Source organism: Micromonospora sp. D93, from assembly GCF_018070365.1.
Taxonomy (GTDB): Bacteria; Actinomycetota; Actinomycetes; order Mycobacteriales; family Micromonosporaceae; genus Micromonospora; species Micromonospora ureilytica.
This window is the reverse complement of record NZ_JAGPXW010000013.1, coordinates 1-113,899: the sequence shown is the minus strand read 5'-3', so window position 1 is coordinate 113,899 and position 113,899 is coordinate 1. Positions and strand designations below refer to the sequence as shown.

Genomic DNA, 113,899 nt, shown 5'->3' with positions numbered 1-113,899 from the left:
GGTGTGCGTCGGGGTGAGCTGCGGGTGATCGACCCGGACGGGACCGACACCCTGCTGGCCGGCGAGGACGCCGGGGTGAGCTGGGGGTTGGCCGAGCACATCGCGGCGGAGGAGTTCGGCCGGTTCCGGGGGTACTGGTGGGCACCGGACAGCCGCATGGTGCTCGCCGCCCGGGTCGACGAGTCCCGCCTGGAGCGGTGGCATCTGCACGACCCGGCGGAGCCGGCGAGCCCGCCGACCGCCGTCGCGTACCCCCGGGCTGGTGGGCCCAACGCGGAGGTCAGCCTGCACCTGCTGGACCTGGACGACGGCTGGGTCGACGTGCACTGGGACCGGGAGACCTACCCGTACCTGACCGGGGTCAGCTGGGGTGAGGGCAGCCCGTTGATCACCGTGTTGCGCCGCTCGCAGCAGCACGGGCTGGTGCTGGCGGTGGACCCGCGGACGGGTGAGACGCAGGTGCACGCCGAGCTGGCCGACCCGCGCTGGGTCGAACCGATCGCCGGCACCCCCACACATCTGCCGGACGGCCGGGTGCTGGTCGGTGGGGAGCTGGCCCACGACGGGTACGACGCTCGGTGCCTGTTCGCGGACGGCACGCTGCTCACCCCGCCGTCGCTGTACGTGCGGCGGGTGGTGGGTCGGCTGCCGGCCGCCGCCGGCCCAGCCGACCTGCTGGTGGAGGCGAGCGACGGCGAGCCGAGCGAGCGGCACCTGTTCCGGGTCCGCACCACCATCGGCGGTGGGGTGGACGCGCGCCGGCTCACCACCGACTCCGGTTGGTACACCGCGGCGGTGGGCGGGGACGTGCTCGCCGTCGGCGTCGCGTCGCTGGATCATGCCGGGGTGCGCTGGACGGTGCGCCGCGGCGACCACGAAGTCGCCGAGCTGCGGTCCTTCGCCGCCATCCCGCCGTACTCTCCGCTGCCGCTGCTGGAACGGGTGACCGATCGGCGGCTGCCGGCGGCGGTGCTCTACCCGGACAACCACGTGACGGGCCGGCGGTTGCCGGTGCTGCTGGACATCTACGGCGGCCCGGGGCACCAGGAGGTCGTGGCGGCGCGGGCCGCGTGGTTGGAACGGCAGTGGTGGGCCGACGCCGGGTTCGCGGTGGTCACCGTCGACAACCGGGGTACGCCGGGCGTGGCCCCGTCGTTCGAGAAGGCGATCCACCGGCGGGTCGCCGACGTGATCCTGACCGACCAGATCGACGCGCTGACCGCCCTCGCCGGCAAGCACCCGGACCTGGACCTGAGCCGCGTGGGGGTGCGCGGTTGGTCGTTCGGCGGGTGGCTGGCCGGGCTGGCGGTGCTGCGCCACCCGGAGCTGTTCCGGTGCGGGATCGCGGGCGCCCCGGTGACCGACTGGGCGCTGTACGACACCGCGTACACCGAGCGTTATCTGGGGTTGCCGGAAGACGGCCTGGACATCTACGCGCACCATTCGCTCGTCGAGTTGGCCGCCGAGCCGGTCACCGGCCCGGACCAGGCCCGCCCGTTGCTGCTGGTACACGGCATGGCCGACGACAACGTGGTGGCCGCGCACACGCTGCGGCTCTCCGCTGCCCTGCTGAGCACCGGCCGGCCACACGCCGTGCTGCCGCTGACCGGGGCCACCCACCTGGCCGCGAACGGCACCGCCGAACGGCTGCTCCCCCTGGAACTGGATTTCCTCCGTACCCACCTGTTGTAAACGGCATTCGATAAGCGAGTTCGGCACACCGAGCCCCCTGTCGAATGCCATGCTGACCGAAGCGGGACCCGGCAGCGCGATTCCCCAGGGCGGCACCGCTTTCCCTTGTGCTGAAAGGACTCCAGCATGGTTGGCATTGCGCAGAAGCCCTCGGTCTCCGCCGTCCAGGAAGGCGAGTTTCCGGTCACGCACTTCCGCACGGCGACCGTGAACGGGATCGACATCTTCTACCGCGAAGCCGGCCCGGCCGATGGCCCCGCGGTCCTGCTGCTGCACGGATTTCCCACAGCGTCCTCGCAGTTCCGCCACCTGATCCCCCTGCTCGCGGACCGCTACCGGGTGATCGCCCCGGACTTCCCGGGTTTCGGCCACAGCGCCAGCCCGGACCGATCGGCATTCGACTACACGTTCGCCAACTTCGCCGACCTCATGAACGGGCTGATCGACCAGCTCGGAGTGGACCGATACGCGCTCTACTGTTTCGACTACGGGGCGCCGACCGGCTACCGGCTGGCCCTCAAGGGGCCCGAACGGGTCAGCGCGCTCATCGTGCAGAACGGCAACGCGTACGAAGAGGGCCTGAGTGATTTCTGGGATCCGATCAAGGCCTACTGGGCGGACAAGACTGACGAGCACCGCCAGGCCATCGCGTTCATTCTCAAGCCCGAAACGGTCAAGCAGCAGTACACGGCGGGGGTGCACGATCTCACCCGGCTCGACCCCGACAGGTGGCTCCACGACGACGCGCAGCTCGCCCGCCCCGGCAACGCGGACATCCAGCTGGATCTGTTCTACGACTACGGCAGCAACGTCACGTTGTACCCGGAATTCCAGGCATTCTTCCGCGACCACCAGCCACCGACGCTTGTCGTCTGGGGCCAGAACGACCCGGTCTTCCCGGCCGCTGGAGCCCACCCCTACAAGCGCGACCTGCCGTCGGCCGAGTTCCATCTGCTCGACACCGGCCACTTCCTGCTGGAAGACAAGCTCGACGTCGCCGCGCCGATGATCCGCGATTTCCTGGACCGCTCCATCGGTGGTGCCTGAACGCCGGGACGGCCAGTCCGCCGCGCGTCGCCCGCGCTACCAAGATCGCGCTCGATCCAGGATCCAGTGGCATCCCGGCGCCAGGTAGCCACTCGATCCAGGATCGAGCGTGACCTTGGACGAGGCGGGGCACCAGCCGGGCTGACGATCACCACCGCTCCACGAGGTGTTCCCGGCCCTGCGGCGGGTCGTACGGTTCGGGCCAGTAGTCGATGATCTTGCTGATCAGCCAGTGCTCGGACATCTCGAGCCAGACGCACGCGTCCTGCTGCTCCTCGCCGACGCGAACGTCGAGCAACAGGGCAGCGAGGCGCCCATCGGCGATCACCCGTCGCTCTGACGTCATCGGCGTCGCAGGTGCTCAGGGGCGTGCGTCGTATCGGGTCCGGGCTTCGAAAACGCGGTCCATGTGCGTCTCCGCCCAGCTCTTGATCGCGATCATGACCGGGAACAGTTCGTGGCCGAGCGGGGTGAGCTCGTAGTCGACACGGACCGGCACCGAGGCAGTGACCGTGCGGGTGACCAGGCCGTCGCGCTCCAGCGTCCGCAGGGTCTGGGTGAGCATCTTCTGGCTGACACCGGCGATGCGGTGGGCGAGTTCGCCGTGCCGCTGCGGACCTCCTGCGAGCGCGGGGATCACCAGGGCGACCCATTTGTCGGTGAGCCTGCTCAGCAGCTCGCGGGTCGGGCACTGCTCCAGGAACGCGTCGTAGTCGCGTTTGGCCTGCTCACGGCGTTGTGCTGCGGTCGTCGTCGCCATCTTGCCTCCCTCTGGTGCCCTAGGCACTTTACGGTACCTACTTTCTCATAGTGCCGACGATTCGTACGGTCGTGGTGATCACGAAATCCCACGGAGGAGACGACGATGCGCGCAGTCAGCTATGACAAGTTCGGAGGGCCGGAGGTCCTGCACGTGGCCGAGGTGCCGATGCCCGAGCCCGGGCCGGGGCAGGTGCGGGTGCGGGTCGCGGCGTCGGTCGTACACCCGGTTGATCTTGTGCTCCGCTCCGGTCGGTTCCCGGCTCCATTGCCGACCGGCTTGCCGTACACGCCCGGCTGGGACGTTGCCGGCAGCGTCGACGCGGTCGGCCCATCGGTCGACGGGTTCACGATCGGCGACGAGGTCATCGGCTTCTCACCGTGGCTACGGACCACGGTCGGCGCCCACGCGGAGTACGTGGTCCTCGACGCCGCCTGGCTGACCTCCGCGCCCACCGGCGTCCCCGCCACCGAGGCGGCGACCCTGCCGACCAATGGCCTCACCGCCGTTCAGGCACTCGACCTGCTCGCGCTCCCGGCGGGTTCGACAGTGCTCGTCACCGGCGCCGCCGGGCAGGTAGGTGGGTTCGTTCTGGCGCTGGCCCGGACGACCGGTCTGCGCGCCACGGGACTCGCCCGAGCCGGCGACCGCGAGTTCGTCGAGTCGCTGGGCGCGACGTTCCTGTCGAGCACCGACGATCCGACGGAGCCGTTCGACGCGGTCATCGACCTCGCGGTGATCGGCTCCTCGCTGCTGGACCTCATCCGGGACGGCGGCGGCTACGTGGCCGCGTCACCTCCGCTTCGCCCGGAGCCGGTGCGGGGAATCCGGACCTTCGCGCTGGAGGTGCTACCGGACGGAGCCCGGCTGGGCGAACTGGTCAAACTCGTCACCAGCGGAGACATCCCGCTCCGGGTCGCTGACGTGTACCCCTTCGCCGACGCGGCGGCCGCCCACGAGCGGCTGGCCCAGGGCGGCGTGCGCGGCAGCGTGGTGATCGTCCCCTGATCCGCGGCGAAAGCTCGATCAGTCGATGACGGCTCTGCCGATGACCGGACAGCCGTTCAAGGGTGTCCGGTCATCAGTCCGAGGGAAGGGTTGGTGCAATGGCCGGTCGCGTCAGCGGAAGATGTCGACGTTGCGCCCGGCCCATGCGGCGAAGGAGCGTGGCGGTCGGCCCAGGACCTCCGACACGTCCGGGCTGATCCGCTGCTCCCGTGCGATCGGCGCGCCGAGGATCGCCAGCGTTCCCTCGACCACCGGTGGTGGCATGAACCGCAGCATCTGTTCGCGGGCCTCGTCGGGCGTCTGTTCGATGAAGCTGATCGGTTCGCCGAGCGCGGTAGCGAGATCGGCAACCCGTTCACGTGGTGTGCTCAGCGCCGGACCGGTCAGCTCATACGTGTGACCGTCGTGCGCACCGTCGCGAAGGGCGACAGCCGCCACCTCGGCGATGTCGTCCGGGTCGATCACAGGCAGACCGACATCGCCGAACGGTGCGGCCACCGTCCGTCCGTTGCGAACCGGTTCGGCCCAAGCGAGGGCATTGGAGGCGAAGCCGCCAGGGCGCAGGATCGTCCAGCCGAGGCCGGACCTGCGTACAAGGTCTTCGATGGCCTGCAGCGGCGCATGCGAGGCGGTCGTCGGCCTTGTGCCAACCGCTTGCGAGGATTGCAGCACGATGCGCTTCACGCCGGCGGCCGTGGTGACCCGCAGGATCTCGGGCACGTTGAGATGCGCCCCGGCGCCCTCCACGAGCAGGTACAGCGCTTCGGCGCCAGCGAGCGCCGGTCTGAGGCTCTCCGGCCGCTCGAGGTCCGCGCGATGGTGGCGCACCCCGTCTGGTACGACGACCGGGCGTCGCGCACGAGACACCGCCGTCGCCGCAGCACCCGAGGCCGCGAGGATCGACAAGAGTCTCTGACCAACATTCCCGGTGGCGCCTGTCACGACGAACATGTCTGAACCTCCAGGTCGACCGCGTCGTTCGCGCGGTTGGAGGAGACGTTAGTAGCGTCGATATAGTAGGTACCTAGAGGATAGTATTGGGTCTGTAACGGAGGACACATGCAACGGTCAGCGAATCCCGAGCTAGCCTGCCCCGTTTCGCCGGTCGTAGATATCGTGTTCAGCCGATGGACCACGCCCATCCTGTGGGCTCTGCACGAGTACGGTCGGCAGCGATTCGTGGAGCTGGAGCGCCGGCTGACCAGCATCACACCGAAAGTCCTCACGCAACGGCTACGCCAACTCGAACGCGACGGGCTCGTGACACGCACCTACCACGCCGAGGTGCCGCCCCGGGTCGAATACGAGATCACCGAGCTGGGCGCCAGCCTCGGTCCGCTCTTCGCGCACCTGGCCACCTGGGCCGACGCCCATCTCGGCGAGGTGGAGCGGGCACAACGCGCCTACGACGCCGAACGATGAGCCTGCGCCGACCTTAAGCACGTGAATACCAACCAGCCACGGTTGCGCCCCGAGTTCGCCGAAGAGGATGTCAGCGTTGCTGAACAGATTCAGCCCGGGCGACATGATCAACTGATGTGGGGCTTGTATCTCAAGCCGCTTGAGATCGCATAGTGGTCGGCGTGGACCGAAACGAGTTGTACGCCATCGGGGACGTCGCCCGGCGGACCGGCCTGAGCGTCAGCCCCTGCTCGGCGATCTTGCACTTTCTGTCGCGACACAACAGGCATTCCACCCATATTCACGACCGAAACTGCAAGATCGGCGCCATCTTCTCGCTCGACACACGTTGATCTATCTGGGGTGGACCGTCCCGCTCACAGCACCCCGAGGCCGATGGCGAGTTGAGTGATCGTCGGTGGGACGTCCGGGTCGCGGGCGATCTTGGCGACCAGGTCCCGCGCGGCCGGCCGGTGGCGGATCTCGGCGGGCGCGATGCGCTCGGCCCGCAACAGGACCCGGGCCGCGTTGACGGGGTCGTCCGTCTGGAGGTAGACGTGCGCCGCGTCGATCAGGTGCCCGGCACGATGCTCGATCGGCAGGGGTGGAGCAGACCGACCCGGCGGGCTACTACCGGGGAGCCCGGTACCACGGCGCGATCCAGCTACTGGTGGAGCCGACCGGCCGACGGATGGCCGGAAAATGGGTCGGGTTCGGCAAGGACATGGACGTCAACACCGACCCCTGGGAACTGACCTTCCTGGATGCTTCCACGTCCAAGGCGACGCTCGACCAGTACAACACCTCGCCCGAGCGGTTGCTGGGCGCAAGGGCGCGGTGCACCCAGGTCCGTCACTCCAGAAACGCCAGACCCGCGCCGATCTTGCAGTTTCGGTCGCCGATATGCGCTGAATACCCTCTTATGTCGCGACAGTAAACGCAAGATCGCGGAAGAGGGGCACACCGCCCTCGTCGATCATGGAGTTGTGGTGCCGGGTTTGGCCCGATCCGGGCACTTTGCCACCCACCACAAGTCCATGATCGACGGGACAGCGCGGGGTTGACGAACAGCCACTCCGTCTAACGCAACGGTGTTGACGTATCGGTAGTGCAGCTCGGTCCGTTCCGGCACCAGCAAGTTGGTCGCGCCTGAACAACAGATGCCCGAACGAGCTGAGTCAGTCGCCGACTCTCGGGACCCCCCACAGGGACAGGCAGAACGGATGCCCGGCCGGGTCGGCGTACACGAAGCAGTGGTCCGCGTTGGGCTGATGCTCGAATCGGGTAGCACCGGCTGCCAGCACACGCGCTCCGGTCGCCTCCAGGTCGTCGACGAAGAACTCGAGGTGCATCTGCATCCCCACCTCGCCATCCGGCCAGGTGGGTGGCTGATAGTCATCGATCTGCTGGAACCCGATGTCGCCGTTCGGCCCTTCTACAAGCGCCCAGCCCTCGTCACCCTTCGCGACCCCGCCGGTGATCTCGGCGTAGAACCGCGCGAGGGCGATTGCGTTGGGCGCATTGACCGTCGTCAGGCTGAGCCTGATCAGGTTCGACATCGACCTATCTCCATCTGCTGGTATGCCGGCGTGAGCTCTTCCCAGCGTTCCTTCCAGCCGGGCGCTCTGACACCGGAGCTCCAGCCCTCCGGATGGACCGGGGCCGCCGACCTCCAGCAAGCTGACCCATCGACTGCGGCTCTCATCGGGCCACCATAGGCGAGGGTCCGGATCTGCCGTCAAGGACTCGTCACGAAAGGCGACATCGGTTACGGTCTCTGCAACAAGCGCACGTGACAACGCGGGGGCCACCCTGATCGTTGAACCGGCGCCTGCCCGAGCCGGCCGTCACATCACGGGGGTCAACGTGTCGGATTATCCGAAGATGATCGTCCCGGTCGACCACATTGAGCCGGTGCCTCGCCGGGTCCGAGCCTTCCTCGGCGGCGAGCAGGTACTGGAGACCACGCGGGCGCGGTACGTGTGGGAATGGCCCTTCTTCCCGCAGTACTACATCCCCATCGACGACCTGAATCGCAACCTGTTGATCGAGGGCCAGCGCACCGAGGTGTCCCGGCGCGGGACCGCACGGCTGCACGGGCTGCAGGTTGGCGAGACGATCCGTCCTTCGTGCGGGCGGTTGTACGGAGACGACGCGCTGGCTGGGTTGGCGGACACGATCCGGTTCGACTGGGCAGCCATGGATGGCTGGTTCGAGGAGGACGAAGAGGTCTTCGTGCACCCCCGGAACCCGTATGCCCGGGTGGACGCGTTACGTTCCACCCGCAGCGTCAGGGTGGAACTGGAAGGGGTCGTCCTGGCCGAGTCGACATCGCCCGTGCTGGTCTTCGAAACCGGTCTACCGACCCGCTACTACCTCAACCGGACCGACGTGAACTTCAGGCACCTGGTGGCGTCGGCGACGAGGACCGCCTGCCCGTACAAGGGCCAAACCAGCGACTACTGGTCCGTCCGTCTCGATGACCAGGCCCACCCGGACCTGGCCTGGTCGTACGACTTCCCAACCGCCGCACTCCTGCCGATCGCCGGCCTGATCGCCTTCTACAACGAGAAAGTCGATCTCTTCGTCGACGGCGAGCGACTGAGCCGGCCGTCAACGCCCTTTCACTGAACCAAACGCACGCCCTGGCACCGGCTCGCGTCTGTACCAGTGCCGGGTGCGGTCGGCCGGGGATTGACGCCGCACTTAATTGATCAAGATCCAGCAAGGGTCCCCTCCCGACGGCGTTGTCGGGAGGGGACCCTTCTGGTCTGCGGTGTTACTTACGGCTTGACGTGCGCGTTCACGAACGACGGGTAGCCGAAGACACTGGAGATGAAGATCCCGCCGGCCTTGGACCCGTGCACGTTGTACGCCACGTCGACGAAGAGCGGCACCACCGGCGCGTGCTCCTTCATGATGCGCTCGTCGAGCTTGGCCCACTCCGGGCCCTGCTCGGCCGCGGGCAGCGCCGAGATGCGGTCCATCTCGGTGTTGATCGCCGGGTCGTTGAAGTAGGCCTGGTTGCTGTTGCCCTCGGCCTTGATGGTGCGGCCGTCGTAGAGCACCGGCAGGATCGAGGCGCCGCTCGGCCAGTCCGCAGCCCAGTTACCGATGTACAGGTCCCAGGGGTTGTCCTTCTTCTTGATCTCGTCGAGCTTCGCGTCGTCGGAGATGTTCCGCAGCGTGATCTTGAAGCCGGCGCGCTCCAGGTTGGCCTTGAGCTGGGCGCCCTGCTGCTGCTCGGTCGAGTTGTCGGCGACACCCAGGACCAGCTCCGGCGTCTTGCCGCCGAGCAGTTCCCTGGCCTTGTCCACGTTGCCGTTGGCACCCGCCGGGTACGCGTCGTACGCCTTGTAGCCGATGGTGGCCGGCGGCATGAGCGTGGTCAGCGGCGCGGCGACGGTCTGCCCGCCCATCGCCTTGATGAAGCCCTCGCGGTCGATGGCGTAGTTGAGCGCCTGACGGACCTTCAGGTCGGTGACCCGCTGGTTGTTGATGACCAGCTGGTTGGCGCTCGGGGTCGGCGAGAGGATCGTCCGCGACTTGAGGGCGGCGTCCCCGGCGACCTTGGCGACCAGCGAGGCGGGCACCGTGTTGAAGGCGAGCGCGCTCTGGTCGGCGCCGTTGTCGGCGATCACCCGGTTGTTGGCGGCGTCCGCGGTCGGGCCGAAGCTCCAGACGAACTGGTCCGGGTACTGGTGCCGCACGGCGTCGGTGGCCGGGTCCCAGTTGGGGTTGCGGTCCAGGGTGAGCTGCACGCCGACCTGGTTCTTGGAGATCTTGTACGGGCCGGACGAGAACGGCTGCTTGTCCAGGTCGACGCCGGTGTCCTTGTCGGCGGGCAGCGGCGCGGTGGTCGGCAGCGAGACCGCGAACGGCAGGTCGCAGCGGGGCTTGGCGAACTCGAAGCGCAGCGTCTTGGCGTCCGGCGTGCTGAGGCCGGGCGGGAGCGACGTCTTGTTCTTCTTGAAGTCCCACTCGGTGTCGAACTGCGGGGTGTCGGCCAGCCACTCCTGGATGTAGGTCGGGCCGCCGGACAGGTCCGGGTCGAAGGAACGGGCGATGCCGTACGCGATCTCCTTGGAGGTGATCGGTCGACCGTCCTCGAACTTCACCCCGTCCTTGACAGTGAATTCCCAGACCTTGCAGTCGTTGTTGACGTTCTTGCCCGGCGTCTCGGCCAGGTCGCCCACCAGGACCAGGCCACCCTTGCCGTCGTCCTTCCAGGTGGTCAGGTAGCGGGCGAAGAGCGGGTTGGCCATCAGACCGGCGAACGAGTACGTCCGCTGCGGGTCGAGGTGGGAGATCGGCGACTCCCGAATGATGGTGAAGGTGCCGCCCTTCGCAGCTCCGCTCACCTCGGCCGCCGGCCCCTGCGAGTCCTTGGGGTCGGTCGCGATGACCCCGGTCTGCTGCCGTTCGGTGTCGACAGTGGTGCCCTCGCCCGTGTTCTTCGAGCACGCACCCAATGCCACCACCAGAGCGATCGCGCCGCCTGCGGCAGCCACCACGCGTGGTCTCATGAATACCCCCTTCACCCATGTGCCGTGCGTTTCGTCGGGGCGAGAACCGCCGACGTCCCGAGGATCGTAAGGAAGAAACCTACGAGTTGTGTAACAGTTGTCGATAAATTTCGCCACCGGTTGGCGTGGCGGACACCAGGCGGCTCAGCGCAGCCGCACCCGGGGGTCGATGGCCGCGTAGAGCAGGTCCACCAGCACGTTCGCCAGCACCACGAAGACCGCGGCGATCAGCACGGTGGCCATGATGGTGGGCAGGTCACCCGAGCGCACCGCGTCCACCGCCGTCCGCCCCAGCCCCTGGATGCCGAACGTCGTCTCGGTGATCACCGTTCCGCCCAGCGCCCCGCCCACGTCCAACCCGGCGATCGTCACCACCGGGGTGATCGCCGCGCGCAGCGCGTGTCGCCCGTACACAGTGGGTTTGGCCAGGCCCTTGGCCCGCGCGGTCCGGACGAAGTCCTCGGACAGCGTCTCCAACATCTGCGCCCGCGACAGCCGCGCGTAGATGGCCGAGAAGAGGAAGGCCAGCGCCACCCAGGCGAGCACCAGCCCACTGGCCCACTTCGCCGGGTTGTCGAAGAGGGAGGTGTAGCTCGGCACCGGCAACAGCCGCAGGTTGTAGACGAACACCAACAGCAGCACCGCACCCACGAAGTACAGCTGCAACGACGCGCCGGTCAGCGAGAAGCCGATCGCCAGCCGGTCCAGCCAGGTGCCCCGACGCAGCGCGGACACCATGCCGAGCCCCACGCCGAGCAGCAACCAGAGGATGGCCGCCGGGATCACGATGCTCAGCGTCACCGGCAGCACCCGGGCGATGGTGTCCGAGACGGCCTCGTTGGTGACGTACGACCAGCCCAGGCAGGGCGCGTCGCACCGGCCACCCTGGGCGCTGCCCAGGTCCCGACCGGTCACGATGCCCTTCATGTAGCCGGCGTACTGGCTGACCAGCGGGTCGTTCAGGCCCAGGTCGTCGCGGACCCGCTCCAGCCGCTCCGGGTTGCAGTTCTTCGAGCAGATGCTGCTGACCGGGTCGCGCGGCAGGGCGAAGAACATCAGGAAGGTCAACACGCTCACCGCGAACAGGGTCAGCGTGGCCGAGAAGAGCCGCTTGATCAAAAATCGCGCCATGATTTGACCCCTACCGGGACGACTTCGGGTCGAGCGCGTCCCGCAACGCGTCGCCGAAGAGGTTGAAAGCGAACACCAGCGCGAAGATCGTGATGCCCGGGAAGAACACGTACGCCGGGTCGGTCTGGAGGAAGTCCAGACTGCGGTAGATCATTCGGCCGAAGCTCGGCGTCTCGTCGCTGAGGCCGACGCCGATGAACGACAGCGCCGCCTCGCTGGTGATGAACTGCGGCACCGCCAGGGAGAACGACACCAGGATCGGCGCCCAGATGTTCGGCAGCAGCTGCCGGAAGAGCATGTGTCCCAGCCCGGCCCCGCTGGCCCGGGCCGCCTCCACGAACTCCCGCTCGCGCAGCGCGATCACCTGCCCGCGTACCAGTCGGGCCGTGCTGGTCCAGCCGAAGATGGCGAAGACGGCGATCAGCACCCCCACCCCGAAGGCGGACGACACCTGCCCTCGCTCACCGTAGAAGCGCAGCGTGATGGTGGGCGTGAGCGCCAACGCGATGATCAGGAAGGGCATGGCCAGGGTCAGGTCGGTGATCCAGTTGATCACCGCGTCGAGCCAGCCGCCCAGGTAGCCGGCGAGCGCGCCCAGCACGATCCCGATCGTCGCGGTGATCAGGGCCGCCGCGAACGCGATGAACAGCGACGTCCGCAGCCCGTAGATCAGCCGGATGAAGATGTCCCGGCCCAGCCCCGGCTCCAGACCGAACCAGTGCCCGCCGCTGACCCCGCCGGCGTACCCCAGGGGCATGCCGAAGCCGTCCAGCAGGTTCTGGAACTGCTCCCGCGGCCCGATCCCGTAAACCATCTCGATCAGCGGGGCGGCCAACCCCAACAGCAGGAAGAACACCAGGAGTACGCCGCTGACCACCGCCGTACGGTCGCGGCGCAGCCGCAGCCAGGCGAGCTGACCGGGCGAGCGGCCGACGACGCCCTTCACGGCGGGCCCGCCCGGGTCCGTGCCGGACTCGATCTCGGCCAGCGCCACACCCTCCACCGGGGAGAGACTCACGACGACACCTCCTCCACGATCGCGTCTGTCGACCCGGCCTCCGCAGCCGCCCCACTCTCGGGGCTCGTGCTGTCCGCTTCCCCTTCGGGAAAGTGACACGCGGTGGCCTGGTTGCCGCCGTCGCGCGGGACCAGCGCGGGCTCCTCGGTGGCGCAGATGTCCTGCGCCTTCCAGCACCGGGTGCGGAACCGGCAGCCCGACGGTGGGTCCAGCGGGGTGGGCACGTCACCGGTCAACCGGATCCGACCCGCAGGGCCGAGCTGGGTGACGTCCGGGATCGCCGAGAGCAACGCCCGGGTGTACGGGTGCTGCGGGCGCTCGTAGATGTCCGCCCGGTCGCCGATCTCCACGATCCGGCCCAGGTACATGACAGCGACCCGCTGGCAGAAGTGCCGGACCACGGCCAGGTCGTGCGCGATGAACACGAAGGCCAGGCCAAGCTCGCGTTGCAGGTCGCGCAGCAGGTTGACGACCTGCGCCTGGATCGAGACGTCCAGCGCGCTCACCGGCTCGTCCGCCACGATCAACTTCGGCCGCAGGGCAAGCGCGCGGGCGATGCCGATCCGTTGGCGTTGGCCGCCGGAGAACTCGTGCGGGTACCTGTTGTAGTGCTCCGGGTTCAACCCGACCAGCTCCAGCAACTCCTGCACCCGGGCCTTGGTCCCGCCCGGCGGCTTGATGCCGTTGACCTGCAGCGGCATCGCCACGATCCGGCCCACTGTGTGCCGGGGGTTCAGCGAGGCGTACGGGTCCTGGAAGATGATCTGCAGGTCCTGGCGCAGCGGGCGCAACTCCCGGCGGCCGGCGTGGGTGATGTCCCGCCCGTCGAACTCGATGCTGCCGCTCGTCGGCTCCAGCAGCCGCACCAGCATCCGGCCGGTGGTGGTCTTGCCGCAGCCCGACTCCCCCACCAGGCCGAGCGTCTCACCAGGGCGCACGTCGAAGTCGAGCCCGTCGACCGCCCGCACCAGGCCGGTGGCGCGCAGCCCCTGGCGTACCGGGAAGTGCTTGGTCAGGCCGCGTACCCGCAGCAGTGGCTCGTCGGTCATCTCCACAGTCCTCCGTTCGGGACTGCGTTACTCCGCTGCGCTGCGTTCCTCGCCCTCACACAGCCACCCCCACTCGTTCGACGTCCTCGGCGTAGAACGTGGCGCGCTCCTCGGCGCTGAGGTGGCAGGCGACCAGGTGGCCGTCGGCCCCGGCCGCGCGCAGCTCGGGCACCTCGGTGCGGGATCGGCTGCCGGCGCGGTCCGCGTACCGGCAGCGTGGGTGGAACGCGCAACCCGACGGCAGGTTGATCAGGCTGGGCGGGTTGCCGGGGATGGGCACCAGGTCCGCGTCCGCGTCGCCGTGCAGCGACGGCACGCTGGAGAGCAACCCCCAGGTGTACGGATGCTGCGGCGCACGGAGCACCTGCTCGACGCTGCCCCGCTCGACGGCACGCCCGCCGTACATGACCAGCACGTCGTCGGCGACCTGGCCGACCACGCCGAGATCGTGGGTGATCAGGATGATCGCGGAGTGGAACTCGGCCTGGAGGTCGGCGAGCAGGTCCAGGATCTGCGCCTGCACCGTGACGTCCAACGCGGTGGTCGGCTCGTCGGCGATCAGCAGCGCCGGGTCGTTGACCAGTGACATCGCGATCATCGCCCGCTGCCGCATGCCGCCGGAGAACTCGTGCGGATACTGGTCGAAGCGGCGCGCGGGCTGCGGGATCCCGACCCGGTCCAACATGTCGACCGCCCGCTGGCGGGCCTCGCGCCGGTTGGCCTTCGGGTGGTGCACCCGGTACGCCTCGGCGATCTGCCGGCCCACCGTGTAGTACGGGTGCAGCGCCGACAGTGGATCCTGGAAAATCATCGCCATGTCCCGGCCACGCAGCCGGCGTACCTCCTCGTCGGGGAGACCGACCACCTGCCGGCCGTCGACGGAGATCTCCCCGGTGATGGTGGTCCGTTTCGGGTCGTGCAGGCCGAGGATCGCCAGCGAGGTGACGCTCTTGCCAGAGCCCGACTCACCGACGATGCCGAGTGTGCGGCCCCGCTCGACGGCGAACGACACCCCGTCGACCGCGCGCACCACGCCGTCCTCGGTGTCGAACCGGACCCGCAGGTCATCCACCCGCAGGTAGGCGTCCTGGTCGGAGCGCTGCGCCGGCACGGCGGGGCGGTCGTCCGGTTCGCCGGACGGCGAGGGTTCCGAGCTGTCCACGGCCACCTCCCTCAGTGACGAAGGGAACTTACAGGAAAGTCCCGAGGGTGAAAATAAGCTACAAAGCCGGCACGTGTCAGCGGGCCCGAGCGTAACGAGTCGGCATCGGCCCCGCACCCCCGTCACCTCGCCATCCACGCCCATTCATCTCCCGCGCACCGCGCACCGCGCACCGCGCCAAGATCTCCGCAACTTCCCCGAAGTTGCTGCCTCCGACGCGCCAGAGACAGCAACATCCCTGATACTGCGCGGATCTTGATGACAGACACCGCCCCCGAGAGCAGGAGCGGGGTCTGGTGCGCCACCGCCACCAAGGTCACGCTCGAACCAGGATGTGGTGGCATCGCCGACGCCCCGATACCACTACATCCAGGATGTTGCGCGATCTTGCGGCCCTCGGAGCGGCGCGGCGAGGCAGGGCGGGACTTTCTCTCCGTGGAGCGGTTGGCGACCAGGGCCGGCGACGTATTGGAGTTGCCGAGCCGGTGCGGGCCACGATTCGACCAGAGGATCTCGTCCCCTGACGGGTGTCGGTCGGCTGGCCTAGGGTCGGTCCATGACCGAGTTCGACGCGGCCACCGCCGCCGTCCAGGCCGCCCTCGACGCGGGGGCTCGATACGCCGACGCCCGGGTGATGCACCGCCGCTACGAGTCGATGACCGCGCGCAACGGTGACGTGGAGGAGCTGACCCAGGACGAGAGCATCGGGCTGGGAGTCCGAGCGCTGGTCGGGGCGAGTTGGGGCTTCCACGCCGTACCCGATCTGTCGGACGGCGCCGCCCGCGACGCCGGCCGGCGCGCGACGCGGACCGCCATGGCGAGCGCGCGGGTGCCGGGCCCTCCGGTCGACCTGGTGCCGGTGGAGGCGGTCACTGCGAGCTGGGCCTCCGGCTGCCAGATCGACCCGCTCGGGGTGCCCCTGTCGGACAAGGGCGATCTGCTTGTCGACGCGACCCGCACGATGGCCGAGCACGGCGCGGACCTCGCCGAGGGCCTGTACCAGATCTGGGACACCGCGAAGTGGTTCGTCTCCAGCGAGGGTCACCGGATCGACCAGCGGATCCGCGAGTGCGGCGGCGGCATCTCGGCCACCTCGATCGGCGACGGCGAGACGCAGCGCCGGTCCTGGCCGAGCTACCGGGGGCAGTACGGCACCACCGGGTGGGAGCTGGTCGAGTCGCTGGACCTGGCCGCGCACGCCGCGCAGATCGCCGAGGAGTCCCGGGCGCTGCTCACCGCGCCGCCCTGCCCGGCCGGCGAGACGGATCTGATCCTCGGCGGCGAGCAGTTGGCCCTGCAGATCCACGAGTCGGTCGGGCACGCCATCGAACTGGACCGGATCCTCGGCTGGGAGGCGGCGTTCGCCGGCACGTCCTGGCTGGACCTGGCCCAGCTCGGCTCGCTGCGCTACGGCTCGGAGCTGATGAACATCACCATCGACCCGACGATCCCGGGCGCGCTGGGCAGCTTCGGTTTCGACGACGAGGGTTCCCCGGCGGTCAAGCGGGACGCGGTCCGGGACGGTCGCTGGGTGGGTGTGCTCGCCGGCCGGGATTCCGCCGCCATGGCCGGCCTCGACTACGGCGGCAGCGTACGCGCCGACGGGTGGGCCCGGCTGCCGATGGTGCGGATGACGAACGTCGGCCTGGAACCCGGCCCGCACACCCTGGAGGAGATCATCGCGGCCACCGACGACGGCGTGTTGATGGACCTCAACCGGTCCTGGTCGATCGACGACAAGCGGCTCAACTTCCAGTTCGGCTGCGAGGTCGGCTGGGAGATCAAGAAGGGGCGGCGGGGGCGGATGCTGCGCAATCCCACGTACACGGGGATCGGCCCGCTGTTCTGGCGCTCGATGGACATGCTCTCCGGCGAGACGGTCTCCTGGGGGACGCCCAACTGCGGCAAGGGTCAGCCCGGCCAGGTCGGGCACACCGGCCACCCGGCCGCGCCGGCCCGGTTCAAGAACGTCCGCGTGGGGGTTTCGGCGTGAGCGCGAGGAGTGAGCCGGGTTTGCGAGCCCCGCAGTCGCGAACGAAAGGCGGCTCGGCGTGAGCGCGAGGAGTGAGCCGGGCTTGCGAGCCCCGCAGTCGCGAACGAAAGGTGGCTCGGCGTGAGTACGGGCGGCATGACGGAGGTGGAGCTGGCCGGGCAGGTTGTGGAGTTGGTTCGGCGTCTCGGCGGGCCGGCCGCGCAGGCCGAGGCGGTGGTGACGCGGGCGGACCTGGCGCTGACCCGGTTCGCGAACTCGGGCATCCACCAGAACGTCTCCGAGTCGACGGTCGGGGTCCGGCTGCGGGTGCACGTCGACGGTCGGACGGCTGCCGGCGGCGGCAGCGTGGTCACCGCCGACGGGTTGTCCGCCCTGGTGGAGCGCACCCTGGCCGCGGCGCGGCTCTGCCCGCCCGACCCGGGCTGGCCGGGGCTGGCCCCGCCCATGCCCATGCCGGACGCGCCGCCCGTCGACGAGGCCACCGCGCACGCCGAGCCGGATCAGCGGGCCGACCGGGTGGGGGCGTTCGTCGCCGCCGCCGGGGGCCTCAGCACCGCCGGTTACTGCCGCACCGCGCACCGCTCGTCGGCGTTCGCCAACTCGGCCGGGCACTCGGCGTACGGCCGCTCGGTGGAGGCGGCGATGGACGGCATCGCGCGCCGCGACGGCGCGGACGGGGTGGCCCGACGCAGCGCCGACCGGTTGGCCGACCTGGACGGCGCCGAGTTGGGGGCGCAGGCGGCCGCGAAGGCGCAGGCGGCGGCCGACCCGGTCGAGCTGCCGCCGGGGCACTACGAGGTGGTGTTCGAGCCGGCGGCCGTGGCGGACCTCCTCCAGAACCTGTCCTTCTACGGCTTCAACGGCAAGCGGTACGCCGAGCGGCAGTCGTTCGCCGAGCCGGGCGCCGCCCAGTTCGACAGGGCGGTGACCCTCGTGGACGACCCGCTGGGCGGGTCCGGGTTGCCGTTCGACGCGGAGGGCACCGGCCGACGGGCGTTGACGCTGGTCGAGGCGGGAACCACCCGGGCGGTGGCACACGATCGCCGGACGGGTGCCGAGGCGGGCGTGGAGTCCACCGGTCACGCGGTGGCGGGGGGTGCCACCTGGGGCCCGATGCCGCGAAACCTGCGGCTGACCGGCGCGGCGGCGGGTCCGGCCAGCGCGGTGGGCCGGAGCACCACCGGCGCGGCGGCCGGGGCGGTCGTCGACGCGGACACCGCCGCGTTGGTGGCCGGCGTACGCCGGGGGCTGCTGGTCACCGACCTCTGGTACACGCGGGTGCTGGACCCGAAGAGCCTCGTCGTCACCGGGCTGACCCGCAACGGCGTCTGGTTGATCGAGGATGGCACTGTCGTCCGGGCGGTCCGTGACCTGCGGTTCACCGAGTCGTACCCGCGGGCGCTCGGGCCGGGGGCGGTGCTCGGGCTGGGCGCGCGGGCGGTGCGCCAACCGGAGCGGGTGGACGGTGCCTGGTGGGCGGCGCCCTCGCTGCGGCTGGCGTCCTGGCACTTCACCGGAGGCGCGTCCGGCTGACGTTGTGGACGAGCGCGCCAAACCGGCGTGTCGGGGGCTTTTCCGCAGGCCAGACACACGGGACACTCCCTTGCGCGGACGGCTCGCAGAGATCGGCGTAACGTGTGTCACTTAGCTGCGTCGGTCGATCCGGCGTGGTCGTTGGTGTGCGCATGACGTGGCAGCGGGTGCGGGTTCGCCGGTCCGCGTGCCGACCGGAGAGAGACCAGCCCGCCCGTACGGGCCCGTCGAGGAGACGACTCGAATGACTTCAACGGCAACGAGGCCGAGGGGGGCGCGGGCGCGCGCCGCCATCGCGGCGAAGACGTTGCGTACCGACCGATGGTGGTTCGCCCCGCTGATCACCGTGATCGGGCTCAGCGCCTGGGTCGCGTACGCGACGGTCCGGGTCTTCATGCACAAGTGGTACTGGGTGGACCAGTTCCACTACCTGACCCCGTTCTACTCCCCGTGCGTGACCGACAGGTGTGTCGAGGAAGCCTCGCACTTCGGCCGGTTCCTGCCCGGCTGGTGGATCATCCCGGACGCCGCGCTGACCCTGCCGTTCCTGCTGCTGTTCCGGCTCACCTGCTACTACTACCGCAAGGCGTACTACCGGTCGTTCTGGCTGTCGCCGCCGGCCTGCGCGGTCCCGGACGGGCACAAGGAGTACGGCGGCGAGACCCGTTTCCCGCTGCTCGGGCAGAACCTGCACCGCTACTTCTTCTACGCCGCCGCGATCATCTCGCTGATCAACACCTGGGACGCGATCCTCGCCTTCCACTCGCCGAAGGGCTTCGGCTTCGGGTTGGGCAACATCATCCTGCTGCTCAACGTGGTGATGCTCTGGGCGTACACGATCTCCTGCCACTCCTGCCGGCACATCATCGGCGGCCGGCTCAAGCACTTCTCCAAGCACCCGGTGCGGTACAAGGCCTGGACCTTCGTCTCGGCGTTGAACGTCCGGCACATGCAGCTCGCCTGGATCACCCTCGGCACCCTGGCGCTGGCCGACTTCTACATCATGGCGCTCGCTGCCGGCTGGTTCTCCGACCTGCGGTTCATCAACTAAAGGGCCCCTGACATGACCACAACCACTCGCATCGAACGACACCACTACGACGTCGTCGTCATCGGGGCCGGCGGCGCCGGTCTGCGCGCGGCGATCGAGGCCCGGCTGGCTGGCAAGAAGACCGCGATCATCTCCAAGTCGCTGTTCGGCAAGGCGCACACGGTGATGGCCGAGGGCGGCGCGGCCGCCGCGATGGGCAACGTGAACAGCCGGGACAACTGGCAGGTGCACTTCCGCGACACCATGCGCGGCGGCAAGTTCCTCAACAACTTCCGGATGGCCGAGCTGCACGCGAAGGAGTCGCCGCAGCGGATCTGGGAGCTGGAGACGTACGGTGCGCTCTTCGACCGCACCAAGGACGGCAAGATCTCGCAGCGTAACTTCGGTGGCCACGAGTACCCGCGGCTGGCGCACGTGGGCGACCGGACCGGCCTGGAGCTGATCCGCACCCTGCAGCAGAAGATCGTGTCGCTTCAGCAGGAGGACCAGCGGGAGTTCGGCTCGTACGACGCCCGGATCAGGGTGTTCTCCGAGACGACAATCACCGAGCTGCTGCTCGACGGTGACCGCGTGGCCGGCGCGTTCGGCTACTACCGTGAGTCGGGCGAGTTCATCCTCTTCGAGGCGCCGGCGGTCGTGCTGGCCACCGGTGGCGTCGGGCGCTCCTACAAGGTCACCTCGAACTCCTGGGAGTACACCGGGGACGGGCACGCGCTGGCGCTGCGCGCCGGGGCGACGCTGATCAACATGGAGTTCCTCCAGTTCCACCCGACCGGCATGGTCTGGCCGCCCTCGGTGAAGGGAATCCTGGTCACCGAGTCGGTGCGCGGTGACGGAGGCGTCCTGAAGAACTCCGAGGGCAAGCGGTTCATGTTCGACTACGTCCCCGACGTCTTCCGCAAGCAGTACGCGGAGACCGAGGAGGAGGCGGACCGCTGGTACACCGACCCGGACAACAACAGGCGTCCGCCGGAGCTGCTGCCCCGCGACGAGGTGGCCCGCGCGATCAACAGCGAGGTCAAGGCCGGCCGGGGCTCCCCCGCCGGCGGTGTCTTCCTGGACATCGCGAGCCGACGTTCGGCCGACGAGATCCGCCGCCGACTGCCGTCGATGTACCACCAGTTCAAGGAGTTGGCCGACGTCGACATCACGGCCGAGCCGATGGAGGTCGGGCCGACCTGCCACTACGTGATGGGGGGCGTCGAGGTGGACCCGGATTCGGGCACCGCCTTCGGCCACGTACGCGGACTGTTCGCCGCCGGTGAGGTCTCCGGCGGCATGCACGGCTCCAACCGACTCGGTGGCAACTCCCTGTCCGACCTGCTGGTCTTCGGCAAGCGGGCGGGCGGGCACGCCGCCAGCTACGCCGACGGGCTGGCCGCCCGGCCGAAGGTGGCCGTGGACGAGGTCGAGGCCGCCGTGGAGACCGCCCTCGCTCCGCTGCAGCGGGACACCGGCGAGAACCCGTACACCCTGCAGCAGGACCTCCAGGCGGTGATGGGGGATCTGGTGGGCATCATCCGCCGGGAGGGTGAGCTGGCCGACGCTCTGGTCCGGCTCGCCGAGCTGCGTGAGCGGGTGGCAAAGGTGAGCGCGGCCGGCGGTCGACGCTACAACCCGGGCTGGCACCTGGCGCTGGACCTGCGCAACATGCTGGTGGTTTCGGAGTGCACAGCGAAGGCGGCGCTGGAGCGGCAGGAGTCGCGCGGCGGGCACACCCGGGAGGACTACCCGGCCATGGAGCCGAAGTGGCGGCAGGTCAACCTGGTCTGCGCGTTGGACGGCGACACCGTGCAACTGACCCGCAAGCCGCTGCCGAAGATGCGGCCGGAGCTGATCGGCCTCTTCGACCGGGCCGAGCTGGCCAAGTACCTCACCGACGAGGAGATCGCCGACTTCGACGCCCTCGTTGCCGACGCTGGAGAGGCGGACAACCGATGAGCGCGAAGCGTCAGTTCCGGATCTGGCGGGGCGACGAGACCGGCGGTGACCTCCAGGACTACATGGTGGAGGTGAACGAGGGCGAGGTCGTCCTCGACGTCATCCACCGTCTGCAGGCCACCGACGCGCCCGACCTGGCCTGCCGGTGGAACTGCAAGGCCGGCAAGTGTGGCTCCTGCTCCATGGAGATCAACGGCAAGCCGCGGTTGGGTTGCATGACGCGGATGTCGACCTTCGGCGACGACGAGACCGTCACGGTCACCCCGCTGCGTACCTTCCCGGTCATCCGGGACCTGGTCACCGACGTCTCGTTCAACTACGAGAAGGCACGGGAGACCCCGGCGTTCGCCCCTCCGGCGGACGTGGCCCCGGGTGACTACCGGATGCAGCAGGTGGACGTCGAGCGCTCGCAGGAGTTCCGCAAGTGCATCGAGTGCTTCCTGTGTCAGACGGTCTGCCACGTGATCCGTGACCACGACGAGAACAAGCAGGCGTTCTCCGGCCCGCGGTACTTCATCCGGGCGGCCGAGCTGGACATGCACCCGCTGGACGCGCGGACCGACCGCAAGGAGTACGCGCAGGCCGAACAGGGCCTCGGCTTCTGCAACATCACCAAGTGCTGCACCGAGGTCTGCCCCGAGCACATCAAGATCACTGACAACGGGATCATCCCCATGAAGGAACGGGTCGTCGACCGCAGGTACGATCCCCTTGTGTGGCTTGGTAGCAAGATCTTCCGTCGGGGCGAGACGCCCCAGACCAGCGTGACCTCCGCCCGTCAGGGCTCGGCGACGCCGGGCTCCGCCCGAGGTGGGGTGCACTCGCATGCGGGTGGCTCCCACGATCCGCAGGCTGAGGCGCAGGCGCAAAGTGGCGTCAACTGGGATCGGGAGGTGCCGCACCCGACCGCGCCAGCGGTCGACGACAGGGGTCGGCTGCCGCTGACCGAGCTCACCTTCGACCGGGCCGCCGCGCCGTCGCCGTTCGGCGACGACGTGACCTTCCCGCTGCCTCCGGAGCACCTCAACTTCGCCCACCCGGAGCAGGACAACAAGCACTAACCACCCGAACGACAACGGGGGCCGTGGCTATCGCCACGGCCCTCGTCCCACTTCCCCACCCCGCCCCCTCCGTTGATCATGAAGTTATTGCCACGACACGCCGCGGGCGGTGGCAATAACTTCATGATCAACGCGAGTTGAGGAGGAGGGGGCGGAGGGCTGCCACGATGGGGGCGTCGGCGGGGAGCCAGGTGACCGAGTCCAGTTCGTCGGCGGTGAGCCACCGGAGCGCCTCGTGCTCCAGCGCCTGCGGCTGGTCACCGCCGAGCAGGCGGGCCGCGTACACCTTCAGCACCGAGCGGCCGTGCGCCATCCGTACGTTGCGGCCGACCCGCTCACCGATCTCGACGCGTACGGCCAACTCCTCGGCGCACTCCCGGATCAGCGCGTCGGTCTCGGCCTCCCCCGGCTCGACCTTTCCGCCCGGAAACTCCCACATGCCCGCCACCTCGGGTGGGGCGGAACGCGCACAGGCGAGCACCCGCCCATCCCGGATGATCGCCGCACCGACGATCACCTTCAGGTCCCGTCGTTCGGCCTGCCCGCCACCATTCGCCCGTTCGGTCCGCACGGGCGTCCAGGGTGCCAGATCAATCGGCGGTTTGGGTACCGTAGCCGTCCGCTAGGCCAATAAGACACGGAAGTGTGGGCGTGGACACCCCTTCCGAGCAGCGAGAGACTAGGGGACACCGACAAGACACGGGATGGCGACGATTTGGCCACAAGCCGGCAACGGCGCTTGGGGGGTGCGGTGATGCGCGTGCTGTTCAACAGCAGGGCCAAGCACGACTACCTTTCCGACGCGTTGACCTTGCTATCTGGTTGGACACGCGAAGGCGAGCAGATCCGACGAACGCTCGTGATCGACGATACCCAACACGCCGCACTAACTGAACGCGTCAAGGTCGTCGCGGATGCACTGCATCTGCGACCCGAGATCAGCCGCCGGGCCGACAGCACCCAGATCCGGGTCGGGCACGGCAGCGGCGACCCCCTGACCGAGGGCGAGATCCTGTTGGCCGCCCGCATCGAGGACGCGTACCGGGCGGTCACCGAGCCCTGACAACCACTCCCGACCCCGACCCTGCGTCCTGCGGGTACCAGCGCAGCTCCACCGAGTTGCCATCCGGGTCCTGCACGTAGATCGAGGTCGCCGAACCGCGGTTGACCGTCAGCACCGGCCGGGTCAGCCATATCGTGAAGAAGCTGGAACGCCGGATCGGCGCACCGCTGTTCGCCCGCACCAGTCGCGTCGTCCGGCTGACCCCGATCGGCCGGCAACTCGCCGACGAGCTGGCCCCGCTGGTCGCCGAGATGGACGAGGCCGTCCGCCGCGCGATGGACGCCGCCCGGGGCGTCACTGGGACGCTACGAGTGGCGTTCCTCGGCGAGTGGACCGCGCCGGTGCTGCTCCGGGCAGTGGCCCTGTTCGGTGAACGGCACCCCGACTGCCGGGTGGAGGTGCACGAGGCGCAGTTGTCCACCACCCGATCCGGGCTGCTCGACGGCTCCACCGACGTGCTGATCGCCTCGTACCCCTTTGATGGCATGGCCACCGGCCCGGCGCTGCTCTCCGAAGGCCGGGCGCTGGCGGTGGCGGCGGGTCACCCGCTCACCCGGGAGCTGTCGGTGTCGTTGGAGGTGCTCGCCGATTACCCGGTGGTGCAGTACCCGACCGTGACCTCGGCCGAGTTCAAGCGGGACCGCACCCCGGAGCGCACCCCTTCCGGCCGGCCGGTGCCGAGGGGACCCGCCGGGAACACCTTCTCCGAGATGCTGTCCCTGGTCGCCCTGGGCCGGGGCGTCCTGCCCGTGGGCGAGCACACTCGGCGCTACTACCCGCGCCCCGACGTGGCGTACGTGCCCATCCACGACGCGCCACCGATCGAACGCGGGCCGGTCTGGCTGCCCAGCAACACCACCACCCGCGTACGCGAGTTCGTCCGCGCCGCGACCGACGCGAACCCCCGATGAGACACGCGGCGAGGTCCGCGCGTGGACCGAGGTCACCGGGGTACGAGACGGAGTGGTCGACTTCACCCACCACTACCACTTCGACGACGGGGAAGAGATTCTCAGCTCGGCGACCCTGCGCTTCCGCACCGAGGCCGAGTTGCGCGACTCCCTGACCAGGGCCGGCTTCCTCGTGGACCGCGTCCACGGTGGCTGGCACGGCGAGCCCGTCGGTCATGGCGACGGCGAGTTCGTGGTGCTCGCCCGGGTGGGCACGTTGGCACCGGTTTTCTAGTCTGGATCACATGGCGACCATCGCGTACGACCGCAAGGAGCAGGTCCAGCAGATCGAGAGCGGCCTCCTCGAAGGCGAGCAGATCATCGCCGTCTACGACGCCGTCGGCACCGGCACCGGGTTCATCGGGCTGACCGACCGCCGGGTGATCATCCAGGACCGCTCGTTCGTCGGAAAGCGGTTCGCGATCACCAGCATCCCGTACTCGAAGATCACCAGCGTGAGCGTGGTCAGCAACAAGTCGTGGGGTGGGTCCTTCTTCTCCACCGGCGCCATCGCCATCCACGTCGGCACGCACACCTATGAGGTGGAGTTCCGTGGCGCGCAGAAGAGCCACCACGTGCACAACGTGATCCTGCACCACATCTCCTGACGGCACGTCCCGTCGTGGGCCCGGCTGGCGTAATCGCCTTGCCGGGCCCACGTCGTCTCTGGTGTCCTGACTCGACAACCGCGCGAAGGGAGCAGCCATCATGCCCAACACAACGAGGTCCCCCGAACCCACAGTCATCCGACCCGAGGAATCGAGACTTCGTGAGCAGGACTGCTCCCCTGGCGCCGCTGGGCGCCACTGACCCCAACCCCGGAGGCCGCTGATGTCGGTCTTCGACGATCCCGGCCTCTTCGGCCGGCTGTGGGCCGCCGGATACGACGACGGCGGCACCAACCCCGACCCAGCCCCCGCCGTGGAATTCCTGGCCGACCTGGCCGACGGCGGTCCGGTTCTCGAACTGGCGATCGGCACCGGCCGGGTCGCACTTCCGCTGGCCGAGCGCGGCCTCGCCGTGCACGGCGTCGAGGCGTCCGAGGAGATGCTCGCGCAGCTGCGGGCGAAACCCGGCGGCGAGCGGATCCCGGTGGTCGTCGCCGACATGGCGGACGTACCCGTGCCGGGTGAGTTCCGGCTCGCGTACCTGGTCTTCAATACCCTGTTCAACCTGGTGGACGCCGAGCGGCAGGCGGACTGCTTCCGCAACGTCGCCCGGGTGCTGTCGCCCGGCGGTGCGTTCGTCATCGAGACGTTCGTGCCCGACCCGCGCAGCTTCGACTCGGACGAGCAGGTGCAGGTGCGTGACGTCACCGAGGACTCCGCGACGATCCGACTGCACCGGTACGACCGGCCGGCGCAGCGATTCATCCGGCAGACCATCACGTTCGATGCGGACGGTGTGCACCTGAAGCCGTTCGCCATGCGGTACGCCTGGCCGCACCAGATCGACGAGATGGCGCAGCAAGCCGGGCTCCGGCTCACCGAGCGGTACGCCGACTGGCACCGACGACCGTTCCAGGCCGACAGCCCGTCGCACATCTCCGTCTACCGGGCGGAGTAGCGGTTTGGTCGACTCGGGTTCCGGAAAGTCGGGGTGTCATCGCCACGACGACACCCCGACTTCAAGGAACCCGAGTCGATCTCCGTCTCTCGGTGGGTACCGAGATCAGTGCCCGTCGCTGATCTGGACGTCGTTCGGCGCCGGCCGGCCGCGTCCCGTCTCCACCAGCTCCTTGAGGCTCATCAGGAATATCGCCCACTTGGTGCTGCACTCGTGCATCAGTTCGGTCGGCGCACGCCAATCCGCGTGCGTGAAGTCGACGATCGTGTACCGACCTCGCTGGTCGAGACGCCAGCTGATCTCGGTGCCGATCCATTCGTCGGGGCCACCGACGAACCGCCACCGCACCCGGCCGGCGGGATCCAGCTCAAGGATCTCCAGGTCGAACCCGCCGTCGTCACCGAAGTGAACGGCCAACTGCCCGCCGACCTCGGTCTTGCCGGTCGTGTCGACCGACCACCAGCCGGCGACGCCCTCGGGGGTCGCCACCGTCCGGTAGACGTCGGCGAGCGGAGCGACGACGCCGACCTGGTGCAGGATGTCGACCATTTTCAGCCTCCCTGGTTGTTGGTGCTGTGGCGTTCGATCGTTTCGGCGATGCGCCTGATCCGGCGGAGTCGGGCGTCCCAGGTGGAGCCGACCGCCGACAACTGGGCGACCGCGCGGGCGAGTTGCTCCTCGTCCACCTGGTAATGACGTTCGCGTCCGGCCGGCTCGGCGTGGATCAGCCCAACCCGGTCCAGGACCGCCAGGTGCTTCGAGACCGCCTGGCGGGTGACGGGTAGCCGCCTGCTCAACGAGGTGGCCGTGCCCGGCCCGTCAGAGAGAAGAAGATCGATCATCGTACGACGAATGGGGTCGCCGATCGCCGACCACAGCTCGTCGTCGACCGCCGCGCTCACGGGGTCGCGACCAGCCGCGCAACGTACCCGCCCAGCCGGGGCATGTAGTGGTCCCAACCGTTCTCGTGGTCGCGGTACTGCTCTTCCAGGACGGCGACCTCCCAACCCAGCTCGCGGAAGCCGGTCTCGGTCATCCGGATCAGGGTCCCCACGCCACTGGGCACCAGGTCGAAGGTGACGAGCAGCGCCTGCCCACTCCGGTCCGGCTCCGTGAAGCACCACCGGAAGGAGAACCGCTTCGGCGGGTCGGCCTCGACGACGGCGAACGCGACGGTCTTCGTCTCGCCGGTGTCACCGTCGCGCCACACCAGCTCGCCGGGCGCTCCGGCGATCGACTCGAACCGCGCGTCGTCGGGCCACCACTCTCGCATGTGCTCGGGCTGGCTGACCACCTCGAAGACGACCTCGGGGGACGCGTTGACGTGAATGTCGCGTTCGATCGTTCCCTGTTCCATGCTCACAACCTTTCGCAACCTTTGGTTGCACTGAACCTACGACAACTCACGCCCATCGCGCAACCTTTCGTTGCACATCGCGGTTCCGTCGTACCCGGGATGCAGAATGCCGAGCATGTCTGAGCCGTCGCCGCACCAACACCACGCCATCGACTACATCGAGCTCACGGTGACCGACCTCGCCGTGGCCAAGCGCTTCTACACGGACGCGTTCGGTTGGCAGTTCAACGACTACGGGCCGGAGTACGCAGGCATCCGCAGCCCACACGGCGACTCCGCGCCCGAGGTGGGCGGTCTCCGTCTGGACAGGGAGGTCCGGGCGGGCGGCCCACTCGTGCTGCTCTACTCCAGCGACCTGGACCGGTCCGTGCAGGCCGTGAAGGAAGCCGGCGGCCAGGTGGTCAGCGGTCCGTACGAGTTCCCCGGTGGCCGGCGTTTCCACTTCACCGACCCCAGCGGCAACGAGCTGGGCGCCTGGGCCGAGCAGTAGGACCCTTGCATTCATGCACGCCTTGTTGGTAGTCGTGAATCCCGAGCCCGGGTCCCTGACACACCACGTGGCTCGGCGACTTGAGGCCGCCCTGCGCCCGAGTCCGGTCGAGATCGCCGACCTGGCGGAGGAGGGCTTCGACCCGAGATACACCCCGGCCGACCGCCTGGCGTACCAGCAGCGTGGCGGGCCGCCGCCCGACGTTCTCCGCGAGCAGCGGCGCATCGATCGAGCCGATCACCTCGTGCTGGTCTTTCCGGTCTACTGGTGGTCGATGCCGGCCCTACTGAAGGGGTGGATCGACCGCGTGTTCATCAACGGCTGGGCCTTCGACTACGCCCCGTCCACAGGCATCCAACCGCGGCTGCACCGCCTGACCACCCACCTGCTCCCCATTGCCGGTGACGACGCCGGCCTCTACGAGCGACACGGGTACGGGCACGCGCTACGGACACAGATCGAGCACGGGATCGTGTGGACTACTGCGGCAGCCGCCGTGGCGTCACGGCGTTCGCGCACGAGTCCGAGCAGGACGACTCCCCGGCCACGACACGAAACGTCGAACAAGCCGTAACCGCGATCCGGGACGCCATCTCCGTACCACTCGACGCGCGATAGGCCGGGTGCCGCCTCTCAGCCCGAGGGGTGGGTGACCGCGCCCCTGACCTATCGGAGGTCCTCGCCACACAGGACGAGACAGCCGAACATGTCCGTCGCTGACCGTCAGCGTCGGGCGCGCAGGACGCCGGTCAGCATCGGCAGGGTGAACTCGCCGTGCGCGGTTTCGGGTCGGCTCCCGAGGAACGCGCGGATCCGGTCGAGCGTGGCCGTTCGCTCCTCTTCCGGCATGACCAGCATCCCGGCCCGCGTCGCGAGCGTCGCGACGAGCGAGTCGGCGGTACGGCGCTGCCCGTGTGGGAACTCGACAGGCTCCGCCGACCCGAACCGGGCGACCAGGCCGGTGCTCGGAACGAGCATGTCCGCCGTAGCGGTGCGCCAACTGCTCAACGTGTCACGCGGGCCGATGGCCGCACTCCCGCTGACCCGTTCGAGCCCGGCAACCCAGTCGACCCGGTCGTCCAGGATGTTCCACAGACCAGCCAGGACACCGCCGGGTGCGAGAACTCTGGCGATCTCCGCCCCGGCAACGGCCATGTCGAACCAGTGCAGGGCGTTGCCGGCGAGCACGGCATCGACGGACCCGTCCGGCAACGGGATCGCCTCGGCGCTACCCGGCAGGGCACTGACGGCCGGCACCGCACGGCGTAGCTCGGTGAGCATCGCCGGGTCGGGTTCGACCGCCACGACGTCCGCGCCCACCGCCACGAGCGTCGCGGACAGCTTGCCGGTGCCGGCGCCCAGGTCAAGCACGCGTAGACCGGGGGCGGGCTCCAGCGCCCACCGCACCGCGGCCTGCGCGTAGTCCGGGCGGTGCTCGGCGTACGCGGTCGCGGCCGCGCCAAACGACGACCGGAGCTGCTGATCCGTCATCCGGTCAACCTACCGCCGCTTGTGGACAGAGCACAGGCAGAGCAGGTGGCCAGCCCAGGCGGCAGAGGTCGGACCTGAGTCAGACGTTGAAGCGGAGCGGAACTTTGTGCCGCCGTGGCCTGACCTGCGTCACGATGCTCGGCGTGCTGGTCGCGGCCCGTCGGCGGCTCACGCCACTTGTTGCTGGTTGCCGACGTTTGACGCTGTCTTGTGCCCCATGTGTGCCCCGACTCCGAGAGATGCTGCGTCACCAGCTCCGGCCGCCGGCAAGCAAGTCCTCCGCCCAAACGAGCGCTCGGAGGACTACCGCTCGGGTCAGCCCTTCGGCTGGATCGACATCAACTAGCAGCGTCGGTGCCTTACGACCCTCGGCCCAGGCACGCGCCTCCGGCGTCAACGCGTCGTCGATCCATACCGCAGGTCGTGAGCCCACATAGCTGGCGACGGCCGGCACCTTCTCCCGTGGCTCGAACGGGATCGGAGGAAAGCCGATCACGGGCAGCTGTGGAAGCTGTAGCACCGGTGCGAGAAGTCGATTCGCCTCGGCACCCCACCCGGTTGCCCAGGCTATCTCGAACCGGTCACCCAGCTCCCGAAGCCAAGCCGCGTGAGCGCGGCACAGCCGTACCGGCTCCTCGTCCGGGAAGAAGTCGAACTCCTCGTAGCCGGATGGACACTGGTCAGCCCCGAACGGGTTCAGAACCCCGTCGACGTCCAGCAGGAGGAGAGGCAGGCCGCTCGGCATGGTTGCCACAGTACGGAATCCGGCGTACAGGTCGACTCGTCCGTCGCCCACCAGGTCAGCCGCTCAAACACGGTAGCTGACCTGCTTTTCTTAGGGCCAGCACCCACGTCGCCGCGATCCACATTGGCCGGATCACGCCGCATCGCTCGGCAATCCTGGTGTGGCGGGCCGCAGCTACACTGGCGCCTCTGAATCCCCTGCTTGGCAACGGAGACGGAGGCGCGATGGTCAATCCGCTGTTGGACGCCGAGGATGCGCGCGAACGCCTGGAGGCATGGCAGGCCAACGCCGTGCGCAGGGCAGCCGACACGCAGGCCGCCGCTGCCGGCTTGGGCGCGCTGCGGGTCACGGCCAGCGACGCCCACGGGATCGTCGAGGTCACCGTCGACTCCACGGGGGCGATGGCCGACGTCCGGCTCTCCGCGCGGGCGCAGCGCGTGAGCCTGGAGCAGACGCAGCAGGCGATCATGGGTGCCTATCGCAACGCGCGGGTCAAGCTCGCCGAGGCCGCCGCCGAGGTCGTGCGGGAGACGGTCGGCGCCGACTCGGCGACCGGCCGGGCCCTGCTGGCCGGATTCCGGACCGCCGACACCGAGGACGAAGAGGGGCGTTACTGATGCACGGGGGGTTCGAGGTCGACGTCGAGGCGCTGCGCGCGCACGCCACGGCCATGTCGGCCATTCACGACCGCTTTGCCGCCGTCATGGCCGCGAGCGGCACCATCTTCCAGGCCGATGATGCGTACGGGCAGCTCTGCCAGTTCTTACCGCCCATCCTGGAGGGACGCCACCGGGACCAGGACAAGGGTGTGGGGATGCTCGCCGAGAACATCGCGCTGCTCGCTGCGGGAATCAAGAAAAACGCCGACGCCTACGAGCGGTCCGAGGAGTCGAACACCGACGGCTTCAACTCCTTCCACTCCGCGACCTGAGCCGGCCCGGCGCCCTCTCATGAGCAACCCACTGGTCGCCACGACCTCCGACATCGCTTCGACAAGCGCCGCGCACCGCGACGGCTGGACCGGCCTGCCGCTTGCCGACGACTACATGGGCATCAAGGACGCCATCGACTCCGGCAGCTGGATCGACGGCTCAGTCGCGGGCTTGGGCGCCGCTCTCGACGGGGCGGCCATCGCCATCGACCCGTTCAGCACGCTCCTGTCGATGGGCATCGAGTGGGCCATCGAGCAGGTCGAGCCACTGAAGCAGGCACTCGACTGGCTCGCCGGTGATCCCGAGACCATCGAGACGCACGCCTTGACCTGGGACAACATGGCCAATGAGTTGTTCTCCATCGCCGAGGACCTCAAGACGCGGCTGGTCGGCGACCTCGACGGATGGCAGGGCGCCGCCGCCGACGCCTACCGCGACATCCTGACCATCAACATCGACGTCGCCGGGATCTTCGCGGGCACGGCCGCCGGCATGGGTGCCGCGACCCGTGGCGCGGGGGTCCTGGTGCAGACGGTGCGGGAGGTGGTGCGCGCCTTCATCGCCGACTGCATCGCCAAGGTCGTGGTGTGGCTGGCCGAGGTGGTCTTCTCTCTCGGCTTCGCCACACCGCTTGTCGCCTCCCAGCTCGCGGTCGCCGTCGTCCGCTGGACCGGCCGCATCTTCGGCTGGCTGATGGGCCTGATCAGCAGCCTCTCCGCCCTTCGCGCACTCCTCGACGTCTAGGCGGCCCACGATGCGACAACTCATGGCGGCTCTGCGGACCACCGCCGCCCTGGTGGTCCTGTTCGCTGTGGCGGGCCTCCACAAGCACCCCTCAGGCCCCACCCCACCGCACGGCGGTGGCGACGATGGCCCCAAGCGTCCCAAGTTCAACCCCGCAATGATGCCCAAGCGCGTGGGACCAGCCCAGCAGCACGGCATCGAGCGCGCCCAGGCGGGCCGCCCGAAGGACGCCGACACATCCGAGCCCGAGGTACCGAAGAGGACCAACCCCTGGGACGACCCCGAGTTCGCCGACGCCAGGTTCGACATGGACCGCTTCGGTCAGATGGGCGACGGGGCGATGGACAAGATCTGGGACGGCGACGGCAAGGGCAATGGCGACCACAAGCCCTCCTCCACCGAGCCCGGCAAGACGCGCTTCCCGCCCGGCACCACCAAGGAGCAGGTCGAGGGCTGGTTCAAGAGCATCGCCGCCAACCCCGACAGCCGCCCTCAGGCGCGTCCCGGCGGCGACGGCTGGGTCGTCATCGGCACTCGCGACGGCATCACCTGCAAAGTTACCCTGGACAAGGACGGCAGCATCTCCGGCGGCCACCCCGTCAGCGGCGAGGGCGTCACCACCAACCCGCTGCCCTAACCACCGCACCCACGGGAGACCCATGGAAGTCAACGATTACATCCGGCGCACCCTCCGGATCATCGACCAGCTCGCACCCAAGATCAGCCCGAAGTACCTGCCGATCGTCCGGGACGCCGCCGGCGCCGGGGCCTGGGACCTGGCGATCACGACGCTCGTCGGCGCCGTGTGGGAGGAGGGCGTTGTGATCACCACGGCGGAGAAGGACGCGCTGCGGGAGCTCATGGAGTACCTCCAGGAGCCTCTGACGCGCCTGGAGCAGATCCGGACCTCGGACTGACGGCGGAAGCGTAGATCGGTTCCCTCGAACCCCTGCACCGTGTCGACCAGCTGGCGTCCCAGACCTGGCCCGATCTCGGCGGGCATGTCGATGGCGACTTTCACCGAACGGTAGATCTCGGGATCCGACTGCGGAAGGTGTCACTCCCGCCCCCATGCGGATTGAGTGGCAGTTCACGACCCGCTTCGCCGGCCCCTACCGGCACGACTACTACTGACCTGCGGCAACGGGTCGGATTCAGACGTTGAAGCGGAACTCCACCACGTCGCCGTCCTGCATGACGTACTCCTTGCCCTCGATGCGGACCTTGCCCGCCGCCTTGGCCGCTGCCATCGAACCGTGCTCGACCAGGTCGTGGTACGAGACCACCTCGGCCTTGATGAAGCCGCGCTGGAAGTCGCTGTGGATGACACCCGCGGCCTCCGGCGCTGTGGCGCCGACCGAGACGGTCCAGGCGCGGGCTTCCTTGGGGCCGGCCGTGAGGTACGTCTGGAGGCCGAGGGTGCGGAAGCCGACTCGGACGAGTTGGTTGAGGCCGGGCTCGTTCTGCCCGATCGACTCCAGCAGCTCGCGGGCCTCGTCCTCGGGCAGGTCCACCAGCTCGGATTCGATCTTGGCGTCCATGAAGATGGCCTCGGCGGGGGCGACCAGGGCGCGCAGTTCGTCGAGGAACGTCTCGTTGGCCAGCTCGGCCTCGTCGACGTTGAAGACGTACAGGAAGGGCTTGGTGGTGAGCAGGTGCAGCTCGCGCAGGTGCTCCAGCTCGATCTTGGCGGCGGCGGCCCCGGAGTAGAGGGTGGTGCCACCGTCGAGCACCTCGATCGCGGCCTTCGCGGCGGCGACCGCTGCGGCCCGGTCCTTGCGGAGCTTGGCCTCCTTCTCCAACCGGGGCAGCGCCTTGTCCAGGGTCTGCAGGTCGGCGAGGATCAGCTCGGTGTTGATCGTCTCGATGTCGTCGGCCGGGGAGATCTTGCCGTCGACGTGCACCACGTTCGGGTCGGAGAAGGCCCGGACGACCTGGCAGATCGCCGAGGCGTCGCGGATGTTGGCCAGGAAGGCGTTGCCCCGGCCCTGTCCCTTCGACGCGCCGCGGACCAGGCCGGCGATGTCGACGAACGACACCGGCGCCGGCAGCACCTTCTGCGAGGAGAAGATCTCGGCCAGCTTGCCCAGCCGCTCGTCGGGCAGCCCGACCACGCCGACGTTGGGCTCGATGGTGGCGAACGGGTAGTTCGCCGCCAGCACGTCGTTCTTGGTCAACGCGTTGAAAAGCGTGCTCTTGCCGACGTTGGGCAGGCCGACGATGCCGATGGTAAGACTCACGACGGGCCAGCTTACGCCGGTCCCGGCCGGGCCGGTCCAGGCGGCTCCGATTCGGCGCGGGGCAGATGGTCGATCGTCGCTCCCCCCGGGCCCTGCCCGGCGTTGCTAATCTCCCGGTTCGATGTTCCGCTGCTGGAGGTGGGATGACCTCGACGTTGCCTGAGCTGTACATCGCCGTCGACGTGGAGGCGGACGGGCCGATCCCCGGGCCGTACAGCATGATCTCGCTGGGCATGGCCGTGGCCGGCCGCCCGGACCTGACCTTCTACACCGAGCTGCGTCCCATCTCCGACGAGTTCGTCCCGGCGGCGCTGGCCGTCTCCGGCCTGGATCGGGAACGGCTGCTGCGGGAGGCGCCCACCGCACAGGGGGCGATGTCGGCCGCGGCGGCCTGGGTCAACGGACTGCGCCGGGTCGGCCGTCCGGTCTTCCTCGCCGCCCCGGCCGTCTGGGACGGCATGTTCGTGCACTGGTACTTCGTCCGCTTCGTCGGGCACAGCCCGTTCGGTGCGACCGGCTCAGGTGTCGATCTCCGCAGCTACTGGATGGGGTTGACCGGCAGCGAGTGGGCCAAAACCCGTCAGGGCACGATCAAGCACGAGCTGGGCCTGCACGACATGCCGCACACGCACCACGCCGGGGAGGACGCCGCCGAGCTGGCCCAGGTCTTCGACGCGGTGCTGCGCCGCCGGGAGCCTGCCAACGAGGCGTGACGCTCAGCCGAGCTGACGGGGGGCGATGACCGCCTCCCGGACGCTGCCGTCCGCGCCGCGGCTGACCTCGTACGCCGAGACGCCCCCACGGTCCGCGATTGCCTCGACCAGGCGGGTGCCCCGGTAGACCAGGCCGACGCCGTCGTCGGTGCAGTGGCTGGTGGGGAGCGTGCCGTCGCCGACCAGCTCGTGCATGAGCGGGCGGCGCTGGCCCTCGCTGTCGTAGTGCACCCCGTTGCCGTACGGCAGCCAGGCCAGGCCGTCGGTGAAGCCGCGCAGCCGGGGGCCGAAGCTGTCGGTGGCACCGCCGACGTGCCAGCAGATCGAGCCGGCGGAGACGCCGGCCAGCACCACGCCGGCCTGCCAGCACTCGTGCAGGATCTCGTCGAGCCCGTGCACCCGCCACACCGCTATCAGGTTGGCCACGCTGCCACCGTCGACCCAGATCACGTCCTGGGCGAGCAGGTGGGCGCGGACGTCCTCGATGTTCGGCATCGGGAACAGGGCGAGGTGGGACAGCCGGAACCGGGTGTCGGCGAACGCGCCGTAGACGGCTGTCAACGAGGTCGGCTGGTCGCCGACAGCCTGCCCGAGATAGCAGACCCGCGGCTGCGCACCAGCCTCGGCCAGCTCGGCTGCCAGCTCGAAGACCGGGCTGGGACGCAGGTCGTAGGGCCCGCGGCCGCCCCGGAAGAAGCCCATGCTGGTGGCGATGATTGTCGGTTCGCTGGCGGGCATCGGAGCGTCCTTCCGGTCGGGGACGGTGCGGCGTCCATCCTGCCGCAGCCGGCGTCCCGGCCGCTCGGCACGGGGCCGAACCTCCCCCCATGATCAGCGAGACTGGTCGGGGCGCCGCTGGCGGGGCACCTCGACCTCGGGCCAACGCCCCAGGGCCGAGCGGTCTGCCGGGGGCAGTTGCGCCGCGGCGGCGCGAGGCACTGTGAACCGGTCGGCGGCGGCCGGCCCGGCCGAGACCGACTCGCGCAGCATCCAGCGCACCTCGTCGGCCGTCCAGCCCAACCCGGGCCGCGCGGCGATCTCGCGGATCAACCGCCGGCCGACAGTCGTGTCGTCGTCGTAGAAGCGCATGCACCAGTGGTGCGTCCACATCCCCAGCGCCCGCAGGCCCGCGTCGTCGAGCGAGCCGGCCAACCGGCCGCAGGCGGTGTCGGGGAAACTCTGCTCGGGGTCGCCCGCCCGGTCCCGTTCGAGGGCGCCCTTGGCGGCCGGCGCGACGGCCCGCATCCGGCGGTAGAAGGACTGCGCCACCGCCCTGGGCAACGGCGGGAACGCGCCAGGTGTCAACGCCGCCGCCCAACCCGCCACGCTCGTCATCCGCCGCATCCCTTCTTCAGTTGGTGGCCGGACGCTACCCGGCACGACCGACACTTTCGGACCGAAAAACCCCACCGATCGTGGATAGCGACGATGACCTGGGGCGTCTGTATCTGTGACAACGAAACGGGGGTGACGGGTGGACGAGGACGAGCGCGCGCGGCTGGCCGAGTTCGTCGGCAGTCGGACTCCGGCGCTGATGCGGGTCGCGTACCTGCTGACCGGGGACCGCAACGCCGCCGAGGACCTGTTCCAGTCGGCGTTGGCGCGGACCATCCCGAAGTGGGGAACCATTCGGCACACCGATCCCGAGGGCTATCTGCGGGTGGTGATGTACCGCGAGCAGATCAGCTGGTGGCGGCGACTTCGCCGGTGGCGGGAGACACCGCTCAACCCGGCGGACGAACCGGTCGGCGGCGACCCCAGCGGCGGCTCCGACGTGCGGTTGGCGATGCGTGCCGCGCTGCGTCACCTGCCACCGACGCAGCGGGCGGTGGTGGTCCTCCGCTACTACGAGGACCTGCCCGAAGCCCGGGTGGCCGAGTTGCTGGGCTGCTCGGTGGGCACCGTACGCAGCCGTACCCATCGAGCGGTGCAACGACTGCGCGACCTTCTGCCGGACGTCGACATGCTGGAGGTGCGGCGATGACCGAACCCTTCGAGCACCTCATCCGCTCCACCCTCACCGACCTGGCCGAGGAGGCACCGATCGTGCATGACCAGTTGAGCCGAGCGGAACGGCGGGTGCGCAACCGACGCCGCGCCACTGTGACGGCAGGGGCGGTGGGCACCCTGGCGGCGATCCTGATCGCCACCCCGATCGCCCTGGCGGCGACCGGCTCGGACGAGCCTCCGCCGGCCGTGCCCAGCCCGGCCGGACCGGCGGCCGTGCCCAGCCCGCCCGTGCCCACGCCATCCGCGCCCACCGCGGTGCCGACGATCGAACCGAGCCCTGGCGGCGCGAAGACGGACCCGCTTGTCACACCTGGCCCGCCCGGCGTACCGGGCCAACCGACGGCCAAGCCGAGCCGGCCGGGCCTGCCGGGCGCACCGGGCATTCCGTCCGTCTCACCAACCCCGTCGCCTCCGCTGGGCCCGCCCGGTGTGCCGGGCCGGCCGACGGCCGTGCCGATCCCGTCGCGTTGAGCAGAACCGGTCAGGTCGGTGGTTCTTCCGCCCCGACCTGACCGGTCACCCCGGGAATCGATCGGAGATGTCGGTCACCTCCGCACGGCGCTCCCCGTAGCGGCGAGCGTCGCGCGAAGGTGACCGACGGGAGCGAAATTTGTCGAGACCGGCGTGCCTGCTCATTCTTGGGCCATGACCGATCCCGGATACCCGAGGTGCGAGCTGCGGGGGCGACGATGAGCACCGCCATGGCCCGGGTGCCCGACTCCCTCCGGGGGCAGATCGTCACACCCGGCGACCGCCGGTACGCGCAGCTGCGCTCGACCTACACCAGGTCGGCCTCACCGGCCGCGGTCCTGCTGCCGAAGACCACCGCGCAGGTGGTCGACGCGCTCCGCTACGCGCGGGAGCAACGGCTGCCCATCGCGGTCCGCAGCGGCGGGCACGGCCTCTCCGGAGCCTCGTCCAACAACGGCGGGGTGGTCATCGACCTGTCCATGCTCAACCGGGTTCAGGTGATCGACGAGCGGGCCGGGCTGGTCCGGGTCGAGGCCGGCGCCCGCTGGGCGAACGTCGCGAAGGCGCTGGCCCCGTACGGCCTGGTGATCAGCTCGGGTGACTACGGCGGCGTCGGCGTGGGCGGCCTGGCCACCGGCGGTGGGGTCGGCTGGCTGGTCCGCGCCCACGGCCTCACCATCGACCGGGTCCGTGCGGTCGAGGTGGTGCTGGCGGACGGGACGCTGGTGCGCGCGGACGCCGAACACGAGCCGGAGTTGTTCTGGCTGGTCCGTGGTGCCGGGGCCGGCGCGGGGATCGTGGTGGCGTTCGAGATCGAGGCGGCCGAGCAGCGCAACGTCGGTGTCGCCCAGCTGGTCGTCGAGGCGCATCCGGACGGTCGCACCGTCCGGGAGTGGACGAGCTACCTCGCGCGGGCGCCACGGGAGTTGTCCGCCGCCGCCGTGGTGTTCGCGGAGGGTCGATCGGTCCTCATGTCCATCACCGCAGTGGTCGCCGCCGAGAGCCTGCGCCGGGCCCGACCGGCGGTGGAACCGCTGCTCGCCATCGGCAAGGTGCTCGAACACCGCACCGACCTGCTGCCCTACCCGACGCTGGTGCCGACCGCGCACCTCAACCCGAACGTCGGGCAGCAGCGTGGCACCACCACGAACGGTCTGTTCACCGCGCTGGACGACGCCGGGGCGCGGGCCGTGACGCGGGCGGTGACCGGGCCGGGGCGGGCCGTGATCCAGCTCCGCTCGTTGGGTGGGGCGGTCAACGACGTCGCCTCCGACGCGACCGCGTACCCGCATCGTCACCAGGACACGCTGATCGTGGCCTCGGTGTTTCCGCCGCAGGCCGATGCCGCGTTGAACGCCGCCTGGCGGGCCGCCGGGGCGCGCGCCGACGGCGCGTACGTCAACTTCGAGAGCCGGCCGGACCCGGCCGCGTTCGCCCGGATCTACCCGGGCGAGACCGGGGCCCGGGTCCGGCGGCTGTGGAAGCGGTACGACCCGGACGGTGTGTTCCGACCGGCCCTGCTGACCGGCCAGGGCAGCCGCACCGCGCAGACCAGCCGCACCGCGCAGACCAACCGGACCGGGCAGACCACCCGGACCGGTCGGTCCGGTCAGCCGCACCGACGTCGCCGCTGACACCGCGGCGGGGTCCGCACCCGGCGCGCACGCCCAGGTCCGATTTCCGCCAGCCGATGACCGGTCCAGCGGGGCATCATCGGTGACATGGAGATGGACTTCGAGCGGTGTTACCGGGCCGTGGACAGCCGTGACCAGCGGTTCGACGGCTGGTTCTACACCGGCGTGACGTCCACCGGCATCTACTGCCGGCCGTCCTGCCCGGCGATCACGCCCAAGCGGCAGAACGTCCGGTTCTTCCCGTCCGCCGCCGCCGCGCAGGGTTCCGGGCTGCGCGCCTGCCGCCGCTGCCGGCCGGACGCCGCGCCCGGCTCGCCGCTCTGGGACGTCCGCGCGGACGTGGTCGGTCGGGCGATGCGGCTGATCGCCGACGGGGTTGTCGACCGGGACGGCGTACCGGGGTTGGCCTCCCGTCTGGGCTACACCGAGCGGCACCTGCACCGGATGCTGAGCGCCGAGATGGGCGCCGGGCCGCTCGCGCTGGCCCGGGCCCAGCGCGCCCAGACCGCCCGGATCCTGATCGAGACGACCGACCTCGCGATGGCCGAGATCGCGTTCGCCGCCGGCTTCGGCAGTGTGCGGCAGTTCAACGACACGCTTCGCGAGGTGTACGCGAGCGCCCCGTCGGACCTGCGCACGGCCCGTGGCCGCCAGCAGGCCCCGGCCGGGGCGGGGATCATCGCGCTCCGGCTGGCGTACCGCCCGCCGTTGCACTCTCGGGCGCTGCTGGATTTCCTCGCCGTGCGGGCGTTGCCGGGGGTGGAGGAGGTCCGCGACGGGACGTACCGCAGGGGTCTGCGGTTGCCGCACGGCACCGGCCAGGTGGCGTTGACCCCGACGGACGGGCACGTGGCGGCGACACTGCGGCTCGCCGACCTGCGTGACCTGGCGCCGGCGGTGGCCCGCTGCCGCCGGTTGCTCGACCTGGACGCGGACCCGGCGGCGATCGACGCCACGCTGGCCGCCGACCCGGCGCTCGCCCCCGCGGTGGCCGCCGAACCCGGAATCCGCGTCCCCCGGTCCGTCGACGCCTTCGAGCTGGCCGTCCGCGCCATCATCGGCCAACAGGTCTCGGTGAGATCCGCAAAAACTACCCTGACCCGCCTCCTCCTCACCCATCGCGTTGATCATGAGGTTGACGAGGTCGATGAAGATCCAAGCCCAGGTCAACCCCATGATCAACGGGGCGGGCTGCGGGGGTTTTTGAGCGCGGAGGAACTTTTGGCGGTGCCGGATCTGGGATTTGGGATGCCTTTGGGGCGGCGGGAGGCTTTGCGGGGGTTGGCTCGGGGGGTGGCGGACGGGTCTGTTGACCTTGCGGCGGGGGTGGATCGGGGGGAGGCCGTTCGGCGGCTGCTCGCGCTGCCCGGCATCGGCCCGTGGACCGCCAACTACCTGGCCATGCGCGCCTTCGGCGACCCGGACGTCCTGCTCAGCTCCGACCTCGCGGTCCGGCGCGGCGCCGCCGCGCTCGGCCTGCCCGACACCCAAAAATCCCTCGACAGGTACGCCGAGCGTTGGCGGCCCTGGCGGTCCTACGCCACGATCAGACTCTGGAGAGCGGCATGAACATCGACAGCACCGTACTGAGCACACCTGCCGGCCCACTCAGCATCCTCGCCGGTCCCGACGGCGACGTACGAGCAGCCGGCTTCACCCCGGACCCGTCGGCGCTGCTGCCCCTGGTCCACCCGGCCCTGCGGGCGCCGCTGCGGGAGCGGGCCGACCTCGGCCCGGTCAGCGCGGCGGTCCGCTCCTACCTGGACGGTGACCTCGCCGCCATCGACACGGTGCCGGTCCGTCAACGCACCGGCGGAGAGTTCATGGCGCACGCCTGGCAGGTGCTGCGCGAGGTGCCGCCGGGCACCCCGGTCACCTACACCGGGTACGCCGCGCTGGCCGGTCGACCACCGGCGGTGCGGGCCGCCGCGGCCGCCTGCGCCCGCAACGCGGCAGCCCTGTTCGTGCCCTGCCACCGGGTCCTCCGCACCGACGGCACGCTCGGCGGCTACCGCTGGGGGCTGGACGTGAAGAAGTGGCTTCTCGGTCATGAGCGGCGCTTGACAACAAGCTGACAGGAGCACCGACTCTCATTGACGCTACCGTCTGGTAGTGCCTGTGGAGAGTGACGGCGACCCGGCCGCCCGGGCCGCTGCGGGCACCCACCCCGCGCACAACCTCTGGCGGCTACGCCCCTACCTGCGCCCGTACGCCGCCGAGTTCGCCTGGTTGCTCGTCGCGGGGCTCGCCGGCACCGCGGCCGGGATCGCCGTACCGCTTGTGGTGCAGAGGGTCGTGGACGGGCCGGTGGCCCGACACGAACCGGCCGGGCTGCTCCAGCTGGGCGGCCTGGCGCTGCTGCTCGGCGTCGTCGAGGCGGTGCTCATCTTCATCCGCAGGTGGGTGCAGTCGTCCTCGGCGGTGGGCATGGAGGCGGCGCTGCGCGCCGACGTCTACGCCCATCTGCAACGGCTGCCGACCAGCTTCCACGACCGCTGGCAGTCCGGCCAGTTGCTCTCCCGGATCACCAGCGACCTGTCGGTGATCCGCCGGTTCCTCTCCTTCGGCGTGTTCTTCCTGGTGCTCAACCTGACCACGTACGTGGTCGTGGTGGTGTTGCTGATCAACCTGCACCCGGCGCTCGGGGTGCTGGTCGCTGCCAGCGCGGTGCCGCTGCTGTTGATCAGTCGCCGGTTCGGGCGGCACTACCACGCCGCGTCCCGCCGGATGCAGGATCAGCAGGGCGACGTGGCGACGCTTGTCGAGGAGACCGCGCAGGGTCTGCGCACCATGAAGGCGTACGGGCGGGGGCCCGAACTGGCCGCTCGCTTCGCCGGTGCGGCCCGGCGGCTGCACGACACAGGCGTCGGCAAGGGACGGCTGCTGGCCAACACCTCGGCGCTGCTCGACCTGGTGCCCAACGTGACCCTGGGCGTGGTGCTCGCGGCGGGGGCGGCCGCCGCCGCGCAGGGCGCGCTCACCATCGGTGAGCTGGTCGCGTTCGTCAGCCTGCAACTGATGCTCATCTGGCCGGTGCAGTCGCTGGGTTGGATCATCGCCAACGGTCAGGAGGCGGCCACCGCCGCCGACCGGATCCAGGAGGTGCTGGACACCCCACCGGAGATCGTGGACTCCCCCGGCGCGGTCGCGTTACCCCGCGACGCGGTACGCGGTCGGCTGCGCTTCGAGCGGGTCGCGTTCAGCTACCCGGGTGCCGCCTCGCCGGTGCTGCGCGAGATCGACCTGACCATCGAGCCGGGCGAGACGTTGGCCCTGGTCGGCGCCACCGGCTGCGGCAAGAGCACGCTGCTCTCCCTGGTGCCCCGGCTGCACGAGGTGACCGCCGGCCGGATCACCCTGGACGGGCACGACCTGCGCGAGCTGCGGCTGGCCTCGCTGCGCCGGTTGGTCGGGGTGGCGTTCGAGGAGCCCACGCTCTTCTCCATGTCGGTGCGGGAGAACCTGGCCCTGGGTCGCCCGGACGCCGGTGACGACGAGATCCGCGCGGCCCTCGCGCTGGCCCAGGCCGATTTCGCGTACGACCTGCCCTGGGGGTTGGCCACCCGGGTGGGCGAGCAGGGGTTGTCGCTCTCCGGTGGGCAACGGCAACGGCTCGCGTTGGCGCGGGCCGTACTCGGCCGACCGGCGGTGCTGGTGCTGGACGACCCGCTCTCCGCTCTCGACGTGCACACCGAGGCCCTTGTCGAAGTGGCGCTGCGGCGGGTCCTGCGCGACAGCACCGCGCTGCTGGTGGTGCACCGACCGTCGACGATCGCGCTGGCCGACCGGGTCGCCCTGCTGGAGGACGGGCGGATCACCGCGACCGGTCGGCACTCCGACCTGCTCGCCACCGTCCCGGCGTACCGGGCGCTGCTCGCCGCCGAGCCGCCCGCCGGGCATCCGCCACCGGCCGGAGCCAGCGGGCCCAGCCCGTCCCCTTCGGACGGGTGGGGGCTGGTGCGCTCGTGAACGTGCCGAAGCAGGCCGACCCACCTCCCGAGGAGGAGCCCGAGCTCACCCGCTGGCGCGGAACCGCCACCGACCCGGAGGCCGACCGCAGTCGAGCCGAGGACACCAGCCCCGAGGCGGTGGCCAGGCTGCGCCGGCTCAGCCGCACCCTGCTGGGCGACCTGCTCAGCCCGCACCGGAGGCGACTCGCCACGGCGGTCACCCTGTTGCTGGCCCAGAACGGCGCCGCGATGGCCGGCCCGTACCTGGTCATGATCGGCATCGACCGGGCCATCCCGCCGTTGCGCGCCGGCGACCCCGGCCCGCTGATCACCGTCGCCGGGGCGTTCGCGGTGGCCGCGGTGACCGAGTACGCGGCCCGCCGCGGTTTCCTCACCCTCTCCGCCCGGATCGGCCAGGCCGTCCTGCTCGACCTGCGGCAGCGGGTGTTCGGGCACTTCCTGCGGCTGTCGGTGGGCTTCCACGAGCGGTACACGTCCGGCCGGATGGTCTCCCGGCTCACCAGCGACCTGGACTCGATCGCCGAGTTGGTCGACGGGGGAATCGACAGCCTGGTGCTGGCCGGGCTCTCGATCCTGTCGGTGGCCGCCATCCTGCTCTGGCTGGACCTGCCGCTGGCCGCCGTGACGCTGTTCGCCTTCCCGTTCCTGTTCTGTCTCTCCCGCTGGTTCGCCAGGTCGTCGGCCAGCGCGTACCGACGGACCCGGGACGCGGTCGCGCTGGTCATCGTGCACTTCGTGGAGTCGATGCGGGGCATCCGGGCGGTGCAGGCGTTCCGCCGGGAGCCCCGCAACCAACGGATCTTCGCGGCGCTCGGCGACGACTACCGACGAAGCAGCCTGCACGCGTTCCGGCTGATCGCCACGTACTCGCCCGCGATCAAGCTGATCGGCAACGTCACGGTGGCTGTGGTGCTCTGCTACGGCGGTTGGCGGGTGCTCGGCGGGCAGACCGAGGTCGGCGTGCTCGCCGCGTTCCTGCTCTACCTGCGCCGCTTCTTCGAGCCGATGCAGGAGCTGAGCCAGTTCTACAACTCGTTGCAGTCGGCCACCGCCGCACTGGAGAAGTTGGCCGGTGTGCTCGACGAACGACCGGCCGTCGCCGAACCGGCCCGGCCCACGCCGCTGCCGACCGGGCCCGGCCGCGGCGAGTTGATCTTTCGGGCGGTCAACTTCGGCTACCGGGTCGACACCCCGATCCTCTGCGGGCTGGAGTTGACAGTGCCGACCGGGCAGACCGTGGCGCTGGTCGGGCCCACCGGGGCGGGCAAGTCGACGATCGCCAAGCTGGTCGCCCGGTTCCACGACCCCGACACCGGCACAATCCGCTTGGACGGGGTCGACCTGCGCGACGTACGCGACGCCGACCTTCGCCGCGCCGTGGTGCTTGTGACACAGGAGAACCACCTGTTCAGCGGGACCGTCGCGGAGAACATCCGGTTCGGTTGCCCGGGGGCCGACGACGCCGCCGTCCAGGCCGCCGCGCGGGCGATCGGCGCGCACGACTTCATCGCCGCACTACCCGAGGGGTACGCCACCCAGGTGCACCGACGCGGCGGCCGGCTCTCCGCCGGGCAGCGGCAGCTTGTCGCGTTCGCCCGCGCGTTCCTGGCCGACCCGACGGTGCTCATCCTGGACGAGGCGACGTCGTCGCTGGACGTGCCGACGGAACGTCTGGTGCAGCGGGCACTCGGCACCATCCTGCGCGACCGGACCGCACTGGTGATCGCCCATCGGCTCTCCACAGTGGAGATCGCCGACCGGGTGCTCGTCCTCGACGGCGGAACTGTCGTCGAGGACGGCCCACCCGCCGTGCTCGCCCAGGCCGACGGTCGGTACGCGGCGCTGCACCGCCAGTGGCGCGACTCGCTGGTCTAGCGCGTGCGTCAAAGCCCGTCGGCCGGTGTGTTCGGCCGCAACTACGTCGCCCCGCACCCGGGAGGTGCCTACGATCGCAGGATGACCGATACGGCGAGGACGGCCCGCGCCGGCGTTCCCGAGCGTCCGACCCTGGACGGGCTCGAGGAGAGCTGGGCACGCCGCTGGCAGGAGGAAGGCACGTACGCGTTCGACCGCTCGAAGCAGCGAAGCGACGTGTTCTCGATCGACACCCCGCCGCCGACCGTATCGGGCGAGCTGCACATGGGGCACGTGTTCTCGTACACGCACACCGACACCACAGCCCGGTACCAGCGGATGCGCGGCAAGGCCGTCTTCTACCCGATGGGCTGGGACGACAACGGCCTGCCCACCGAGCGTCGGGCGCAGAACGTGTACGGGGTGCGCTGCGATCCGGCCCTGGCGTACGACCCGGTGTGGCGGCCACCGGCGGCTCCGGTGGACGACGCGGCCCGCCGCGATCCCACCCCGATCTCCCGGCGTAACTTCATCGAGCTGTGCGAACGGCTGACGGTCACCGACGAGCAGGCCTTCGAGGCGCTGTGGCGGCGGTTGGGGCTCTCGGTGGACTGGTCCCTGACGTACACGACGATCGGCCGGATCGCCCGGACCACCAGCCAACGGGCGTTCGTCCGCAACCTGCGCCGCGGTGAGGCGTACCAGTCGGAGGCGCCGACGCTCTGGGACGTCGGCTTCGCCACCGCTGTCGCCCAGGCGGAGTTGGAGGACCGGGAGCGCCCCGGCGCCTACCACCGGCTGCGGTTCACCGCGTCCGACGGGCGTGAGGTGCTCATCGACACCACCCGGCCCGAGCTGCTGCCGGCCTGTGTGGCACTGGTCTGCCACCCCGACGACGAGCGGTACACCGACCTGGTGGGCGGCACGGTGCGCAGCCCGCTGTTCGACGTCGAGGTGCCGGTGTACGCCCATCCACTCGCCGATCCGGCAAAGGGCACCGGCGTCGCGATGGTCTGCACGTTCGGTGACCTGGCCGACGTGACCTGGTGGCGGGAGCTGGGTTTGGACACCCGGGTGGTGGTCGGCCGGGACGGTCGGTTGCTCCCCGAGCCGCCGCACGGGGTGCCGGCACAGCCGTACGCGGCGCTGGCCGGGCAGACCGTCAACGGCGCCCGCCGGGAGATCGTCGGGATGCTGGCCGACGCCGGTGACCTGATCGGCGAGCCGCGCCCGATAACCCACCCGGTCAAGTTCTACGAACGCGGCGACCGGCCACTGGAGATCGTCTCGACGCGACAGTGGTATCTGCGCAACGGCGGCCGGGACGAGGCGCTGCGGGCCACGCTGCTGGCCCGGGGCGAGCAGTTGCACTGGGTGCCGGCGCACATGAAACACCGCTACGACAACTGGGTGGGCGGCCTGAACGGGGACTGGCTGGTCAGTCGCCAACGCTTCTTCGGGGTGCCGGTGCCGGTGTGGTACCGGCTCGACGACACTGGCGAGCCGGACTGGTCCCACCCTCTCACGCCGGACGAGTCCGCGCTGCCGGTCGATCCATCCAGCGATCCGGCACCCGGTTACGACGAGTCGCAGCGCGGCCAGCCGGGCGGCTTCGTCGGCGACCCGGACGTGCTGGACACCTGGGCCACCTCGTCGTTGACCCCGCAGATCGTCGGTGGCTGGGAGACCGACCCGGACCTGTTCGCCCGGGTGTTCCCGATGAACCTCCGCCCGCAGGGCCAGGAGATCATCCGGACCTGGCTCTTCGACAGTGTGATCCGTTCGCACTTCGAGCACGGGGTGCTGCCCTGGCGGGACACAGTGCTCTCCGGCTGGATCCTCGACCCCGACCACAAGAAGATGGCGAAGTCCAAGGGGAACGTGGTCACCCCGCTGGCCCTGTTGGAGCAGCACGGCTCGGACGCGGTGCGCTACTGGGCGGCCAGCGGCAAGCCGGGCATGGACCTGGCCTTCGACCCGGCGCAGATCAAGGTCGGCCGGCGACTGGCCACCAAGCTGCTCAACGCGTCCAAGTTCGCGCTCGGGCTGGGCGCGGCGGACGCCCTGCGCGCCCTGGCCACCACCCCACTGGACCGGGCCATGCTCGCCGAGTTGGCCACCGTGGTCACCGCCGCGAGCACCGCCTTCGACTCGTACGACCACACGGCGGCCTTGCAGGTGACCGAGGCGTTCTTCTGGCGGTTCTGCGACGACTACATCGAGTTGGTCAAGGAGCGTGCCTACGGCACCGGCCCGGGGGCCGACTCCGCACGGGCGGCGCTGGCGTCGGCGCTGTCCGTGCAGCTGCGGTTGTTCGCCCCGGTGCTGCCGTACGTGACCGAGGAGGTCTGGTCGTGGTGGCGGTACGGCTCGGTGCACCAGGCGCCGTGGCCCACCACCTACGAGGTGGCCCGGACGATCGAGGGATCGGGTGAGCCGGCGCTGCTGCGACTCGCCGCTGACGCGTTGAGCCAGGTGCGACGGGCCAAGTCGGAGCGGAAGCTGTCGATGAAGGCGGAGGTGCCGTTGGCGGAGGCGCTCGGCCCGGCTGCGCTGCTGGAGCAGCTCACGCTGGTCGCCGACGACCTACGGGCGGCGGGCCGGATCGCCAAACTCGACCTGCTTCCGGACCGCACCCCGGAGCTGGTCATCGCCTGCGCCTTCTGACAGGTGCCCGCCGTCGCCCGCTCGGGCGGCGGCGGGCCGGCGGGTCACCAACCGCGCAGGAAACGCAGCCCGAGAAGGAACGCGATCACGGAGGGCCCGACCAGCAGGGTGATCGCCTGGAGGCGGTACGGCATCCGGTGCCGGGTCAGCTCCCCCGCGTTGCCCAGCACGATGGCGCCGGCCAGCATCAGGAACGCCCCCCACCAGCCGGTCTCCAGGTGGATCAGCTCCACCCGGATCAGTTGCAGGGTCAGGCCGAGCAGCGCTCCGGTCAGCGCGAGCAGAGCCACCGCCCGGTGCAGGCCGCGGGCGAGCGGATGGGCCGCCCGCCAGCCGTAGGTGCCGGCCACCGCCAGGCAGGGCAACACCACCATGAGCGGCCAGCCCCGCCCCATCACGCCGAACATCAGCAGCGCGCCGACCGCGAAGACCATCGTGCCGACGCAGGCGAGCATGTACCCCGCGAAGGCTCGGCCACCGCCGCGGGCCAGCAGCGGCCCACCGCTGGCCGCGATCAGCGCGGCCGGGATCAGGATGAACACCGCCCACCAGTGGAACTGGCCGCTGCCCTGAGCCGCCGTGGCGACAGTGGCGCAGGCCAGCCCGGCGACGGCCAGGCTGGTCAGCCACGGCCGGCTGCTCCGGGAGTATGGCTCAGCCAACGACGTCCGCTCCGCTTCGACGCTCACGCCCACCAGCCTGGCCCGATGTGGCCCGACCGGTCCATCCGGCCAGCCCTACCGCCACGCGGGGGCTGGCCGGAACAGCGCCCAGGGCGTGTGTCGAAGCCTCGGTCGAGCCGAGGCGGAGTCCAGGCGGCGGTCCGGCCAGGGGCTTCGACACACGCCCTAACACCGTTGTCAGCTCGTCTCGCCAGCCACGCTGAACGAGCGCAGGCGATCGATGGCCAGCACTGTGAAGCCGACGCTGACCAGCGCGGTCATCACCGACGCCACCGGCACCGACACGCTCGTCTCCAGCAGCCCGGTGGGAGCGATCCGGTCGGCGAGGGCGATCACGTACTGCTGGATGGAGAGCACCTTGGTGCCGCTGACGAAGTTGCCCAGCAGCCCCTCCCAGATCAGCACGTAGACCAGGCCGAGCAGCACCGGCCGCCTGGTGACCAGGCTGAGCGCGAGGAACAACGCCGAGTACGCCAGCGCGCCGAGCGCCGCCGCGACCGCCAGCCCCAGACCGAGGCGTACCGAATCGGCGAGCACGCCCGCGACGTAGAGCGGCACCGCCGCGGTGACCGCGCTGACCCCGGTGGCCACCGCGAGCTTCGGCAGCACGATCTGCCAACGCGGCAGCGGCTTGGTCAGGATGTGCACCACAGTGCCATCGTCGATCTCGGCGCCCAGCACACCCGTGCCGATGATCAGCGCAACCACCGGCAGCACCACGGCCAGACCGAGGCCGACCAGCACCGGCGGTCCCCACTGGCCCGGGTCCACCCCCAGCGACCGACAGAGCACGGCCAGCCCGAGCAACACCAGCGGCAGCGGTAGCAGCAGCAGGAACCGACGTCGGCCGAACAACCCACGTGCGGTGATCCAGGTAACTGTCGACATGGACTCAGGCCTCCACCAGGTAGGAGAAGACGCTCTCCAGGGACTCGTCGGACGGCACCAGCTGGCGCACCCGAATGCCTTTGCTCAGTGCGATCCGGGGTAGCGCCCGGGTGAAGGCGCCGTAGTCACCGGCCCGCACGGTCAGGCCGGTGGGGTCCAGCTCGACCCCACTCACCGACGCCTCGGCGATCAGCGCGACGGCCAGCGCCCGGTCGTCGGTGGAACGCACCGCGAAGACGTGCGGGCGGTTGGTCATCAACCGGCGGATGGTCCGGAAGTCGCCGGAGGCGGCCAATCGGCCGGCCACCATCACCTGCACCGTGCCGGAGACCTGCTCGACCTCCTCCAGGATGTGCGAGCTGAACAGGATCGTCCGGCCGGCGTCACCCAGGGTGTGCAGCAGCTGCATCATGTGCAGCCGCTGGCGCGGGTCCATGCCGTTGAACGGCTCGTCGAGCAGCAGCACCTGCGGGTCGTGCACCAACGCGGCGGCCACCCGGGCGCGCTGGCGCATGCCCTTGGAGTACGTGCCGATCCGGCGGTCCTGCGCCGACTCCAGCTCGACCAGATCGATCGCCCGTCGGGCCGCGGCCGCGGGATCGGGCAGCCGGTGCAGCTTCGCGCTGGCCAGCACGAACTCGTACGCGGTGAGGAAACCCTGCACCGCCTCCCGTTCGCTGACCAGCCCCAGCCGCCGGTAGACGTCGGGGTTGCGCCAGGTCGGCTCGTCGTCGAGGGTGACAGTGCCGCGCGACGGGGCGAGGAACCCGGCCATCATGTGCAGCAGCGTGGTCTTGCCGGCGCCGTTCGGGCCGAGCAGACCTGTCACACCCGCGCCGAGGGCCATGCTGATGTCGTTGACCGCGACCACGTTGCCGTACCACCGGGAAACCCCGGTCAGGCTCAGCGTGCTCATCAGGAGGCGACCTTCCGGTAGCGGGCCAGCAGGAGGGCTGTCGCGCCGGCGACCAGCAGCACCGCGGCCAGGGCGTAGACCGGGCCGTACCCGCCGATCATCATCTCGCCCGGATCGCCCTCGACCAGCAGGTCACCCAGCGACCAGATGCCCACCCCCTGCACCAGCGTGGAGGGCGAGGCGAGCCCGGCAAGCTCGTTGGCGGCGCGCGACGGCAGAATGCTCAGCACCCCGACGATCGGGGTGGTCATCAGGAAGACCGCCACCACCCCACCGGCGGCGAAGGCGCGCTTGCCGGTCAGCGAGGCGACCAGCAGCCCGATCGAGGCGAAGACCACCGCCCACAGCCCGGCGTAGAGCAGCCCGGGCAGCAGGTCGAGCAGCTCGTTCCACACCCCGCGCATGCCCTGCTTGGTGGTGAACGCGGCACCCAGGAACATCAGCAGCTGGGGGCCGCCGAGCAGCAGCCAGAGCGCGGTGACCAGCGCCAGCAGCTTGGCCAGCGCGTAGTCGGTGCGCGGCAGCGGCCGGGAGAAGTACAGCGGCAGCACACCGCTGCGCAGGTCCCGAGAGACCAGCTCCGGAGCGACGACCGCGACGAAGAAGATGACGAGCCAGCTCATCGCGTCGGCGAACTGGGCGTACGTGGCGACCGGCTCACCGATCTGGCTGCGTACCGCGGCCAGGGCCACCGCTACCAGGGTGACGATGCCGACCACCAGCCACGGGAAGATCTTGGCCTTGGCGCTGCGCCCGAAGCCGAACGCGGTGCGCAGCCCATGGCCGTACAGCGCGCCGAAGACCTGCCGACGGCCCAACCTCGGGCCCTCGTAGCGCTGGTAGCCGATGTCGTGGATGACGCCGGTCGGCGCGGGGCGCACGGCGGCGGTGGACGGCTCAGGCATGAGTGAGCTCCCTCGTGGCGAAGAGTTCGGCCACCCGGTGCCGGCGCTGGTCCAGTCGGTGCAGTGGCAGGTCCAGTTCGGCGACCGCGCCGAGGATCAGGTCGTAGGTGTTGTCGTCGGCCAGCGGCACGAGCAGCAGACGCCCATCCCGGGCAACCGGCAGCTTCAGCTCGGCGAGCCGGGCGGCGAGCTCCTCGGTGCCCTCGCTGACCTCCACGGCGAGCACGTCGGTGGCCGTGGTCATCGCGGAGATGTTGTCGGCGCGCAGCAACCGGCCGCCGTCGATGGCGATCAGCGTGTCGCAGATCCGCTCGACCTCGCCGAGCAGGTGCGAGCAGACCAGCACGGAGATGCCGAACTCGGTGCCGATCCGGTGCACCAGGGCCAGCATGGCGTCACGGCCGGCCGGGTCCAGGCCGTTGGTCGGCTCGTCCAGCAACAGCAGGTCGGGGTCGTGCACCAGCGCCTGGGCCAGCTTGACGCGCTGCTTCATGCCGGTCGAGTAGCCACCGACCGGGCGGTAGCGCTCCTCGTAGAGCCCCACGTGCCGCAGCGCCTCCGAGGCCCGCTCACGAGCCGCGGTGCGGGGCAGACCGCTCATCCGGCCGAGGTGGGTGACCAGCTCGGCGGCGGACAGGTCAGGTGGGAGGCAGTCGTGCTCCGGCATGTAGCCGACCCGGTTGCGGACAGCCGCCGGGTCTGCGGTCGGGTCGATGCCGAGCACCGAGACCTGACCGCTGGTTGGTGCGATCAGGCCGAGCAGAATCTTGATCAAGGTGGATTTGCCGGCGCCGTTCGCGCCCACCAAGCCGATGATCCCGGGCTCGACGGCGACGGTGAGGTCGGCGAGTGCGGTGACCCGACCTCCGTACGTCTTGGTGAGCGACTGGGTCGCGATCAGTGTCACGCGCCCAGCGTAGGGAGTCGATGCCCACCAGGAACACCGGCACGCCCCGGGCGCTCCCCTGATTCCTTGCCCCGGCGGACCCCTAAGGTCCTAGCGGAGGCGGCTGCGACGTTTCCGCCGGTCCCGCATTCGCCCCGACCCCGCCTGGAGAAAGAGACATCCGGGGTGACACCATTCACCTCCCGTTCACCAGGCATCGACCCGCCCGGTGATCGACCTATGACGCGGGAGGGATCCTGATGGCCGAAGTGGGCGTCCCCAAGGTGAGCGTCGTGGTGCCGGCGTACAACTGCGGCCCGCACATCGAGAAGCTCGCCGCCTCGTTGCTGGGCCAGTCACTGCCCGCGGACGAGTTCGAAGCGATCTTCGTCGACGACGGCTCGACCGACGACACGGCCGAGCGACTGGATCGGCTGGCCGCTGAGCACCCACACATCAGGGTGCTGCACATCGAGAACTCCGGCTGGCCGTCGCGTCCGCGCAACCTCGGCGTCGAGCACGCCCGCGGCGAGTACGTCTTCTTCGCCGACGACGACGACTGGTTCGCCGACGAGGCGCTGGAACGGCTGCACGCGTGCGCGAAGGCGAACGACGCGGACATCGTGGTCGGGAAGATGGCCGGGTACGGGCGTCCCGTGCCACGGGAGCTGTTCCGGAAGAACCGCTTCGACGCCACCCTTGGCAACTCCCCGCTGATCGACAGCCTGACCTGCCACAAGCTGTTCCGGCGGTCGTTCCTCAACGAGCACGGTCTGCGGTTCCCGGAAGGCGGCAAGCGCCGGCTGGAGGACCACTCACTTGTCGTCCGGGCCTACTTCCTGTCCCGGCGCACCTCGGTGCTGTCCGACTACACCTGCTACCACCACGTCCAGCGGGGCGACGCGCGTAACGTCACAGCGGGTCGGCTGGACCCGTCGAGCTACTTCGCCAGCGTGCGGGAGGCGCTGGACGTCGTGGACGCCAACACCGAGCCGGGTCCGCTGCGGGACCGGCTGCACCGGCGCTGGCTGCGCAACGAGATGCTCAGCCGACTGCGCGGCAAGCGGCTGCTGGACGCCCCCGAGGCGTGGCTGGACCAGGTCGCGCTGGAGGTCCAGAAGATCATCCAGGACCGCTTCGCCCCTGGCGTCGCAGGCGGGCTGCCGCCCCTGCTCCGCGCCGTGGCGTACCTGGCGGAGCGGGGCCGCGTCGCGGACCTGCGCAGGCTTGCCTCCTGGGAGGCGGGCATCGCCGCACACGGCACGATCGACGAACTCCGGCAGGCCGACCACGCCGTCACGGTGACCGTCGCCGCCGAACTGCGCTCCGCGGACCAGCCGGTCGGCTTCCAGGCCGACGACGGCCGCGACGTGCTGATGCTCCCGATGGAGGAGATCGCCCCCGAGGTGCTCGACGCCACCGCGCAGGTGCGCAAGGCCCGCCTGGACCTGGTGGCCCGCCACCGGGAGACCGGGGCCGAGATCTTCCTTCCGAACACCTTCCAGACCGAGCGGATCACCGGTACGACCGGAGCGGACACCGTCCACCTGGTGCACCGGGCCACCGCCACGATCGACTTCGCCGCCCTCAACGGAGGCCGAACCAGGGGCAGTTGGCTGCTCAAGGCCCGGATCACCAACGTGGGCTGGACCGAGGACGCGCGACTGCCGCTGGTGTTCATCTGCCGGGCCGACGGCTCGCGACCCCGGATCCGCGACGAGCGGAAGATGTGGAACCGGCTGCGGTCGGCGGTAGGCCGGCGGATCAAGCGCTGATCCGCCCGCCGGGGTCCGGGAGTGGCGCCCTCGACCGATCGGCGGTCGGCTGCGAAACTGTGTGCCGGTCAGCGAGTGGGGGGTGTGGATGAGCAACGGCTGGGTGCTGCCCGACGAGGTGCTACGGGACGCACCGGCGTACACGCCACGTCCCGGTGAGCTCGCGGATCTGGAGCTGCTGCTGACCGGCGCGTACGCCCCTCTGACCGGCTTCATGACCCGCGCCGACCTGGTCTCGGTCAGCCGACGCTCCCGGCTGGCCGACGGCACACCGTGGCAGGTAGCGGTCGTTCTCCAGGTGCCGGCCGCACTGGCGCAGAGCTTCGATCCGCGCGACCCGGCCCGCCGGGCGCTCGTGTTGACCGACGGGGAGGGCGCGCCGGCGGCCGCCCTGGACGTGGCCGACGTCTGGCCGGTGCGCGAGGGCGTGGCCGGGGTGGGCGGCCAGGTCCGGCGACTGGGCGACGGCGGGCACGGTCCGTTCCAGCGACTGCGTCGCAACCCGGAGGAGGTCCGCGCGCTGCTGCCCCCGGGCCGGGTGCTCGGGGTGATCGCCGATCGGCCGCTGCATCGTCCGCAGCTCGCCCAGATCGCGCATGCCGCCCGCACCCTGGCCGCTCATCTACTCGTGATGATCCCGGTCGGTGAGGGCGGCGTCGACGGGCTCCCACCGGAGGCGCTGGTCCGTACGATCTTCGCCGCGCGGGACCGGATGCCGCCCGCCACACTGGTCGCGGTGCCGCTGTCGCACCGACGCGAGGAGATCAGTGACGCGTTGCTGCGCGCCCGGGTCTCCGCCGCGTACGGGGTCACCCACCTGCTCTCCACCGGGGACATGCTCTCCGGTGCCGGGCTGCGGGTGCTGGTGCCACGCGAACTGGCGTACGACAACCGGGACGGGCAGTGGCGTTGGCGGGAGGACATCCCACCGCGCAACCGTCGGCTCGCGCTGACCCAGCCGGAGATCGACGACCTGCTCGACCGGGGCTTCCCGCTACCGGAGTGGCACACTCCGCCCGCCGTGGCGCGGGAGTTGGCCCGGGCCCGGCCGCCGCGTCGGCAGCGAGGGCTGGTGGTCTTCCTGACCGGTCTCTCCGGCTCCGGCAAGTCGACAATCGCCCGAGGGCTGGCGGACGCGTTACGGGAGAGCGGCGACCGCACGCTCACCCTGCTCGACGGGGACGTGGTGCGCCGGGAGCTCTCCGCTGGGCTGGGCTTCAGCAAGGCCGATCGCGATCTCAACGTGCGGCGGATCGGCTGGGTGGCCGCCGAGATCGCCCGGCACCGTGGGGTGGGCATCTGCTGCCCGATCGCCCCGTACGCGGCGGCTCGCGCGACCGCCCGGGAGATGGCCCTCGCCGCCGGGGCGGGTTTCGTGCTTGTGCACGTGGCCACCCCGCTGGAGGTGTGCGAGCAACGGGACCGCAAGGGTCTGTACGCGCGAGCGCGGGCCGGCCTGCTCACCGGGATGACCGGCATCGACGATCCGTACGAGGAGCCGACCGACGCCGACCTGGTGCTCGACACCACCGACCTGAGCGTGGCGGACGCGGTCCAGGCCGTGCTGCACCATCTGACCGAGACCGGTTGGGTGGAGCTGACGATCGCGTCGGCCTGAGGCGTCGCCGTACCCGTTCCTTCCACAGCTGACCGGCACGCGCTAGTGTTCATCTTTGTTGGAACACGTTTGACCGCGTGAGATACGTGGAAGCTCGGGGAGGCACGGCTGATGCTCGCTCAACAGCGGCAGGCCGCCATCCTGGAGCGGGTCCGCTCGACCGGCGGCGTCCGGGTCAGCGACCTGGCAGGCGAGTTCGGCGTCTCCGACATGACCATCCGGCGTGACCTGGATGCGCTGCACGAGCGCGGCCTGCTCGCCAAGGTGCACGGCGGCGCCACCACAACCGGGCCGAGCTCGACCGACGAGCCGGGCTTCCGCGCCAAGTCGGTCCGCCAACTGCCGGAGAAGGCGGCCATCGCCGACCGGGCCGCTCAGCTGGTCCGGCCAGGAGCGGCGGTCGCGCTCTCCGCCGGCACCACCACGGCCGAGCTGGCCCGCAGGCTGGTGAACGTGCCCGAGCTGACCGTCGTGACCAACTCGCTGCCGGTGGCCGAGATCATGCACGCCGGGAGCCGCCCGGACCAGACGGTGGTGCTCACCGGGGGCGTACGCACACCGTCGGACGCGCTTGTCGGTCCGCTCGCGGTCGGGGCGGTCCGGGCACTGCACCTGGATCTGCTCTTCCTGGGCGTCCACGGCATCACCGAGCGGGCCGGCTTCACCACCCCGAACCTCATGGAGGCGGAGACCGATCGGGCGCTCGTGGCCGCGGCGGACCAACTGGTGGTGCTCGCCGACCACACCAAGTGGGGCACTGTGGGCATCTCCTCGATCGTCGAGTTGGCGGCGGCCCACGTACTGGTGAGCGACGACCGGTTGCCTCCATCCGCACGAGGGGTACTCGGCGAACACGTGGGCGAACTGATCATGGTGAAGGCGACAAGGGGCGGGCCGCGTGACGCGCACGCCGACAACTGAGGGGACGGCGCCGTGAAGCGCACCGCGATCGACCTGGCCGACGGCCGGGAGCTGATCTACTTCGACGAGCGCGACGACGCGGTCCGCGACCAGCCGGACCTCCGGGACCTGCCGCCGCCTCCCCCCGCGTCGCAGCTGCGCTACGACCCGCTGACCGACGAGTGGGTGGCGGTCGCCGTGCACCGGCAGACCCGCACGTTCCTCCCGCCGGCGAACGAGTGCCCCCTCGACCCGTCGGTGGGCGACCGGCTGACCGAGATCCCCGCCCCCGACTACGACGTGGTGGTCTTCGAGAACCGGTTCCCGTCGCTGAGCGGTCGGGTGGCCGAGGAGCCCGGAGAGATCACCCCGTTCACACCGGTCCGGCCGGGCCTCGGCCGGTGCGAGGTGGTCTGCTTCACCTCCGACCACAACTCCTCCTTCGCCAGCCTGCCCCCGCGCCGGGTCCGCACCGTGCTGGACGCGCTCGCCGACCGCACCGAGGTGCTCGGTGCGCTGCCCGGCGTCGAGCAGGTCTTCTGCTTCGAGAACCGGGGCGTCGAAATCGGTGTCACGCTGCACCACCCGCACGGGCAGATCTACGCGTACCCCTTCGTGACGCCGCGCACCCGCGCGCTGCTGGCCGCGGCACGCCGGCACGCCGAGCGGACCGGTGGGGGCAACCTGTACGCGGACGTGCTGGCCGCCGAGCGCGCCACAGGTGACCGGGTGGTCGCCGAGAACGAACACTGGACGGCGTTCGTCCCGGCGGCCGCGCGCTGGCCGTTCGAGGTGCACGTCGCGCCGCACCGCGTGGTGCCGGACATCCCGGCGCTCAGCGACAGCGAGCGGGACGCCTTCGGGCCGCTCTACCTGGATCTGCTGCGCCGCTTCGACGGCCTGTTCGACATGCCGATGCCATACATCTCGGCCTGGCACCAGGCGCCCGTGCGGATCGACCGCGAACTGGGCCACCTGCACCTACAGCTGTTCAGCATCCGGCGGGCCACGGACAAGCTGAAGTACCTGGCGGGCTCCGAGTCCGGGATGGGCGTCTTCATCAACGACATCGCCCCGGAACGCGCCGCCGACCTGCTGCGCGCCGCCTGAACGCTCCCGGCCGCCAACCTCGTACGCCAGCTCGAAGACCTGATCGGCCGCCTCGACCCGGCCAGGCAACAAGTGCACGCCGACGCGCTCGCGGACGTGCGGGCTCGCGGGGCGTTCGGCACGGCCGTGAGCGCGGCCCGACCTCCCACCCCACACGGCAGGAAGCGTGATGTCTATGAGTCATCGTGATGACTCACAGACATCACGCTTCCTGGAGTGCCCGCCGGCCGGCACCGTCGTGCTCTGCACCAACCTGGTCTGACCTCGGGGAACGGTCTCGGCGGTCGAGGCCAATCCCCGCTCGGCCGCCGCGAGGGACACGGGCCATGGCGGCGTAGGGCAGGGCCAAGACGGCATCAGCCCTGCTGTGCGCGCGGCGCGGGCTTGGCGGGAAACAGGGCGCGGGGGGCCCGGGACAGGGCCCCCCGCAGGGAAGGGACGGCTGGCTGTGCACGGCACAGCCGAGAAGGCTGGCTGATCGGCGCGCGGGTGCCGCGGGTCGACCGAGGTCAACCTTCCTGGACTCGACTGGCATCTCGTCCATCCTGGTCAACGAGGCGCGCCGGCCGCAGTGACGCCGACCGGCGCGGCAGCGCCGGACACGCCGAAGCCCGCCGGCAGGGGTGCCGGCGGGCTCCGATGACGCGGTACGCCTGGATCAGGCGGCGATCTTGCGGGCCAGGTTCTCGTCGAGCGCGTTCATGAACTCGTCGGTGGTCAGCCACGGGGCGTCCCGCGAGATGAGCAGCGAGAGGTCCTTGGTCATCTGACCGCCCTCGACGGTGTCGACGATGACCTGCTCCAGGGTGTTGGCGAACTCGGTGACCGCCGGCGTGCCATCCAGCTTGCCCCGGTGGGCCAGGCCCCGGGTCCAGGCGTAGATCGACGCGATCGGGTTGGTCGAGGTCTTCTCGCCCTTCTGGTACTGCCGGTAGTGCCGGGTGACAGTGCCGTGCGCGGCCTCGGCCTCGACGGTCCGGCCGTCCGGGGAGAGCAGGACGGAGGTCATCAGACCCAGCGAGCCGAAGCCCTGCGCGACGGTGTCGGACTGCACGTCACCGTCGTAGTTCTTGCAGGCCCAGACGTAGCCGCCCTCCCACTTGAGCGCGGCGGCGACCATGTCGTCGATGAGCCGGTGCTCGTAGGTGATGCCGGCGGTGTCGAACTCGGCCTTGAACTCGGCCTCGAACACCTCGGCGAAGAGGTCCTTGAACCGGCCGTCGTACGCCTTGAGGATGGTGTTCTTGGTGGACAGGTAGACCGGGTAGTTGCGGTCCAGTCCGTACCGGAACGACGCCCGGGCGAAGTCCCGGATCGACTCGTCGTAGTTGTACATGCCCATGGCGATGCCGCCGCCGGGGAAGTTGGCGACCTCCATCTCCATCGGCGCGCCGCCGTCGGCCGGGGTGTAGGTGATGGTCACCGTGCCCGGGCCGGGGACGACGAAGTCGGTGGCCTTGTACTGGTCACCGTGGGCGTGCCGGCCGATGATGATCGGCTTGGTCCAGCCGGGGACCAGCCGCGGCACGTTGGACATGATGATCGGCTCACGGAAGACGACGCCGCCGAGGATGTTGCGGATGGTGCCGTTGGGCGACCGCCACATCTTCTTCAGGCCGAACTCCTCAACCCGGGCCTCGTCCGGGGTGATGGTCGCGCACTTGACGCCGACGCCGTGCTCCTTGATGGCGTTGGCGGCGTCGATGGTGACCTGGTCGTCGGTCTCGTCGCGGTGCTGGATCGACAGGTCGTAGTAGTGCAGGTCGACGTCGAGGTAGGGCAGGATCAGCTGCTCCCGGATCTGCTTCCAGATGATCCGGGTCATCTCGTCGCCGTCGAGTTCTACGACCGGGTTGTTTACCTTGATCTTCGCCATCGGCCGGCGCTCCTCTCGGGGGACACGTGCTCAAGCAGTACGAGCGTACTGCAATTGGGCCGGCAGCCCTCAGCCGGCCTCGACCGGCCGGCGGAACCGGGCTGCGCGGAACAGGAATGCCCTGGAATCATCGTCCGATGCCACTGAACCGCACCCTCGGGTCTATCACGGTCACCGCACTCACCGATGGTGAGGGTGCCTTCTTCCAGCCCCGCGCGGAGGCGTTTCCGCAGGCCACAGCGGCACACTGGGCGGAGGCCGACCGGCGCGACCCCAGGTCGGTCACCGCCGACGGGCAGTGGTGGCTGCCGTTCCGCAGCTTCGCGATCCGCGCCGGCGATGGTCCGGTCACACTCGTCGACACCGGGATCGGCCCCACCGACGCACCCGCCGCGAGCTGGGCGCCGGTGCCGGGCCGGCTGCCCGCCGAGTTGGCCGCCGCGGGCATCGACCCGGCCGACGTCGACACGGTCGTCCTGACCCACCTGCACAGCGACCACATCGGCTGGGCGGTCACCGGCACGCCGGGGCGGCCGTACTTCCCGAACGCGAGCTACCTGGTGCAACGCGCCGAACTCGACGCCGCGGAGACGCTCAACCCGGGGCTTCCGGCCGGCCTCATCGCGCCCTTGCGCGCCGCCGGCCAGCTCCGGGTGGTCGACGGGGAGACCGCTCTCACCCCAGCGGTACGTCTGCTGCCCACCCCCGGCCACACCCCCGGTCACCAGTCGGTGCTCCTGACCTCAGCCGACGAGCGAATGCTGCTCACCGGCGACCTCTTGGTGCACATGGTGCAACTGGTCGACCCCACAGTGGCGTACGCCCACGAGGAAGACCCCGACCAAGCCCGCACCTCCCGCCTGACTACCCTCCGTACCCACTCCCCCGCCCTCCTAGCAACCCCCCACCTCCCCACCCCCTTCACCCTCTTCGAGGCGGTTGATCATGGGGTTGACGAGGCTGTTGATCTCCATCACCCCCGCTAACCCCATGATCAACAGGAGTCCCCGGGTGGGGGACGGGAAAGGGCGCGCCGGGGGTTGCCGGCGCGCCCTTCGGTGGTGCTGTGGTTCGGGGGGACTACATGCTGGAGATGTCGCCCTGCTTGGCGCGGACCGCTTCGGCGGCCGCCAGGAGGCTGGCGCGCTCGTCGGCGTCCAGGTCGGTCTCGACGACCCGCTTGACGCCCTCGGCGCCGATCTCGGCCTCGACACCCAGGTAGACGCCGGAGATGCCGTACTCGCCGTCGACCCAGGCGCAGACCGGCATGACGTCGCCGGAGTCCTCCGCGACAGCCTTCGCCATCCGAGCCGCGGCGGCGGACGGAGCGTAGTAGGCCGAACCGGTCTTGAGCAGCGCGACCACCTCGGCGCCACCGTTGCGGGTCTTGACGACCAACTCCTCGATCTGCTCGGCCGGCATCGCGTCACGCAGCGGCTTGCCGTTGACGGTGCTCTTCGACGGCACCGGGACCATGGTGTCGCCGTGCGAGCCCAGGGTCAGCGTGCGTACCGACGCCACCGGCACGTTCAGCGCCTCGGCGACGAAGTTGCTGAACCGGGCGGTGTCGAGCATGCCGGCCTGGCCGAGCACCCGGTTCTTCGGGAACTGGGTGGCGAGCTGCGCCAGCGCGGTCATCTCGTCCAGCGGGTTGGAGACCACGATGACGACGGCGTTCGGGGCGTACTTGGCGACGTTCTCGGCGACCTGGCGGACGATCTTGGCGTTGGTCTCCAGCAGGTCCATCCGGCTCATGCCGGGCTTGCGCGGCAGACCAGCGGTGATCACGACGACGTCGGAGCCCTCGATCTGCTCGTAGCCCTCACCGTTGGGGCCGGTGGTGACACCGACGACCTTGGTCTCGAAGCCCTCGATGGCCCGGGACTGGTTGAGGTCGAGCGCGAGGCCCGCGGGCTTGCCCTCCACGATGTCGGTGATCACTACGGTGTCGAAGACGTCGTACTCGGCCAGGCGCTGTGCGGTGGTGGAGCCGTAGAAGCCAGCCCCGACGACAGTGACCTTCTTACCCATGGTCGTCCCACTCCCTGATACCAGTCGGTTTTCCGGACCGTATCAGTCATCCTGGCACCGATCGGGCCAGGGGCGGCGGCCGTCGCCGGGATGGGGCGAACGTCACCGCCGTCCTGGCTGGGCGTTGCCGATGTGCGGGTCAGCCGCGCTCGGCGCGCTCCACGACGTTGCTGAGCAGCATGGCCCGGGTCATCGGGCCCACGCCGCCGGGCATGGGGACCAGCCCGCCGGCCGTCTCGGCCACCCCGGGGTCGACGTCGCCGGTGTAGCGGCCCTTGCCGTCCGCGCCGATCACGCGGGTGATGCCGACGTCCACCACCACCGCACCGGGGCTGATCATGTCGGCGGTGAGCAGGCCCGGTACGCCGGCCGCGACGATGACGATGTCGGCGGCACGGGTGTGCGAGGCGAGGTCCAGGGTGCCGGTGTGGCACAGGGTGACAGTGGCGTTCTCGCTGCGCCTGGTGAGCAGCAGGCCGAGCGGCCGGCCGACGGTGTTGCCGCGACCGACCACCGCGACGGTGGCGCCGCGCAGCGCCACGTCGTGCCGGCGGAGCAGCTCGACGATGCCGCGGGGGGTGCACGGCAGCGGGCCGTCGTAGCCGAGCACGAGCCGGCCCAGGTTGACGGGGTGCAGGCCGTCGGCGTCCTTGTCCGGGTCGATCAACTCCAGCACCTGCTGGGTGTCGAGGTGGGCCGGCAGCGGCAACTGGACGATGTAGCCGTGGCACGCCGGGTCGGCGTTCAGCTCGGCCAGTACGTCGTCGACCTGCTGTTGGGTGGCGTCGGCCGGCAGTTCGCGGCGGATCGAGGCGATGCCCACCTCGGCGCAGTCGCGGTGCTTGCCGTTGACGTACGCCTGGCTGCCCGGGTCCGCCCCGACCAGGACCGTGCCGAGCCCGGGGATGATGCCGCGTTCCGCGAGTGCCTTCACGCGTATGCGCAGCTCGTCCTTGATTTCCGCTGCGGTTGCCTTGCCGTCCAGAAGCGTCGCCGTCACGACCAGATCGTCTCACGGCCAGCACCCGTGGTTCAGACGACCTCGGTCGGGCCGTCCGCCGCCAGTGCCCTGTCGCCGGCCACCGGGCGGCCGGGCCGAATTGAGCGGACCGCCTTCGGCGTGACCGTGCGTGACGTGTTGCTAGTCACTCTCGGTCACAATCTGTGGATTCGATCACGGTCGAACCAGACAGACCGGGCCGATGCCACGGAGACCGGACCGTCGCCTCAGAAGGTGCCGGCCAACCCCAGGCGCGTAGAGACACCTCGTCAATGACGCGAATATCGGCAGGCCACTACCGATAAACGCGATTCTGCCTAGCAGACTCGCTCGGTCCCGACAAGGTAGGCAACCCCGGACCGTTACCCACCCGCAACCGCGTCGTTGTCGAAGGCCCGTCGCCGACCTACCGTTACCGCTTGTTGCGCAGCGTAACCCAGCGTCGGGCCTGACTGCGCAGCGTGAGGAGATGAGGAGGCTCAATGCGAGTTCGTAGACTCGCCGCCTGGACCGCCCTCCCGCTCGCGGTGACGCTGGGCCTCGCGGCCTGCGGCAGCGGCGGAGACGGCGGATCCAGCGGCAGCGACAGTTCAGCGGTCAGCATCCAGATCGCCGAGCCGAAGCACCTGGTTCCCACAAACACCACCGAGACGTCCGGGTCGCAGGTGCTCGCCGGCCTGTTCAGCCCGCTCGTCGACTACGACGCCCAGAACAAGCCGTACGAGGTCGCCGCGCAGTCGATCACCTCGTCCGACAACAAGGTCTGGACGATCAAGCTCAAGGACGGCTTCACCTTCCACAACGGTGAGAAGGTCACGTCCGAGGACTACATCAACGCGTGGAACTACGGCGCGTACGCCCCGAACGGTCAGGACAGCAACTTCTTCTTCGAGAAGATCGCTGGTTACGCCGACCTGCAGGGCAAGGCGCCGAAGGCCAAGGAGATGTCCGGCCTGAAGAAGGTCGACGACCTCACCTTCACCGCGACGCTGTCCGAGCCGTACATCGACTTCAAGACGACGCTGGGCTACAACGCGTTCTACCCGATGCCGGACGCCGCGTTCTCGGCTCCGGGCGTGCTCAAGGAGTCCTACGAGCAGGCGCCGATCGGGCAGGGCCCCTTCAAGATGAAGGGCACCTGGCAGCACGACAGCAAGATCGACGTCGAGCGCTACGACGCGTACCCGGGCGATAAGCCGAAGGTCAAGAACATCGAGTTCCGGATCTACCAGCAGCTCACCGCGGCCTACGCGGACGTCCTGGCGGACAACCTGGACGTGCTGCCCACGATCCCGACCGAGAGCCTGAGCACCGCGCCGACCGACCTGGGTGACAGGTACAAGACCAGCCCGATGTCGTCGTTCCAGTTCCTGGCGTTCCCGACGTTCGACAAGGACTACAGCAACCCGGACGTACGCAAGGCCATCTCGATGGCAATCGACCGTGACGAGATCACCAAGTCGGTCTTCAAGGGTTCGCAGACCTCGGCGCGCTCCTTCGTCTCGCCGGTTCTGCCGGGCTACCGGGAGAACACCGCGGGCAAGGCCGGCGAGTTCAACCCGACCGAGGCCAAGAAGCTCTACCAGGCCGCCGGCGGTCCGTCGAAGATCGTCATCTCGTACAACGGCGACGGCGGGCACAAGGACTGGGTCGACGCCACTGTCAACCAGCTCAAGACCAACCTGGGTGTGGACGCCGTCGGCTCGGCCGAGCCGAAGTTCGCCGACCTGCTGACCAAGGTCGAGAAGAAGACGCCGGTGGGTGCGTTCCGGATGGGTTGGGTCATGGACTACCCGACCATGGAGGACTACCTCGGCCCGCTGTACAGCACGAACGGCTCGTCGAACTACTACGGCTACAGCAACCCGGAGTTCGACAAGCTGGTCAAGGAGGGTTCCGCCGCCAAGACGCAGGACGAGGCGATCGCCAAGTACCAGCAGGCGGAGGACATCCTGGCCAAGGACATGCCGGTGATCCCGCTCCGCTTCGGCGAGAACGTGTTCGGCCACTCGTCCAAGGTCAAGAACGTGGAGATGGACCTGTTCCAGCGGGTCAACCTCGTCAAGATCGAAGCAGCCAACTGAGCTGACCATGGTGCGGGCCACCCGGGCGACGAAGCCCGGGTGGCCCGGACCGCACCACCGGGGCCGGGCCGCAGCAGCGGACCCGGCGTCGGTGGTGCCGGCTTCCCCGGGCCGGACGGCACGTCTCCGATATTTCGGGTACGACCAGAGATGCCGTCCTGCGACCCTTTCGCACATTTCCGGAGAGACTGCTAAGCATGTTCCGCTACATCCTGCGGCGCCTACTGCAGATGGTCCTGGCGTTCTTCGGGACCACCCTGATCGTCTACGCGCTGACATTCGCCGGGCAGGGCGACCCGATCCAGGCGCTCGCCGGCGAACGGCCGGTGACGCCAGCCCAACGGGCCTACCTGACCGAGAAGTACAACCTTGATCAGACGGGCGTCGGCGGCTTCTTCTACCGCTACTTCGACTACGTGAAGGACCTGCTCCAGGGCAACCTGGGCGAGTCGCTCACCGGTCGGAGCATCGGTGACATCCTCCAGCAGGCCTGGCCGGTCACCGTGCGGCTCGCGCTCATCGCGCTCGCTGTGGCGATCATCTTCGGCGTCACCGCCGGGGTGCTCGCCGGCATCCGCCGGGCCAGCATCTTCGACAACTCGACGCTGGTGCTGACCCTGCTGGTGCTGGGCATCCCGACAATCGTTCTGGCGCCGCTGGCGCAGTACTTCCTCGGCGTCAAGTGGCAGCTCTTCCCACCCACCGCCGGCTCCGACCCGACGTTCTACGCGCTCCTGCTGCCCGGCATCGTGCTCGGCTCGCTGTCGCTGGCCACCGCGCTGCGGCTCACCCGGGCCTCGGTGGCGGAGAACCTGCGCGCGGACTACGTCCGGACCGCCCGGTCCAAGGGCCTGGTCAAGCGGCGCATCGTCGTCGTCCACGTGCTGCGCAACTCCCTGATCCCAGTGGTCACCTTCCTCGGTGTGGAACTGGGCAACCTGATGAGCGGCGCGATCATCACCGAGGGCGTCTTCAACATCCCCGGCGTGGGCTTCAACCTCTTCCGCGGCATCCGCACCGAGGACGGCCCCCTGGTGGTGGGCATCGTCAGCGTGCTGGTCGTGGTCTACCTGGTCTCGAACCTGGTGGTGGACGTCCTGTACGCCGTACTCGACCCGAGGATCCGCTATGAGTGATTTTGAAACTGTGGCGGCCACCGAGAACCAGGCCGCGCGGCGTGGCCCCTCGGGGGAGCCGGGCACACCCAACCAGGTCGGCGCCGCGAACAAGCCCCGCAGCCTGGCCGGGGACGCCTGGCGCGACCTGCGCCGCAACCCGATCTTCTGGATCTCGCTGGCGCTGGTCGTCATCTTCAGCCTGATGGCGCTGTTCCCGGGGGTGTTCACCGCCAACAACCCGAACGACTGCCTGCTCTCCCGGCAGCACGCCGGGCCGTCCGGCGGGGCCATCTTCGGGTACGACTTCCAGGGCTGCGACACGTACTCCCGGGCGGTCTACGGCACCCGGGCATCGCTGCTGGTCGGCGCGCTCGCCGCGCTCGGCACCGGGATCATCGCGCTGGTGATCGGCATGCTGGCCGGTTACTTCGGCCGCTGGGTCGACGCGGTGCTCTCCCGGGTGATCGACGTGGTGCTCGGCATCCCACTGCTGCTGGCCGCGATCGTGCTGCTCAAGCGGGTGTCCAGCGACAGCCAGTGGGCTCGAATCGGCGCGGTCGTCTTCGTGCTGGCCCTCCTCGGCTGGACCACCGCCGCCCGGGTGGTCCGGTCGTCGGTGATCACCGCCAAGGAGCAGGACTACGTCGCGGCGGCCCGGATGCTCGGCGCCGGCAACAGCCGGATCATGTGGCGGCACATCCTGCCGAACTCGCTGGCCCCGGCGATCGTCGTGCTGACCATCGCGCTCGGCTCGTTCATCGCGGCCGAGGCGACGCTCTCCTTCCTGGGCATCGGCCTGAAGGCGCCCACCATCTCGTGGGGCCAGGACATCGACACCGGCCGGATCCACATGCGGGAGGCGGCCACCCCGTTGATCGTCCCGTCGGCCTTCCTGGCGCTGACCGTGCTGGCGTTCATCATGCTCGGCGACGCGATCCGTGACGCCTTCGACCCGAAGCTGCGGTGATCCCTCAGATGCGAGCGCGAGGAGTGAGCGAAGCGAGCCCCGCAGTCGCGAGCGAAAGGCAGGCACAGTCATGACCATCAATCCAACGCCCGCCTCTGCCACACCCGAGGGCGGTCACCTGCTGGAGCTGCGGGACCTGCACGTCGAGTTCCGCACCAACGAGGGCGTGGCCCGGGTGATCAACGGCGTGTCGTACCACCTGGACGCCGGCGAGACCCTTGCCGTGCTCGGCGAATCCGGCTCGGGTAAGTCGGTCACCGCCCAGGCGATCATGGGCATCCTGGACACCCCACCCGCGTTCGTCCGCTCCGGCCAGATCCTCTACCAGGGCGAGGACCTGCTGACCCGCTCCGAGGAGCAGCGCCGGCAGGTACGCGGCAAGGAGATCGCGATGATCTTCCAGGACGCGCTCTCCGCCCTCAACCCGGTCTTCCCCGTCGGTTGGCAGATCGGCGAGACGTTGCGCCAGCGCGCCGGCATGTCCCGAGCCGACGCTCGACGTCGTGCGGTCGAGCTGATGGACCTGGTCAAGATCCCGGGTGCGGCCAAGCGGATCGGCGACTACCCGCACCAGTTCTCCGGCGGTATGCGACAGCGCGTCATGATCGCCATGGCGTTGGCACTGGACCCGAAGGTGCTGATCGCCGACGAGCCCACCACGGCACTCGACGTGACAGTGCAGGCCCAGATCATGGACCTGCTGGCCGACCTTCGCCGGGAACTCAACATGGCGATGATCCTGATCACCCACGACCTGGGTGTGGTCGCCGGTGTCGCGGACCGGATCGCTGTCATGTACGCCGGCCGGATCGTCGAGCACGCCGACGTCCGGTCGCTCTACAAGGCGCCCGCCCACCCGTACACCAAGGGTTTGTTGGAGTCGATCCCGCGCCTGGACGTCCGCGGCCAGGAACTGTCGACGATCAAGGGGTTGCCGCCGAACCTGATGCGCATCCCTTCCGGCTGCCCGTTCCACCCCCGGTGCCCGTACGTCCAGCAGGTCTGCGTGGACGAGGTGCCGCACGACCTGGTCCTCGGCGACGGCCGGACCAGCACTTGCCACTTCGCGCAGGAGGTCCGTGATGACAGCGTCGCCCGCTAGCCCCGCCAAGGTCCGCGGCGAGACGATCCTCTCCGTCGACAACCTGGTGAAGCACTTCCCGATCACTCAGGGCGTGCTGTTCCAGCGGCAGATCGGGGCGGTGAAGGCCGTCGACGGGGTGAGCTTCGAGCTGCGTCGGGGCGAGACGCTCGGCGTGGTCGGCGAGTCCGGCTGCGGCAAGTCCACCCTCGCCCGGCTGCTGATGCGGTTGGAGACGCCCACCTCCGGACGCGCCACCCTGGAGGGCAAGGACCTGTTCAAGGCTTCCGGGGGCGAGCTGCGCCGGTTGCGCCGCAACATGCAGATGGTGATGCAGGACCCGTACACCTCGCTGAACCCGCGGATGACCGTCGGCGACATCATCGGCGAGCCGTTCGAGATCCACCCGGATGCCGCGCCGAAGGGCAGCAAGGCCAAGCGGGTCCAGGAACTCTTGGACCTGGTCGGGCTCAACCCGGAGCACATCAACAGGTACCCGCACCAGTTCTCCGGCGGTCAGCGTCAGCGCATCGGCATCGCCCGCGCCCTCGCGCTGAAGCCCGAGGTGATCGTCTGCGACGAGCCGGTGTCCGCGCTGGACGTCTCCATCCAGGCCCAGGTGATCAACCTGCTGAAGCAGCTACAGGGCGAGCTGGGGCTCTCGTACATCTTCATCGCACACGACCTGTCCGTGGTGCGGCACATCGCCGACCGCGTCGCGGTGATGTACCTCGGCCGGATCGTCGAGATCGGCACCGAGGACGAGATCTACGAGCGCGCCACCCACCCGTACACCCAGGCTCTGCTCTCTGCCGTGCCGGTGCCCGACCCGGAGGCCCGCGACCAGCGCAACATGATCCGGTTGGTCGGCGACGTGCCCAGCCCGGCCGACCCGCCGAGCGGGTGCCACTTCCGGACCCGCTGCTGGAAGGCCCAGGACATCTGCGCCGTCGAAGACCCGCAGGCCGTGCCGAGGGCAGCGGACCCGCACCCGTCCGCCTGCCACTTCGCCGAACTCCGCCCAGCCCTCCCGGCCTAACTGGCTTCCCAACTACGGTGATCATGGGGTTGACGGGCCGTTTCGTCCGGCTTGTCGCCCGCCAACCCCATGAACAACCCAGGATTAGTGGAAGAAGTGGCGGGTTCCCGTTAGGTACATCGTTACGTTGGCCTTCTTTGCCGCTTCGATTACCTCTTCGTCGCGGATGGAGCCTCCCGGCTGCACGATGGCGCGGACGCCGGCGTCGATGAGGATCTGTGGGCCGTCGGCGAACGGGAAGAACGCGTCCGAGGCGGCGACCGACCCCCGGGCCCGGTCGGCGCCGGCGCGGGTGACCGCGAGCTGCGCCGAGTCGACCCGGTTGACCTGACCCATGCCGACCCCGACGGTGGCGCCGTCCTTGGCGAGCAGGATCGCGTTGCTCTTCACCGCGCGGACCGCCCGCCAGGCGAACGCGAGGTCCCGCAACAGCGCCTCGTCGGCGGCCTCACCGGTCGCCAACTGCCAATTCGCCGGGTCGTCACCGGGGGCGTTCACCCGGTCCGCGACCTGGGCCAGCACGCCACCGGTCACCGGCCGCAACTCCACAAGCGCCGGCTTCCAAGCCGGTGCCCGCAGCAGCCGGACGTTCTTCTTGCCCTGCAACACCTCGACCGCGCCCTCGTCGAAGCCGGGGGCGACCACCACCTCGGTGAAGATCTCGGCGACCTGCCGGGCCAGCTCGACCGAGACCGACCGGTTGACAGCGATCACGCCGCCGTACGCCGACACCGGGTCGCAAGCGTGCGCCAGGCGGTGCGCCTCGGCGACGTCCGCGCCGACCGCGATGCCGCACGGGTTGGCGTGCTTGATGATCGCCACCGCCGGCTGGTCGGCGAAGTCGTTGGCGGCCCGCCAGGCGGCGTCGGCGTCGACGTAGTTGTTGTACGACATCTCCTTGCCGTGCAGCTGCTCGGCCTGGGCCAGCCCCGCCGGGGCGTCCGGGTCGGTGTAGAGCGCGGCGGGCTGGTGCGGGTTCTCCCCGTACCGCAGCGCCGTCGACTTGCGCAGCGCCAGCCCGGCGAACGCCGGCCAGGAGTCGTCGGCCGGGGCCAGCTCCTGGGCGCACCACTGGGCCACCGCCACGTCGTACTCGGCGATGTCGGCGAACGCCCGGGCGGCCAGCGAACGACGCTGGGCCAGAGTGAAGCCACCCTCGTCGAGCGCGCCGAGCAGCGCCGGATAACCGGCCGGGTCGGTGAGCACGGCGACCGACGCGTGGTTCTTGGCAGCGGCCCGCACCATGGCCGGGCCACCGATGTCGATCTGCTCCACGCACTCCTCGACGTCGGCGCCGGAGGCGACGGTCGCCTGGAACGGGTAGAGGTTGGAGACCAGCAGGTCGAACGCCGCCACGCCCAGCTCGTCGAGCTGCGCCACGTGCGTGTCCTTACGTAGGTCCGCGAGGAGGCCCGCGTGCACCTTCGGGTGCAGGGTCTTCACCCGGCCGTCGAGCACCTCGGGGAACCCGGTCACCGTCTCCACCGGCGTCACCGGCACCCCGGCGGCGGCGATGGTGCCCGCCGTGCTGCCGGTGGACACGATCTCCACGCCGGCCGCGTGCAGGGCCTGAGCCAGCTCGACCAGCCCGGACTTGTCGTAGACGCTGACCAGCGCCCGCCTGATCGGGCGGCGCCCGTCCTGAGTGGGACTCACGGAACCGTGACCTTCCTTCCGGTGATGGTCCAGCCTTCGCGGACCAGCCGACCGACCTGCTCGACGAGCTGGCGCCGCTCGGCTTCCTTGATGCGCTCGGTGAGCGTGTCGACGTCGTCGTCGTCCAGCACCGGCACCGCGACCTGCGCGACGATCGGCCCGGTGTCCATGCCGGCGTCGACGAAGAAGAGGGTGGCTCCGGTGAGCTTCACGCCATAGGCGAGGGCATCACGCGGGCCGTGGATGCCGGGGAACGCCGGCAGCAGCGTGTTGTGGGTGTTCAGGTAGCGGTCACCGAAGGCGGCGAGGAAGTGCGGGCCGACCAGCTTGAGGAAACCGGCGGAGATGACCAGGTCGGGCTGGTGCTTCGCGACGTGCGCGGTGAGCGCGTGGTCCCAGTCCTCCCGGGTGTCGTGGTCGCGGACCCGCTCGACGAAGGTCGGCACCCCCGCCGCGTCGGCCCGGTCCAGGCCCGCGATGCCGTCGCGGTCCGCGCCGACCGCGACGACCTGTGCGCCGTACGCGGGGTCGGCGGCGGCGTCCAGCAACGACTGGAGGTTGCTTCCGGAGCCGGAGATGAGGACGACGATGCGGGCGACGGACGCGGGCTCGGTCACCGGGCCACCCTATCGGGCAGGTCAGGGACGCCCTTCGGCTGGGCGGCGCGCCGATCTTCGACGTGCCGACGTGCGTCGACCCGGTACGCTGCCGCTCGCTGGGGCCGAACGCCGCGCCGGCCCACACACCGCCCCTGATCCGGCACACCGAGTGGTCGACAAGGGCCTGCTTGGGTGTTTTGGGAGAAACGTCGTCCTGTTGCTGTACTGGGCTTTGGGAGGACTGACCGCGATCATGGATGGAAACAAAGAGCACCAACTGACGGAACCAGTCCAAGGAGCTTCTCGAATGCAGCCCGGTAACCCCGGTCAGGACCCGTACGGCCAGCAGCCCAACCAGGACCCGACCGCTCCCCAGCCGCCGGCCGCCCCGTACGGCCAGCAGCCCACCTCCGGCCAGCCGTACGGCCAGCCGCAGCAGGACCCGTACGCCGCGCCGCAGGCCCCGTACGGCCAGCAGCCCACCTCGGGACAGCCGTACGGCCAGCAGCCGCCGTACCAGGACCCGTACGCCCAGCAGCAGCCCCCGTACGGCGCCGGCCCGACGTACCCGAACGCCGGGTACCCGCAGCAGGGGCAGGGGCAGAACAACACCCTCGGCCTGGTGTCGATGATCCTCGGTATCGCGTCGATCCCGCTGGTCTGCTGCCTGTACCTGGGTATCCCGGTCGGCATCGCGGGCATCGTGACGGGTTATCTCGCCAAGCAGAAGGTTGCCCAGGGCCAGGCCAACAACGCCGGCCAGGCCAAGGCCGGTCTGATCTGCGGCGCGGTCGGCGTCGGGCTGGGCATCCTGCTGCTCATCCTGAGCGTCGTGGCGCAGGTCAATCTGCCCACCCAGCCCTGACAGGCTCGGATTCGACGGGGCGCTCCGGGTTCGCCCGGGGCGCCCCGCGCTCGTCCAGGGCCTAGCGGGTCAGCGCACGGGTGGCGGCGGCGCCGAGGAGCGCGCCGGCCGTGATGACACCGGCCGCCACCGCCCCGACCTGCCAACCCACCGGCCCGACCTGGGCCAGCCGACCGGCGCCCAGCGGCCCGCCGGAAACCGCGGCAGCCGCACCGAGCACCACCCCGGCCACCGGCCCGGCCAGCACCGCCGGCGCCAGCAACTCGGCCCAACGCTGCGCGGCCCGCTCCGGCCCGGCGAGTCGAGCCACCCGACGGGCGAGCAGCCAGCCGGCGACCATCCCGGCCAGCACTGGCACCGCCAGCAGCAGGGCGCCGAAGCCGTCCACCGGGCCGCGCGGCAGGCCGGCGAGCAGCGGCACCGCCGGCAGCGCGCCGACCGACACCTCGCTGGTGCGGACCGCGGTGTCGGTCCCGACCGCGAAACCCGGCCCGAGCAGATAACTGGTCGACCAGACCGCCGCGTTGGGCGCGTACGCGACGCTGACCAGGGTGATGCCGGCCTGCCCGGCGACCCCGGTCCGGTACGCCCCGATCATGTCGGCCGCGTCGCCACCGCCGGTGGCCACCGCCAGGCCGGCCGCGCCCGCGCCCGCGCCGAGCAGCAGCAGCACGGCCACCAGACCTGTGCGAATGCCGTCGCGCACCGGACCCGGCAACCGGGTGACGAGCAGCCGGGTCACGGCGGTGATCCGGACCGCGCCGACCAGCGCGGCGAGCGTGCCGACCACAACGAACGTGGCGCCCGACCGGAGCACTGACACATCCGGCCCGCCGGTGCCCACCAGCACCGCCGCGAGCGCGCCGAGCAGCGCGTACGCGATGCCGACGGCACCCGCGGCGAGCAGTGCCCGGCGCGGTGAGCGGGTGTCGCGAGCGCCGATCGCGCGGCTGACGTGCACACCGGCGCGGGTCAGCCGCCAGAGCGCGAGCACTGTCAGCGCGAGCGGGGCGAGCCCGAGCGGACCGGACTCGGTGTGCAGTGGCACGCCGTGCCCGAGCAGCCAGCCGGCCAGCGCGGTCCGCAGGGTGCCGGTCACTGTGGTGGAGTCCGCGCCGAGCTGCACCAGACCGAGCACGATGGCGACCGGCAGGTACGAGGTGAGGGCGGCCCAGCAGGCGGCCACCCCGGCGGCGACGGGCAGCGGCGCACGCCCGCGCGGCGACCCGCCCGCGCGGGGCGCGGGCACCCGCCGGGCCGGTGCGGCACGGTCGACCGGCCGGTCGTCGGCGCTCACACCGCCGGGACGGCTGGGACGGTCAGGGGTGACGGGGGACATCCGCTCTACTCTGGCACGTCGCGCGGGCGGTGGCAGTCCGTTAACCCCTCCTGAGGACGGCGAGTTCAGCGAACCGACGTCCTGCCCACCCTCGCCGGTCTAGCCTCGGCCCAGAGGGGCGCGAGTCGCCGCCACCCGGGACGGGCCCGCCGGTCGCGGTCCGGGCCGGCACGTCGCCCACGACCGCTCGGAGGAAGCTGTGACGACGCCATACCCGCCTCCCCCGCCGCCACCGGCCCAGGGACGCGATCGAACCACAGTGTGGGGCGTGCTGGGCATCGTGCTCGGGCTGATCTGCTGCGGCATCTTCGGCATCGTCTTCGGCTACCTGTCCATCCGCGATGCCCGGCGGTACGGGCAGTCGCCGCTGCTCGGTTACCTCGCCATCGCGTTCGGCGTGATCAACATCATCGGCGGTGCGATCCTGCGCGCAACCGGCAACTATCCGTTCTGGAACAACGACTGACGCGTACGCCGAAGGGGGTCGACCGCAACCGGTCGACCCCCTTCGTCTTGCCTGACCTGGCTCAGCTGCCGGACATGATCTCCCGCATCAGCTTGGCGGTCTCGGTAGGCGTCTTGCCGACCTTGACGCCGACGGCCTCAAGCGCCGCCTGCTTCCCCTCGGCGGTGCCCGCCGAGCCGGAGATGATCGCCCCGGCGTGACCCATGGTCTTGCCGGGAGGCGCGGTGAAGCCGGCGATGTAGCCGACCACCGGCTTGGTGACGTTGGCCTTGATGAACTCGGCGGCCCGCTCCTCGGCGTCGCCACCGATCTCACCGATCATGACGATGGCGTCGGTCTCCGGGTCGGCCTCGAACGCCGCGAGGGCGTCGATGTGGGTGGTCCCGATGATGGGGTCACCGCCGATGCCGACGCAGGTGGAGAAACCGATGTCGCGCAGCTCGTACATCATCTGGTAGGTCAGCGTGCCGCTCTTGCTGACCAGGCCGATCCGGCCGGAGCCGGTGATGTCGGCCGGGATGATGCCGGCGTTGGACGCGCCCGGCGAGGCGATGCCCGGGCAGTTCGGCCCGATGATCCGGGTCTGCTCGCCCTGCGCCACGTTGTACGCCCAGAACGACGCGGTGTCGTGCACCGGGACGCCCTCGGTGATCACCACGGCCAGCGGGATCGCGGCGTCGATCGCCTCGACCACTGCGGCCTTGGTGAACTGCGGCGGCACGAAGATGACAGTGACGTCGGCCCCGGTCTCGGCCATCGCGTCCGCGACGGATGCGAAGACCGGCAGCTCGGTGCCGTCGAAGTCCACCTTCTGGCCCGCCTTGCGCGGGTTGACGCCACCCACCACGTTGGTGCCGGCGGCCAGCATCCGCCGGGTGTGCTTGGAACCTTCGGAACCGGTCATCCCCTGGACGATGACCTTCGAGTCCTTGGTCAGCCAGATAGCCATGATCAGACCCCCGCAGCTGCCAGCTCGGCGGCCCGCTCGGCCGCACCGTCCATGGTGTCCACCCGCTGCACGAGCGGGTTGTTCGCGCTGTCCAGGATCGCCCGGCCAGCCTCGGCGTTGTTGCCGTCGAGACGGACGACGAGCGGCTTGGTGACCTGCTCGCCGCGCTGCTCCAGCAGTGCCAGCGCCTGGATGATGCCGTTGGCGACCTCGTCGCAGGCGGTGATGCCGCCGAAGACGTTGACGAAGACGCTCTTCACGGCCGGGTCGGAGAGCACGATCTCCAGCCCGTTCGCCATCACCGCGGCGCTCGCGCCGCCGCCGATGTCGAGGAAGTTGGCCGGCTTGACGTTGCCGTGCCGCTCACCGGCGTACGCGACCACGTCGAGGGTCGACATGACCAGACCCGCGCCGTTGCCGATGATGCCGACCTCGCCGTCGAGCTTGACGTAGTTGAGGTCCTTGGCCTTGGCAGCCTGCTCCAGCGGGTCCACCGCGGCCTGGTCGACCAGGGCCTCGTGGTCCGGGTGCCGGAACGCGGCGTTCTCGTCCAGGCTGATCTTGGCGTCGAGCAGCAGCATCCGGCCGTCGCCGTTCTTGGCGAGCGGGTTGACCTCGACCAGGGTGGCGTCCTCGGCGACGAACGCCTGCCACAGACCCACGGCGATCTCGACCACCTGGTCGGCGACCTCGGCCGGGAAGCCGGCAGCGGTCACGATCTCGCGGGCCTTGGCCTCGTCCACGCCCTTCACGGCGTCGATCGGGGCCTTCACGACCTTGTCGGGGGTCTCGGCGGCGACCTGCTCGATGTCCATGCCGCCGGCGACGCTGGCGATGCAGAGGAAGGTGCGGTTCGCCCGGTCGAGCAGGTACGAGAAGTAGTACTCCTCGGCCACGTCCGCGGTCACCGTGATCATGACCTTGTGGACGGTGTGACCCTTGATGTCCATGCCGAGGATGTCCGTGGCCCGGGCCACCGCCTCATCCGGGCCCTCGGCCAGCTTGACGCCGCCGGCCTTACCTCGGCCGCCGACCTTTACCTGCGCCTTGACGACCACACGGCCGCCAAGGCGTTCGGCGATCGCGCGGGCCTCTTCCGGGGTAGTGGCGACGCCGCCGGCCAGCACGGGCAAGCCGTGCCGCTCGAACAGGTCCCGCCCCTGGTACTCGTACAGGTCCACGATTGCGCGTCCCGTCCCGTCTCCGCGGCGCGCCGTCGCGCCGCCACCAGCGTTCAAAAAACAGTTTGACGCCTGTCATCAGTTGAAACAGGCCATTGGCCGCAGCCTAGCGAGGTCGGCACCACCGGCAACCGAGCGGGTGCGCGGTGTGCGGTAATGCACAACCGGACATCAGGCGTTGCCGGTTTCCGGCCATGACTCCTGTGGCATCCACCGTCCGGAGGATGTTGTCCGGCTTGCGTAACCCTGCCGTGGGGGCGTCGTTGAGTCAGATGTCGGAGCGCTGAACAGCGCAAAGACGGGATACGGCCGATGCCCTGTCGGTCGAGGGGTGGCGGCGGGGCATCGTGCATAGAGGGGCCGGACGTGTGAGGGGTGCGTCCGGCCCCTCCCCCGTGCCCAAATCCGGTCGGCGCAGCAGACCGGCGGGCCTCAGGAAACCGGCTGGGCCACGTTCTGTCGGACCCACTCGACAATCGCCTGGGTGGTGGCGCCCGGCGTGAAGATCTTCGCGACGCCGAGCTTCTCCAACTCGGGAATGTCGCCGTTCGGGATGATGCCGCCGCCGAACACGACGATGTCGCGGGCGTCCCGCTCACCGAGCAGTTCCAGCACCCGCCGGAAGAGCGTCATGTGCGCGCCGGAGAGAACGGACAGGCCGACCGCGTCGGCGTCCTCCTGGATGGCGGTCTCCACGATCTGCTCGGGGGTCTGGTGCAGGCCGGTGTAGACGACCTCCATGCCGGCGTCCCGCAGGGCGCGCGCCACGACCTTCGCGCCCCGGTCGTGGCCGTCCAGGCCAGGCTTGGCGACGACGACCCGAATTCGAGAGCTCATCAGCGCACACCTTTCACCGGCTGGACCGCCTTCACCTTAACGAACGGTAACCCGGCGGACCCGGCCCGGGAAATCCGGGCTCTGCCACCGGCCGTTACCCGGCGCGCCCGGGGGCAACCCCACGAGGTCCGGTGCCGAACCATTCCCGCCCCACTTCCGGACAGGGCCGCCGACACCATCCCGACGGCTGCTCGGAGTCAAGCCGGACGAGTCCGCCGGAACGGTCACGCTCGGCGACGAACGGGCAGCGACGGGGGCACCGTTTGGTGTCGCGATGCATGACAATCATGGACGCAAACGGACAGATCGACACGCCAATTTTCCGCTCTAGCTTGTGACTCGCCTGGCGGTTGGCTAACGTGTCCACGGTTGTCATCAGGTCCATGGACGGGTGACGACGCGGTCAGCGGACGCTTCCCTGGAGCTTCAGGGGACGCCCACCGGCCGCTTCGGAACCCCGACAACGGAGGGTGTGCGTGCGCCAGCGCCTGTCGTCTGAGCCCGATCGATATCGCGGTCGCCGCCGCGTACCCACCCCACCCCGCAGCCGTTACGCCGCTGTCGTCACCACCGCGTTCGTCGGTGCCGGCATCGTGGCCCTCGGCGCGAGCGCCCTGCCGGACGCCAAGGACGTCAGCCCGACGGTCCTCGACGAGCTCAAGCAGGCGTCGGTCACCAGTCAGGACGCCGCGGCCCGTGCGGACAACGCCGACCGCGCCTCCCGGGACAGCCGCAGCACTGACAGCGCCGAGCGCGAGGTTTGGCTGCTGCCGCTGCAGGGCTATGACTTCAACTCCCCGTACGGCGTCCGCTGGGGCAAGATGCACACCGGCGTGGACCTTGTCGCCGGCGAGGGCACGCCCTACGTGGCGATCCACGACGGGCTCGTCACCAAGGCCGGCTGGTTCGGCGGGTACGGCAACGCGGTGATCGTCCAGCACGCCGACGGCAGCGAGGCCATCTACGGCCACTCCTCGGCGGTGAACGTCAAGGAAGGCCAGCAGATCAAGGCGGGCGACCAGCTCGGCCTCGTTGGTCAGACCGGCCACGCGTACGGCACCCACCTGCACCTGGAGATCCATGTCAAGGGGCAGCCGATCGACCCGGTGCCGTTCCTTCAGGAGCGCGGAGTGGACATCAAGCTGCAAGTCGAGGCAATCTACAGCGATGCAGCCGCCTCCTGACTGTGTGTAACGGCCGTTGACCGCCCGGATCTGTCGATCCGGGCGGTTTTGCGTGGACGCATGTCTGCCAGGTCACAGCTGAGATTGTGAGCGGCGACACCATCCCGCATGATCACTTTTCCGGTCGTAGCGCCGCAGAGCGGGTCATACCCGGGCAGCCGACCGTCCGCCGCCCCTCGGGGGTTCGGTCCCCCGCGCCTGCGCCGACTCGGCCGACACCAGTATTTCGAGGTCAAGTGCCCCTCGACTGTGAAGGTCCGCCGTGCAGGAAGACAGCCCCGTCCAGAACGAGAACACCCCCGACACCAGCCAGACCGAACCGCAGCGCACCGGCCGCCGGAACCGCCTCATCGTGCTCGGGGCCGCCGTCCTGGTAGCCCTCGGCCTCGGCGGTGTCGCCGTCGCCACCGGCGGCACCGACCACCCGGCACCCGCCGCCGTCTCCCTCGACGCCCAGTCCCGGGCCGACGCCGCGAGCCGGGCCGACCGCTCGGTCCGTGAGTCGAGCACACCGGTCACCCCCTCGCTCAGCCCGACGCCGAGCCCGTCGGCGATCAGCGCCAGCCCCACTAAGACGGCCGCCGCGAAGGCCAAGCCGAAGCCCAAGCCGAAGAAGACCACCAAGCCCACGCCCGCCTGGGTCGACCCGATGCCGGGCGCAGCCGTCACGTCCTGCTACGGGCAGCGCTGGGGCACCCTGCACGCCGGCGTCGACCTGGCGCTGCCCTCCGGTACGCCGATTCACGCCGCGGCGGCCGGCACCGTGACCCAGGCCGGCGACGCCTCCGACGGGTACGGCAACTCCGTCTTCATCGACCACGGCAACGGCTACCTGACCCACTACGCCCACCAGAGCCGCATCGCTGTCACCGTGGGACAGGCGGTCAAGGCCGGCCAGGTCATCGGCTACGAGGGCGCCACCGGCGATGCCACCGGCCCGCACCTGCACTTCGAGGTGCACCAGGGCATGTGGAACCAGATCGACCCGGCCCCGTTCATGCGGGCCCGCGGCGTCGACCTGGGCTGCTGAGGCGACATCCCCGCGCGGTCCTCGCACAACAGCAGGGACGGAGGGCCTGAGGCGCTCCGTCCCTGCTTCAGTGCGATGGTGCGGGCGCGCCGGGTCAGAGCTTGTCGACCGGTGCGTGCCGGAGCACCAGCCACATGGTCTGGTCGCCGAAGTCGATCTGCGCGCGGGCACCCGGGCCGTGCCCCTCGACGGCGAGCACCCGCCCCAACCCGTACCGCTGATGATTGACCCGGTCACCGGCGGACACCTTGGGCCCCTGCGGCAGCTCGCTGGCCGTGGTCAGCCGACTGGCGTCCACGCCGAGCCGCTGGGCCAGTTGGGCCGCCTTCGGCGTGCCCCCGGTGAAGGTGCCACGACCGCCGGGCACGCGGTCCGCACGGCCACCGACGCCGCCGCCCCCGCCGGCCCACGAGGTGTACGAGCCCTCGGTGCGCTCCCAGTGCACCAACTCGGTCGGCAGCTCCTCCAGGAAGCGCGACGGCGGGTTGTAGGACGGCTGCCCCCAGGCCGAGCGGGTCACCGCCCGGGAGAGGTAGAGCCGCTGTCGGGCGCGGGTGATGCCGACGTACGCCAGCCGGCGCTCCTCCTCCAACTCGCGGGTGTCGCCGAGCGAGCGCAGGTGCGGGAAGACGCCGTCCTCCAGCCCGGTCAGGAAGACCACCGGGAATTCCAGACCCTTGGCGGTGTGCAACGTCATCAGGGTGACCACACCCTGATGAGGCGCGGCGTCGTCTGCCTCGGCGCCGTCAGGCGACGAGCCGGGCTGCGCAGGGATCTGGTCGGCGTCGGCGACAAGCGCCACCTGCTCCAGGAAGCCGGCCAGGGTGGCCCGCTCCCCCTCCTCGCCCAGCGCCTCGATCCGCTCGGTGTACTCCCGGGCGACGCTGACCAGCTCCTGGAGGTTGTCCACCCGGCCGGCGTCCTGCGGGTCCAGGCTCTCCTCCAGCTCGGTGAGGTAGCCCGAGCGGGTCAGCAGCGCCTCCAGCACCTCCTCCGGGGTGCCGGTCTCGGCCAGCTCGCGGGCGCCGTCGAGCAGCGCCACGAAGTCGGCGATGCCGTTGGCTGCCCGGCTGGAGATGCCCGGCGCCTCCCGGGCCCGGCGCAACGCCGCGCCGAAGGAGACCCGATCGCGGCTGGAGAGCGCCTCGACACAGGCCTCGGCGCGGTCGCCGATCCCCCGGCGCGGGGTGTTCAGCACCCGCCGCAGGCTCACCGTGTCGTCGTCGTTGACCACCGAACGCAGGTACGCCAGGGCGTCGCGGACCTCCTTGCGCTCGTAGAAGCGCACCCCGCCGACCACCTTGTAGGGCAGGCCGACACGGATGAACACCTCCTCGAAGACGCGGGACTGGGCGTTGGTGCGGTAGAAGACCGCGACGTCGCCGGGGCGGGTCTCGTCGGCGTCGACCAGCCGGTCGATCTCCCGGGCCACCCAGTCGGCCTCGGCGTGCTCGGTGTCGGCCACGTAGCCGACGATCTGCTCGCCGGCGCCGGCCTCGCTCCACAGCCGCTTCGGTTTGCGGGAGGTGTTGCGGTCGATCACCGCGTTGGCCGCGTTGAGAATGGTCTGGGTGGAGCGGTAGTTCTGCTCCAGCAGGATCGTCCGGGCGTCGGTGAAGTCCCGTTCGAACTCCAGGATGTTGCGGATCGTCGCGCCCCGGAACGCGTAGATCGACTGGTCGGCGTCGCCGACGACGCACAGCTCGGCGGGCTCGACCCCGTCGGTGCCGGAGACCAGCTCCTTGATCAGCGTGTACTGCGCGTGGTTGGTGTCCTGGTATTCGTCCACCAGCACGTGCCGGAACCGCCGGCGGTAGCTCTCCGCCACGTGCGGGTGGGACTGGAGCAGGTGCACCGTGGTCATGATCAGGTCGTCGAAGTCCAGGGCGTGTGCCTCACGCAGCCGGCGCTGGTAGAGCGTGTACGCCTCGGCCAGCGCCCGCTCGTTGGGCCCGGTGGCCCGCGCCGCGAACTGCTCCGGGTCGACCAGCTCGTTCTTGAGGTTGGAGACCTGGGCCGCCAGCCCACGCGCCGGGTAGCGCTTCGGGTCGAGATCCAGCTCGCGGGTGACCAACTGCATCAGTCGGCGGGAGTCGTCCGCGTCGTAGATCGAGAACGTCGACTTGAGGCCGGCGTGCTCGTGCTCGGCACGCAGAATCCGCACGCAGGCCGAGTGGAACGTCGACACCCACATCAGGCGGGCCCGGGGACCCACAAGCGCGGCGACGCGCTCCTTCATCTCGCCGGCGGCCTTGTTGGTGAAGGTGATCGCGATGATCTCACCGGGGTGCACGTCCCGAGCGGCGAGCAGGTAGGCGATCCGGTGCGTGAGCACCCTGGTCTTGCCGGACCCGGCGCCGGCCACGATCAGCAGCGGCGAGCCGGCATGGCTGACGGCGTCGCGCTGCGGCCCGTTCAGCCCGGCGAGCAGCTGCTGCGGATCGAGGCGCGCGGCGGCCGCCCCGGGTCGGTGCGGGCGGGCCGGCGCGGACTCCGGCGCAGGCGGGGACGCGGGGATGTCGAAGAGAGGATGCATCGCCCGACAAGTCTATGCCGCGGGCCGGACACTGCGCCTCTGGCGCTCAGCAGCTCGTGACCGACGCCGCGCACCACCACCCCGTACGCCCACCGGTGAGAAAGGCGCTCTTCGCGACGCGGGATGCTTGCGTACCCGGCAACGACGTGGGCATACTCGACGGCGTGATCACTGCGCGCTACTACTTTTACTATGGCACCGGGAGTCCGGCTGCCGTAGGTCGCGCCTGATCGATTCAGACCTGCTAAAGCCCCGGGCTCCTGGAGTCCGGGGCTTTTCCGTCCCAGGTTCCGGGCACCGGGCACCACACCGCGAGAGGTACCCGATGATGACAGACGTGATAGAGCAGAGCGGCGGGCCGATCCGGCCAGAGTCTGGGCAGTCCGCGGCGCAGGGGGCCGAGCCGGCGGTGGCCACACCGCCGTCGGGTGCGGACACCGAGCCGGCCGAGCAGCAGACCGGCACCGAGGAGCCGTCCGCCGTCGCGCGGATCGTGCAGATCAGGGAACGAATCGACGAGATCGACCACGCGTTGATCACACTCTGGCAGGAGCGGGCCGCGTTGTCCCAGGAGGTCGGGGTGACCCGGATGGCGTCCGGTGGGACCCGCCTGGTCCTCTCCCGGGAACGGGAGATCCTGGAGCGGTTCCGGGCTGTGCTCGGTGCCGACGGCACCCAGTTGGCCCTGCTGCTGCTCCGCGCGGGCCGCGGCCCGCTGTGAGCAGCACCGGCCCACTGTTGGGTCACACGGCCCACTGACGCGGCGTGGGCCGCTGTGCGACGTGTCGCCGGTCCGGGTCCCGGACAGACGAAACCGCCTGCCGTCGTCGTGGTGACGGCGGCAGGCGGTCCCGGTGACTCACATCTCGTGGGTGGCGACGACCTCGCGCTTCGCCGCGAAGTGGCAGGCGCTCGGGTGGTCCGAGTCGCGCCGGATCTCCAGCAGCGGGACCTGCTCGGCGCAGACGTCCTGTGCCTTCCAGCAGCGGGTCCGGAACCGGCAGCCCGAGGGCGGGCTGATCGGCGACGGCACGTCACCCGTGAGCCGGATGATCGTCTTGTTGTTCCGCTGCGTCGGGTCCGGCACCGGCACCGCGGAGAGCAGAGCCTGGGTGTACGGGTGGGTCGGCCGCTCGTAGATCTCGTCCTCGGTGCCGATCTCGACGATCTTGCCGAGGTACATCACCGCGACCCGGTCCGAGAGGTGGCGGACCACCGACAGGTCGTGCGCGATGAAGACGTAGGAGAGGCCGAACTCGCCCTGCAACTGCTCCAGCAGGTTCATGACCTGGGCCTGGATGGAGACGTCCAGCGCCGACACCGGCTCGTCGCAGACGATGATCTCGGGCCGCAGCGCGAGCGCGCGGGCGATGCCGATGCGCTGACGCTGACCGCCGGAGAACTGGTGCGGGTACCTGTTGATGTGCTCCGGGTTGAGCCCGACCAGGTCGAGCAGCTCCCTGACCTTGGCCCGGCGGCTACCCTTCGGCGCCACCTCAGGGTGGATCTCGAACGGCTCGCCGAGCAGGTCGCCGACGGTCATCCGCGGGTTCAGCGAGGTGTACGGGTCCTGCATCACCAGCTGGATCTGCCGGCGCAGGCGTCGCAGCGCCCCACCGGAGAGCTTGGAGATGTCCTGGCCCTTGTAGAGCACGTTGCCGGCGGTCGGCTTCTCCAGGTTCATCAGCACCCGGGCGAGCGTCGACTTGCCGCAGCCGGACTCGCCGACCACACCGAGCGTCTCGCCGGCGCGCAGACCGAACGAGACCCCGTCGACCGCCTTGACCTGACCGACGGTCTTCTTGAACACCACACCCTGGGTGACGGGGTAGTGCTTGACCAGGTCATTGACCTCGAGGATGTTCTCAGACACGGTTCACCAGCTCCTCGGCGAAGTGGCAGGCGCTGGCCCGGGCGGGGCCGATCTGCAGCAGCGGCGGGACCTTCTCCCGGCACACCGGCTGAGCCATCGGGCACCGCGGGTTGAACGGGCAGCCCGGCGGGATGTTCATCAGGTTCGGCGGGAGGCCCTTGATCGTCCGGAGCTGCTGCCCCTTCTCGTCGAGGCGCGGGATCGAGTCGATCAGACCCAGCGTGTACGGGTGCGCCGGCTTGGCGTACAGCTCGTACACGTCGGCTTCCTCGACGATCCGGCCCGCGTACATGACCGCGATCCGGTCCGCGACGTCGGCGACCACGCCGAGGTCGTGGGTGATCAGGATCATGCCCATCTGCCGCTCGCGCTGAAGCTCGGCGAGCAGGTCCATGATCTGGGCCTGCACTGTCACGTCGAGGGCGGTGGTCGGCTCGTCCGCGATCAGCACCTCCGGGTCGAGCGCCAGCGACATCGCGATCATCGCGCGCTGCCGCATACCGCCGGAGAACTGGTGCGGGTAGTTGTTGAACCGACCCTTGGCGTTCGGGATCTTGACCTGGTCGAGCATGTCGATCGCGCGCTTCTTGGCCTCCGCGCGGCCCATGCCCCGCCGGACCCGGAACTGCTCGGCGATCTGGAACCCTACGGTGAAGACGGGGTTCAGCGCGGAGAGCGCGTCCTGGAAGATCATCGCGATGCCCTCGCCGCGGATGCGGCGGCGCTCCTCGTCGGACATGCGGAGCATGTCCTTGCCGTGGAAGCGGACCTGCCCACCGGTGACGAAGCCGGGCGGCGTGTCGAGGATGCCCATGATGGTCTGCGCCGTGACGCTCTTACCGGAGCCGGACTCGCCGAGCACGGCGAGGGTCTCCCCCGCGTCGACGTGGTACGTGACCCCGTTGATGACCTTTGCGACGCCGTCCCGGGTACGGAACTCCACCCGCAGGTCGTCGACCTCGAGCAGCCGGCCGGAGGGACGTCCGGACCCGCCGGGTCCCGGCGCGGATTGCTCGGACACGAGAATGTCGGACACTGGATCTCCCCTAGCGGAGTTTCGGATCGAGGGCCTCGCGGACCGACTCACCGAGCATCACGAAGCTCAGCACTGCGGTGACGAGGAACGCGGCGGGGAAGAACACCAGCCCTGGCGCGACCCGGACAAAATTCTGCCCATCACTGATCATGATGCCCCAGGACACCACGGGCGACTTCAGACCGACGCCCAGGAACGACAGGGTGGCCTCGGCGCCGATGAACGAGCCGACCATGATCGTGCCGTAGACCAGCAGCGGGGCCAGGCAGTTCGGCAGCAGGTGCTTGAGGATGATCCGGCCGGTGCCGGCACCCAGCGCGCGGGCCGCCACGATGTAGTCGGCCTCCTTGGTGGCGAGCACCGAGGAGCGCATCAGCCGCATCACGACCGGCCAGCTCAGCACGATCAGTGACGCGGTCACCAGGCCCATGATCTGGGCCTTGCTGTTGCCGGCGCCCGACCCGTTGAACGTGGTCAGGATGACGATCGCGCCGAGCACGAAGGGCAGACCGAAGAAGACGTCGGCGATCCGGCTGAGCAGCGCGTCCACCCAGCCACCGCGGTAGCCGGAGATGATGCCCATGGTTCCGCCGATGAGCAGGGTGCCCATTACGGAGAGCACGGCGACCACGATGGAGGCCCGTGCGCCGTAGATGACCCGGGCGTAGACGTCACGACCCTGCACGTCGTAGCCGAACCAGCCATTGGCGGACGGCTTGTCGAGGCTGCGGGACAGCGAGCCGTTGACCGCGTCGCCCGGGGCGAACAGCGCCGGGAAGGCCGCCATCAGCAGGAAGATCACGATCAGCGTGGCCGAGATCCAGAACAGCGGCTTGCGCCGCAGGTCCCGCCAGGCGTCGCCGAGCAGGCCGCGCGGCTTCTCGTTGCTCTGCGGCTGGCCCGCGGTGGCGGGGGCGGCGGAGTCGGTGGGGTGTGCGCCAGGGGTGCTGACGATCGATGTGGTACTCGGGTCACTCATAACGGATCCTCGGGTCCAGGGCGGCGTAGAGCAGGTCAACCAGCAGGTTCATCACGAGATAGACCAGCACCAGGACGACCACGATGCCTACCACCGTGGCGCTTTCCTTGGTGATGATCGCCCGGAAGACCTGGCGGCCGATTCCGTTGATGCCGAAGATTCCCTCGGTGACGATCGCGCCACCCATCAGGGCACCGAGGTCGGTGCCGAGCAGGGTCACCACCGGGATGAGGGAGTTGCGCAGCAGGTGCACACCCACCACCCGCCGCATCGGCAGGCCCTTGGCGATGGCGGTGCGCACGTAGTCGGCGCGACGGTTCTCGGCGATGCTCGTTCTTGCCACCCGGGCGATGTACGCCACTGACGCGCTGCCAAGCACGAACCCGGGCACGATCAGCTCGGACCACCGCATCTCGGAGGAGACGGTCGGCTTGATGATGCCCCACTGCACACCCAGCAGCCACTGCAGCACGAAGCCGACCACGAAGACCGGCAGCGCGATCAGGAAGAGGGTGGAGACCAGGACCAGGTTGTCCAGGAAGCCGTTACGCCGCAGACCGCTCAGCACACCGGCGCCGAGGCCGATGATCGCCTCGATGGCGAGCGCCACGACAGCCAGCTTCAGGGTATTCGGGTAGGCAGTCGCGATGATGTCGCTGATCTCGGTCTGCCGGTACGTCTGACCGAAGTCGCCCTGGAGCAGGTTCTTCATGTAGTTGCCGTACTGCACGAAGACATTCTGGTCGAGGTGGTACTTCTCGGTCATGAAGGCGATGTACTGGTCCGGGCAGCGGCGCTCACCGCACTTGCCGGCGAACGGATCGCCCGGAACGGCCCAGACGAGCCAGTAGATCAGGAACGTCGTACCGATGAAGACCGGCACGAGTTGGAGCAGCCGTCTCAACAGATAACGGCCCATGGGGTGGTCCTCCAGACAGGGGGCGCGTCGGACGGCCGACACGGTGGTGACAACGTGCGAGTGGAGTGTTGTAACACCCAATCGCGGAACGGCCCCGGGTCGGGCTCACCGGATGTGGCGAGCCCGACCCGGGGTCAGACCGTTCGGATCAGAGCTCGACCGAGGTGATGTCGATCTCGCCGACGTTGTTCAGCTCGAGCTTCTTGATCTTCTCCGAGTGGCCGGACTGCTGGCCGTAGAAGTAGATCGGGATGCTCGGGACGTCCTGGTCGACCTTCTCGACGGCCTTGGCGAACGCCTCGTGCGAGGCCTCCAGGCTCGGCGCGGCACTGGCCTGCTTGGCAAGGGTGTCGACCTCGGGGTTGGTGTAGAGGCCGTCGTTCGAGGAGCCGTTCGTGACGAACAGCGGGTTGACCCAGTTCTCGACGTCCGGGTAGTCCTGCTGCCAGGCAGCACGGTACGGGCCGGTCATCTTGTGGGCGTTGATGTTCTGGCGGAACACCGCGAAGGTCGGCACACCCTCGGCCCGGGCGTTGATGTTGAGGTTGGTCTTGACCTGCTGCGCGACGGCGTCCATCCAGTCCTTGTGGGCGGAGTCCGCGTTGTAGTAGAAGACCATCTCACCGGTGAAGCCACCGGCCTCGGCGAGCAGCGTCTTGGCCGTGGCCACGTCGAACTTGCAGGCGGTGCAGTTACCCGGCTTGGCACCCGGGGTCAGCGGGTTCGCCCAGCTGTCGGCAGGCTTGCGGGTACCGAAGAAGATCTTGTCGGAGATCTCCTGCCGGTTGATCGACAGTGACACCGCACGACGCAGCTTCGGGTTCGCGAAGCGCTTGTCGTAGATCGGGAACGCGATGAACGCGGTCGACGGGGTAACGGTCGAGCGGCCCCGGTCACCGAGGTCGGTCTTCCACTTGTCACCGGCGAGCGCCGAGGTGGGGACAACCTCCATGAAGTCGAGGTTGTTGGCCAGCAGATCGGCGTAGGCGGCGTTGTCGTCCTGGTAGAGCTTGACGTCGACGTCCTTGATCTTCATCTTGTCGCGAAGATTGTAGTCGTCGAAGCGCGTCAGCTTGATGAGGGCGTTGTCCTCCCACGACACGAACTTCACCGGGCCGTTGCCGATCGGCTTGCGGCCGAACTCTTCCGGCTTCTGGGCGAAGAAGGCGTCCGGCAGCGGCATGAAGGCGCTGTAACCGAGCTTGGTCGGGAAGACCGCGGTCGGCGCTCCCAGGGTGACCTCGAAGGTCTGCTCGTCGATGACCTTCAGGCCGGACATCTCCTTGGCCGTCGGCTCGGGAGCCTTCTTCGGGCCGTCCGCGCCATCGGGGTCCGAGGTGTAGGTCTGCTCGAAGCCCGCGATGTCCGCGAAGAAGGTGCCGTTCTGCGCGCCGTTCGGCGAGTAGGCGGCCCAGTTCCAGGCGTCGACGAAGTTCTTCGCCTTGACCTCGGTACCGTCGTGGAACTTGGTACCGGCCTTGATCTTGATCGTGAAGACCTTGGAGTCCGTGGTGTTGATGGACTCCGCCAGCGCGTTACGCGGGGCCCCACCGTCGTTCGGGTACTCGACCAGGCCGGTCCACAGCCAGTCGACGATCTTGCCGCCACCGGTCTCCGTGGTGTTCGACGGGACCAGCGGGTTCTCCGGCTGGACACCGTGCACAACGATCGCACCGTCGGCGCTGGCAGCAGTATCGCCGTCGTCGTCGCCGCTCGAGCAACCGGTCGCGACAAGCGCGACAGCCGCGCTGAGCGCGATCGCGCTCGTCGCCCGCTTCGAGACTCTCATTCCGAGGGGCCTCCTCTTTCTAACCAGGTTCCGTCGTGGGTTTCACGCACGTTTGGGGGTGACACCGCCCGACCACCCCGGGGCGGGGGTCGCCGGGACCACAGGGAAGTTGGGGACACCCCTGATGTTCCGATCCGCCGGGCTCCCCCGCCAACGAGGCGTGACACGACGCAATCGACACAGCCACGGGCCGCCGTTATCGGCAGAATCGTGGTCGTGGGGCGTACGGAGTGCCACACACCGATGGTGAGGTGCTGCCACTGTGACACCCACTGGCCTCTTCCGTGAAGGTGCCGTTATCAAGCCGTTAGTTGCCCGCCACGTTGCCGATACTTGAAAAATGATCATAAAACGGTCGTCGGAGGTGGCACTGAGCAGGAAATACGTTGCGCGACCCGGAAAGCCGGCCTCGGTCCGTGCGCCAGCCCCGAGGTCGCCCCGGGCCGGTGGGACGTCCGTCACCACTCATGTTTCGACCCATCCGGATGAGGGTGCCCAGGGCTACCCGGACACGATCATCGTCTGGGTGTACGAGGGCGCGCCTGACGTTTCTCTGATCCTCGTCGCCGACGAAACACCGTCGATCCTCGTCGCCGGCGACACACCGTCAAACGAGACGGCGATCCGCCGCCCACCGGGACAGCTCGTAGCGGTTGGACATCTGAAGCTTGCGCAGCACGTTCGACACGTGCGTCTCCACCGTCTTGATGGAGATGAACAGCTCCTTGGCGATCTCCTTGTACGCGTACCCCCGGGCCAGCAGCCGCAGCACCTCCCGTTCACGGTTGGTGAGCTGGTCCAGCTCCGGGTCGGCCACCGGTGCGTCCGGCCGGGCCGCGAAGGCGTCCAGCACGAAACCGGCCAGCCGTGGGCTGAACACCGCGTCCCCGTCGGCCACGCGACGGATCGCGGCAGCCAACTCGTCCGGGGAGATGGTCTTGGTGACGTACCCCCGGGCCCCTGCGCGGATCAGCCCGATCACGTCCTCCGCCGCGTCGGAGACGCTCAACGCGAGGAACTTGACCTGCGGGTGCGTACGCCGCATCGCCTCCAGCACCGCGCGACCGCCACCGTCGGGCATGTGCACGTCGAGCAGCACCACGTCCGGGCCGACGGAGGCGATCCGGGTGATCGCCTCGGCCACCGTGCTCGCCTCGCCCACCACCTCGACGTGGGCGCCCAACTCCGCGCGCACACCGGCCCGGAACATGGCGTGGTCGTCCACCAGGAACACCCGCAGGCGCTCGGGGCGGGCCTCCGCCGGGTCGAGGTGCTCGGTCGGCTGCTCGGCCATGGTCATCTGTTCCTCTCCGCTGCGGACGAGTCCCGGGAGATCGGCAGAATCAGCCGGACCTCGGTCCCCTCCCCCGGGCCGGACCGGATTTCGGCCCGTCCGCCGTGCCGCTTCATCCGCCCGATGATCGAGCCGCTTACGCCGTGCCGGTGGTCCTCCACCGTATCCGGATCGAAGCCCTTACCCCGGTCCCGGACGAAGACGCTTACCTGATCCGGCTCCACCTCGGCGTAGAGGGACACGGTCTGCACGCCGGCGTGTCGGGCCGCGTTCACCAACGCCTCCCGCGCGGCCGCGACCAGCGCGCCGACCTTCTCGTCGGTCTCCCGGTCCCCCACCACCACCGTCTCCACGCTGATCGCGAAGGTGTCCTCGACCTCGGCGGCGGCCTGTTCCAGAGCGGCGGCGAAGCGTTCGCTCGGGGAGGCGGTCGGCTTGTAGAGCCAGTTGCGCAGGGAACGCTCCTGCCCTCGGGCCAGCCGCTGCACCGTCTTGACGTCGCCGGCGTTGCGCTGGATCAGGGCCAACGTGTGCAACACCTGGTCGTGCACCATCGCGGCCAACTCGGCCCGCTCCTGCTCGCGGATGCGCCCCTCGCGCTCCGAGCGGAGCTGACTGTACGTCCGCCACAGCACCGGCGCGGCGACCACGCCGACGCCCGCCAACCCGACCAGCGCGAAGATCACGCCATTGATCACCGCGTCGAAGTTCTGTGCCGGCGAGTAGACGGCCGCGACACCGATGATGCCGACCGCGACCAGCACTCCCCCGCCGATGAACCGGAGCACGAAGGCCCGCCGGTCGCTCTCCTCGACGACCGCGCCGAGCCAGGGCACCGGCATCGCCTCGCCCCACTGTCGCCGCCGCTCGGGCGCGGACTGGTGCCAGATGACCCCTGCGCCGACCGCGATGATCGCCACCAACCAACCGGCGGTGCCGGCCGCGCCGACCGAGTCGAAGACCATCACCTGGATCAACAGGACACCCAGCCCGATCCCCACGAACGGCAGGAGCTGGGCGACGTCCCGCCGGGGCGGCACCGCGGTGTCACCGGGACGCAGCGGCACCACCGCCCAGAAGGCCGCGTAGAGCAGCAGGCCGAGCCCGCTCAGCCCGAGCAGAACCATGAACGCGACACGCACCCGCAGCACCGAGATGCCGAGATGGTCGGCGATACCGGCGGCGACGCCGGCGGCCATCCGGTGCTCCGGAGCGCGGTAGAGGCGCGGGGGCGAGGTCACGGTGCTGATCGGAGGCTCCCTGGTCACGGTGGCGGACAGGTCGAGGTCGGTGACTCGATCGTCACACGCTGCGGCGTCCACGACCACGGGGACGCCCCCGACATTCCGGCCGCCGGATCTCAGGGTGGGGTCAGGGTCGGGTCCTGAGGTCGTTCGGGTGGACCGGGCAGCAGGATCGAAGCATGACCGAGGAAGCTGCCCCGCCGCCCCGACCGGGGTCGGCACAGCCGGGCGGTTCAGCACCGCCCCCGCCCACCACAACGCCCACCGAATGGACCGAGCCCAGCACGTTCGGTCCGCACGCTGGCACCGACGCGACCGCCGACACCACACCCGGCGGTCCGGCCGACGGCTACGGGCCGCCCCCGGCGGGCTACGGCCCAGGCCCGGGGTTCGCGGCGGGCACCGGCTACGGACCGGGCGGCACGCCACCCGGGCCGGGTGGCCCCGGTCCGTCCGCGCCGCCACCGCCGCTGGGCGGCACCGGCTTCACCTCACGGTACGGGCTGGTCCGACCGCGTGAGGGGCGGTATCTGGCCGGCGTCTGCGCGGCGATCGGGCGCGCCACGAACACCGATCCGGTGCTCTGGCGGGTGCTGCTCGCGGTGCTCGGGTTCTTCGGGGGCATCGGCATCCTGGTGTACGTCGCCGCCTGGCTGATCATCCCGAACGAGGGCGACACCGCGTCCCCCGTCGAGTCCATGCTCGGGCGCGGTCGCTCCAGCATGTCGCCGGTGACGGTGATCGTCTTGGGCATCCTGGTCGCGGCCAGCTTCGCGTACATCGTCACCGACGCCTTCCGCGCGGTGCTGCTCGGCGCGGCCATCCTGGTCGCCGGCGCGCTCCTGCTCAACAGGGACGGCCGCAATCCACGTCCCGGCACTCCGGGCGGTCCGCCGCCCGGCGCACCGTCCGGCAACCCGGCCGGCCCGGTCGTCCCGCCGACGGCCTGGCCCGCACCGTCGTACGGCCCGGCGCCGTCGACCGGCCCAGCGGCGACGCCGCCGATGTTCGGCACCAGTCCGGGGTACGCCACCACGACGGGCGCAGCGCCCACCGTCACCATCCCGGCGTACGACGTGCCGCCGTCCGCCGGTCCGTTGCCCCCCACCACGACGCAGCCGGTGTCCGGGATGGGCCCGTTGTCCGGGCAACCGGCCACCACGGCGGCTGCCCAGCCGGGCTGGCCGAGCAGCGCCATGTCCGGCGCTGGCTGGCCATCGGCACCGGTGAGCAGCACACCCGCTGCCCCGGCCGGCTATCCGACCGCCCCGCCGCCCTCCGGTTACCGCCCCCCGTTCGCGCCACACGGCCCGTACGCTTCGCCGGCCCCGGCCGCCCCTCCTCCGCCCAAGCCACCGAAGCCGCCGAAGCGCCCCAAGGAGCGGTCGCCGCTCGGCGCGGTGACCTTCTCGCTGATCTTCCTGGTGCTCGGGCTCGTCGCCCTGCTCGACCTGCTGGACGTCTTCGCCATCAGCGCCTCGGCGTACTTCGCGGCCGCATTGGCCACGATCGCGCTGGGACTGCTGGTCGGGACGTGGTTCGGGCGGGCCCGCTGGCTCATCGCGCTCGGTCTGGTGACCGCGGCGGCGTTGGGCACGGCGACCGTCGCCGAGTCCTACGACCGGATCCGGGGAGTCGACGGCGCGGTGACCTGGGCGCCCACCGACTACCGCGACCTGGCGGACCGGTACGAGAACAGCTTCGGTGACGCCGTGCTCGACCTGCGCGGGATCGACTTCGCGAAACGGGACAGCCAGGTGACAGTGGCCGTCAACTTCGGCCAGGCAACAGTGGTCGTCCCTCCGAACGTGGACGTCACCACAGTGGCCGACGTCAACGCGGGTGACGCCAAGGTCTTCGGCAACCGCTCCGGCGGGCTGGACGGCCGCCTGCGGGAATCCACAGACGTCGGCGCGGACGGCCCCGGCGGCGGGACCCTGCGCCTCTACATCCATGTCAATGCCGGCAACCTGGAGGTGACCCGGTGAAGGCTCACCGCACAGATCTGGTGTCGTTCGCCTTCGGGCTCGTGTTCCTGGCGCTGTCCGCCTGGTGGCTGCTCGCCCAACTACTCGGGCTGGCGCTGCCGCCGGTCGGCTGGTTCCTGGCCGGCGCACTCATCCTGATCGGGGTCTTCGGGTTGGTCGGCGCTCTGCGCTCGGGTCGCCCGAGCCAGCCGGCGCCCCCCGCCGAGGCCGGTGCCGCCGAAGCCGTCTCGCCCGTCTCCGGCACGTCCGTCTCCGGCGCACCCATCTCCGGCACGCCCGTGCCGGTCTCCGGCGCCGCCACGTCGACGTCCGGCGCGGCCCTACCGGTCTGGGAGGCCGAACGGTCCACCTGGGACGCTCCGTCCTCGGACCCGACGCTCGTCTCGGACCCGATCCTGGCGACGCCGACCACCGAGGCGCGGGCGGAGGATGCGCCGACCACCGACGTGATCCACCCGGCCTGGCTGGCACATCCGCCAACGGAGCCACCGACCGAGCCCGTCTCCGGCCAACCCGGCAACGGGGACGAGGAACCGACCATCGGGCTCCTCGACCGCCCGGCGCCGGCCGAGGCGAACGGACCGAACCGGTCCGGCCAACCGACAGGGGGCGTCGACGACCAGCCGGGCGACGAGCGGGACGGTCCGCGCAGGGAGGCCTGACCTCGTGCGCCGGGGCCGCGTCGGTCCACCGCATCCCCACGGCGGTGCGGCCGGCGCGGACGGACGCATATGCTGGCCGGTGGAGATCTCGCCTCCGCCGGCCGGCCCGTCCCCGCCATGGCGGTCCCGCCGCGATTCCCGTCTCTACCCCCGTCAGGAGCCCGCCCGACATGACCCAGTCCTCCGCCGTGCGTACCACCGGCCGGTCCGGTCCGGTCCGCATCGGCGAGCGAGCCGCCCGTACCCTCGTCGCCGAGTTGGCCCGCATCAACGACGCCAAGGCAGCCCTGCTGGTCGGGGTTAACCCGGACTCAGCGGTGCTGGCCGCGGCGATCGAGGCGCTACTCCCCGGTGACCGGCTCACCGTCGTCCCCGCCGAGCCGTTCGGCGCTGCGGCGCTCCGCGAGCACGTCACCGCCCAGGGCCGCTGGGTCGCCGACCGGGTGAACGTCGTCGACTCCCTGGCCGAAGCCGAGGCCGCCGGGGTCGTCGTCGCCGGTGAGGTGTTCACCGGCACCGCCGAAGCGACCCGCAGCGCCGTCGAGGGGTTGGCCAAGTACCTGACCGATGGGGCGATGCTGAGCGTCGCGACCGTCGCCACGCCCGGCCGGACCGAGGGCGCCGCCGCCGAACTGGCCCGACAGGACGCCCTCTACGGCGTCGGCGCCGACCTGGTGCTGCGCAACTCGCCACCGGTGCGGGTCTACCGACTGCGGTTCAGCCCGGCCGACCCGGCCACCGCCGACAGGCTGACCCCCGCGTACCGGCCGTCGAGTGTGCCGGTGACCCGGGGCATGCACATCGACTCCAACGGCGTGGCGGCGGCGGGCATCGCGCTGGGCCTCGCGGCGCTGGCCCGGGTGGCGCGCCCGTCGTCCAAGCTGTGGCTGCTGCCGGCGCTGGCCGCCGGGCCGGTCGCCGCGTTCTTCCGGGATCCGGAACGGGACGTGCCGGAGGACCCGAGCGCGGTCGTCGCCAGCGCGGACGGGAAGGTCCTGTCGGTGCAGCGGCTCTACGACGAGCGCTTCGGCGACGGCGAGTGGCTCCGGATCGCGGTGTTCCTCTCGGTGCTGGACGTGCACGTCAACCGCTCCCCGGTCGCCGGCAAGGTGGTGGACTACTTCGTCGCCGACGGAGGCTTCGTCAACGCGATGAAGCCGGACGCCGAGCACAACGTCGCCGCGTACACCGTGCTGGACACCGCCCGCGGCCCGGTGGTGGTCGCGCAGCGGACCGGGCTGATCGCCCGCCGGATCGTGCAGCGCGCGCCGATCGGCGCGCTGCTGGCCAAGGGCGAGCGCTTCGGGCTGATCCGGTTCGGCTCCCGGACCGACGTCTACCTGCCCGCCGACGCCGCGGACCCGCTGGTCGGGCCGGGCGACAAGGTGGTCGGAGGGTCCACGGTCATCGCCCGCTGGCGCTGACCCGCGAACGACGAACGGGGCGCCGCTGTCCGCGGCGCCCCGTTCTGTCTGCTCAAATCAGGCGGTACGACGCTGCCGCAGCCAGAGGACCGGCCCGCTGACCAGGTAGCCCACCACGATCAGGGCGAACGTGAGCCGAATGTCGACAAGCGCGCCGATCACCGGAGCCAACCACAGCCACGGCGGCAGCTTCACCAGGCGGGCGAGCTTGGCGTACGGGAAGCTCGAAACCATCGCGAACGCCAGCAGGGCCACCCCGGCGACCAGCACGGCACCGGGCACCGGCAGGCCGATCGCCACGGTCACGGCGAGCACCGCCGCCGCCATGGTGGTGGGCACGCCGCAGAAGAAACGGCCGTCCTTCGGCGAGACGTTGAAGCGGGCCAGTCGAATCGCGGCACACGCCGCGACCAGGGCGCACGCCACCGCCGCCGCGGCCGTGGAAACGGAGCCGGCGAGCGAGGCGTAGACCACGACCGGCGCGGCGAGACCGAACGAGCACATGTCGGCCAGTGAGTCCATCTGCGCGCCGAACGGGCTGGCCACACCGAGCCGTCGGGCCAGCGCGCCGTCCAGACCGTCGAAGCCGACACAGGCGATCAGGCAGAGCGCGGCAATGCGCACCTCGCCCTGCATGGCCAGGAAAATGGCCAGCATGCCGAGCATCAGGCTGGCCAGCGTGCAGGCATTGACCAGGCCGAACTTCATCCGGCGCGCGAGGGTGCGCTCGCCGGGGAGCAACGGGATCGTGTGGGCCTCGTCGGCCTGCGCCATCGGCGGCATTGCCGGGCTGACCGGCACGACCGCGTCGATGCCCGCCCGGTCCAGGCCCAGTGTCGGGTCCACGCCCAGTGTCGGTCGGCTGAGCCGGTCCAGGCCGTAGCGACGGCGCTGCCGGTCGGCGTACCGGTGCTCGGTCGGGGTCAGGTCGTCGTCGCGGCGACCCACCCGGACCAACAGCACCTGGCGGGCGAACGTGCTGCTGCGGCGCAACCGGCCCGCCCAGCGACGCCCAGCGGGGCGCGGACTGTCAGTAGTACGACGCCGGCGCCATAGGGCTCTCGGCACGTTTCCTCCATCACCGGATCTGCTAGCCGCCGTGTGGCGGGTGCCCGGCTGTCTCGTGCCGGACCTTGCCTTGCCCCGGCAGCCGTTTGCGGAGTACACCATCGCATAGGGGAACATGGCTTGGCGATAGCTGCCGGCGGGACTTATATTGGCTTAAACCGCTCGAACCGCCCGCTTGTTCCCATCCCGGGCTTCATCGCCCGTTTCCTCCATCATTCCCGTCTCTGACTGTACCGGAGGGTCACCATCTCGGCTCACCGAGCAGAGTGCTATCAACCACTCTGTCCGATTGCAAGCGCAGCGATGTCGCTCAACGGCAGGTCAACCGCCTCGGCCCGAGTGAACCACCCCGCCCGCGCCGTCGACCCTCCGGCGGATTCGGTGACCACCGCATCGGTAGGTACGTCCACCAGCACCCGATAGATCACCCGTACGCCATGCCAGTCCAGAGGCCGGCCCTCCGGGCCCAGCGCGGCGGGATTGTGCAGGTTGTTGACGCCGAGCAGCTCCACGACCCGGCCCACCTGCCCACCCTCCTCGACCAACTCCCGGAGCAACCCGGTGGCCGGCTGCTCACCATGATCGGTGCCACCGCCGGGCAGATGCCACAGACCGGCCCCCGGATAACCCTTCGCGATCTGCGTGAGCAGGATCCGCCCAGCCGGGTCCCTGACCAGCCCGTACGCCCCGAAGCGCAGCCGACGGTCGGGGTGCGACGGCGGGAACAGGTCCCGCGACCGGTGCGTCCCGGGCGGCAGTGGGGTGACCGGCAGACCGAGCGCCTCGGCGGTGAACGGGGTCAACTGCAACTCCGCCACCTCCGGTAGGGACAGCCAGCGAGCCTGATCAACCAGACCACCTCCGACGCCCCGCACCCCATCCTCGGACCGTGCCCCCTCGGACCGCGCACCCTCGGCGGGCGCACCCTCGGACGACGCACACTCGGCCCGCGTCCCCTCTGACGGTCCGCATTCGGCCCGCGCGCCGTGCGGCATGCTGAGCTCGAAGATCAATCGGTCGGCGTGCAGCGCGGCGTCGCCCTCCGGGAAACCGACCACGTCGGCGACCACCGCGAGCAGTCGCGTGACCGTCACCGCCAGCCCGGCCTGTTCGGCGACCTCGCGGACCACGGTGCGCTCCGGGTGCTCGGCGTGTTCGACGGCACCGCCCGGCAACCGCCAGACGCCCGGAAACTCACCCTCCGCGCCATCCCTGATCACCAGGACCCGGCCCGAATCCCACAAGAGCCCATAGGCCCCGACTCGCCGCGCAAATTGCACCCTTTGCCCACCCCCGCTTTGCACCCCAGGCCCGTCGATCATGAAGTTATCGCCGTTCATCTCGCGCTCCGACAATAAGATCATGATCAACGCGAGGCCGTGCACCGGAAGCCCACAGAACTGACCAGCAGGACCCTCGGGCCAAGGTAACCGACCACTGGATAGGGCGTTTCAACCCATAGAGACCGGTTACGTCCGATTTGCAGGCATGCCCGCTTCGCTCCATTAGCCCCTATTGCGGCGTCCATTCGTGTCACGGCCGTCGAGACGAACGGTGATCAACTCGGGTTCACAGAAGGCGCGGTATCCCAGCACCCGGGATGCCGCGCCTTCAAGGAATCCGAGTTGATCAGGGACTGGAGGGGCCCATGCGGGGGGGGCGGGGGGGGTGCCCGACGGCACACCCTTCGGGGCACACCGACCCGACCGCAGATCGCTCCGACCACGCGTCAACGGACGCGCGAATGTCGGCGTCACCCACCAACGGACGCGCGAATGTCGGCGTCACCCACCAACTCGTGGTCGACGGGCGGCACCGTCGTGCGTCCGTGCCGGCGCGCGGCCTGCGGTCCGCGCCGGAGCAGTTTGCGGCCGTCCTGGCAGCATTGCCCGCACCCGTCCCGGCGGCATGCCCGCACCCGTCCCGGCAGGATGCGCGCACCCGTCCCGGCGGCATGCCCGCACCCGTCCCGGCAGGATGCCCGCACCCGTCCCGGCGGCATGATCGACTCGGTTTTCTTGAAGACGCGGTGTCCGAGCGAGGCGGAAAGCGCGAAACCGAGTGGATCACCAATGGGTTCTGGATCGCGCCGGGGCTTCCTGCCCGGGATACCCGCGGACCTTCGCTACGGGGCTTCCCGGGCTCAAGATCGCGCAATATCCAGGATGTCAACACCATTGCGTTAGCGAGCGGTTGCTGGGTGCAAGGGCGCGGTGAGCACAGGTCCCCCACTCCAGAAAGGCCCCGCCCGCGCCGATCTTGCAGTTTCGGTCGCCGATATGCGCCGAATGCCCTCTTGTGTCGCGACAGTAAACGCAAGATCGCGGAAGAGGGGCACCCCACCCTCGTCGATCATGGAGTTACGGTGCCTGGTTTGGCTCGATCCGGGCACTTTGCCACCCACCACAAGTCCATGATCGACGGAACAGCGCGGGGTTGACGAACAGCCACTCCGCCTAACGCAACGGTGTTGACATCCTGGTTCGAGCACGATCTTGGCGCGAGACCCGCGGCGCGAGACCCGCGGCGAAGGGCGCGCGGTGGGCTGCCGGCTCCTCGCGAACCGGTCGGGGTCAGGTGAGTTGGGCTGCTTGGACTGCTTCGGCGGTCACCTCGGTGAGGCGGTCGGTGGGGAGGGCGCCCAGCTCCTCGCGGCCGAACCAGCGGGCCTCGCAGGTGGAGCCGCCGACGTCGGCGACGGTCAGGGGGTTGGGCTGGTCGACGACGACTCGGTAGAAGGCGCGTACGCCGTGCCAGTCGATCGGGTAGCCCTCGGGGCCGAGTGAGGCGGCGTCGCGGTGGCTGGCGACTCCGAGCAGTTCGACGAGGCGGCCGGCCTGCCCGGTCTCCTCGATCAGTTCTCGGATGAGTGCCGCGCCGGGCTGCTCGCCGTAGTCGGTGCCGCCGCCGGGCAGGTGCCAGCAGCCGGCGCCCGGGTACCCGTCGGATATGCGGGTGAGCAGCACTCGGCCGGCGGGGTCGGTGCAGACCGCGTATGCGGCGAAGCGCTGGGCTCGGTGCAGCCCGTCGGGGCCGGGCACGGCGTAGAAGGAGGGGAATTCGGGTGCCTCGTCGGGCACCACGTCGGCCGAGGAGGCGGGCAGCCCGAGGGCGCGTGCGGTGAACGAGCGCAGCGGCAGCTCGCGCGCCTCGTCGAGGGTGTACCACCGGGCGAGGTCGGTGGGGCGTTCGCCGACCCGGTCGGCGAGGGTGCCGCCGCGTACGGCCACCCGGTAGATCAGCCGGTCGGTGTGGATGGTGATGCCGCGGTCGGGGAGTGCGCGCATGTCGGCGAGCACGTCGGCCAGGCCGGAGACGGCGACCGAGAGGCCGGTTTCGGCGGCGGTCTCGCGAACGACCGTGTGGTTGGGGTCCTCGCCGTGGTCGACCGCCCCGCCGGGCAGCGACCACGTGCCGGGGGTGCCGGAGCGCTCCGATGCGCGGACCAGCAAGACTCGGCCGCTTGAATCAGCACAAACTGCGTATGCCGCGATCCTGCGGAGCGGCTTCAGCAAGGTGGTCACGGGAGCAAATTCTCCCCGCGCCGGGTTACCGGGACGGAAAAGAGTCGGATTCCTGACTATCCGGTCCCGGTCAGGGATTGGTCAGGGTAATGATCCGGGCGGTCACCGAGGGCGGGCCGGGCGCGGGCGCGGACCGTGGGGGTATGACATCGACCACCGCTCCCCGCGCCCCGTACAAGCAGCTTCGGCGACCCACCACCGACCGCATGGTCGCCGGGGTCGCCAGCGGCGTCGGCCGCTACTTCGCCGTCGATCCCACACTGGTCCGGGTGATTTTCGCGGTCACTGGCCTGCTCACCGGCGGGCTCGCGCTGTTCGCGTACCCGATCATGTGGTTCCTGATGCCGGAGGAGCCGACCGGCGCGCCGGCCTGGCCGCACGCCGCGGGCGTCGCGCCGCAGAACGGCCCGCCGCCCACCGCCGGGCCCGCCTCCGGTGGGCCACCGCAGGGGTACGCCCCGACGCCGCCCTACCCGCCGACGACCCCGCCCAGCATGCCGCCGGCCGCGTGAGCGACGCTCACTCCCACTCGATGGTGCCCGGCGGCTTGCTGGTGACGTCCAGGACCACGCGGTTGACCTCGGCGACCTCGTTGGTGATCCGGGTGGAGATCCGGGCTACCACGTCGTAGGGCAGCCGGGACCAGTCGGCGGTCATCGCGTCCTCGCTGGAGACCGGGCGCAGCACCACGGGGTGCCCGTAGCTGCGCCCGTCTCCCTGCACACCGACGCTGCGTACGTCGGCGAGGAGCACCACCGGGAACTGCCACACGCCCCGGTCGAGGCCGGCGGCGGTCAGCTCCTCGCGGGCGATCAGGTCGGCCTGGCGGAGCAGGTCGAGGCGTTCCTGGTCGACCGCGCCGATGATCCGGATGGCGAGGCCGGGGCCGGGGAACGGGTGCCGCCAGACCATCGCCTCGGGCAGGCCCAGTTGGAGGCCGAGCGTCCGAACCTCGTCCTTGAACAGGGTGCGCAGCGGCTCGACCAGCGCGAACTTCAGGTCCTCCGGGAGGCCGCCGACGTTGTGGTGGCTCTTGATGTTGGCGGTGCCGGTGCCGCCGCCGGACTCCACCACATCGGGGTAGAGGGTGCCCTGGACGAGGAACTCGACGTCGCCGTGTGCGGCGATCTCGCGGGCCGCGGCCTCGAAGACCCGGATGAACTCCCGACCAATGATCTTGCGCTTCTGCTCGGGGTCGGTCACCCCGGCGAGCGCGCCGAGGAACCGGTCGGTGGCGTCGACCACCTTCAGCTTGATGCCTGTGGCGCTGACGTAGTCCTTCTCCACCTGCTCGGCCTCGCCGGCACGCAGCAGGCCGTGATCGACGAAGACGCAGGTGAGCTGGTCACCGACCGCCTTGTGCACGAGCGCCGCGGCGACCGCCGAGTCCACCCCGCCGGACAGGCCGCAGATGACCTCCTTGTCGCCGATCTGGGCGCGGATCCGGGCGACCTGCTCGTCGATGATGTTCTCGGGCGTCCAGGTCGGTTTGATGCCGGCGATGTCGTAGAGGAAGCGGGTCAACATCTCCTGGCCGTGCGCGGTGTGCCCCACCTCCGGGTGGAACTGCACGCCGGCACGACGACCGGCCAGGTCCTCGAATGCGGCGACCGGCGCGCCCGCCGACTCGGCGGTGACCGTGAAGCCCTCGGGCGCCTCGGTGACGCAGTCGCCGTGGCTCATCCAGACCGGCAGGTCCGCCGGCAGGTCCCGCAGCAGCACACCGGGGTCGAGGAGGCGGGGGCGCAGCGGGGTGCCGCCGTACTCCCGGTTGCCGGTCCTCGTGACAGTGCCGCCGAGCGCCTGGGCCATCGCCTGGAAGCCGTAGCAGATGCCGAAGACCGGCACGTCGGCGCTGAACACGCCCGCGTCGATCTGCGGCGCGTTCGGCGCGTAGACGCTGGCCGGGCCACCGGAGAGGATGATCGCGGCGGGGTTCTTCGCCAGCATCTCGGCGATCGGCATCGAGTGCGGCACGATCTCGGAGTAGACCTTCGCCTCACGGACCCGGCGGGCGATGAGCTGGGCGTACTGGGCTCCGAAGTCCACCACGAGGACGGGGCGAGGCAGGCTCATGTGCACGAAGCCTACCGACAGTCACGGCCACTCCCGGCACCGGCTCGCCGGCAATCCACTCTCCCCGCGATCTCGCACTTTCTGTCCCGACAAGAGACGCAAAAGTCACAGAACGACGACCGAAACTGCAAGATCGCCGGGGGTCAGGGTCGCAGCGCGCCGGGGGCGCCTGCCGGGACCGCCGGGTTTTTCGGGGGTACGGCGGGCAGGCGGCGATACGGGGAGTTCAGGGGTGGGCGGGGGTCCTGCTCGCCCTTGTTGGGCCAGAAGGACATCGCTCGTTCCGCCTGGGCGGTGATCGTCAGGGACGGGTTCACGCCCAGGTTGGCAGAGACGGCCGCGCCGTCGACCACGTGCAGCCCGGCGTGCCCGTACACCCGGTGCCAGGGGTCGATCACCCCGTCGGCCGGGGTGGCCCCGATGACGGCCCCGCCCAGGATGTGCGCGGTCACCGGAATGTCGAAGGGTTCGGTCAGCGAACCGCCGGGAGTGCCGCCGATCTCGTCGGCGAGCAGTCGGACGGCGGTGTTGCCGGCCGGGATCCAGGTGGGGCTGGGCGTGCCGTGGCCCGGGCCGGTGACCAACCCGCTACCGAGCGGGCCACGCCGCCAGCGGGTGGTCAGCGAGTTGTCCACTGACTGCATGACCAGGGCGATCACCGTCCGCTCCGACCAGCCGCGCACCGACAGCATCCGCGCGGCCAAACCGGGCTGCCGCACGATGCTGCCCAGCCAGCGGCGTACCCGGTGCGGGCCGCCGTCGACAAGCAGCGACTGGAGCAGCCCCATCGCGTTGGAGCCCCGCCCGTAGCGGACCGGCTCGATGTGCGTCTGCGGGTCGGGGTGGAACGAACTGGTGATGGCCACCCCCTCGGTGTAGTCCAACCGCTCGGACCGGGCCCGTTGGCGTGACACCGAGGCGCCGAGGATCGCCTCCGAGTTGGTCCGGGTCAGCTCGCCGAGGCGGGACGAGAGCCCGGGTAGCGACGCGTCGGCCCGCATCGCGTGCAGCAGCCGCTGGGTGCCGAGCGCCCCGGCGGCGAAGACCACCTGGTCGGCGTGGATGACCTGCCGACCCTTGCGCAACCAGGCGCCGGTGCGTTCGGTGTGCACCTCGTACCCGCCGCCCTCGGCGGGCCGGACGGCGGTCACAGTGGTCAACGGACGGACCGTGACCCCGAGCCGTTCCGCGAGCCAGAGATAGTTCTTGACAAGCGTGTTCTTCGCCCCGTGCCGGCAGCCGGTCATGCACGAGCCGCAGTGCAGGCAGCCGGTGCGTTCCGGGCCGGCGCCACCGAAGTACGGGTCGGCGACCCGCTGGCCGGGCCGGCCGATGTGCACACCCACCGGGGTGGCGTGGAAGGTGTGTCCGACCCCCATCCGCTCGGCCACGGCGCGCATGGCCCGGTCCGCGCCGGTGTGAACCGGGTACGTGGTGACGCCGAGCATCCGTTTCGCCTGGTCGTAGTGGGCGGCCAACTCGTCGCGCCAGTCGGTGATGTCGCGCCACTGCGGGTCGTCATAGAAGGCCGGCAGCGGTTCGTAGAGGGTGTTCGCGTAGACAAGTGAACCGCCGCCCACCCCGGCGCCGGAGAGCACCAGCACTCCGCCGCCGGACCGTCTGTCGGCCGGGCGGAGCAGCGTGAGCCGTTGGATGCCGTAGCAGCCCAGCTTCGGCGCCCAGAGGAACCGGCGGGCCCGCCAGGACGTCTGCGGGAACTCGTCGTCGGCGAAGCGTCGGCCGGCTTCCAGCACCGCGACCGAGTAACCCTTCTCGGCCAGTCGGAGCGCGGTCACGCTGCCACCGAAGCCGGACCCGATGACGACCACGTCGTACCGCATGGACGCATCATTACTCGCGAGTAGCGCTCGCGCCAGCGGCACTTTTCGCGCGATCATGCTCCGGCCGACCGACCCGGCGCCTCTCGGCCGCAACCCGGAGCACCCGTCGGAGCGTTGTTCACCAGACGGGTGGAAGGAATCCAAGATGGTTCTCGGGTCGATGGCACCGCGCCGACGGTGGCTGCTGCTGGGATTGGCGGCTCTCGCCGTCGTCGCGCTGATCGCGGCCGGCGCGGTGGTGATCACCCGACTGACCGGCGACAACAAGCCGGGCGGCACTCCGGTGGGCGGCTCACCGACCCCGTCGCCGGTCGGCACGCCGACCCCGAGCCCCAGCGGTCCACCACCGGGCGCGGACATCACCGGCCCGCTCAACCTGCTGCTGGTCGGTGTGGACACCCGGGTCAGCGTGCCCGGGTGGGAACCGCACTCGGACGCCGTGCTGGTGCTGCACGTACCCAAGGGGTTGGATCGGGCGTACCTCTTCTCGCTCCCCCGCGACCTGCTGGTGGACATCCCGGCGTTCCCGAAGGCCGGCTACAAGGGCGGCAAGACCAAGCTCACGCACGCGATGAGCTTCGGCAGCCGGGTGCCGGGCAAACCCAAACAACCAAGCACAGCCCAGGGGTACGAGCTGCTGCGCAGCACGGTCAGCGGTTACACCGGGCTGCGCATCGACGCCGGCGCGGTGCTCACGTTCAACGGGTTCGACCGGCTGGTGGACACCCTGGGCGGGGTGGACATCTACGTCGACCAGCGGGTCGAGTCGCTGCACCGCCGACCGGACGGCAAATACCGGGAGAGCGCGCCGGGCGGGTACAAGGGGCCGCAGCAGGTCTACGAGAAGGGTGAGCGGCACCTCAACGGCTGGCAGGCGCTGGACTACGCGCGGCAGCGCTACATCACCGGCGGGGACTACGCGCGGCAGCGTCACCAACAGCAGCTGATCCGGGCGATGACCCGCAAGATCCTGGACGAGGGCCTGGCCCGGCAGCCGGAGCGCGTCGACCAGGTGGTCTCCGCGCTGGGCGACACGCTTGTCTATGTGGGCGGGCGGAAGATCGTCGACATCGCGTACGCCCTGAGTGGATTGCCGGAGAACCGTTTCACGCTGGTCGGGCTACCCGGTTCCGGTGTCGGCAAGGGCAGCGCCTACCGGGGCGAACAGCTGACCACGGAGGGCCGCAAGTTCCTCACCGAACTCCGGGCCGGCCGCGCCGACGCGTACCTGGCCGCCCACCCCGGCCTGGTCGTCAAGAACTGACAGCCACTCAGAGCCGCTTGGGCAGGGCGGGCTTCTTGGTGTCGTAGAGCCAGGCGTCGAAGAGCGCGTCGAGCTGCTTGCCGGAGATCCGCTCGGCCAGAGCCACGAACTCGGCAGTGGTGGCCGTGCCGTCGCGCTTCTCCGCCGCCCAGGTCTTGACGATCTCGAAGAACGCCTTGTCACCGACGGCCACCCGCAGGGCGTGCAGGGTCATGCCGCCGCGCTGGTAGACCGACTCGCTGAACAGCTTCTCCACGCCCGGCTTGCCCGGCGGCGTCCTCCACACCTGCGCGGACATCTCGGCGTACCGCCTGTCGAACGCCTCCTTGGCGGTGTACGCCCTGGTGTGCTCGGCCCAGAGCCACTCCGCGTATGTCGCGAAGCCCTCGTTGAGCCAGATGTCCTCCCACTTGGCCAACGCGACGCTGTCGCCGAACCACTGGTGGGCCAGTTCGTGGGCGACGACCTCGGTGTTCTCGCCCTGCCGGAAGAAACTCGCCGCGTAGACCGGTCGGCTCTGCGTCTCCAGGGCGTAGGAGATCCGGCTGTCGGAGATCACCACCCCGCCGTACGCGTCGAACGGGTACGGCCCGAACACGCTCTCCAGGTAGTCGGCCACCGCGACGGTCTGCGCGATGGACGCGTCAGCGCTCCCCTTGGCCTCGGTGGTGGTGACCGCGTTGTAGACCGGGCGGCCCTTGTGCTCGCCGGTGGTGATCCGGAACTTGCCGATCACCAGCGTGCTCAGATAGCTGGCCATCGGCGACTTCTCCGACCACTTCCAGGTGGTCCAACCGCCCGAGCTGGTCCTGCCGCCGGGAACGCCGTTGCTGATCGCGGTCAGGCCGTCCGGAACGGTGACCTCGAAGTCGTAGGCCGCCTTGTCCGACGGGTGGTCGTTGACCGGGAACCAGGTGCTGGCCGACTCGGGCTGACCCAGCGCGATGGCACCGTCGGAGGTGTGCAGGAAGCCACCGTCACCGAGCGTCTCGTTCTTCAGCGGCTTCGGCTTACCGGCGTAGGTGATCTCGGCGACGAACCCGTTGCCGTTGATCAGGCCGGAGGTCGGCTTGATCACCAGCTCGTTCCGCTTGCGGCTGTGGGTCGCCGGCGCGCCGTCCACGGTGACCGCGCTGACGGTCAGGCCGGCCAGGTCGAGGTTGAACGTCGACAGGTCGGCCGTCGCGGTGGCCCGCACTGTGGTCGTACCCGTCAACTGGTCCTTGGCCGGGTCGTAGCGCACCTTCACGGCGTACCGCGCGACGTCGTAGCCGCCGTTGCCGTAGGTCGGGAAGTAGGCGTCGCCGACCCCGTCGGCGCCCGCGGTGAACGTCCGAGCCGGCGTGGGAGACGTGCTCGGTGGTGAGGCCGTCTCCGGGCCCGCCGAGTCGCATCCGGACAGTGCGAGCGCACCGGTCACCAGCAGGCCGGCACCCATTCGCAGTCTGTGCCGCGTCCCCCGCATCCCACACCCTTTCCGCACGGTGGCCGGTCACGGCCTCCGCCGTCCCGCGCGAACGGGCGCCTACCCGCCGTTCGCAGGCGGCAGCATATCGACCGGGCGACGGGGCCGGGTCACGGCAGTGTGGGGGCCGATCCACCCACCAACCAGGCGTCGAAGAGCGGACGCAGTTGCCGCTGCGCGACCCGCTCGGCCAGCGCGACGAGGTCCGCTGTGGTCGCGTTGCCCCCCGCCCGCTCGGTGGTCCAGGTGCGCAGGATACGGAAGAAGAGGTCGTCACCGACGGTCCGGCGCAACGCGTGTACGGCGAGCGCCCCGCGCTTGTAGACGGCCGAGCCGAACATCTGCTCCCGGCCCGGCTCGACCGACGGCTGTGTCCAGTCGGTCCTCGCGTACTGGATCTCGAAGTTGCGTTGGGCGGTCCGGCCGCCGTCGTGCTCCTCCCACAGCCACTCGGCGTAGCTGGCGAAGCCCTCGTTGAGCCAGATGTCACCCCACCTGGTCAACGACACACTGTCGCCGAACCACTGGTGCGCCAGTTCGTGTGCGACGACGCTCGGGTTCGGCCGGTCGTCGGCGAAGAAGGCGGGCCCGTAGACCGGTCGGGACTGGGTCTCCAGCGCGTACCCGATCCGGTCGTCGGCGATCACGATCCCCCCGTACGAGTCGAACGGGTACGGCCCGAAGCGGCTGGCCAGGAAGTCGACGATCGCGCCGGTGCGGGCCAGCGAGGTGGCCGCGCCGCCGGTCGCCGGCAGGCTCGCGGCGACCGCCGTGACCATCGGCCGGCCGGCGTGCGTGCCGGTCACCACCCGGTAGTCGCCGATCACCAGCGTGCTCAGGTAGCTGGCCATCGGGGCGCGCTCCGACCAGCGCCAGGTGGTCCAGCCGTCGGCGCTGCTCTTCGGCCCGGGTACGCCGTTTCCCAGCGCGGCCAGGCCGTCCGGGACGGTCACCGCCAGGTCGTAGGTGGCCTTGTCCGACGGGTGGTCGTTGACCGGGAACCAGGTGGCCGCCGAGTCGGGTTGACCGAGCGCCACCGCGCCGTCGGCGGTGTGCAGGAAACCGCCGCTGCCCAACGCCCCGTCGTCGACGGCAGCGGGTATGCCCGCGTAGTCGACAGTCACTGTGAACTGCCGACCGCGCGGCAGGCCGTCGCGGGGCGTCACCACCAACTCGCCGTCGCCGCGCCGGTGGTCGGCTGCCGCGTCGCCCACCGTGACAGCGCTGACGTCCAGGCCGGAAAGGTCCAGATTGAACCGGGACAGGTCCTGGGTGGCGGTGGCCGTGATGACGGCCCGACCGGTCAGCCGGTCGGTCGACGGGTCGTAGCGGACGTCGAGGCCGTAGTGCGTGACGTCGTAACCCCCGTTGCCGTGCCCCGGCACGTAGGGGTCGCCGGCATCGGCGGCGCCGGGCCGGAAACCGTCGCGGTCGTCGCCCGTGCAACCGGTAGCGACCAGCCCGATCACGCAGGTCAGCGCGGCGGCGACACGCAGTCTCCGTCCGGTCAGGACCATGCACACCCCTCCTGCGGCGTTCGCTCAGGACGAGCGTAGTCAGCAGCGACGGCCGTGTGGCTGGGTATCGACGATCATCAGTGACTTTCGTCGAATCCAACAAAAGCTGACGTCGATCGAACCTTTCTTTCGACTTAGACCGACGTTAGTGTCTGTCTCCGACCACCGTCGCGAAAGGTGGAACCATGCCAGACCACACCGCCCCCGACGCCACCCCCACCGGGCGGCTCAGCCGCCGATCCCTGCTCGCCGCCTCCGCCGGGGCCGCCGCCGCGATCGGCGCGGCCGGCCTACCCGTCCTCGCCACCGGCACCCCCGCGCTCGCCAACCCCGGCAACGCGAGCAAACTGCGGGTCGAGCCGCTGATCCCGGCCAGAAACCGCGGCATCATCCTCTACAGCGTCCGCGACCGGATCACCGCCGCCCCCGACGACAGCGGAGTGCCGTACGGCTTCGAGCGCGTCCTCGCCCGACTCGCCGAAATCGGCTACAAGGAAATCGAGTTCGCCGGTTACACCCAGAGCACCGAGATCCTGGGCCGGCAGATCACCCCCGCCGAGATCCGCAAGATCCTCGACGACAACGGCCTGGTGGCCAACGGCACCCACGCCACGATCCAACCGGCCACCTTCCAGCAACAACTGGACATCGCCGAGGAACTCGGCATGAAGAACATCGGCACCGGCAGCGACCCGACCAGCAGCGCCTACAAGGCCGAGTGGGACGCCGCCGCCGACATCTGGAACGAGCTGGGCCGCCAGGCCAAGGCCCGGGGCATGCGGCTCTACACGCACAACCACGACACCGCGTACAGCTTCCTCATCGACCGGGGGCCGCGCGACGCGCAGGGCCGGCAGACCCGCTCCTCCGGTATCCGCCGACTCGAATACTTCTTCGAGATCACCGACCCGCGGTACGTCTTCTTCGAGCTGGACATCTACTGGGCCTACGTGGCCCGCTACAAGCACCAGAAGTACGTCAACCCGGCCGGGCAGGAGGTGACCGACCTGTTCGACCCGATCCTCACCGTGGCCGACCGGACCACCCGGTTCCCGCTCTTCCACGCCAAGGACGGCGACCGGGACACCAGCGTCCCCAACGGGTACCAGATGACCCCGCTGGGCGACGGCGACCTCAACTTCCAGCAGTTCTTCCAGACCATCGGCGAACGGAACTTCCACCACGCCAACTGGGAGATGGACACCGCCCCCGGCGGCACGGACAACAAGAGCCAGTCGCTCGACTTCGCGGCGACCAGCTACCAGAACATGTCCGACCTGACCATCTACGTGGAGAAGTGACTCCCGGCTGAGTGACTCCGGTCGAACGCGACGAAGGCCGGCCCCGACTGCTGCGGGGCCGGCCTTCCGGCGTCTGACGGATCGGTCAGCGGTCGAGGACCAGACCGACCTTCTGGAACTCCTTCAGGTCGCGGTAACCGCACTTGGCCATCGCCCGACGCAGCCCGCCGAACAGGTTGAGCTGACCGTCGGCCTCGTCCGCCGGCCCGAAGAGCAACTGCTCCATCGACCCGAGCGGCTCGCCGGAAACCTCGAAGGCGCCCCGCGGCAGCGACGGGTGGCTCGCCGCCGAGTGCCACCAGGCACCACCGGCGGGGGCCTCGTCGCAGAGCGACAGCGGCTCACCGAGCATCACCGCGTCCGCGCCGCAGCCGAGCGCCTTGGCGATGTCGCCCGAGGTCTGGATGTCACCGTCGGCGATCAGGTGCACGTACCGGCCGCCGGTCTCATCCAGATAGTCACGGCGGGCCGCCGCGGCGTCGGCGATCGCGGTGGCCATCGGCACCCGGATGCCCAACACCGACTCGGTGGTCGACCACTCGTCGCCACCGATGCCCACGATCACACCCGCCGCGCCGGTACGCATCAGGTGCAGCGCCGTCTTGTAGTCCGTGCAGCCACCGACGATCACCGGCAGGTCAAGGTCGGCGATGAACTCCTTGAGGTTCAGCGGCTCGTCGGTGGTCGACACGTGCTCGGCCGACACGATGGTGCCCTGGATCACCAGGATGTCCACCCCGGCGTCCAGGATCACCGGCGCCAGCGCCAGGGTGTGCTGCGGGGAGACCCGCACCGCCACCGTGCCGCCACCAGCGCGCAGCTCGCGGACCCGCTCCGCGATCAGGTCCGGGCGGATCGGCTCGGCGTACACCTCCTGGAGCCGCTTGGTGGCGCGGGCCTCCTCGTCGAGGCCGGCCAGCTCGTCCAGCACCTTCGTCGGGTTCTCGTAGCGGGTCCAGAGCCCCTCGACGTTGAGCACGCCGAGGCCACCGAGCTGACCGAGGCGCACGGCCGAGGACGGGCTCATGGTGGCGTCGGAGGGGTGACCGACGCACGGAATGCCGAACGGGTACGCGTCGAGCTGCCAGGACGTCGAGACGTCGTCGACGTCCCTGGTGCGGCGGCTCGGCACGATGGCGATGTCGTCCAGGTGGTAGCCGCGCTGCGCGGTCTTGCCCAGCCCGATCTCGACCACGTCACGCATGGGGGACTCCAGGTGGTTGGGGGTGATGGGTCAGCGGGTGTGGTAGTTGGGCGCCTCGACGGTCATCTGGATGTCGTGCGGGTGGCTCTCCTTCAGGCCAGCCGCGGTGATCCGGATGAGCTGGCCCCGGCGGTGCAGATCGGGGATGTTCTCCGCACCGGCGTACCCCATGGCCAGTCGCAGACCGCCGACCAGCTGGTGGGCCACCCGGGAGAGCGGCCCCCGGTAGGGCACCTGGCCCTCCACGCCCTCGGGGACCAGCTTGTCGTCGCTGAGCACGTCCTGCTGGAAGTAGCGGTCCTTGCTGTACGACTTGGCCTGGCCCCGGGACTGCATCGCGCCGAGCGACCCCATCCCGCGGTACGTCTTGAACTGCTTGCCGTTGACGAAGATCAGCTCGCCGGGGCTCTCCTCGCAGCCGGCCAACAGGCTGCCGAGCATCACCGTGTCGGCGCCGGCCACCAGGGCCTTGGCGATGTCGCCGGAATATTGAATGCCGCCGTCGCCGATCACCGGCACGCCGGCCGGGCGGGCGGCCCGGGCCGCCTCCATGATCGCGGTCACCTGCGGAACGCCGACCCCGGCGACGATCCGCGTGGTGCAGATCGCGCCCGGCCCCACGCCCACCTTGACGCCGTCGGCGCCGGCGTCGACAAGCGCCTTCGCGCCGGCGTACGTGGCCACGTTGCCGCCCATGATGTCGACCGCCACGTCGGCCTTGAGCCGGCGGACCATGTCCAGCACGGCCCGCTGGTGACCGTGCGCGGTGTCCACGATCAACACGTCGACGCCCGCGTCGACAAGGGCACGGGCCCGCTTGTAGGCGTCCTCACCCACACCGATGGCGGCGGCGACCCGCAGGCGACCGGCGTCGTCCTTGCTGGCGTCCGGGTACTGCTCGCTCTTGGTGAAGTCCTTGACCGTGATCAGGCCACGCAGCCGGCCCAAGTCGTCGACGATCGGCAGCTTCTCGACCTTGTGCTGACGCAACAGCGCCAGGGCGTCGTCCTTGCTCACCCCGACCCGGGCGGTGACCAGCGGAGTGTGAGTCATGATCTCGCGGACCGGAGTGTTCGGCTCGGAGACGAAACGCATGTCCCGGTTGGTGACGATGCCGACCAACTGGCCGTCGCCGTCCACCACCGGAACCCCGGAGATGCGGTAACGCCCGCACAGCTCGTCGACCTCGCGCAGCGTGTCGTCCGGGCTGGCCGTCACCGGGTTGGTGATCATGCCGGACTCGGAACGCTTGACCAGGTCGACCTGGAGCGCCTGGTCCTCCAGGGAGAGGTTGCGGTGCAACACGCCGATGCCACCCTGGCGGGCCATGGCGATCGCCATCCGGGCCTCGGTCACCGTGTCCATCGCGCTGGACAGCAGCGGAATGGACAACTCGATGTTGCGGGTGAGCTTCGTCCGGGTGTTGACCCGGCTGGGCACCACGTCCGACTCGCCCGGCTGAAGCAGCACATCGTCGAAAGTGAGGCCGAGCGGAACCACCCGGGCGGAGCCGGCCGGCAGCTCGGGCAGGTGGCCGCCCAGATCGGCGTGCTCGACGCCAGCCGGAAGATCGGTGCTGGGCGAATTTTCCACGATTGCTCCCCTGAGCTGCTCGAATGGGCTTCAGCGAGGTGGCGCGGGCGGGCACCGGAGCGCGCCACGGTGCCGGCACATCGCCTCATCGTACCCAGTGAGCTGGGCGACCCGTCCGTGGCGGGCCGGGCGGGCGCCGAGGCCGGGGGGCGGACGTTCCCGCCGCGTTGGGTCTACGGTGAGGGGGTGCACGACGAGCCCATCGACCCGTTCAATGGCGACCCGGCCGATCCGACCGCGGGTCTGGATGACCCGGGCGATGACGCGACGCCGGATCCGCTGACCGACGTCGAACGGCAGGACGTGCTGGAAGACCTCGCCGACCTGGAGATCTACCAGGCTCTGCTGGCCCCGATCGGGGTCCGCGGGCTGGTGATCGAATGCGAGGACTGCCGCGAGCCGCACTACTTCGACTGGGACCTGCTCCGCGGCAACCTGCGGCACCTGCTCAACTCCGGTCGCCCCCGCGTGCACGAGCCCGCCTACGACCCCGACCCGGACCACTACGTGACCTGGGACTACGCCCGGGGGTACGCCGACGGGGTGCACGACACCCTGTCCGAGGGCACCGAGGACGAGCCGGGCGCCCCGACCGCCACCAATTGACGTCGCCCCCCGGCGTACCCGGGCTGCTGCACGGCATCGGCATGCCCCGCTGCCTCGCGGCGTACTCGGGTTGCCGCGCGGCTTGCCCTGCGGCCGCGCGGCGCGTACGTCAGGCGACCAGGCCAGCGCGGAAGCCCGCCGCCACCGCGTGCGCCCGGTCCCGGGCGCCAAGCTTGCGGAACAACCGGCGGGCGTGCGTCTTGACGGTGTCCTCCGAGACGAACAGCTCCCGGCCGATCTCCGCGTTGCTCTTACCCTCGGCCATGCCGAGCAGCACCTGAAGCTCACGCTCGGTGAGGCCGATCGACGCCCGACTGGGTCGGGTGTTCGGGGCGGGACGGCCCGGGTCGGTCTGCGCCGCCGGCTCGCCGGTCCCCGCCTCCGCCTCGTCGTCGCCCCGCTGCACCGGGACTGACGCCACACCAGCCGGCCCGTCGGCGGCCGTGGCCGCCCAGCCGGGCTCACCGGAGCCACGCGGCGACGGACCGGAGCGACCGGAACCACCCACCGCCGCAGCGTCGCGGGCCGGATCGGTGATCCGCTGCCGGGAGGCTCGGCCAGGTGCGGTGAGCAGCAGCAAAGCCTTCGCCACCGCGCTGGTCAGGTCATGGTCGACATTCTGGATGAGCCCCCGGGCACCGGCGCTGATGGTGGCCGCCGCGGCCTCTGACTCCTCGGTGCCGAGCAGCAGCACCGCCGCCTGCGGCGCGCGCGCCAACACCCGGCGGACGAACCCGGCGCTGTCCGGCCGGGTGAGGGCCGTGTCGGCCAGGACGACGTCGGCCGGTCGCTCGGCGAGCCGCAGCATCACCTCGGGATCAGAGACGGCGGTACGAACGATCGCGGACAACCCCAGTCGCGCGGCAGCAGAAGTAAGGTGCTGGGCCGCGAGTGGTGTCCGAACGCACACAAGAACGGTACGCACTGTGGTCTCCTCTCCGCCAACGAGCAGACCATGACGCGGTCGGCTGGGGAGGGGGTTCCCGGCAATCCTTCGAACTTTTCCGACAGATGGGGCAAAAGCCGCAATTTCCCGGACGTTTTCGATCACACACGTGTGAGTTGACGACAGCCCGGGTACCGGGAGATCCAGGCCGGGAACGGTGCGCCTGCGCGGCCCGCCGCCCGGACGCCGGCCATAAAGATTCTCGCGGAGCCGCGCGGGAGGAGGGGTGCTGATGTCGAACGTACGTAGACTGCCCGGACCCATCGTCGACCTCTGGGACTGGCAGCGACTCGGTGCCTGCCGAGGGCGCGACAGCGCCCAGTTCTTCCACCCCGACGGTGAGCGTGGTTCCTCCCGGCTGCGTCGCGAGTCCGCCGCCAAGGCGGTCTGCCGCACCTGCCCGGTTCGCGCCGAGTGCGCCGCCCACGCACTGTCGGTACGCGAGCCGTACGGCGTGTGGGGCGGCTTCAGCGAGTCCGAGCGCCTACGACTGCTCGCCGTCGGCTGGGAGGACCTGGCAGACCGTCGCCACGCCCGGGTCGACGTCGCACGACTTGAGGCCCGCCTGGGCCGCCCGCACAAGTCGACCGTCCCAGCCCAACGCAACGTCGCCTGACCCGACCGTCCCCGACATCCACGAAACCGCGCCCCCCCGTTCCGGTGGCGCGGTTTCGCATCTCTGCGCGGTTCGCGCGGTTCGCGCCGTCAGGCCCATCCCGCCACCGCACACGCGCGGTCTTGATCAACACGAGTTCCTTGATGTCGGGGCATCCCGCCCATCCGGACACCGCGACTTCAGTGCAGTCGAGTGGATCAAGCTCGACTGCACGGCCTGAGAGGCAAGAGACGCCGCCCTGGGAGTTTTGTCCGGTCTGCGGCGTTCGGGCTTGATGCAGGGCTTAGGGATCTGCGTGGTATGCGGTCTTTGACCGGTGACCGGGCGCACCCGTGGGCCGGAATCATGGCCGGTCCGGGGTCGTTACATACCCTGACGATCGCAGCACCACCGACCCGCCGCCCGGCCCCCCAGGGCTGGTAGCGCAGGTCGGGAATGCCAGCCTCCACCCGGTCGTTACAGTCCCCACGAACGACCACCGGGCACCGCCTCCACGAGGGTGCCGGCAGGTGGGCCGCCCCGGAATGACCCCAGGCCCCCGGTCGTTACAGTCCCCACGAACGGCCGCCGGCACCGCCCCGATGCGGGTGCCGTCACCGCCACGATGCGGGTGCCAACGGATGGGCCAACCCCGGAATGACCCCCGGCCCCCGGTCGTTACACCTGGACCCGGCGCCACGAGCCCCCCGCCCGTAGGCCGCCGACCCGACGCTCTACTCGGCGTCACCCCCCAAAGACTTTCCCCTTGTTTGTTGCAGCGCCGGACGAGGTGCTCACACCCTGCCGCCGCCCCCCTTTGGCGGTTGGGGTGTCCTACCCCCGAAGGAGCTACCCCTCATGAACACGATCTTCCGTAAGAGCATGCTGTCCGTTGCCGGTC

General features: G+C 70.2%; 105 protein-coding genes and 2 pseudogenes (1 of these 107 cut by a window edge). 56 read left to right on the top strand and 51 right to left on the bottom strand.

Translation table 11 applies throughout. The features are described 5' to 3' along the window. Both KBX71_RS17140 and KBX71_RS17135 read left to right on the top strand, forming a co-directional pair. On the top strand, window positions 1-1,692 hold the 3' portion of the coding sequence (locus KBX71_RS17140) for a prolyl oligopeptidase family serine peptidase (RefSeq protein ID WP_210819018.1). It extends 453 nt beyond the left edge of the window; only the last 1,692 of its 2,145 coding nucleotides appear in the window; the start codon falls outside the window, past its left edge; it ends in the stop codon at window positions 1,690-1,692. 126 nt (window positions 1,693-1,818) lie between these two features. After that, window positions 1,819-2,739, top strand: a complete 921-nt coding sequence (locus tag KBX71_RS17135; protein ID WP_210819016.1) for an alpha/beta fold hydrolase — start codon at window positions 1,819-1,821, stop codon at window positions 2,737-2,739. A gap of 148 nt (window positions 2,740-2,887) precedes the next feature. Here KBX71_RS17135 and KBX71_RS17130 read toward each other — a convergent pair whose 3' ends face one another. Together KBX71_RS17130 and KBX71_RS17125 are read right to left on the bottom strand one after the other, a co-directional pair. Continuing rightward, window positions 2,888-3,085: a hypothetical protein gene (locus KBX71_RS17130; RefSeq protein ID WP_247683609.1), complete on the bottom strand. Its 198-nt coding sequence runs from the start codon at window positions 3,083-3,085 to the stop codon at window positions 2,888-2,890. Window positions 3,086-3,100: 15 nt separating this feature from the next. After that, on the bottom strand, window positions 3,101-3,499 hold the full coding sequence (locus KBX71_RS17125) for a helix-turn-helix domain-containing protein (protein ID WP_210819015.1): 399 nt from the start codon (window positions 3,497-3,499) through the stop codon (window positions 3,101-3,103). 105 nt (window positions 3,500-3,604) lie between these two features. Between KBX71_RS17125 and KBX71_RS17120 the strand changes: the two genes are divergently transcribed. Next, entirely contained in the window at window positions 3,605-4,507 is a 903-nt protein-coding gene (locus KBX71_RS17120; protein ID WP_210819014.1) for an NADP-dependent oxidoreductase, read from the top strand. Between the two features lie 111 nt (window positions 4,508-4,618). Here KBX71_RS17120 and KBX71_RS17115 read toward each other — a convergent pair whose 3' ends face one another. After that, entirely contained in the window at window positions 4,619-5,458 is an 840-nt protein-coding gene (locus KBX71_RS17115) for an NAD(P)H-binding protein (RefSeq protein ID WP_210819013.1), read from the bottom strand. Between the two features lie 165 nt (window positions 5,459-5,623). On the opposite strand from KBX71_RS17115, the gene KBX71_RS17110 reads away from it, so the two are divergent. Together KBX71_RS17110 and KBX71_RS34290 are read left to right on the top strand one after the other, a co-directional pair. Then, entirely contained in the window at window positions 5,624-5,929 is a 306-nt protein-coding gene (locus tag KBX71_RS17110) for a helix-turn-helix domain-containing protein (RefSeq protein WP_307788316.1), read from the top strand. Window positions 5,930-5,950: 21 nt separating this feature from the next. Continuing rightward, complete coding sequence (locus KBX71_RS34290; protein WP_256442064.1) at window positions 5,951-6,082, top strand: hypothetical protein; 132 nt, start codon at window positions 5,951-5,953, stop codon at window positions 6,080-6,082. 203 nt (window positions 6,083-6,285) lie between these two features. Here KBX71_RS34290 and KBX71_RS34285 read toward each other — a convergent pair whose 3' ends face one another. Continuing rightward, complete coding sequence (locus KBX71_RS34285) at window positions 6,286-6,420, bottom strand: hypothetical protein (RefSeq protein ID WP_256442063.1); 135 nt, start codon at window positions 6,418-6,420, stop codon at window positions 6,286-6,288. A gap of 95 nt (window positions 6,421-6,515) precedes the next feature. Here KBX71_RS34285 and KBX71_RS17105 point away from each other — a divergent pair. Further along, a pseudogene (locus tag KBX71_RS17105) lies at window positions 6,516-6,728 on the top strand (XRE family transcriptional regulator); the annotation flags it as partial. 358 nt (window positions 6,729-7,086) lie between these two features. Here KBX71_RS17105 and KBX71_RS17100 read toward each other — a convergent pair. Beyond that, window positions 7,087-7,467, bottom strand: a complete 381-nt coding sequence (locus tag KBX71_RS17100) for a VOC family protein (RefSeq protein ID WP_210819012.1) — start codon at window positions 7,465-7,467, stop codon at window positions 7,087-7,089. A 307-nt stretch (window positions 7,468-7,774) separates the two neighbouring features. Here KBX71_RS17100 and KBX71_RS17095 point away from each other — a divergent pair, with 307 nt between their 5' ends. After that, the gene (locus tag KBX71_RS17095) at window positions 7,775-8,539 is read left to right on the top strand and encodes a DUF427 domain-containing protein (protein ID WP_307847117.1); all 765 of its coding nucleotides are present in this window, start codon (window positions 7,775-7,777) and stop codon (window positions 8,537-8,539) included. A 152-nt stretch (window positions 8,540-8,691) separates the two neighbouring features. Here KBX71_RS17095 and KBX71_RS17090 read toward each other — a convergent pair whose 3' ends face one another. From KBX71_RS17090 to KBX71_RS17070, 5 genes are all read right to left on the bottom strand, one after another. Then, window positions 8,692-10,434, bottom strand: a complete 1,743-nt coding sequence (locus KBX71_RS17090; protein WP_210819011.1) for an ABC transporter substrate-binding protein — start codon at window positions 10,432-10,434, stop codon at window positions 8,692-8,694. 144 nt (window positions 10,435-10,578) lie between these two features. Beyond that, a complete protein-coding gene (locus KBX71_RS17085) occupies window positions 10,579-11,565 on the bottom strand; it encodes an ABC transporter permease (protein WP_210819010.1) in 987 nt (328 codons plus the stop codon). Between the two features lie 10 nt (window positions 11,566-11,575). Further along, window positions 11,576-12,583, bottom strand: a complete 1,008-nt coding sequence (locus tag KBX71_RS17080; protein WP_210819008.1) for an ABC transporter permease — start codon at window positions 12,581-12,583, stop codon at window positions 11,576-11,578. Beyond that, window positions 12,580-13,632, bottom strand: a complete 1,053-nt coding sequence (locus KBX71_RS17075) for an ABC transporter ATP-binding protein (RefSeq protein ID WP_210819006.1) — start codon at window positions 13,630-13,632, stop codon at window positions 12,580-12,582. The genes KBX71_RS17080 and KBX71_RS17075 overlap by 4 nt, the downstream gene beginning before the upstream one ends. A 55-nt stretch (window positions 13,633-13,687) precedes the next feature. Then, window positions 13,688-14,743, bottom strand: a complete 1,056-nt coding sequence (locus KBX71_RS17070) for an ABC transporter ATP-binding protein (RefSeq protein WP_210819056.1) — start codon at window positions 14,741-14,743, stop codon at window positions 13,688-13,690. A gap of 607 nt (window positions 14,744-15,350) precedes the next feature. On the opposite strand from KBX71_RS17070, the gene KBX71_RS17065 reads away from it, so the two are divergent. The 5 genes from KBX71_RS17065 to KBX71_RS17045 all read left to right on the top strand — a co-directional run bounded on the left by KBX71_RS17065 (window position 15,351) and on the right by KBX71_RS17045 (window position 22,373). Further along, on the top strand, window positions 15,351-16,787 hold the full coding sequence (locus tag KBX71_RS17065; protein ID WP_210819005.1) for a TldD/PmbA family protein: 1,437 nt from the start codon (window positions 15,351-15,353) through the stop codon (window positions 16,785-16,787). 135 nt (window positions 16,788-16,922) lie between these two features. Beyond that, window positions 16,923-18,320, top strand: coding sequence for a TldD/PmbA family protein (locus KBX71_RS17060; RefSeq protein ID WP_210819055.1), 1,398 nt, complete (start codon window positions 16,923-16,925; stop codon window positions 18,318-18,320). Window positions 18,321-18,564: 244 nt separating this feature from the next. Further along, on the top strand, window positions 18,565-19,371 hold the full coding sequence (locus KBX71_RS17055) for a hypothetical protein (protein ID WP_112583731.1): 807 nt from the start codon (window positions 18,565-18,567) through the stop codon (window positions 19,369-19,371). A 12-nt stretch (window positions 19,372-19,383) separates the two neighbouring features. Beyond that, window positions 19,384-21,312: a fumarate reductase/succinate dehydrogenase flavoprotein subunit gene (locus KBX71_RS17050; RefSeq protein ID WP_210819003.1), complete on the top strand. Its 1,929-nt coding sequence runs from the start codon at window positions 19,384-19,386 to the stop codon at window positions 21,310-21,312. Beyond that, window positions 21,309-22,373 (top strand): succinate dehydrogenase/fumarate reductase iron-sulfur subunit, encoded by a 1,065-nt coding sequence (locus tag KBX71_RS17045; protein ID WP_210819001.1) that lies wholly within the window; start codon window positions 21,309-21,311, stop codon window positions 22,371-22,373. Before KBX71_RS17050 ends, KBX71_RS17045 begins: the two co-directional genes overlap by 4 nt. Before the next feature lie 127 nt (window positions 22,374-22,500). Here the strand turns inward: KBX71_RS17045 and KBX71_RS17040 are convergent, their stop codons facing one another. After that, window positions 22,501-22,944, bottom strand: coding sequence for a (deoxy)nucleoside triphosphate pyrophosphohydrolase (locus KBX71_RS17040; protein ID WP_124823236.1), 444 nt, complete (start codon window positions 22,942-22,944; stop codon window positions 22,501-22,503). A 183-nt stretch (window positions 22,945-23,127) separates the two neighbouring features. On the opposite strand from KBX71_RS17040, the gene KBX71_RS17035 reads away from it, so the two are divergent. From KBX71_RS17035 to KBX71_RS17015, 5 genes are all read left to right on the top strand, one after another. Beyond that, window positions 23,128-23,436, top strand: coding sequence for a 4a-hydroxytetrahydrobiopterin dehydratase (locus KBX71_RS17035; RefSeq protein WP_196929602.1), 309 nt, complete (start codon window positions 23,128-23,130; stop codon window positions 23,434-23,436). Between the two features lie 101 nt (window positions 23,437-23,537). Beyond that, entirely contained in the window at window positions 23,538-24,347 is an 810-nt protein-coding gene (locus KBX71_RS17030) for a LysR family transcriptional regulator (RefSeq protein ID WP_247683608.1), read from the top strand. Window positions 24,348-24,399: 52 nt separating this feature from the next. Further along, a complete protein-coding gene (locus tag KBX71_RS17025; protein WP_210818999.1) occupies window positions 24,400-24,621 on the top strand; it encodes a hypothetical protein in 222 nt (73 codons plus the stop codon). 10 nt (window positions 24,622-24,631) lie between these two features. Next, window positions 24,632-24,994 (top strand): PH domain-containing protein, encoded by a 363-nt coding sequence (locus KBX71_RS17020; protein ID WP_124823240.1) that lies wholly within the window; start codon window positions 24,632-24,634, stop codon window positions 24,992-24,994. 223 nt (window positions 24,995-25,217) lie between these two features. Then, window positions 25,218-25,952, top strand: a complete 735-nt coding sequence (locus KBX71_RS17015; RefSeq protein ID WP_210818998.1) for a class I SAM-dependent methyltransferase — start codon at window positions 25,218-25,220, stop codon at window positions 25,950-25,952. 105 nt (window positions 25,953-26,057) lie between these two features. Here KBX71_RS17015 and KBX71_RS17010 read toward each other — a convergent pair whose 3' ends face one another. From KBX71_RS17010 to KBX71_RS17000, 3 genes are read right to left on the bottom strand one after another with little or no spacing between them, the layout of a single operon-like run. Then, window positions 26,058-26,501 carry an SRPBCC domain-containing protein gene (locus KBX71_RS17010; protein WP_210818997.1) on the bottom strand — a complete coding sequence of 148 codons (444 nt, stop codon included), beginning with the start codon at window positions 26,499-26,501 and terminating at the stop codon, window positions 26,058-26,060. A gap of 2 nt (window positions 26,502-26,503) precedes the next feature. Beyond that, a complete protein-coding gene (locus tag KBX71_RS17005) occupies window positions 26,504-26,854 on the bottom strand; it encodes a helix-turn-helix transcriptional regulator (protein ID WP_210818996.1) in 351 nt (116 codons plus the stop codon). Continuing rightward, on the bottom strand, window positions 26,851-27,309 hold the full coding sequence (locus tag KBX71_RS17000) for an SRPBCC domain-containing protein (protein WP_210818995.1): 459 nt from the start codon (window positions 27,307-27,309) through the stop codon (window positions 26,851-26,853). The genes KBX71_RS17005 and KBX71_RS17000 overlap by 4 nt, the downstream gene beginning before the upstream one ends. Before the next feature lie 115 nt (window positions 27,310-27,424). Between KBX71_RS17000 and KBX71_RS16995 the strand changes: the two genes are divergently transcribed. Further along, entirely contained in the window at window positions 27,425-27,799 is a 375-nt protein-coding gene (locus tag KBX71_RS16995) for a VOC family protein (protein WP_210818994.1), read from the top strand. Between the two features lie 13 nt (window positions 27,800-27,812). Continuing rightward, entirely contained in the window at window positions 27,813-28,373 is a 561-nt protein-coding gene (locus KBX71_RS16990; RefSeq protein ID WP_210818993.1) for an NAD(P)H-dependent oxidoreductase, read from the top strand. Window positions 28,374-28,522: 149 nt separating this feature from the next. On the opposite strand, the gene KBX71_RS16985 is transcribed toward KBX71_RS16990, so the two are convergent. After that, entirely contained in the window at window positions 28,523-29,290 is a 768-nt protein-coding gene (locus KBX71_RS16985; protein ID WP_210818992.1) for a class I SAM-dependent methyltransferase, read from the bottom strand. Between the two features lie 247 nt (window positions 29,291-29,537). Continuing rightward, window positions 29,538-30,035, bottom strand: coding sequence for an HAD domain-containing protein (locus tag KBX71_RS16980; protein ID WP_210818991.1), 498 nt, complete (start codon window positions 30,033-30,035; stop codon window positions 29,538-29,540). Window positions 30,036-30,259: 224 nt separating this feature from the next. Here KBX71_RS16980 and KBX71_RS16975 point away from each other — a divergent pair, with 224 nt between their 5' ends. The 5 genes from KBX71_RS16975 to KBX71_RS16955 are packed head-to-tail and all read left to right on the top strand — an operon-like array spanning window position 30,260 to window position 32,628. Continuing rightward, window positions 30,260-30,652 carry a YbaB/EbfC family nucleoid-associated protein gene (locus tag KBX71_RS16975; protein WP_196919699.1) on the top strand — a complete coding sequence of 131 codons (393 nt, stop codon included), beginning with the start codon at window positions 30,260-30,262 and terminating at the stop codon, window positions 30,650-30,652. Continuing rightward, on the top strand, window positions 30,652-30,966 hold the full coding sequence (locus KBX71_RS16970; RefSeq protein ID WP_210818990.1) for a hypothetical protein: 315 nt from the start codon (window positions 30,652-30,654) through the stop codon (window positions 30,964-30,966). The genes KBX71_RS16975 and KBX71_RS16970 overlap by 1 nt, the downstream gene beginning before the upstream one ends. 19 nt (window positions 30,967-30,985) lie before the next feature. Then, window positions 30,986-31,711, top strand: coding sequence for a WXG100 family type VII secretion target (locus KBX71_RS16965; RefSeq protein ID WP_210818989.1), 726 nt, complete (start codon window positions 30,986-30,988; stop codon window positions 31,709-31,711). Window positions 31,712-31,733: 22 nt separating this feature from the next. Continuing rightward, on the top strand, window positions 31,734-32,348 hold the full coding sequence (locus KBX71_RS16960; protein ID WP_210818988.1) for an EndoU domain-containing protein: 615 nt from the start codon (window positions 31,734-31,736) through the stop codon (window positions 32,346-32,348). 22 nt (window positions 32,349-32,370) lie between these two features. Continuing rightward, window positions 32,371-32,628, top strand: coding sequence for a hypothetical protein (locus KBX71_RS16955; RefSeq protein WP_030333696.1), 258 nt, complete (start codon window positions 32,371-32,373; stop codon window positions 32,626-32,628). 237 nt (window positions 32,629-32,865) lie between these two features. Here the strand turns inward: KBX71_RS16955 and ychF are convergent, their stop codons facing one another. After that, entirely contained in the window at window positions 32,866-33,951 is a 1,086-nt protein-coding gene (ychF, locus tag KBX71_RS16950) for a redox-regulated ATPase YchF (RefSeq protein ID WP_124815243.1), read from the bottom strand. A 143-nt stretch (window positions 33,952-34,094) separates the two neighbouring features. On the opposite strand from ychF, the gene KBX71_RS16945 reads away from it, so the two are divergent. Then, a complete protein-coding gene (locus KBX71_RS16945) occupies window positions 34,095-34,664 on the top strand; it encodes an exonuclease (RefSeq protein WP_210818987.1) in 570 nt (189 codons plus the stop codon). Window positions 34,665-34,667: 3 nt separating this feature from the next. Here the strand turns inward: KBX71_RS16945 and KBX71_RS16940 are convergent, their stop codons facing one another. Continuing rightward, entirely contained in the window at window positions 34,668-35,402 is a 735-nt protein-coding gene (locus KBX71_RS16940) for a peptidase E (RefSeq protein ID WP_210818986.1), read from the bottom strand. A gap of 93 nt (window positions 35,403-35,495) precedes the next feature. Then, window positions 35,496-35,999 (bottom strand): hypothetical protein, encoded by a 504-nt coding sequence (locus tag KBX71_RS16935; RefSeq protein WP_210818985.1) that lies wholly within the window; start codon window positions 35,997-35,999, stop codon window positions 35,496-35,498. Between the two features lie 139 nt (window positions 36,000-36,138). Between KBX71_RS16935 and KBX71_RS16930 the strand changes: the two genes are divergently transcribed. From KBX71_RS16930 to valS, 8 genes are all read left to right on the top strand, one after another. Continuing rightward, window positions 36,139-36,648 (top strand): SigE family RNA polymerase sigma factor, encoded by a 510-nt coding sequence (locus KBX71_RS16930; protein WP_210818984.1) that lies wholly within the window; start codon window positions 36,139-36,141, stop codon window positions 36,646-36,648. Continuing rightward, a complete protein-coding gene (locus KBX71_RS16925) occupies window positions 36,645-37,145 on the top strand; it encodes a hypothetical protein (protein ID WP_210818983.1) in 501 nt (166 codons plus the stop codon). Before KBX71_RS16930 ends, KBX71_RS16925 begins: the two co-directional genes overlap by 4 nt. A 218-nt stretch (window positions 37,146-37,363) precedes the next feature. Beyond that, complete coding sequence (locus tag KBX71_RS16920) at window positions 37,364-38,779, top strand: FAD-binding oxidoreductase (protein WP_210818982.1); 1,416 nt, start codon at window positions 37,364-37,366, stop codon at window positions 38,777-38,779. Between the two features lie 87 nt (window positions 38,780-38,866). Beyond that, window positions 38,867-40,348 carry a DNA-3-methyladenine glycosylase 2 family protein gene (locus KBX71_RS16915; RefSeq protein ID WP_210818981.1) on the top strand — a complete coding sequence of 494 codons (1,482 nt, stop codon included), beginning with the start codon at window positions 38,867-38,869 and terminating at the stop codon, window positions 40,346-40,348. Next, the gene (locus KBX71_RS16910) at window positions 40,345-40,854 is read left to right on the top strand and encodes a methylated-DNA--[protein]-cysteine S-methyltransferase (protein WP_124822278.1); all 510 of its coding nucleotides are present in this window, start codon (window positions 40,345-40,347) and stop codon (window positions 40,852-40,854) included. Before KBX71_RS16915 ends, KBX71_RS16910 begins: the two co-directional genes overlap by 4 nt. 37 nt (window positions 40,855-40,891) lie before the next feature. Continuing rightward, window positions 40,892-42,748, top strand: a complete 1,857-nt coding sequence (locus tag KBX71_RS16905) for an ABC transporter ATP-binding protein (RefSeq protein WP_210818980.1) — start codon at window positions 40,892-40,894, stop codon at window positions 42,746-42,748. Continuing rightward, complete coding sequence (locus KBX71_RS16900) at window positions 42,745-44,625, top strand: ABC transporter ATP-binding protein (RefSeq protein ID WP_307847115.1); 1,881 nt, start codon at window positions 42,745-42,747, stop codon at window positions 44,623-44,625. The genes KBX71_RS16905 and KBX71_RS16900 overlap by 4 nt, the downstream gene beginning before the upstream one ends. A gap of 81 nt (window positions 44,626-44,706) precedes the next feature. Further along, a complete protein-coding gene (valS, locus tag KBX71_RS16895; protein ID WP_210818978.1) occupies window positions 44,707-47,271 on the top strand; it encodes a valine--tRNA ligase in 2,565 nt (854 codons plus the stop codon). A 44-nt stretch (window positions 47,272-47,315) separates the two neighbouring features. On the opposite strand, the gene KBX71_RS16890 is transcribed toward valS, so the two are convergent. From KBX71_RS16890 to KBX71_RS16870, 5 genes are all read right to left on the bottom strand, one after another. Further along, window positions 47,316-47,960, bottom strand: a complete 645-nt coding sequence (locus KBX71_RS16890) for a hypothetical protein (RefSeq protein WP_124822273.1) — start codon at window positions 47,958-47,960, stop codon at window positions 47,316-47,318. Window positions 47,961-48,131: 171 nt separating this feature from the next. Beyond that, window positions 48,132-48,842, bottom strand: a complete 711-nt coding sequence (locus KBX71_RS16885) for an ABC transporter permease subunit (RefSeq protein ID WP_210818977.1) — start codon at window positions 48,840-48,842, stop codon at window positions 48,132-48,134. 4 nt (window positions 48,843-48,846) lie between these two features. Further along, complete coding sequence (locus KBX71_RS16880) at window positions 48,847-49,758, bottom strand: ABC transporter ATP-binding protein (protein WP_210818976.1); 912 nt, start codon at window positions 49,756-49,758, stop codon at window positions 48,847-48,849. Then, complete coding sequence (locus KBX71_RS16875) at window positions 49,758-50,663, bottom strand: ABC transporter permease (RefSeq protein WP_210818975.1); 906 nt, start codon at window positions 50,661-50,663, stop codon at window positions 49,758-49,760. The genes KBX71_RS16880 and KBX71_RS16875 overlap by 1 nt, the downstream gene beginning before the upstream one ends. Next, the gene (locus KBX71_RS16870) at window positions 50,656-51,570 is read right to left on the bottom strand and encodes an ABC transporter ATP-binding protein (RefSeq protein ID WP_210818974.1); all 915 of its coding nucleotides are present in this window, start codon (window positions 51,568-51,570) and stop codon (window positions 50,656-50,658) included. Before KBX71_RS16870 ends, KBX71_RS16875 begins: the two co-directional genes overlap by 8 nt. A 239-nt stretch (window positions 51,571-51,809) precedes the next feature. Here KBX71_RS16870 and KBX71_RS16865 point away from each other — a divergent pair, with 239 nt between their 5' ends. From KBX71_RS16865 to galT, 4 genes are all read left to right on the top strand, one after another. Beyond that, on the top strand, window positions 51,810-53,324 hold the full coding sequence (locus KBX71_RS16865) for a glycosyltransferase family 2 protein (protein ID WP_210818973.1): 1,515 nt from the start codon (window positions 51,810-51,812) through the stop codon (window positions 53,322-53,324). An 88-nt stretch (window positions 53,325-53,412) separates the two neighbouring features. Continuing rightward, on the top strand, window positions 53,413-54,942 hold the full coding sequence (cysC, locus tag KBX71_RS16860; RefSeq protein WP_210818972.1) for an adenylyl-sulfate kinase: 1,530 nt from the start codon (window positions 53,413-53,415) through the stop codon (window positions 54,940-54,942). 111 nt (window positions 54,943-55,053) lie between these two features. After that, a complete protein-coding gene (locus KBX71_RS16855) occupies window positions 55,054-55,863 on the top strand; it encodes a DeoR/GlpR family DNA-binding transcription regulator (protein ID WP_210818971.1) in 810 nt (269 codons plus the stop codon). 12 nt (window positions 55,864-55,875) lie between these two features. After that, a complete protein-coding gene (galT, locus tag KBX71_RS16850) occupies window positions 55,876-56,952 on the top strand; it encodes a galactose-1-phosphate uridylyltransferase (RefSeq protein ID WP_210818970.1) in 1,077 nt (358 codons plus the stop codon). 658 nt (window positions 56,953-57,610) lie between these two features. Here galT and KBX71_RS16845 read toward each other — a convergent pair. Then, complete coding sequence (locus tag KBX71_RS16845) at window positions 57,611-58,828, bottom strand: NADP-dependent isocitrate dehydrogenase (protein WP_210818969.1); 1,218 nt, start codon at window positions 58,826-58,828, stop codon at window positions 57,611-57,613. A gap of 137 nt (window positions 58,829-58,965) precedes the next feature. On the opposite strand from KBX71_RS16845, the gene KBX71_RS16840 reads away from it, so the two are divergent. Continuing rightward, window positions 58,966-59,814, top strand: coding sequence for an MBL fold metallo-hydrolase (locus tag KBX71_RS16840; protein WP_210818968.1), 849 nt, complete (start codon window positions 58,966-58,968; stop codon window positions 59,812-59,814). Between the two features lie 94 nt (window positions 59,815-59,908). On the opposite strand, the gene KBX71_RS16835 is transcribed toward KBX71_RS16840, so the two are convergent. Both KBX71_RS16835 and KBX71_RS16830 read right to left on the bottom strand, forming a co-directional pair. Next, a complete protein-coding gene (locus KBX71_RS16835) occupies window positions 59,909-60,859 on the bottom strand; it encodes a malate dehydrogenase (protein ID WP_196929567.1) in 951 nt (316 codons plus the stop codon). 139 nt (window positions 60,860-60,998) lie between these two features. Further along, window positions 60,999-61,859 (bottom strand): bifunctional methylenetetrahydrofolate dehydrogenase/methenyltetrahydrofolate cyclohydrolase, encoded by an 861-nt coding sequence (locus KBX71_RS16830; protein ID WP_210818967.1) that lies wholly within the window; start codon window positions 61,857-61,859, stop codon window positions 60,999-61,001. A gap of 482 nt (window positions 61,860-62,341) precedes the next feature. On the opposite strand from KBX71_RS16830, the gene KBX71_RS16825 reads away from it, so the two are divergent. The 5 genes from KBX71_RS16825 (at window position 62,342) to KBX71_RS16805 (ending at window position 68,148) form a co-directional block, all read left to right on the top strand. After that, on the top strand, window positions 62,342-63,943 hold the full coding sequence (locus KBX71_RS16825) for an ABC transporter substrate-binding protein (protein ID WP_210818966.1): 1,602 nt from the start codon (window positions 62,342-62,344) through the stop codon (window positions 63,941-63,943). A 197-nt stretch (window positions 63,944-64,140) separates the two neighbouring features. Continuing rightward, window positions 64,141-65,079, top strand: coding sequence for an ABC transporter permease (locus KBX71_RS16820; RefSeq protein ID WP_091406336.1), 939 nt, complete (start codon window positions 64,141-64,143; stop codon window positions 65,077-65,079). Next, window positions 65,072-66,028, top strand: coding sequence for an ABC transporter permease (locus tag KBX71_RS16815; RefSeq protein WP_210818965.1), 957 nt, complete (start codon window positions 65,072-65,074; stop codon window positions 66,026-66,028). The genes KBX71_RS16820 and KBX71_RS16815 overlap by 8 nt, the downstream gene beginning before the upstream one ends. 70 nt (window positions 66,029-66,098) lie before the next feature. Continuing rightward, complete coding sequence (locus KBX71_RS16810; protein ID WP_210818964.1) at window positions 66,099-67,130, top strand: ABC transporter ATP-binding protein; 1,032 nt, start codon at window positions 66,099-66,101, stop codon at window positions 67,128-67,130. Further along, window positions 67,111-68,148, top strand: a complete 1,038-nt coding sequence (locus tag KBX71_RS16805) for an ABC transporter ATP-binding protein (RefSeq protein WP_210818963.1) — start codon at window positions 67,111-67,113, stop codon at window positions 68,146-68,148. Before KBX71_RS16810 ends, KBX71_RS16805 begins: the two co-directional genes overlap by 20 nt. An 84-nt stretch (window positions 68,149-68,232) precedes the next feature. Here the strand turns inward: KBX71_RS16805 and purH are convergent, their stop codons facing one another. Then, a complete protein-coding gene (purH, locus tag KBX71_RS16800; RefSeq protein WP_210818962.1) occupies window positions 68,233-69,804 on the bottom strand; it encodes a bifunctional phosphoribosylaminoimidazolecarboxamide formyltransferase/IMP cyclohydrolase in 1,572 nt (523 codons plus the stop codon). After that, the gene (gene purN, locus KBX71_RS16795; RefSeq protein ID WP_124819649.1) at window positions 69,801-70,421 is read right to left on the bottom strand and encodes a phosphoribosylglycinamide formyltransferase; all 621 of its coding nucleotides are present in this window, start codon (window positions 70,419-70,421) and stop codon (window positions 69,801-69,803) included. The genes purH and purN overlap by 4 nt, the downstream gene beginning before the upstream one ends. 289 nt (window positions 70,422-70,710) lie before the next feature. On the opposite strand from purN, the gene KBX71_RS34410 reads away from it, so the two are divergent. Then, the gene (locus KBX71_RS34410) at window positions 70,711-71,268 is read left to right on the top strand and encodes a DUF4190 domain-containing protein (protein WP_210818961.1); all 558 of its coding nucleotides are present in this window, start codon (window positions 70,711-70,713) and stop codon (window positions 71,266-71,268) included. 61 nt (window positions 71,269-71,329) lie between these two features. Here the strand turns inward: KBX71_RS34410 and KBX71_RS16785 are convergent, their stop codons facing one another. After that, window positions 71,330-72,607 carry a DUF6350 family protein gene (locus KBX71_RS16785; RefSeq protein WP_210818960.1) on the bottom strand — a complete coding sequence of 426 codons (1,278 nt, stop codon included), beginning with the start codon at window positions 72,605-72,607 and terminating at the stop codon, window positions 71,330-71,332. A 199-nt stretch (window positions 72,608-72,806) separates the two neighbouring features. On the opposite strand from KBX71_RS16785, the gene KBX71_RS16780 reads away from it, so the two are divergent. Next, entirely contained in the window at window positions 72,807-73,073 is a 267-nt protein-coding gene (locus KBX71_RS16780; RefSeq protein ID WP_210818959.1) for a DUF4190 domain-containing protein, read from the top strand. A gap of 61 nt (window positions 73,074-73,134) precedes the next feature. Here KBX71_RS16780 and sucD read toward each other — a convergent pair whose 3' ends face one another. The 3 genes from sucD to KBX71_RS16765 all read right to left on the bottom strand — a co-directional run bounded on the left by sucD (window position 73,135) and on the right by KBX71_RS16765 (window position 76,040). After that, the gene (gene sucD, locus KBX71_RS16775; RefSeq protein ID WP_210818958.1) at window positions 73,135-74,022 is read right to left on the bottom strand and encodes a succinate--CoA ligase subunit alpha; all 888 of its coding nucleotides are present in this window, start codon (window positions 74,020-74,022) and stop codon (window positions 73,135-73,137) included. 2 nt (window positions 74,023-74,024) lie between these two features. Then, window positions 74,025-75,203 (bottom strand): ADP-forming succinate--CoA ligase subunit beta, encoded by a 1,179-nt coding sequence (gene sucC, locus KBX71_RS16770; protein WP_091406357.1) that lies wholly within the window; start codon window positions 75,201-75,203, stop codon window positions 74,025-74,027. A gap of 432 nt (window positions 75,204-75,635) precedes the next feature. Beyond that, window positions 75,636-76,040: a cobalamin B12-binding domain-containing protein gene (locus KBX71_RS16765; protein ID WP_030491849.1), complete on the bottom strand. Its 405-nt coding sequence runs from the start codon at window positions 76,038-76,040 to the stop codon at window positions 75,636-75,638. Between the two features lie 476 nt (window positions 76,041-76,516). Between KBX71_RS16765 and KBX71_RS16760 the strand changes: the two genes are divergently transcribed. After that, window positions 76,517-77,224, top strand: coding sequence for a M23 family metallopeptidase (locus KBX71_RS16760; protein WP_210818957.1), 708 nt, complete (start codon window positions 76,517-76,519; stop codon window positions 77,222-77,224). Between the two features lie 262 nt (window positions 77,225-77,486). Then, entirely contained in the window at window positions 77,487-78,254 is a 768-nt protein-coding gene (locus tag KBX71_RS16755; RefSeq protein ID WP_210818956.1) for a M23 family metallopeptidase, read from the top strand. A gap of 94 nt (window positions 78,255-78,348) precedes the next feature. On the opposite strand, the gene pcrA is transcribed toward KBX71_RS16755, so the two are convergent. Next, complete coding sequence (pcrA, locus tag KBX71_RS16750) at window positions 78,349-80,790, bottom strand: DNA helicase PcrA (protein ID WP_210818955.1); 2,442 nt, start codon at window positions 80,788-80,790, stop codon at window positions 78,349-78,351. A 325-nt stretch (window positions 80,791-81,115) separates the two neighbouring features. Here pcrA and KBX71_RS16745 point away from each other — a divergent pair, with 325 nt between their 5' ends. Then, on the top strand, window positions 81,116-81,511 hold the full coding sequence (locus KBX71_RS16745; protein WP_210818954.1) for a chorismate mutase: 396 nt from the start codon (window positions 81,116-81,118) through the stop codon (window positions 81,509-81,511). A gap of 138 nt (window positions 81,512-81,649) precedes the next feature. Here KBX71_RS16745 and KBX71_RS16740 read toward each other — a convergent pair whose 3' ends face one another. The 7 genes from KBX71_RS16740 to KBX71_RS16710 form a co-directional block, all read right to left on the bottom strand. Next, complete coding sequence (locus tag KBX71_RS16740; RefSeq protein ID WP_210818953.1) at window positions 81,650-82,663, bottom strand: ABC transporter ATP-binding protein; 1,014 nt, start codon at window positions 82,661-82,663, stop codon at window positions 81,650-81,652. After that, a complete protein-coding gene (locus KBX71_RS16735) occupies window positions 82,656-83,684 on the bottom strand; it encodes an ABC transporter ATP-binding protein (protein ID WP_210819054.1) in 1,029 nt (342 codons plus the stop codon). The genes KBX71_RS16740 and KBX71_RS16735 overlap by 8 nt, the downstream gene beginning before the upstream one ends. 25 nt (window positions 83,685-83,709) lie before the next feature. Continuing rightward, window positions 83,710-84,678: an ABC transporter permease gene (locus KBX71_RS16730; protein WP_210818952.1), complete on the bottom strand. Its 969-nt coding sequence runs from the start codon at window positions 84,676-84,678 to the stop codon at window positions 83,710-83,712. Further along, window positions 84,671-85,597, bottom strand: coding sequence for an ABC transporter permease (locus tag KBX71_RS16725; RefSeq protein WP_210818951.1), 927 nt, complete (start codon window positions 85,595-85,597; stop codon window positions 84,671-84,673). The genes KBX71_RS16730 and KBX71_RS16725 overlap by 8 nt, the downstream gene beginning before the upstream one ends. A gap of 148 nt (window positions 85,598-85,745) precedes the next feature. Next, window positions 85,746-87,386, bottom strand: a complete 1,641-nt coding sequence (locus tag KBX71_RS16720) for an ABC transporter substrate-binding protein (RefSeq protein WP_210818950.1) — start codon at window positions 87,384-87,386, stop codon at window positions 85,746-85,748. A 607-nt stretch (window positions 87,387-87,993) separates the two neighbouring features. Then, window positions 87,994-88,680 (bottom strand): response regulator transcription factor, encoded by a 687-nt coding sequence (locus tag KBX71_RS16715; RefSeq protein ID WP_196930416.1) that lies wholly within the window; start codon window positions 88,678-88,680, stop codon window positions 87,994-87,996. A 2-nt stretch (window positions 88,681-88,682) separates the two neighbouring features. Continuing rightward, window positions 88,683-89,948, bottom strand: a complete 1,266-nt coding sequence (locus KBX71_RS16710) for an ATP-binding protein (RefSeq protein WP_124822691.1) — start codon at window positions 89,946-89,948, stop codon at window positions 88,683-88,685. Window positions 89,949-90,103: 155 nt separating this feature from the next. Here KBX71_RS16710 and KBX71_RS16705 point away from each other — a divergent pair, with 155 nt between their 5' ends. The 3 genes and pseudogenes from KBX71_RS16705 (at window position 90,104) to KBX71_RS16695 (ending at window position 93,998) form a co-directional block, all read left to right on the top strand. Beyond that, window positions 90,104-91,912 (top strand): PspC domain-containing protein, encoded by a 1,809-nt coding sequence (locus KBX71_RS16705; RefSeq protein ID WP_247683607.1) that lies wholly within the window; start codon window positions 90,104-90,106, stop codon window positions 91,910-91,912. Then, a pseudogene (locus KBX71_RS16700) lies at window positions 91,909-92,157 on the top strand (hypothetical protein); the annotation flags it as partial. The gene KBX71_RS16705 and the pseudogene KBX71_RS16700, both read left to right, overlap by 4 nt. A gap of 587 nt (window positions 92,158-92,744) precedes the next feature. Then, window positions 92,745-93,998, top strand: a complete 1,254-nt coding sequence (locus KBX71_RS16695; RefSeq protein WP_210818949.1) for a phosphatidylserine decarboxylase — start codon at window positions 92,745-92,747, stop codon at window positions 93,996-93,998. Between the two features lie 57 nt (window positions 93,999-94,055). Here KBX71_RS16695 and KBX71_RS16690 read toward each other — a convergent pair whose 3' ends face one another. The 3 genes from KBX71_RS16690 to KBX71_RS16680 form a co-directional block, all read right to left on the bottom strand. Then, window positions 94,056-94,991 carry a phosphatidylcholine/phosphatidylserine synthase gene (locus tag KBX71_RS16690; protein WP_210818948.1) on the bottom strand — a complete coding sequence of 312 codons (936 nt, stop codon included), beginning with the start codon at window positions 94,989-94,991 and terminating at the stop codon, window positions 94,056-94,058. 347 nt (window positions 94,992-95,338) lie between these two features. Next, on the bottom strand, window positions 95,339-96,286 hold the full coding sequence (locus KBX71_RS16685) for an NUDIX domain-containing protein (RefSeq protein ID WP_374102611.1): 948 nt from the start codon (window positions 96,284-96,286) through the stop codon (window positions 95,339-95,341). Window positions 96,287-97,639: 1,353 nt separating this feature from the next. Then, window positions 97,640-98,590, bottom strand: a complete 951-nt coding sequence (locus KBX71_RS16680) for an NUDIX hydrolase (RefSeq protein WP_124856350.1) — start codon at window positions 98,588-98,590, stop codon at window positions 97,640-97,642. A gap of 143 nt (window positions 98,591-98,733) precedes the next feature. Between KBX71_RS16680 and KBX71_RS16675 the strand changes: the two genes are divergently transcribed. After that, complete coding sequence (locus tag KBX71_RS16675; RefSeq protein ID WP_210818946.1) at window positions 98,734-99,102, top strand: PspC domain-containing protein; 369 nt, start codon at window positions 98,734-98,736, stop codon at window positions 99,100-99,102. Between the two features lie 7 nt (window positions 99,103-99,109). On the opposite strand, the gene guaA is transcribed toward KBX71_RS16675, so the two are convergent. Both guaA and KBX71_RS16665 read right to left on the bottom strand, forming a co-directional pair. Next, a complete protein-coding gene (gene guaA / locus KBX71_RS16670) occupies window positions 99,110-100,666 on the bottom strand; it encodes a glutamine-hydrolyzing GMP synthase (RefSeq protein WP_210818945.1) in 1,557 nt (518 codons plus the stop codon). A gap of 143 nt (window positions 100,667-100,809) precedes the next feature. Further along, on the bottom strand, window positions 100,810-102,507 hold the full coding sequence (locus tag KBX71_RS16665; protein WP_210818944.1) for an FAD-dependent oxidoreductase: 1,698 nt from the start codon (window positions 102,505-102,507) through the stop codon (window positions 100,810-100,812). A gap of 145 nt (window positions 102,508-102,652) precedes the next feature. Here KBX71_RS16665 and KBX71_RS16660 point away from each other — a divergent pair, with 145 nt between their 5' ends. Continuing rightward, complete coding sequence (locus KBX71_RS16660) at window positions 102,653-103,771, top strand: LCP family protein (RefSeq protein ID WP_210818943.1); 1,119 nt, start codon at window positions 102,653-102,655, stop codon at window positions 103,769-103,771. A gap of 7 nt (window positions 103,772-103,778) precedes the next feature. On the opposite strand, the gene KBX71_RS16655 is transcribed toward KBX71_RS16660, so the two are convergent. Together KBX71_RS16655 and KBX71_RS16650 are read right to left on the bottom strand one after the other, a co-directional pair. Continuing rightward, window positions 103,779-105,236 (bottom strand): M1 family metallopeptidase, encoded by a 1,458-nt coding sequence (locus KBX71_RS16655; protein ID WP_210818942.1) that lies wholly within the window; start codon window positions 105,234-105,236, stop codon window positions 103,779-103,781. Window positions 105,237-105,346: 110 nt separating this feature from the next. After that, on the bottom strand, window positions 105,347-106,753 hold the full coding sequence (locus KBX71_RS16650; RefSeq protein WP_210818941.1) for a M1 family metallopeptidase: 1,407 nt from the start codon (window positions 106,751-106,753) through the stop codon (window positions 105,347-105,349). Between the two features lie 185 nt (window positions 106,754-106,938). Here KBX71_RS16650 and KBX71_RS16645 point away from each other — a divergent pair, with 185 nt between their 5' ends. Then, on the top strand, window positions 106,939-108,054 hold the full coding sequence (locus KBX71_RS16645; RefSeq protein ID WP_210818940.1) for a sugar phosphate isomerase/epimerase: 1,116 nt from the start codon (window positions 106,939-106,941) through the stop codon (window positions 108,052-108,054). Between the two features lie 85 nt (window positions 108,055-108,139). Here KBX71_RS16645 and KBX71_RS16640 read toward each other — a convergent pair whose 3' ends face one another. Both KBX71_RS16640 and guaB read right to left on the bottom strand, forming a co-directional pair. After that, entirely contained in the window at window positions 108,140-109,258 is a 1,119-nt protein-coding gene (locus KBX71_RS16640; protein ID WP_124778268.1) for a GuaB3 family IMP dehydrogenase-related protein, read from the bottom strand. A gap of 30 nt (window positions 109,259-109,288) precedes the next feature. After that, window positions 109,289-110,851 carry an IMP dehydrogenase gene (gene guaB, locus KBX71_RS16635; RefSeq protein WP_210818939.1) on the bottom strand — a complete coding sequence of 521 codons (1,563 nt, stop codon included), beginning with the start codon at window positions 110,849-110,851 and terminating at the stop codon, window positions 109,289-109,291. A 186-nt stretch (window positions 110,852-111,037) separates the two neighbouring features. On the opposite strand from guaB, the gene KBX71_RS16630 reads away from it, so the two are divergent. Next, complete coding sequence (locus KBX71_RS16630) at window positions 111,038-111,457, top strand: DUF5319 domain-containing protein (protein ID WP_196929526.1); 420 nt, start codon at window positions 111,038-111,040, stop codon at window positions 111,455-111,457. Between the two features lie 109 nt (window positions 111,458-111,566). Here KBX71_RS16630 and KBX71_RS16625 read toward each other — a convergent pair whose 3' ends face one another. Further along, on the bottom strand, window positions 111,567-112,382 hold the full coding sequence (locus KBX71_RS16625) for a response regulator transcription factor (protein ID WP_210818938.1): 816 nt from the start codon (window positions 112,380-112,382) through the stop codon (window positions 111,567-111,569). A gap of 253 nt (window positions 112,383-112,635) precedes the next feature. Here KBX71_RS16625 and KBX71_RS16620 point away from each other — a divergent pair, with 253 nt between their 5' ends. Beyond that, window positions 112,636-113,019: a WhiB family transcriptional regulator gene (locus KBX71_RS16620; RefSeq protein ID WP_124822179.1), complete on the top strand. Its 384-nt coding sequence runs from the start codon at window positions 112,636-112,638 to the stop codon at window positions 113,017-113,019. Window positions 113,020-113,899: the final 880 nt, after the last annotated feature.

What these genes read in the sequence shown, in the direction of transcription:
- KBX71_RS16880 (WP_210818976.1), bottom strand. Translation starts at nt 49,758, where the DNA reads ATGAGCACGCTGAGCCTGACCGGGGTTTCCCGGTGGTACGGCAACGTG.
- KBX71_RS16765 (WP_030491849.1), bottom strand. Translation starts at nt 76,040, where the DNA reads ATGAGCTCTCGAATTCGGGTCGTCGTCGCCAAGCCTGGCCTGGACGGC.
- KBX71_RS16995 (WP_210818994.1), top strand. Translation starts at nt 27,425, where the DNA reads ATGTCTGAGCCGTCGCCGCACCAACACCACGCCATCGACTACATCGAG.
- KBX71_RS17065 (WP_210819005.1), top strand. Translation starts at nt 15,351, where the DNA reads ATGACCGAGTTCGACGCGGCCACCGCCGCCGTCCAGGCCGCCCTCGAC.
- pcrA (WP_210818955.1), bottom strand. Translation starts at nt 80,790, where the DNA reads ATGCATCCTCTCTTCGACATCCCCGCGTCCCCGCCTGCGCCGGAGTCC.
- KBX71_RS16920 (WP_210818982.1), top strand. Translation starts at nt 37,364, where the DNA reads ATGAGCACCGCCATGGCCCGGGTGCCCGACTCCCTCCGGGGGCAGATC.
- KBX71_RS16675 (WP_210818946.1), top strand. Translation starts at nt 98,734, where the DNA reads ATGACATCGACCACCGCTCCCCGCGCCCCGTACAAGCAGCTTCGGCGA.
- KBX71_RS16985 (WP_210818992.1), bottom strand. Translation starts at nt 29,290, where the DNA reads ATGACGGATCAGCAGCTCCGGTCGTCGTTTGGCGCGGCCGCGACCGCG.
- KBX71_RS17115 (WP_210819013.1), bottom strand. Translation starts at nt 5,458, where the DNA reads ATGTTCGTCGTGACAGGCGCCACCGGGAATGTTGGTCAGAGACTCTTG.
- KBX71_RS17035 (WP_196929602.1), top strand. Translation starts at nt 23,128, where the DNA reads ATGCGCGTGCTGTTCAACAGCAGGGCCAAGCACGACTACCTTTCCGAC.
- KBX71_RS16705 (WP_247683607.1), top strand. Translation starts at nt 90,104, where the DNA reads ATGACCGAGGAAGCTGCCCCGCCGCCCCGACCGGGGTCGGCACAGCCG.
- KBX71_RS17055 (WP_112583731.1), top strand. Translation starts at nt 18,565, where the DNA reads ATGACTTCAACGGCAACGAGGCCGAGGGGGGCGCGGGCGCGCGCCGCC.
- KBX71_RS16840 (WP_210818968.1), top strand. Translation starts at nt 58,966, where the DNA reads ATGCCACTGAACCGCACCCTCGGGTCTATCACGGTCACCGCACTCACC.
- KBX71_RS16695 (WP_210818949.1), top strand. Translation starts at nt 92,745, where the DNA reads ATGACCCAGTCCTCCGCCGTGCGTACCACCGGCCGGTCCGGTCCGGTC.
- KBX71_RS16730 (WP_210818952.1), bottom strand. Translation starts at nt 84,678, where the DNA reads ATGAGTGACCCGAGTACCACATCGATCGTCAGCACCCCTGGCGCACAC.
- KBX71_RS16725 (WP_210818951.1), bottom strand. Translation starts at nt 85,597, where the DNA reads ATGGGCCGTTATCTGTTGAGACGGCTGCTCCAACTCGTGCCGGTCTTC.
- KBX71_RS16640 (WP_124778268.1), bottom strand. Translation starts at nt 109,258, where the DNA reads ATGCGTGACGTGGTCGAGATCGGGCTGGGCAAGACCGCGCAGCGCGGC.
- KBX71_RS16805 (WP_210818963.1), top strand. Translation starts at nt 67,111, where the DNA reads ATGACAGCGTCGCCCGCTAGCCCCGCCAAGGTCCGCGGCGAGACGATC.
- KBX71_RS17045 (WP_210819001.1), top strand. Translation starts at nt 21,309, where the DNA reads ATGAGCGCGAAGCGTCAGTTCCGGATCTGGCGGGGCGACGAGACCGGC.
- KBX71_RS17135 (WP_210819016.1), top strand. Translation starts at nt 1,819, where the DNA reads ATGGTTGGCATTGCGCAGAAGCCCTCGGTCTCCGCCGTCCAGGAAGGC.
- KBX71_RS16955 (WP_030333696.1), top strand. Translation starts at nt 32,371, where the DNA reads ATGGAAGTCAACGATTACATCCGGCGCACCCTCCGGATCATCGACCAG.
- KBX71_RS16970 (WP_210818990.1), top strand. Translation starts at nt 30,652, where the DNA reads ATGCACGGGGGGTTCGAGGTCGACGTCGAGGCGCTGCGCGCGCACGCC.
- KBX71_RS16650 (WP_210818941.1), bottom strand. Translation starts at nt 106,753, where the DNA reads ATGGTCCTGACCGGACGGAGACTGCGTGTCGCCGCCGCGCTGACCTGC.
- KBX71_RS16820 (WP_091406336.1), top strand. Translation starts at nt 64,141, where the DNA reads ATGTTCCGCTACATCCTGCGGCGCCTACTGCAGATGGTCCTGGCGTTC.
- guaA (WP_210818945.1), bottom strand. Translation starts at nt 100,666, where the DNA reads ATGAGCCTGCCTCGCCCCGTCCTCGTGGTGGACTTCGGAGCCCAGTAC.
- KBX71_RS17060 (WP_210819055.1), top strand. Translation starts at nt 16,923, where the DNA reads ATGACGGAGGTGGAGCTGGCCGGGCAGGTTGTGGAGTTGGTTCGGCGT.
- KBX71_RS16785 (WP_210818960.1), bottom strand. Translation starts at nt 72,607, where the DNA reads ATGTCCCCCGTCACCCCTGACCGTCCCAGCCGTCCCGGCGGTGTGAGC.
- KBX71_RS16720 (WP_210818950.1), bottom strand. Translation starts at nt 87,386, where the DNA reads ATGAGAGTCTCGAAGCGGGCGACGAGCGCGATCGCGCTCAGCGCGGCT.
- KBX71_RS17075 (WP_210819006.1), bottom strand. Translation starts at nt 13,632, where the DNA reads ATGACCGACGAGCCACTGCTGCGGGTACGCGGCCTGACCAAGCACTTC.
- KBX71_RS17125 (WP_210819015.1), bottom strand. Translation starts at nt 3,499, where the DNA reads ATGGCGACGACGACCGCAGCACAACGCCGTGAGCAGGCCAAACGCGAC.
- KBX71_RS16965 (WP_210818989.1), top strand. Translation starts at nt 30,986, where the DNA reads ATGAGCAACCCACTGGTCGCCACGACCTCCGACATCGCTTCGACAAGC.
- KBX71_RS16745 (WP_210818954.1), top strand. Translation starts at nt 81,116, where the DNA reads ATGATGACAGACGTGATAGAGCAGAGCGGCGGGCCGATCCGGCCAGAG.
- KBX71_RS16655 (WP_210818942.1), bottom strand. Translation starts at nt 105,236, where the DNA reads ATGCGGGGGACGCGGCACAGACTGCGAATGGGTGCCGGCCTGCTGGTG.
- KBX71_RS16975 (WP_196919699.1), top strand. Translation starts at nt 30,260, where the DNA reads ATGGTCAATCCGCTGTTGGACGCCGAGGATGCGCGCGAACGCCTGGAG.
- KBX71_RS17010 (WP_210818997.1), bottom strand. Translation starts at nt 26,501, where the DNA reads ATGGTCGACATCCTGCACCAGGTCGGCGTCGTCGCTCCGCTCGCCGAC.
- KBX71_RS16915 (WP_210818981.1), top strand. Translation starts at nt 38,867, where the DNA reads ATGGAGATGGACTTCGAGCGGTGTTACCGGGCCGTGGACAGCCGTGAC.
- KBX71_RS16810 (WP_210818964.1), top strand. Translation starts at nt 66,099, where the DNA reads ATGACCATCAATCCAACGCCCGCCTCTGCCACACCCGAGGGCGGTCAC.
- KBX71_RS16665 (WP_210818944.1), bottom strand. Translation starts at nt 102,507, where the DNA reads ATGCGGTACGACGTGGTCGTCATCGGGTCCGGCTTCGGTGGCAGCGTG.
- KBX71_RS17050 (WP_210819003.1), top strand. Translation starts at nt 19,384, where the DNA reads ATGACCACAACCACTCGCATCGAACGACACCACTACGACGTCGTCGTC.
- KBX71_RS17015 (WP_210818998.1), top strand. Translation starts at nt 25,218, where the DNA reads ATGTCGGTCTTCGACGATCCCGGCCTCTTCGGCCGGCTGTGGGCCGCC.
- KBX71_RS16835 (WP_196929567.1), bottom strand. Translation starts at nt 60,859, where the DNA reads ATGGGTAAGAAGGTCACTGTCGTCGGGGCTGGCTTCTACGGCTCCACC.
- KBX71_RS16935 (WP_210818985.1), bottom strand. Translation starts at nt 35,999, where the DNA reads ATGACGAGCGTGGCGGGTTGGGCGGCGGCGTTGACACCTGGCGCGTTC.
- cysC (WP_210818972.1), top strand. Translation starts at nt 53,413, where the DNA reads ATGAGCAACGGCTGGGTGCTGCCCGACGAGGTGCTACGGGACGCACCG.
- KBX71_RS16825 (WP_210818966.1), top strand. Translation starts at nt 62,342, where the DNA reads ATGCGAGTTCGTAGACTCGCCGCCTGGACCGCCCTCCCGCTCGCGGTG.
- KBX71_RS17120 (WP_210819014.1), top strand. Translation starts at nt 3,605, where the DNA reads ATGCGCGCAGTCAGCTATGACAAGTTCGGAGGGCCGGAGGTCCTGCAC.
- KBX71_RS16980 (WP_210818991.1), bottom strand. Translation starts at nt 30,035, where the DNA reads ATGCCGAGCGGCCTGCCTCTCCTCCTGCTGGACGTCGACGGGGTTCTG.
- KBX71_RS16865 (WP_210818973.1), top strand. Translation starts at nt 51,810, where the DNA reads ATGGCCGAAGTGGGCGTCCCCAAGGTGAGCGTCGTGGTGCCGGCGTAC.
- sucD (WP_210818958.1), bottom strand. Translation starts at nt 74,022, where the DNA reads ATGGCTATCTGGCTGACCAAGGACTCGAAGGTCATCGTCCAGGGGATG.
- KBX71_RS16910 (WP_124822278.1), top strand. Translation starts at nt 40,345, where the DNA reads ATGAACATCGACAGCACCGTACTGAGCACACCTGCCGGCCCACTCAGC.
- KBX71_RS17020 (WP_124823240.1), top strand. Translation starts at nt 24,632, where the DNA reads ATGGCGACCATCGCGTACGACCGCAAGGAGCAGGTCCAGCAGATCGAG.
- KBX71_RS17000 (WP_210818995.1), bottom strand. Translation starts at nt 27,309, where the DNA reads ATGGAACAGGGAACGATCGAACGCGACATTCACGTCAACGCGTCCCCC.
- KBX71_RS16960 (WP_210818988.1), top strand. Translation starts at nt 31,734, where the DNA reads ATGGCGGCTCTGCGGACCACCGCCGCCCTGGTGGTCCTGTTCGCTGTG.
- KBX71_RS34410 (WP_210818961.1), top strand. Translation starts at nt 70,711, where the DNA reads ATGCAGCCCGGTAACCCCGGTCAGGACCCGTACGGCCAGCAGCCCAAC.
- KBX71_RS16940 (WP_210818986.1), bottom strand. Translation starts at nt 35,402, where the DNA reads ATGCCCGCCAGCGAACCGACAATCATCGCCACCAGCATGGGCTTCTTC.
- KBX71_RS17090 (WP_210819011.1), bottom strand. Translation starts at nt 10,434, where the DNA reads ATGAGACCACGCGTGGTGGCTGCCGCAGGCGGCGCGATCGCTCTGGTG.
- KBX71_RS17085 (WP_210819010.1), bottom strand. Translation starts at nt 11,565, where the DNA reads ATGGCGCGATTTTTGATCAAGCGGCTCTTCTCGGCCACGCTGACCCTG.
- KBX71_RS16815 (WP_210818965.1), top strand. Translation starts at nt 65,072, where the DNA reads ATGAGTGATTTTGAAACTGTGGCGGCCACCGAGAACCAGGCCGCGCGG.
- KBX71_RS16875 (WP_210818975.1), bottom strand. Translation starts at nt 50,663, where the DNA reads ATGCCTGAGCCGTCCACCGCCGCCGTGCGCCCCGCGCCGACCGGCGTC.
- KBX71_RS16990 (WP_210818993.1), top strand. Translation starts at nt 27,813, where the DNA reads ATGCACGCCTTGTTGGTAGTCGTGAATCCCGAGCCCGGGTCCCTGACA.
- valS (WP_210818978.1), top strand. Translation starts at nt 44,707, where the DNA reads ATGACCGATACGGCGAGGACGGCCCGCGCCGGCGTTCCCGAGCGTCCG.
- KBX71_RS17130 (WP_247683609.1), bottom strand. Translation starts at nt 3,085, where the DNA reads ATGACGTCAGAGCGACGGGTGATCGCCGATGGGCGCCTCGCTGCCCTG.
- KBX71_RS16885 (WP_210818977.1), bottom strand. Translation starts at nt 48,842, where the DNA reads ATGTCGACAGTTACCTGGATCACCGCACGTGGGTTGTTCGGCCGACGT.
- KBX71_RS16845 (WP_210818969.1), bottom strand. Translation starts at nt 58,828, where the DNA reads ATGGCGAAGATCAAGGTAAACAACCCGGTCGTAGAACTCGACGGCGAC.
- KBX71_RS16715 (WP_196930416.1), bottom strand. Translation starts at nt 88,680, where the DNA reads ATGGCCGAGCAGCCGACCGAGCACCTCGACCCGGCGGAGGCCCGCCCC.
- KBX71_RS16855 (WP_210818971.1), top strand. Translation starts at nt 55,054, where the DNA reads ATGCTCGCTCAACAGCGGCAGGCCGCCATCCTGGAGCGGGTCCGCTCG.
- KBX71_RS16945 (WP_210818987.1), top strand. Translation starts at nt 34,095, where the DNA reads ATGACCTCGACGTTGCCTGAGCTGTACATCGCCGTCGACGTGGAGGCG.
- KBX71_RS16660 (WP_210818943.1), top strand. Translation starts at nt 102,653, where the DNA reads ATGGTTCTCGGGTCGATGGCACCGCGCCGACGGTGGCTGCTGCTGGGA.
- KBX71_RS16645 (WP_210818940.1), top strand. Translation starts at nt 106,939, where the DNA reads ATGCCAGACCACACCGCCCCCGACGCCACCCCCACCGGGCGGCTCAGC.
- KBX71_RS16925 (WP_210818983.1), top strand. Translation starts at nt 36,645, where the DNA reads ATGACCGAACCCTTCGAGCACCTCATCCGCTCCACCCTCACCGACCTG.
- KBX71_RS17100 (WP_210819012.1), bottom strand. Translation starts at nt 7,467, where the DNA reads ATGTCGAACCTGATCAGGCTCAGCCTGACGACGGTCAATGCGCCCAAC.
- KBX71_RS16620 (WP_124822179.1), top strand. Translation starts at nt 112,636, where the DNA reads ATGTCGAACGTACGTAGACTGCCCGGACCCATCGTCGACCTCTGGGAC.